Annotated in this window: 107 protein-coding genes, 1 tRNA gene and 10 pseudogenes (1 of these 118 only partly in view); 59 read left to right on the plus strand and 59 right to left on the minus strand. The window is 64.4% G+C overall.

The window, feature by feature from the left end; translation table 11 throughout:
* The 3 genes from A7A09_RS21800 to A7A09_RS05485 form a co-directional block, all read left to right on the plus strand.
* On the plus strand, positions 1–441 hold a 441-nt coding region (locus tag A7A09_RS21800), incomplete at its 5' end, for a M10 family metallopeptidase C-terminal domain-containing protein (RefSeq protein WP_211341049.1).
* Between the two features lie 194 nt (positions 442–635).
* On the plus strand, positions 636–2,984 hold the full coding sequence (locus A7A09_RS05480) for a cache domain-containing protein (protein WP_106690467.1): 2,349 nt from the start codon (positions 636–638) through the stop codon (positions 2,982–2,984).
* 84 nt (positions 2,985–3,068) lie between these two features.
* Positions 3,069–3,677, plus strand: coding sequence for a response regulator transcription factor (locus tag A7A09_RS05485; RefSeq protein WP_106690468.1), 609 nt, complete (start codon positions 3,069–3,071; stop codon positions 3,675–3,677).
* A 365-nt stretch (positions 3,678–4,042) separates the two neighbouring features.
* Here A7A09_RS05485 and A7A09_RS05490 read toward each other — a convergent pair.
* The 12 genes and pseudogenes from A7A09_RS05490 to iolG all read right to left on the minus strand — a co-directional run bounded on the left by A7A09_RS05490 (position 4,043) and on the right by iolG (position 19,118).
* A pseudogene (locus A7A09_RS05490) lies at positions 4,043–6,405 on the minus strand (aldehyde dehydrogenase family protein).
* 16 nt (positions 6,406–6,421) lie between these two features.
* The gene (gene deoC, locus A7A09_RS05495) at positions 6,422–7,387 is read right to left on the minus strand and encodes a deoxyribose-phosphate aldolase (RefSeq protein WP_211341064.1); all 966 of its coding nucleotides are present in this window, start codon (positions 7,385–7,387) and stop codon (positions 6,422–6,424) included.
* Positions 7,388–7,544: 157 nt separating this feature from the next.
* The gene (gene iolB, locus A7A09_RS05500) at positions 7,545–8,354 is read right to left on the minus strand and encodes a 5-deoxy-glucuronate isomerase (protein WP_106690750.1); all 810 of its coding nucleotides are present in this window, start codon (positions 8,352–8,354) and stop codon (positions 7,545–7,547) included.
* A gap of 87 nt (positions 8,355–8,441) precedes the next feature.
* A complete protein-coding gene (gene iolE, locus A7A09_RS05505) occupies positions 8,442–9,356 on the minus strand; it encodes a myo-inosose-2 dehydratase (RefSeq protein ID WP_106690469.1) in 915 nt (304 codons plus the stop codon).
* Positions 9,357–9,366: 10 nt separating this feature from the next.
* Positions 9,367–11,204, minus strand: a pseudogene (gene iolD / locus A7A09_RS05510) (3D-(3,5/4)-trihydroxycyclohexane-1,2-dione acylhydrolase (decyclizing)).
* A gap of 93 nt (positions 11,205–11,297) precedes the next feature.
* Positions 11,298–13,205 carry a bifunctional 5-dehydro-2-deoxygluconokinase/5-dehydro-2-deoxyphosphogluconate aldolase gene (locus A7A09_RS05515; protein WP_106690470.1) on the minus strand — a complete coding sequence of 636 codons (1,908 nt, stop codon included), beginning with the start codon at positions 13,203–13,205 and terminating at the stop codon, positions 11,298–11,300.
* Positions 13,192–14,325, minus strand: a complete 1,134-nt coding sequence (locus tag A7A09_RS05520; protein WP_106690751.1) for a Gfo/Idh/MocA family protein — start codon at positions 14,323–14,325, stop codon at positions 13,192–13,194. The genes A7A09_RS05515 and A7A09_RS05520 overlap by 14 nt, the downstream gene beginning before the upstream one ends.
* 13 nt (positions 14,326–14,338) lie before the next feature.
* On the minus strand, positions 14,339–15,118 hold the full coding sequence (locus A7A09_RS05525; protein WP_106690471.1) for an ATP-binding cassette domain-containing protein: 780 nt from the start codon (positions 15,116–15,118) through the stop codon (positions 14,339–14,341).
* Between the two features lies 1 nt (position 15,119).
* Positions 15,120–16,225 (minus strand): annotated as a pseudogene (locus A7A09_RS05530) (ABC transporter permease).
* A 66-nt stretch (positions 16,226–16,291) separates the two neighbouring features.
* Positions 16,292–17,215 (minus strand): sugar ABC transporter substrate-binding protein, encoded by a 924-nt coding sequence (locus A7A09_RS05535; protein WP_106690472.1) that lies wholly within the window; start codon positions 17,213–17,215, stop codon positions 16,292–16,294.
* Between the two features lie 69 nt (positions 17,216–17,284).
* A complete protein-coding gene (locus tag A7A09_RS05540; protein WP_106690473.1) occupies positions 17,285–18,109 on the minus strand; it encodes a sugar phosphate isomerase/epimerase family protein in 825 nt (274 codons plus the stop codon).
* Between the two features lies 1 nt (position 18,110).
* Positions 18,111–19,118, minus strand: coding sequence for an inositol 2-dehydrogenase (gene iolG, locus A7A09_RS05545; protein ID WP_106690474.1), 1,008 nt, complete (start codon positions 19,116–19,118; stop codon positions 18,111–18,113).
* 136 nt (positions 19,119–19,254) lie between these two features.
* Here iolG and A7A09_RS05550 point away from each other — a divergent pair, with 136 nt between their 5' ends.
* The 3 genes from A7A09_RS05550 to A7A09_RS05560 all read left to right on the plus strand — a co-directional run bounded on the left by A7A09_RS05550 (position 19,255) and on the right by A7A09_RS05560 (position 22,396).
* Positions 19,255–20,277, plus strand: coding sequence for a LacI family DNA-binding transcriptional regulator (locus A7A09_RS05550; protein WP_106690475.1), 1,023 nt, complete (start codon positions 19,255–19,257; stop codon positions 20,275–20,277).
* A 151-nt stretch (positions 20,278–20,428) separates the two neighbouring features.
* Complete coding sequence (locus A7A09_RS05555) at positions 20,429–21,358, plus strand: sugar kinase (protein ID WP_106690476.1); 930 nt, start codon at positions 20,429–20,431, stop codon at positions 21,356–21,358.
* A 78-nt stretch (positions 21,359–21,436) separates the two neighbouring features.
* Positions 21,437–22,396: an L-threonylcarbamoyladenylate synthase gene (locus A7A09_RS05560; protein WP_106690477.1), complete on the plus strand. Its 960-nt coding sequence runs from the start codon at positions 21,437–21,439 to the stop codon at positions 22,394–22,396.
* A gap of 33 nt (positions 22,397–22,429) precedes the next feature.
* Here A7A09_RS05560 and ileS read toward each other — a convergent pair whose 3' ends face one another.
* The gene (gene ileS, locus A7A09_RS05565; RefSeq protein ID WP_106690478.1) at positions 22,430–25,342 is read right to left on the minus strand and encodes an isoleucine--tRNA ligase; all 2,913 of its coding nucleotides are present in this window, start codon (positions 25,340–25,342) and stop codon (positions 22,430–22,432) included.
* Between the two features lie 352 nt (positions 25,343–25,694).
* Here ileS and A7A09_RS05570 point away from each other — a divergent pair, with 352 nt between their 5' ends.
* Both A7A09_RS05570 and A7A09_RS05575 read left to right on the plus strand, forming a co-directional pair.
* Entirely contained in the window at positions 25,695–26,786 is a 1,092-nt protein-coding gene (locus tag A7A09_RS05570; protein WP_245999159.1) for a GT-B fold glycosyltransferase domain-containing protein, read from the plus strand.
* Between the two features lie 168 nt (positions 26,787–26,954).
* Positions 26,955–28,787, plus strand: a complete 1,833-nt coding sequence (locus A7A09_RS05575) for a DEAD/DEAH box helicase (protein ID WP_106690479.1) — start codon at positions 26,955–26,957, stop codon at positions 28,785–28,787.
* Between the two features lie 757 nt (positions 28,788–29,544).
* Here A7A09_RS05575 and A7A09_RS05580 read toward each other — a convergent pair.
* From A7A09_RS05580 to A7A09_RS05595, 4 genes are all read right to left on the minus strand, one after another.
* Positions 29,545–30,756 carry a Hint domain-containing protein gene (locus A7A09_RS05580; RefSeq protein WP_245999160.1) on the minus strand — a complete coding sequence of 404 codons (1,212 nt, stop codon included), beginning with the start codon at positions 30,754–30,756 and terminating at the stop codon, positions 29,545–29,547.
* 897 nt (positions 30,757–31,653) lie between these two features.
* Positions 31,654–31,729 (minus strand) — tRNA-Thr (locus A7A09_RS05585).
* 273 nt (positions 31,730–32,002) lie between these two features.
* Positions 32,003–33,706 (minus strand): heme biosynthesis protein HemY, encoded by a 1,704-nt coding sequence (locus A7A09_RS05590; protein ID WP_106690480.1) that lies wholly within the window; start codon positions 33,704–33,706, stop codon positions 32,003–32,005.
* 11 nt (positions 33,707–33,717) lie between these two features.
* Positions 33,718–34,224 carry a hypothetical protein gene (locus A7A09_RS05595; RefSeq protein ID WP_106690481.1) on the minus strand — a complete coding sequence of 169 codons (507 nt, stop codon included), beginning with the start codon at positions 34,222–34,224 and terminating at the stop codon, positions 33,718–33,720.
* Positions 34,225–34,238: 14 nt separating this feature from the next.
* On the opposite strand from A7A09_RS05595, the gene A7A09_RS05600 reads away from it, so the two are divergent.
* Positions 34,239–35,372, plus strand: coding sequence for a hypothetical protein (locus A7A09_RS05600; protein WP_106690482.1), 1,134 nt, complete (start codon positions 34,239–34,241; stop codon positions 35,370–35,372).
* Here the strand turns inward: A7A09_RS05600 and A7A09_RS05605 are convergent, their stop codons facing one another.
* The gene (locus A7A09_RS05605) at positions 35,373–36,038 is read right to left on the minus strand and encodes a uroporphyrinogen-III synthase (protein WP_106690483.1); all 666 of its coding nucleotides are present in this window, start codon (positions 36,036–36,038) and stop codon (positions 35,373–35,375) included.
* Positions 36,039–36,104: 66 nt separating this feature from the next.
* Here A7A09_RS05605 and tsaD point away from each other — a divergent pair, with 66 nt between their 5' ends.
* The 20 genes from tsaD to A7A09_RS05700 all read left to right on the plus strand — a co-directional run bounded on the left by tsaD (position 36,105) and on the right by A7A09_RS05700 (position 51,722).
* Entirely contained in the window at positions 36,105–37,172 is a 1,068-nt protein-coding gene (gene tsaD / locus A7A09_RS05610) for a tRNA (adenosine(37)-N6)-threonylcarbamoyltransferase complex transferase subunit TsaD (RefSeq protein WP_106690484.1), read from the plus strand.
* Positions 37,169–38,110 (plus strand): NAD(P)H-dependent glycerol-3-phosphate dehydrogenase, encoded by a 942-nt coding sequence (locus A7A09_RS05615; protein ID WP_106690485.1) that lies wholly within the window; start codon positions 37,169–37,171, stop codon positions 38,108–38,110. Before tsaD ends, A7A09_RS05615 begins: the two co-directional genes overlap by 4 nt.
* Positions 38,107–38,382 carry a YciI family protein gene (locus A7A09_RS05620; RefSeq protein ID WP_106690486.1) on the plus strand — a complete coding sequence of 92 codons (276 nt, stop codon included), beginning with the start codon at positions 38,107–38,109 and terminating at the stop codon, positions 38,380–38,382. Before A7A09_RS05615 ends, A7A09_RS05620 begins: the two co-directional genes overlap by 4 nt.
* A complete protein-coding gene (locus tag A7A09_RS05625; protein WP_106690754.1) occupies positions 38,382–38,795 on the plus strand; it encodes an EVE domain-containing protein in 414 nt (137 codons plus the stop codon). The genes A7A09_RS05620 and A7A09_RS05625 overlap by 1 nt, the downstream gene beginning before the upstream one ends.
* Positions 38,796–38,975: 180 nt before the next feature.
* Positions 38,976–39,221, plus strand: coding sequence for a DUF4170 domain-containing protein (locus A7A09_RS05630; RefSeq protein WP_106690487.1), 246 nt, complete (start codon positions 38,976–38,978; stop codon positions 39,219–39,221).
* On the plus strand, positions 39,221–40,396 hold the full coding sequence (locus A7A09_RS05635) for a 3-deoxy-D-manno-octulosonic acid transferase (RefSeq protein WP_106690488.1): 1,176 nt from the start codon (positions 39,221–39,223) through the stop codon (positions 40,394–40,396). The genes A7A09_RS05630 and A7A09_RS05635 overlap by 1 nt, the downstream gene beginning before the upstream one ends.
* Complete coding sequence (lpxK, locus tag A7A09_RS05640; protein ID WP_106690489.1) at positions 40,393–41,373, plus strand: tetraacyldisaccharide 4'-kinase; 981 nt, start codon at positions 40,393–40,395, stop codon at positions 41,371–41,373. The genes A7A09_RS05635 and lpxK overlap by 4 nt, the downstream gene beginning before the upstream one ends.
* A 187-nt stretch (positions 41,374–41,560) precedes the next feature.
* The gene (locus A7A09_RS21330; protein WP_245999161.1) at positions 41,561–41,866 is read left to right on the plus strand and encodes a hypothetical protein; all 306 of its coding nucleotides are present in this window, start codon (positions 41,561–41,563) and stop codon (positions 41,864–41,866) included.
* Positions 41,866–42,519, plus strand: a complete 654-nt coding sequence (locus A7A09_RS05645) for a 5-bromo-4-chloroindolyl phosphate hydrolysis family protein (protein ID WP_245999162.1) — start codon at positions 41,866–41,868, stop codon at positions 42,517–42,519. Before A7A09_RS21330 ends, A7A09_RS05645 begins: the two co-directional genes overlap by 1 nt.
* Before the next feature lie 3 nt (positions 42,520–42,522).
* The gene (gene truA / locus A7A09_RS05650) at positions 42,523–43,302 is read left to right on the plus strand and encodes a tRNA pseudouridine(38-40) synthase TruA (RefSeq protein ID WP_106690490.1); all 780 of its coding nucleotides are present in this window, start codon (positions 42,523–42,525) and stop codon (positions 43,300–43,302) included.
* Positions 43,303–43,403: 101 nt separating this feature from the next.
* Positions 43,404–43,859 (plus strand): universal stress protein, encoded by a 456-nt coding sequence (locus tag A7A09_RS05655; RefSeq protein ID WP_106690491.1) that lies wholly within the window; start codon positions 43,404–43,406, stop codon positions 43,857–43,859.
* A gap of 68 nt (positions 43,860–43,927) precedes the next feature.
* Entirely contained in the window at positions 43,928–44,488 is a 561-nt protein-coding gene (locus A7A09_RS05660) for a NifU family protein (protein ID WP_106690492.1), read from the plus strand.
* Complete coding sequence (gene tsaB / locus A7A09_RS05665; RefSeq protein ID WP_106690493.1) at positions 44,481–45,083, plus strand: tRNA (adenosine(37)-N6)-threonylcarbamoyltransferase complex dimerization subunit type 1 TsaB; 603 nt, start codon at positions 44,481–44,483, stop codon at positions 45,081–45,083. Before A7A09_RS05660 ends, tsaB begins: the two co-directional genes overlap by 8 nt.
* Positions 45,080–45,499, plus strand: a complete 420-nt coding sequence (locus A7A09_RS05670) for a GNAT family N-acetyltransferase (RefSeq protein ID WP_106690494.1) — start codon at positions 45,080–45,082, stop codon at positions 45,497–45,499. Before tsaB ends, A7A09_RS05670 begins: the two co-directional genes overlap by 4 nt.
* Positions 45,500–45,581: 82 nt before the next feature.
* Positions 45,582–46,577 carry a BMP family lipoprotein gene (locus tag A7A09_RS05675; RefSeq protein WP_106690495.1) on the plus strand — a complete coding sequence of 332 codons (996 nt, stop codon included), beginning with the start codon at positions 45,582–45,584 and terminating at the stop codon, positions 46,575–46,577.
* Entirely contained in the window at positions 46,577–48,226 is a 1,650-nt protein-coding gene (locus A7A09_RS05680) for an ABC transporter ATP-binding protein (protein WP_106690496.1), read from the plus strand. Before A7A09_RS05675 ends, A7A09_RS05680 begins: the two co-directional genes overlap by 1 nt.
* Positions 48,226–49,323 carry an ABC transporter permease gene (locus A7A09_RS05685; protein WP_106690497.1) on the plus strand — a complete coding sequence of 366 codons (1,098 nt, stop codon included), beginning with the start codon at positions 48,226–48,228 and terminating at the stop codon, positions 49,321–49,323. Before A7A09_RS05680 ends, A7A09_RS05685 begins: the two co-directional genes overlap by 1 nt.
* Positions 49,320–49,961, plus strand: a complete 642-nt coding sequence (locus tag A7A09_RS05690; RefSeq protein WP_245999163.1) for a LysE family translocator — start codon at positions 49,320–49,322, stop codon at positions 49,959–49,961. Before A7A09_RS05685 ends, A7A09_RS05690 begins: the two co-directional genes overlap by 4 nt.
* A gap of 2 nt (positions 49,962–49,963) precedes the next feature.
* Entirely contained in the window at positions 49,964–50,929 is a 966-nt protein-coding gene (locus A7A09_RS05695) for an ABC transporter permease (RefSeq protein ID WP_106690498.1), read from the plus strand.
* Positions 50,913–51,722: a purine-nucleoside phosphorylase gene (locus tag A7A09_RS05700; RefSeq protein WP_106690499.1), complete on the plus strand. Its 810-nt coding sequence runs from the start codon at positions 50,913–50,915 to the stop codon at positions 51,720–51,722. The genes A7A09_RS05695 and A7A09_RS05700 overlap by 17 nt, the downstream gene beginning before the upstream one ends.
* Before the next feature lie 66 nt (positions 51,723–51,788).
* Here the strand turns inward: A7A09_RS05700 and mnmH are convergent, their stop codons facing one another.
* The 9 genes from mnmH to meaB all read right to left on the minus strand — a co-directional run bounded on the left by mnmH (position 51,789) and on the right by meaB (position 58,009).
* The gene (gene mnmH / locus A7A09_RS05705) at positions 51,789–52,841 is read right to left on the minus strand and encodes a tRNA 2-selenouridine(34) synthase MnmH (protein WP_106690500.1); all 1,053 of its coding nucleotides are present in this window, start codon (positions 52,839–52,841) and stop codon (positions 51,789–51,791) included.
* 2 nt (positions 52,842–52,843) lie between these two features.
* Positions 52,844–53,416 carry a L,D-transpeptidase gene (locus tag A7A09_RS05710; protein WP_106690501.1) on the minus strand — a complete coding sequence of 191 codons (573 nt, stop codon included), beginning with the start codon at positions 53,414–53,416 and terminating at the stop codon, positions 52,844–52,846.
* A 176-nt stretch (positions 53,417–53,592) separates the two neighbouring features.
* Positions 53,593–54,069 (minus strand): copper chaperone PCu(A)C, encoded by a 477-nt coding sequence (locus A7A09_RS05715; RefSeq protein ID WP_106690502.1) that lies wholly within the window; start codon positions 54,067–54,069, stop codon positions 53,593–53,595.
* Positions 54,070–54,100: 31 nt separating this feature from the next.
* Positions 54,101–54,445: a hypothetical protein gene (locus A7A09_RS05720; protein ID WP_106690503.1), complete on the minus strand. Its 345-nt coding sequence runs from the start codon at positions 54,443–54,445 to the stop codon at positions 54,101–54,103.
* An 18-nt stretch (positions 54,446–54,463) separates the two neighbouring features.
* On the minus strand, positions 54,464–54,634 hold the full coding sequence (gene cutA, locus A7A09_RS05725) for a divalent cation tolerance protein CutA (protein ID WP_123225476.1): 171 nt from the start codon (positions 54,632–54,634) through the stop codon (positions 54,464–54,466).
* 104 nt (positions 54,635–54,738) lie between these two features.
* On the minus strand, positions 54,739–55,038 hold the full coding sequence (gene rpmB / locus A7A09_RS05730) for a 50S ribosomal protein L28 (RefSeq protein WP_106690504.1): 300 nt from the start codon (positions 55,036–55,038) through the stop codon (positions 54,739–54,741).
* A 128-nt stretch (positions 55,039–55,166) separates the two neighbouring features.
* Positions 55,167–55,913: an isocitrate lyase/PEP mutase family protein gene (locus A7A09_RS05735; RefSeq protein WP_106690505.1), complete on the minus strand. Its 747-nt coding sequence runs from the start codon at positions 55,911–55,913 to the stop codon at positions 55,167–55,169.
* Positions 55,903–56,970: a bifunctional transcriptional activator/DNA repair enzyme AdaA gene (locus A7A09_RS05740; RefSeq protein WP_211341050.1), complete on the minus strand. Its 1,068-nt coding sequence runs from the start codon at positions 56,968–56,970 to the stop codon at positions 55,903–55,905. Before A7A09_RS05740 ends, A7A09_RS05735 begins: the two co-directional genes overlap by 11 nt.
* A gap of 67 nt (positions 56,971–57,037) precedes the next feature.
* Positions 57,038–58,009 carry a methylmalonyl Co-A mutase-associated GTPase MeaB gene (gene meaB, locus A7A09_RS05745; RefSeq protein WP_106690506.1) on the minus strand — a complete coding sequence of 324 codons (972 nt, stop codon included), beginning with the start codon at positions 58,007–58,009 and terminating at the stop codon, positions 57,038–57,040.
* Between the two features lie 263 nt (positions 58,010–58,272).
* On the opposite strand from meaB, the gene A7A09_RS05750 reads away from it, so the two are divergent.
* Complete coding sequence (locus tag A7A09_RS05750) at positions 58,273–58,716, plus strand: NUDIX hydrolase (RefSeq protein ID WP_245999164.1); 444 nt, start codon at positions 58,273–58,275, stop codon at positions 58,714–58,716.
* A 157-nt stretch (positions 58,717–58,873) separates the two neighbouring features.
* Here A7A09_RS05750 and pyrF read toward each other — a convergent pair whose 3' ends face one another.
* Positions 58,874–59,581, minus strand: coding sequence for an orotidine-5'-phosphate decarboxylase (gene pyrF, locus A7A09_RS05755; RefSeq protein WP_106690757.1), 708 nt, complete (start codon positions 59,579–59,581; stop codon positions 58,874–58,876).
* A 159-nt stretch (positions 59,582–59,740) separates the two neighbouring features.
* On the opposite strand from pyrF, the pseudogene clpB reads away from it, so the two are divergent.
* Positions 59,741–62,379: pseudogene (gene clpB / locus A7A09_RS05760) on the plus strand (ATP-dependent chaperone ClpB).
* A 161-nt stretch (positions 62,380–62,540) separates the two neighbouring features.
* Here clpB and A7A09_RS21805 read toward each other — a convergent pair.
* The 3 genes from A7A09_RS21805 to A7A09_RS05775 form a co-directional block, all read right to left on the minus strand.
* Positions 62,541–62,828 (minus strand): omptin family outer membrane protease, encoded by a 288-nt coding sequence (locus A7A09_RS21805; RefSeq protein ID WP_170167027.1) that lies wholly within the window; start codon positions 62,826–62,828, stop codon positions 62,541–62,543.
* The gene (locus tag A7A09_RS21810) at positions 62,825–63,478 is read right to left on the minus strand and encodes an omptin family outer membrane protease (protein ID WP_106690509.1); all 654 of its coding nucleotides are present in this window, start codon (positions 63,476–63,478) and stop codon (positions 62,825–62,827) included. Before A7A09_RS21810 ends, A7A09_RS21805 begins: the two co-directional genes overlap by 4 nt.
* A gap of 188 nt (positions 63,479–63,666) precedes the next feature.
* Complete coding sequence (locus A7A09_RS05775; RefSeq protein WP_106690758.1) at positions 63,667–64,557, minus strand: 5'-methylthioadenosine/S-adenosylhomocysteine nucleosidase; 891 nt, start codon at positions 64,555–64,557, stop codon at positions 63,667–63,669.
* 153 nt (positions 64,558–64,710) lie between these two features.
* Here A7A09_RS05775 and A7A09_RS05780 point away from each other — a divergent pair, with 153 nt between their 5' ends.
* From A7A09_RS05780 to A7A09_RS21340, 5 genes are all read left to right on the plus strand, one after another.
* Positions 64,711–65,679, plus strand: a complete 969-nt coding sequence (locus tag A7A09_RS05780; RefSeq protein ID WP_106690510.1) for an NAD(P)H-dependent flavin oxidoreductase — start codon at positions 64,711–64,713, stop codon at positions 65,677–65,679.
* Positions 65,680–65,763: 84 nt separating this feature from the next.
* On the plus strand, positions 65,764–66,204 hold the full coding sequence (gene msrB / locus A7A09_RS05785) for a peptide-methionine (R)-S-oxide reductase MsrB (RefSeq protein ID WP_106690511.1): 441 nt from the start codon (positions 65,764–65,766) through the stop codon (positions 66,202–66,204).
* Positions 66,205–66,711: a peptide-methionine (S)-S-oxide reductase MsrA gene (gene msrA / locus A7A09_RS05790; RefSeq protein ID WP_106690512.1), complete on the plus strand. Its 507-nt coding sequence runs from the start codon at positions 66,205–66,207 to the stop codon at positions 66,709–66,711.
* 161 nt (positions 66,712–66,872) lie between these two features.
* A complete protein-coding gene (locus tag A7A09_RS21815) occupies positions 66,873–67,007 on the plus strand; it encodes a cupin domain-containing protein (protein ID WP_281277406.1) in 135 nt (44 codons plus the stop codon).
* A 17-nt stretch (positions 67,008–67,024) separates the two neighbouring features.
* Positions 67,025–67,168 carry a cupin domain-containing protein gene (locus A7A09_RS21340; RefSeq protein ID WP_245999165.1) on the plus strand — a complete coding sequence of 48 codons (144 nt, stop codon included), beginning with the start codon at positions 67,025–67,027 and terminating at the stop codon, positions 67,166–67,168.
* A 68-nt stretch (positions 67,169–67,236) separates the two neighbouring features.
* Here A7A09_RS21340 and A7A09_RS05800 read toward each other — a convergent pair whose 3' ends face one another.
* From A7A09_RS05800 to kynU, 6 genes and pseudogenes are all read right to left on the minus strand, one after another.
* Entirely contained in the window at positions 67,237–69,957 is a 2,721-nt protein-coding gene (locus tag A7A09_RS05800) for an efflux RND transporter permease subunit (protein ID WP_281277407.1), read from the minus strand.
* Positions 69,958–69,959: 2 nt separating this feature from the next.
* A pseudogene (locus A7A09_RS21820) lies at positions 69,960–70,286 on the minus strand (efflux RND transporter permease subunit); the annotation flags it as partial.
* Entirely contained in the window at positions 70,283–71,383 is a 1,101-nt protein-coding gene (locus A7A09_RS05805) for an efflux RND transporter periplasmic adaptor subunit (protein ID WP_106690513.1), read from the minus strand. The pseudogene A7A09_RS21820 and the gene A7A09_RS05805, both read right to left, overlap by 4 nt.
* Positions 71,380–72,252 (minus strand): efflux RND transporter periplasmic adaptor subunit, encoded by an 873-nt coding sequence (locus A7A09_RS05810; RefSeq protein WP_170167028.1) that lies wholly within the window; start codon positions 72,250–72,252, stop codon positions 71,380–71,382. Before A7A09_RS05810 ends, A7A09_RS05805 begins: the two co-directional genes overlap by 4 nt.
* Positions 72,249–72,434 carry a hypothetical protein gene (locus A7A09_RS05815; RefSeq protein WP_148043614.1) on the minus strand — a complete coding sequence of 62 codons (186 nt, stop codon included), beginning with the start codon at positions 72,432–72,434 and terminating at the stop codon, positions 72,249–72,251. Before A7A09_RS05815 ends, A7A09_RS05810 begins: the two co-directional genes overlap by 4 nt.
* 68 nt (positions 72,435–72,502) lie before the next feature.
* A complete protein-coding gene (kynU, locus tag A7A09_RS05820) occupies positions 72,503–73,690 on the minus strand; it encodes a kynureninase (RefSeq protein ID WP_106690516.1) in 1,188 nt (395 codons plus the stop codon).
* A 101-nt stretch (positions 73,691–73,791) separates the two neighbouring features.
* Between kynU and A7A09_RS05825 the strand changes: the two genes are divergently transcribed.
* Positions 73,792–74,580: a hormone-sensitive lipase gene (locus A7A09_RS05825; protein ID WP_106690517.1), complete on the plus strand. Its 789-nt coding sequence runs from the start codon at positions 73,792–73,794 to the stop codon at positions 74,578–74,580.
* Here A7A09_RS05825 and A7A09_RS05830 read toward each other — a convergent pair whose 3' ends face one another.
* Together A7A09_RS05830 and A7A09_RS05835 are read right to left on the minus strand one after the other, a co-directional pair.
* Positions 74,581–75,405 (minus strand): aldo/keto reductase, encoded by an 825-nt coding sequence (locus tag A7A09_RS05830; RefSeq protein ID WP_106690759.1) that lies wholly within the window; start codon positions 75,403–75,405, stop codon positions 74,581–74,583.
* Positions 75,406–75,427: 22 nt separating this feature from the next.
* Positions 75,428–75,898: a YbaK/EbsC family protein gene (locus A7A09_RS05835; RefSeq protein WP_106690760.1), complete on the minus strand. Its 471-nt coding sequence runs from the start codon at positions 75,896–75,898 to the stop codon at positions 75,428–75,430.
* A 129-nt stretch (positions 75,899–76,027) separates the two neighbouring features.
* Here A7A09_RS05835 and A7A09_RS05840 point away from each other — a divergent pair, with 129 nt between their 5' ends.
* Both A7A09_RS05840 and A7A09_RS05845 read left to right on the plus strand, forming a co-directional pair.
* The gene (locus A7A09_RS05840; RefSeq protein ID WP_245999166.1) at positions 76,028–76,357 is read left to right on the plus strand and encodes a DUF8846 family protein; all 330 of its coding nucleotides are present in this window, start codon (positions 76,028–76,030) and stop codon (positions 76,355–76,357) included.
* 108 nt (positions 76,358–76,465) lie between these two features.
* A complete protein-coding gene (locus A7A09_RS05845; protein ID WP_436277787.1) occupies positions 76,466–77,719 on the plus strand; it encodes a lytic murein transglycosylase in 1,254 nt (417 codons plus the stop codon).
* 111 nt (positions 77,720–77,830) lie between these two features.
* Here A7A09_RS05845 and A7A09_RS21345 read toward each other — a convergent pair whose 3' ends face one another.
* The 13 genes and pseudogenes from A7A09_RS21345 to coxB all read right to left on the minus strand — a co-directional run bounded on the left by A7A09_RS21345 (position 77,831) and on the right by coxB (position 88,444).
* Positions 77,831–78,067 (minus strand): hypothetical protein, encoded by a 237-nt coding sequence (locus tag A7A09_RS21345; protein ID WP_245999206.1) that lies wholly within the window; start codon positions 78,065–78,067, stop codon positions 77,831–77,833.
* Between the two features lie 24 nt (positions 78,068–78,091).
* Positions 78,092–78,226: pseudogene (locus A7A09_RS21350) on the minus strand (glutamate synthase-related protein); the annotation flags it as partial.
* A 67-nt stretch (positions 78,227–78,293) separates the two neighbouring features.
* Positions 78,294–79,478: pseudogene (locus A7A09_RS22030) on the minus strand (FMN-binding glutamate synthase family protein); the annotation flags it as partial.
* 67 nt (positions 79,479–79,545) lie between these two features.
* Positions 79,546–80,955 carry an FAD-binding oxidoreductase gene (locus tag A7A09_RS05855; RefSeq protein WP_106690519.1) on the minus strand — a complete coding sequence of 470 codons (1,410 nt, stop codon included), beginning with the start codon at positions 80,953–80,955 and terminating at the stop codon, positions 79,546–79,548.
* Between the two features lie 30 nt (positions 80,956–80,985).
* Positions 80,986–81,570, minus strand: a complete 585-nt coding sequence (locus A7A09_RS05860) for a GNAT family N-acetyltransferase (protein ID WP_106690520.1) — start codon at positions 81,568–81,570, stop codon at positions 80,986–80,988.
* Positions 81,570–82,844 (minus strand): M16 family metallopeptidase, encoded by a 1,275-nt coding sequence (locus tag A7A09_RS05865; RefSeq protein WP_281277408.1) that lies wholly within the window; start codon positions 82,842–82,844, stop codon positions 81,570–81,572. Before A7A09_RS05865 ends, A7A09_RS05860 begins: the two co-directional genes overlap by 1 nt.
* Positions 82,841–84,223, minus strand: coding sequence for a threonine synthase (gene thrC / locus A7A09_RS05870; protein ID WP_106690521.1), 1,383 nt, complete (start codon positions 84,221–84,223; stop codon positions 82,841–82,843). The genes A7A09_RS05865 and thrC overlap by 4 nt, the downstream gene beginning before the upstream one ends.
* A gap of 10 nt (positions 84,224–84,233) precedes the next feature.
* Positions 84,234–84,905: an SURF1 family protein gene (locus A7A09_RS05875; RefSeq protein ID WP_106690522.1), complete on the minus strand. Its 672-nt coding sequence runs from the start codon at positions 84,903–84,905 to the stop codon at positions 84,234–84,236.
* Between the two features lie 90 nt (positions 84,906–84,995).
* On the minus strand, positions 84,996–85,796 hold the full coding sequence (locus A7A09_RS05880; protein WP_106690523.1) for a cytochrome c oxidase subunit 3: 801 nt from the start codon (positions 85,794–85,796) through the stop codon (positions 84,996–84,998).
* A gap of 26 nt (positions 85,797–85,822) precedes the next feature.
* Entirely contained in the window at positions 85,823–86,386 is a 564-nt protein-coding gene (locus A7A09_RS05885; RefSeq protein ID WP_106690524.1) for a cytochrome c oxidase assembly protein, read from the minus strand.
* Positions 86,383–86,598 carry a cytochrome c oxidase system small membrane protein gene (locus A7A09_RS05890; protein WP_106690763.1) on the minus strand — a complete coding sequence of 72 codons (216 nt, stop codon included), beginning with the start codon at positions 86,596–86,598 and terminating at the stop codon, positions 86,383–86,385. Before A7A09_RS05890 ends, A7A09_RS05885 begins: the two co-directional genes overlap by 4 nt.
* Positions 86,598–87,515 (minus strand): heme o synthase, encoded by a 918-nt coding sequence (gene cyoE / locus A7A09_RS05895; RefSeq protein WP_106690525.1) that lies wholly within the window; start codon positions 87,513–87,515, stop codon positions 86,598–86,600. The genes A7A09_RS05890 and cyoE overlap by 1 nt, the downstream gene beginning before the upstream one ends.
* A 26-nt stretch (positions 87,516–87,541) precedes the next feature.
* A complete protein-coding gene (gene coxB, locus A7A09_RS05900; RefSeq protein ID WP_106690526.1) occupies positions 87,542–88,444 on the minus strand; it encodes a cytochrome c oxidase subunit II in 903 nt (300 codons plus the stop codon).
* Positions 88,445–88,644: 200 nt separating this feature from the next.
* On the opposite strand from coxB, the gene tldD reads away from it, so the two are divergent.
* The 4 genes from tldD to topA all read left to right on the plus strand — a co-directional run bounded on the left by tldD (position 88,645) and on the right by topA (position 94,829).
* Positions 88,645–90,066 (plus strand): metalloprotease TldD, encoded by a 1,422-nt coding sequence (gene tldD, locus A7A09_RS05905; RefSeq protein ID WP_106690527.1) that lies wholly within the window; start codon positions 88,645–88,647, stop codon positions 90,064–90,066.
* Between the two features lie 148 nt (positions 90,067–90,214).
* On the plus strand, positions 90,215–91,396 hold the full coding sequence (gene dprA / locus A7A09_RS05910; protein WP_106690528.1) for a DNA-processing protein DprA: 1,182 nt from the start codon (positions 90,215–90,217) through the stop codon (positions 91,394–91,396).
* 168 nt (positions 91,397–91,564) lie between these two features.
* On the plus strand, positions 91,565–91,954 hold the full coding sequence (locus A7A09_RS05915) for a VOC family protein (RefSeq protein WP_366465527.1): 390 nt from the start codon (positions 91,565–91,567) through the stop codon (positions 91,952–91,954).
* Positions 91,955–92,039: 85 nt separating this feature from the next.
* Entirely contained in the window at positions 92,040–94,829 is a 2,790-nt protein-coding gene (gene topA / locus A7A09_RS21360; RefSeq protein ID WP_436277784.1) for a type I DNA topoisomerase, read from the plus strand.
* A 3-nt stretch (positions 94,830–94,832) separates the two neighbouring features.
* On the opposite strand, the gene A7A09_RS05940 is transcribed toward topA, so the two are convergent.
* The 6 genes from A7A09_RS05940 to A7A09_RS05965 all read right to left on the minus strand — a co-directional run bounded on the left by A7A09_RS05940 (position 94,833) and on the right by A7A09_RS05965 (position 101,548).
* A complete protein-coding gene (locus A7A09_RS05940) occupies positions 94,833–95,963 on the minus strand; it encodes a site-specific DNA-methyltransferase (RefSeq protein ID WP_436277785.1) in 1,131 nt (376 codons plus the stop codon).
* A gap of 90 nt (positions 95,964–96,053) precedes the next feature.
* Positions 96,054–96,686 (minus strand): ribonuclease HII, encoded by a 633-nt coding sequence (gene rnhB / locus A7A09_RS05945; RefSeq protein ID WP_106690530.1) that lies wholly within the window; start codon positions 96,684–96,686, stop codon positions 96,054–96,056.
* Entirely contained in the window at positions 96,683–97,162 is a 480-nt protein-coding gene (locus A7A09_RS05950) for an ureidoglycolate lyase (RefSeq protein ID WP_106690531.1), read from the minus strand. Before A7A09_RS05950 ends, rnhB begins: the two co-directional genes overlap by 4 nt.
* A gap of 26 nt (positions 97,163–97,188) precedes the next feature.
* Positions 97,189–98,937, minus strand: a complete 1,749-nt coding sequence (locus A7A09_RS05955) for a glycosyl transferase family 90 (protein ID WP_106690532.1) — start codon at positions 98,935–98,937, stop codon at positions 97,189–97,191.
* Complete coding sequence (locus tag A7A09_RS05960; RefSeq protein ID WP_106690765.1) at positions 98,921–100,129, minus strand: MFS transporter; 1,209 nt, start codon at positions 100,127–100,129, stop codon at positions 98,921–98,923. Before A7A09_RS05960 ends, A7A09_RS05955 begins: the two co-directional genes overlap by 17 nt.
* A gap of 102 nt (positions 100,130–100,231) precedes the next feature.
* A complete protein-coding gene (locus tag A7A09_RS05965) occupies positions 100,232–101,548 on the minus strand; it encodes a TRAP transporter large permease (protein WP_106690533.1) in 1,317 nt (438 codons plus the stop codon).
* A gap of 137 nt (positions 101,549–101,685) precedes the next feature.
* On the opposite strand from A7A09_RS05965, the gene A7A09_RS05970 reads away from it, so the two are divergent.
* Together A7A09_RS05970 and A7A09_RS05980 are read left to right on the plus strand one after the other, a co-directional pair.
* The gene (locus tag A7A09_RS05970; RefSeq protein ID WP_106690534.1) at positions 101,686–102,960 is read left to right on the plus strand and encodes a L,D-transpeptidase family protein; all 1,275 of its coding nucleotides are present in this window, start codon (positions 101,686–101,688) and stop codon (positions 102,958–102,960) included.
* 228 nt (positions 102,961–103,188) lie between these two features.
* Positions 103,189–104,013, plus strand: a complete 825-nt coding sequence (locus A7A09_RS05980) for an extensin-like domain-containing protein (RefSeq protein WP_106690536.1) — start codon at positions 103,189–103,191, stop codon at positions 104,011–104,013.
* Positions 104,014–104,050: 37 nt separating this feature from the next.
* On the opposite strand, the pseudogene A7A09_RS05985 reads toward A7A09_RS05980, so the two are convergent.
* Positions 104,051–105,351 (minus strand): annotated as a pseudogene (locus A7A09_RS05985) (FliI/YscN family ATPase).
* 95 nt (positions 105,352–105,446) lie between these two features.
* Here A7A09_RS05985 and A7A09_RS05990 point away from each other — a divergent pair.
* The 14 genes and pseudogenes from A7A09_RS05990 to A7A09_RS06055 form a co-directional block, all read left to right on the plus strand.
* Positions 105,447–105,836, plus strand: coding sequence for a FlgB family protein (locus tag A7A09_RS05990; RefSeq protein ID WP_106690537.1), 390 nt, complete (start codon positions 105,447–105,449; stop codon positions 105,834–105,836).
* Between the two features lie 11 nt (positions 105,837–105,847).
* A pseudogene (gene flgC / locus A7A09_RS05995) lies at positions 105,848–106,239 on the plus strand (flagellar basal body rod protein FlgC).
* 11 nt (positions 106,240–106,250) lie between these two features.
* The gene (fliE, locus tag A7A09_RS06000; RefSeq protein WP_106690766.1) at positions 106,251–106,541 is read left to right on the plus strand and encodes a flagellar hook-basal body complex protein FliE; all 291 of its coding nucleotides are present in this window, start codon (positions 106,251–106,253) and stop codon (positions 106,539–106,541) included.
* Positions 106,542–106,550: 9 nt separating this feature from the next.
* On the plus strand, positions 106,551–106,817 hold the full coding sequence (locus A7A09_RS06005) for a flagellar biosynthetic protein FliQ (RefSeq protein ID WP_106690538.1): 267 nt from the start codon (positions 106,551–106,553) through the stop codon (positions 106,815–106,817).
* A 4-nt stretch (positions 106,818–106,821) separates the two neighbouring features.
* Positions 106,822–107,537 (plus strand): annotated as a pseudogene (locus tag A7A09_RS06010) (flagellar hook-basal body complex protein).
* 11 nt (positions 107,538–107,548) lie between these two features.
* Positions 107,549–108,334: a flagellar basal-body rod protein FlgG gene (gene flgG / locus A7A09_RS06015; protein WP_106690539.1), complete on the plus strand. Its 786-nt coding sequence runs from the start codon at positions 107,549–107,551 to the stop codon at positions 108,332–108,334.
* Positions 108,334–108,750: a flagellar basal body P-ring formation chaperone FlgA gene (gene flgA, locus A7A09_RS06020; protein ID WP_106690540.1), complete on the plus strand. Its 417-nt coding sequence runs from the start codon at positions 108,334–108,336 to the stop codon at positions 108,748–108,750. Before flgG ends, flgA begins: the two co-directional genes overlap by 1 nt.
* 41 nt (positions 108,751–108,791) lie before the next feature.
* Positions 108,792–109,517, plus strand: a complete 726-nt coding sequence (gene flgH, locus A7A09_RS06025; protein WP_106690541.1) for a flagellar basal body L-ring protein FlgH — start codon at positions 108,792–108,794, stop codon at positions 109,515–109,517.
* Positions 109,518–109,526: 9 nt separating this feature from the next.
* A complete protein-coding gene (locus tag A7A09_RS06030) occupies positions 109,527–110,111 on the plus strand; it encodes a hypothetical protein (protein WP_245999168.1) in 585 nt (194 codons plus the stop codon).
* A 247-nt stretch (positions 110,112–110,358) separates the two neighbouring features.
* Positions 110,359–111,270 (plus strand): glycine betaine ABC transporter substrate-binding protein OsmF, encoded by a 912-nt coding sequence (gene osmF / locus A7A09_RS06035; RefSeq protein WP_106690542.1) that lies wholly within the window; start codon positions 110,359–110,361, stop codon positions 111,268–111,270.
* Positions 111,271–111,281: 11 nt separating this feature from the next.
* Positions 111,282–112,445: an ABC transporter permease gene (locus A7A09_RS06040; RefSeq protein ID WP_106690543.1), complete on the plus strand. Its 1,164-nt coding sequence runs from the start codon at positions 111,282–111,284 to the stop codon at positions 112,443–112,445.
* The gene (locus A7A09_RS06045) at positions 112,442–113,377 is read left to right on the plus strand and encodes an ABC transporter ATP-binding protein (RefSeq protein WP_106690544.1); all 936 of its coding nucleotides are present in this window, start codon (positions 112,442–112,444) and stop codon (positions 113,375–113,377) included. The genes A7A09_RS06040 and A7A09_RS06045 overlap by 4 nt, the downstream gene beginning before the upstream one ends.
* Positions 113,374–114,108 (plus strand): ABC transporter permease, encoded by a 735-nt coding sequence (locus tag A7A09_RS06050; protein ID WP_106690545.1) that lies wholly within the window; start codon positions 113,374–113,376, stop codon positions 114,106–114,108. Before A7A09_RS06045 ends, A7A09_RS06050 begins: the two co-directional genes overlap by 4 nt.
* A 114-nt stretch (positions 114,109–114,222) precedes the next feature.
* On the plus strand, positions 114,223–114,468 hold the 5' end (the start) of the coding sequence (locus tag A7A09_RS06055; RefSeq protein WP_106690546.1) for an imelysin family protein. Its footprint extends 1,011 nt past the window's final position; only the first 246 of its 1,257 coding nucleotides appear in the window; it begins with the start codon at positions 114,223–114,225; the stop codon falls past the right edge of the window.

The raw sequence follows: 114,468 nt of genomic DNA on the forward strand, positions 1-114,468 counted from the left end.
GGGAACGATCATATCCGGGGCGGCAGGGGCAATGATGAACTGCATGGAAGCCTCCACAGGGATCGGCTCATCGGCGGGTATGGAAACGACACGCTCCTTGGTGGAGGCGGCAATGACACGCTTGTTGGCGGGGCCGGGGCCGATAGGCTCGGCGGCGGCCCCGGTCGGGATGTTTTCCGTTTCGTCTCATTTTCGGACAGCAGAACCCGTATGCCGGATACCATCGGTGATTTCGAAACCGGGCGGGATGATATCGATCTTGCGAAATTCGATCTGACCTATATCGGAGGGAATGCCTTTACAGGGGCACGGCAACTGCGTTGGGAACCGAAAAGGGGCCATAGCCTTGTCAGCATTGATCTGGATGGGAACGGTCAGGCGGATATGGCAATAAAACTGACCGGGCGAATATCGCTGACGGAAGATGATTTCCTGTTCTGAGGACATATTTCCTTTTTTCGCGGAATCGCCCAATTCGATCCCGGCGAGCTTCCCGACCGATCAAACAATAGACCACAGTGCAACTGACCTGCTCGTTTCAACCGCCGGTTCTTGGCCCTGCCGCCAGTTTGCAGTACTGAGTGAAAGCTTTATTAATGCATTCTCAAGCGCGGCCTGACTGGAAGATGGTACCGATGAAAAACTCGCTTGGTGCGCTGCTCGCAATTGGCCTGGCGGGACTTCAACTCGTCGCGGTCCTTGCCGTCGTGTTCACATCCTATGTCACCTCGGAACGGGCAATGCTCAACCATGCGCGAAACATCCTCAGCGATGTGGGCGTGAACACGACAGAGCATTCCAAGGGCTTTCTGCGGCCGGCCCGCGGCGCAGCGGAACTCGCCGCGCGGCTTTCGGAAAACCGTATCCTGGCCAGCGACGATCCCAAGACATTGGAGCGCTTCCTTTTTCAGCAGCTCAAGGTCACACCGCAATTCTCGAGCCTCTATTTCGGCTCCGAAGATGGCAGTTTCGTCTTTGTCATGCGTGATCCGGGGCCGATCCCCTTCCGGACGAAAATAATCACCATGGATGGGGACACCCGGCGTAGCGAACAAATCTGGCGCGACGCGAATTTCCGCGAAATCAAGAGCGAGGTGGACCCGACGGACAATTTCGACCCGAGAACCCGGCCCTGGTATACCCGCGCACGCGATACCCTGGATACGATCTGGACCGATCCCTATATCTTCTTTACCGCCCAGCAGCCCGGGATTACGCTTGCGGCGCCGGTTCGAAAGGATGGTGCGCAGGGCATTCGCGGTGTCGTCGGCGTTGATATCGAGATCAGCAGCATCTCGGAATTCCTGTCGAATCTGAGGATCGGCAATACCGGCAAGGCGCTGATCATCAACCGCAATGGCGATGTCATCGCCCACCCCAATCCGGAACTGCTCAAAACCCGGGACGATGACGGCAATTTACGGTTCCAGAACATCCGGGAATTCGAGGACAAGGTCGCGCGGGAGGCATTTTCATGGCTTGGCGACGGCTTCGACCCACCGACCCATAACGAGGCATTTTCCAAGTTCACCTTTGACGATGAAGTCTATATTTCGACATTGACGCCGGTCATCAGCGGCAACCTGCCATGGACCATCGCCGTATACGCGCCGGAAATCGACTTCATCGGCGGGTTGAAGCAAAGCCGGGCGATGAGCATCTGGATCGCCGTCTGCGTTGCCATCGCGACCGGAATCGCGGGGCTGGCACTGGCCAATTACATCTACCGTCCTGTCCGCGCCTTCGCGGTTCGATCGGCGCTTGTCGCGCAGGGTGAAATCGACCCTTCCGACCCCCTGCCCAGCACCTACAGGGAATTGGCCCATGCCAATGAAACCCTGATGCAGCAGATCGTCGCACGCAAGAAGGCCGAGCGCGAATACGGGCAGACATTCGACCTGTCGTCGCGGGCCATGGCGCAAACCGCCCCGGAAACAGGTAAACTGCTGAAGGTGAATGCGAAATTCTGCGAGATTACCGGCTACGACACGAATGATATCAAGGACATGCGCTATGTCGATCTGATCCACCCGGACGACCGCACCCTTTTCAACTCGGATTTCTTTGCGGCCGGTGATGGCTTCGCGACGCGGCACGAGGTCCGTTTCATCCGCAAGAACGGCGAAAGCATCGATGTCGCCGTGAACGCCATCCTGATCCGCGACCATAATGGCGCCCCGCTGCATGCGGTGGTGACCCTGGATGACATCACCGAAAGCAAGGCCCAGGAAAACCAGATCGCCCGCCTGAACCGAGACCTGATTCACCTGTCCCGGGGTCATACATTGGGGCAAATGGCAGCCGGTCTCGCGCATGAATTGAACCAGCCCCTGGCCGCCATCGCCCAGAACACCGATACCGCCTTGCTGATCGTCGACTCTCTTAGCGACAGCCCTCCCGAATTGCGGGAGGTCCTGACAGAGGTCGAAGAGCAATCGCTGCGGGCCGGCGATATCATCCGCGCGTTGCGCGGCTTCATCATGAAGGATGCGGCCAGCGCGACCTCCTTCGATATCGTCGAACTGATCAAGCAGGCCCGGCGACTGGTTCAGCCCGAGGCCACCGAAGCCGGTGTCGCGATCAATGCCCGGATGGGCGCGCTTCCGATGGTCAGTGCGAATCGCATCCAGGTTGCCCAGGTTATCGTCAATCTTCTCAGAAACGCCGTCGAGGCCATCGGCGAGAGCGATCTAGTGCGCCGCGAAATCAATGTCGCAGCCCAGCAAGTCGATTCCCGGCTGGAAATATCTGTCGAGGATACCGGCCCCGGCATCGACCACAAGATCGAACTGTTCACCGAATTCGAAACCACCAAGGCAAACGGCATGGGTCTCGGCCTGTCCATTTGCCGCACGATGATCGAAGCGAATAGCGGCAAGCTTTGGCATGATGCAACCTATACGCGCGGTGCACGTTTTTGTTTCACCTTACCTATCCATCAGGATAGTTCTGGAGGTGAAGCCGAACCCGGGAAACGAAACTGATACACAGAGAAACGCCGCATAGCACTGAAACACTGCGATTGCCCGGGTTCGATTCCGGCAACGCATGGCAGGAGAGACGACGAGATGTCTGATAAGCCCCAGATTGTTTTCATCGTGGACGACGATCCGGATATCAGGTCCTCGCTCCTGCGCGCTCTTCGCATTCGCGGGTTCGAAGCGCAGGCTTTTGCCTCTGCCGCCGAGTTTCTGGAAGCGTATGACAGCAGCCGGATCGCCTGCCTGATTCTCGATCAGGGCATGCCCGACATGACGGGGCTGGAATTGCAGCAGCATCTCAAGGAAAAGGGCTACGCCATTCCCATCATCTTCATCACCGGACATGGAGGCGTCCCCGAATCGGTTCAGGCGATGAAAGGCGGAGCGGTGGATTTCCTGGAAAAACCGTTCCGTCAGTCGGAATTGATCGATTGCATTCAAAGCGCGTTGAGCATGGCGGAAACCATGCAGGCAACCCTTGAAAAGGACCGGCAATTGGAAGAGCGCCTCTCCAAGTTGACGCCGCGCGAAAAGGAGATCGTCAATCACATGCTTTCGCGCCCCTCCGAGGTGTCCAGCAAGGAAATCGGACGGCACCTGAATATCAGCCCGAGAACGGTGGACAATCACAGGGCAAGAATTCTGGAAAAACTGGGAATAAATTCGGTCGTGGAACTGGTTTCCTTGACTCGATAATCGAGACAGCCGCTCAGGAAGTCAAAGACGAGCCTGCTAGCTGAAAACCGCCCGTGGCAGCGACATCCTGTCAGAAATTGCCGCCGGGGGACCAACAATACACGCCGCCCCCCGACGGCCATGTTCTAAAATATCTCGCTCAAATTTGCCCGGTACCGTGCGGTCACCCACCACCCGAAAACCGGAAAAGACAAATCGGCTTGAGTAACACATCACTTGTTAACCGCCGCCATACACACAAATCTTGGCGACATGATTTGTATACCGAACATGATCATGGCCGTATATTCGGAAGATTACGCAGGTAATTTTACCTATGCCGGGTAGGTTCCGGCCATCGTGAACAGGCGCCGCCGAACAGCATGTCAGGCGCCGTAGGGCACCCAGATATTCTTGACTTGCGTGGCATGTTCCAGAAACAGGCGCCCTTGCCCCTCCGGGGCCATCCAGTCCCGGGTAGCGCCGTCCTCGACCCATGTCTGCTTGAGATTCCCCGCGCTTTCCGTCTCGACCATGGCGCAGCTTCCGAGGTTCCGAAATACCAGACGGCGGCGACATCGTCATGCTGGGCAAGCGTTCGGGCCAGTTCGTCCCGCGGGCCGGTAACGATATTCACGACGCCATCCGGCATATCGGAGGTTTCGAGCAATTGGTAGAAATCCGTCGCCGCCAGGGGATGGGTTTGCGAGGGAATCGCGATCACCGCATTGCCCATGGCGATGGCGGGCAGCACCGTCGAAACGAATCCCAGCAGCGGATGACCGGTCGGACAGGCGATCCCCATCACCCCGAGCGCCTCATGCATGGCAAGCGTGACATGCGCGCTTTTCGTCTGATGCACGGCGCCATCGAACTTGTCGGCCTGCGCGGCATACCAGAAACAGCGGCGTATCGCCGTGTCGACTTCCTTGCGGGCGGCTTCCTTCGACGCGCCAAGGCCACGCAGCCGATCCGCGAATTCCGGCGCCCGCGTCGACAGGTTCTCCGCCAGGTAATACAGGACCTGCGCCCGGTTATGGCCCGTGGCCTTGCCCCATCCCTTCGCCTTGTGTGCGGCTTCGACGGCATTGCGGATATCCTTGCGGTTCCCAAGCCCCGCAAGCCCCGCGGCCGTTTTCGCCCCGCTCACCACATAGGAATATCCGCTATCGGGGCGGGTCTGCCTGCCGCCGATATAGAGCTTGGCCGTGCGGTCGATACCCTCGCCCGTCCCCTCGCCATGCGGGGTCACCTGCGGGTCCGGCAGCGCGGCCTCACCCGCCTTTTTCGCCTTGGGGCGGGGATAAGCCAGATAGGCCGACATGCCCTCGCGTCCGCCTTCGCGGCCAAAGCCGCTTTCGCGATAGCCGCCAAAACCCGCCCCCGCATCGAAAACATTCGTGCAGTTGACCCAGACCACCCCTGCCTTGATCCTTGCCGCGATGTCGAGACACAGATTCACGTTCTCGGACCAGATCGAGGCAGCCAGCCCATACCGGGTATTGTTCGCCAGCAACACCGCATCGTCAGGGGTCCGGAACGAGGTCAGGGTGACCACGGGCCCGAAAACCTCTTCGGTCGCCAGCACGCTGGCGGGTTCAACCCCGGTTGCCAGTGTCGGCGGATAGAAACAGCCTTCGGGCGCCATGCCCTGGTGCAAGACCGCCCCCTGCGCGACGCCCTGATCGACGAGCATCCGGATCCGGTCCAGTTGAACGGGATGCACGATCGCGCCGATATCGGTGGATTTGTCCAGCGGATCGCCGACGCGCAGCGTCTTCATCCGTGCCTTGAGCAAGGCCTCGAACCGCCCGGCAACCGCTTCGGCCACGAGGATTCGCGCACCGGCACAGCAGACCTCCCCCTGGTTGAACCAGATCGCGTCCACCACGCCTTCGACGGCAGCGTCCAGGTCGGCATCGGCAAAGACCACGAACGGCGATTTGCCGCCCAGTTCCAGCGTCAGTTTCTTGCCCGAGCCCGCGATCTGGCGACGGATGACCCGTCCCACCTCGGTCGAGCCGGTGAAAGCCACCTTGTCGACACCGGCATGCCCGCAAATCGCCGCGCCGGTCTGCCCGTCGCCGGTCACGATGTTCAGCACCCCCTTGGGCAATCCGCATTCCGCCGCGATCTGTGCAAAGGCCAGTGCCGTCAGCGGCGTGTATTCCGCCGGTTTCAGCACCACCGTATTGCCTGCCGCCAGCGCGGGCGCGATCTTCCATGCCAGCATCAGCAGCGGAAAGTTCCACGGGATGACCTGACCGCAGACACCCACCGGGGCCGCGCCGGGAAACTCATCCTCCAGCAGTTCCGCCCATCCCGCATGGTGATAGAAATGCCGCGCGACCAAAGGCAGGTCGATATCGCGGCTTTCCCGGATCGGCTTGCCGTTGTTCAGGCTCTCCAGCACCGCCAGGAGACGGGAATGCTGCTGCACATGCCGTGCCAGTGCATAAAGATGGCGGGCCCGGTCATGCCCCGACAGCCTCGCCCATTTGGGTTGAGCCCGCCGTGCCGCCCTGACCGCGGCATCCACATCCGCCTCGCTGCCCTGGGTGACGCGGGCGATTCTGTTCCCGGAGGCCGGATCGATGACATCGAACCCCTCGCCCGGCCTGGTGAACGCGCCATCGATGAAATGACCAAAGCCCTCCGCATAGCTCTCCAGCCATGTCCTGACGGCGGAACTGTCCTCGGGTGCGGGGCCGTAATCCATGCTTTCCAGAATCCCGGTGATCGTGTCCATGACGTTCTGCGCTCCTTCAGGCGGTGGCATGCCGGCTCGAAGCCGCGTAACGCCCGGTGACATGATGTTCTAGCTGACGCTCGATATCGCCCAACATCGACGAGGCGCCAAAGCGGAACAGATCGGGTTGCAGCCAGTCCCGCCCCAGTTCCTCCTTCATCAGCATCTGCCATATCAGTGCCTCCTTGGCGGATTTCATTCCGCCGGCGGGCTTGAAACCGATCCTGTATCCCGTCGCCTGCCCGTAATCGCGCAGGGCACGGAGCATGATCAAACCCACCGGCAGTGTCGCATTGACGCTTTCCTTGCCGGTCGAGGTCTTGATGAAATCGGCCCCCGCCTGCATCGCCACCATCGAGGCGGCATAGACATTGCCCAGGGTCTGCAGATCCCCGGTGGCAAGGATCGCCTTCATATGCGCCTCGCCGCATGCCTCGCGCATGGCCGCGATCTCGTCGTAAAGCGCCTGCCAGTTGCCGGTCAGCACATGTTCGCGGGTGATGACGATATCGATCTCCTGCGCACCTTCCCCCACCGCATATCGGATTTCCTCGAGACGAAGATGCAGCGGCATCAACCCGGCCGGGAAACCCGTCGCGACCGAGGCCACGGGCACGCCCGAGCCCTCCAGCGCGCGCACCGCATGCACCACCATCGTCGGATAGACGCAGACGGCGCCCGTGGTCAGCCCCATACCGGCCAGTCCCAATCCATCCATCACATGCGGAGCGATCGGATTGCGTGCCTTGGCACAAAGCCTGCGGACCCGTGCGGCGGTATCGTCTCCGGCAAGCGTCGTCAGGTCGATACAGCGAACCGCGTTGACAAGCCATGCCGCCTGGTACGCTTTCTTGACCGACCGCCGCGCACCTATGGTTGCCGCCCGCCGCTCGGCCGCGGAACGGTTGACTGCGTGGCCCTCGAACATCTCGGTGGCGAGGGGCATCCCTTCATTGCGCGCATGCTCCATTTCGGACTCCATGCGCGCAGGAACGGGATGCGCCTGCGGTGATTGCAGCTTCTCCAACTCGACGGTCATTCCCTTGCTCCCACGCATCCCACGCCTTGGGTTACGAGGCCACAGATCATGCCGGTGCGCAAGGGATCAGGGGAAAACGCCGGCCCTCAACGCCGCTGCGTCACCCCGCATCCCGGGCAACAATCCCCTCCACTTCCGGCGCTGGCACGAAACGCCAGTTCCTGCGCGGCCCTGCCATGACATTGAGGTAATAGAGCTCAAACCCATAGGGTGCACCGCAGGGATGGTGGCCACGGGGCACCAGCACCACGTCATGATCCCGAACCGCCATCACCTCGTCGAGACTGCCATCATCGGTATAGACGCGCTGCACCGCCCAGCCATTCGCCGGGTTCAGACGGTGGTAATAGGTCTCTTCCAGATAGGTGATGCGCGGGAAATCGTCCTCGTCATGGCGATGGCTGGGATAAGAGGACCAATGCCCGGCGGGGGTGAATACCTCGGTCACCAGCAGGCTGTCGCAATAATCCTCGGCCTCCATGGCGATATTGTTGATATAGCGGGTATTGCCGCCCTTGCCGCGCTCGGTCAGGGAAATCCCCTCCGGCCCGATCCGCCGCGCCTCATGCCCGCCCCGCCCGGGGGCCGAGCAGACCGCGATGGTGCAATCGCTCTCGGCCACGGCCCGCCATTCCGCCCCGTTCGGGACATAGAGACAATGCGGCGAGGTCTTCTCGAACAGATCCATCCGTTCGCCCAGCACACCCCAATCCCGGCCCGCAGCATGGAAGGAGGCCTTGCCCTCGACCATGACCAGGATCATCTCGTTGCTGCCGGTCGCCTCCCCGGCGCTCTCGCCAGGCCGTAGCCGGTAAAGCGAGAACCCCACATATCGCCAGCCCGCATCCGCCGGAGTGATCTGGTGGGTCTTGCCATGGCTGCCAAAGGGTCTACGCAGTAGCTGGCTCATCCTCATCCCTTTCTTCTTCATCCAAATATCCTCGGGGGTGAATTGGCCACAGGCCAAGAGGGGGCGCGAACGCCCCCTTGCCCACCGTCATGCAGCGGCATTCCGGTCGAGCCCTGTCGCAACGGCCATCCGGCGCAGCGCCTCATAGCCCATGCGCTGGTAATGCAGAGGCTCGCGGATCGCGCTGTCCTGCTCGGCCTCGATCACCAGCCAGCCCCGATAACCATGCTCGGCGGCGATCTTCAGCACCGGCTCGAAGGCGACACAGCCCTCGGGATCACCCGGCACCGTGAAAGCGCCCCGCTTCACCCCCTCGATAAAGCTCAGCCCCTCGGCGCGAACCTGCTCCATGACGGGTCGACGGATATTCTTGCAATGGATATGTCCCACCCGGTCCATATGTTTCCGCGCCACTTCCGCCGGATCCGCGCCCCCGAACAGGCAATGCCCGGTATCCAGCAGCAGCTTTACCTCCGGGCCCGCCGCCGCCATGAAACGGTCGATATCCGCCGCGCTCTCCACACAGGTCCCCATGTGGTGATGATAGCAGAAGCGCATCCCCTGCGCGCTCGCATGTTCGGCCAGCGCGTTGATCCCGGCCATGAAGCGATCCCATTCCGCCTCCGACAGCACCGGCCGGTCATTCACCGCCACATCCGGGCGGCCATGCACGGTGTTCGAGCATTCGCAGATGATCAGAACATCCGTCCCCGCCGCTTTCGACATGGCGATATGCGAGTCCATTGCCGCCTTTTCGGTTTCCAGCGTCGAGCCATCGGCAAGGATATTGGTCGAATGCCAGCCACCGACAAAGCGCAGCCCGTAAGCGGCAAGGGCCGCTTTCAACGCCGCGCCCTCCGAGGGCATCTTGTGCCCCTTCTCGATCCCGTCGAAACCGATCTCGCGGCAATCGGACAGGCAGTCATCAAGACTCAGGTGATCGCCGATCGAGTGGTCGTCATCATTCGACCAGGCAATCGGATTGGTGCCGTAGAAAATCATCGCGTTTCCCTCAATTCACAAGGCTTTGCCGCGCGGCATGGTCCAGATATTCGGCATAGGCCCGTTTCAGCTTCTCGCTGTCGCCCACCTCCGGCACGGCGACATCCCACCAGTGGCCAGCCGCTTCCAGACCGTCACCCGGCCCCGGCGCAGCGGTGGTGTCGATCACGATCACGGTCGGAATGTCGCGCCCCCGCGCCGCCGCGATCTGCGCCTCCAGATCCGGGATACCCGCCGCCTTCACCGCATGCGCGCCCATGCTGGCGGCATGGGCGACAAAATCGATCTGCGGCTGCGCCTCGACATTGCAATCGGCATAGAGATTGTTGAATGCCTCGCCGCCGCAGCCCTGCTGCAACCGGTTGATGCAGCCGTAACCGCGATTGTCGGTCAGGATCACGGTAAAGGGGATGCGCCGCATCACCGCCGTCGCCAGTTCGGAATTCGCCATCATGTAGCTGCCATCGCCCACGAAACACAGCACCTCGCGGTCCGGTTGCGCCAGCTTCAGCCCCATCGCACCGGCGATCTCGTAGCCCATGCAGCTATAGCCATATTCCATGTGATAGCCGCCCTGTGCAGCCTGCCAGAGCAGCTTGAGCGCCCCCGGCATCGTTCCGGCGGCGCACATGGCGATGCTGGCCGGGGTCGAGGCCCGCTGCACCGCCCCGATCACCTGCGCATCCGTTGGCAACTCGTTCCCCCCGGCAGGCGCGGCGCAATGCGCATCCACCGCCGCCAGCCATTCGGCGCGCGCCTGCGGATCTGCGGCATCGGCGCGGTAATCGCTCAGCTTCGCCGACAGCTTCTCCAGCGCAACCTTCGCATCCGCGACAAGACTCACCGCGCCATGCTTGGCGGCATCATAGGACTGCACATTGATGCCGACCAGCTTCGCCTCCCCGAACAGGGTCCGCGAACCGGTGGTGAAATCCTGCAACCGCGTGCCGACCCCGATTACCAGATCGGCCTTCGCCGCAATCCGGTTCGCCGCCGCCGAGCCGTCCACTCCGGCCGCGCCGTAATTCATCTCATGCGCCTGCGCGAGCGCGGATTTCCCCGCCTGCGTCTCGATCACGGGTATATTGTGACGCTCGGCGAATTCGGTCAGAGCCGCCTCCGCCCCGGAATAGATGACCCCGCCGCCGCAGACGATCACCGGGCTTTCGCCGCCCGGATCAGCCCTGCAACCTCCTCCAACTCGCGCGCATCCGGCTCGGGCCGACGGATATGCCAGACACGCGGCGTAAAGAACGCCTCGGGCCAGTCATAAGCCTCGGTTTGCACATCCTGGCAGAAGGACAGGCAGACCGGCCCGCAATCGGCGGGATCGGTCATCACCCGCAAGGCACGCGGCAGCGCCGTCAGCAGATGCTCGGGCCGGGTGATGTGGTCGAAGTAACGCACCACAGGACGGAAACAGTCATTCGCCGAAACCGTGCCATCACCGAAATCCTCGACCTGCTGCAGGACCGGATCCGGCCTGCGGTTCGCAAAGACATCACCCGCGATGAACAGCACCGGCAGCCGGTTCACATGCGCCAGCGCCGCCGCCGTCACCATATTCGTCGCCCCCGGCCCGATGGAGCTCGTGACCGCCATCGCCCGCCTGCGCGACTTGCCCTTGGTATAGGCGATCGCGGCATGGGCCATCGTCTGTTCGTTCTGTCCACGCCATGTCGGCAGCGCATCACCGATCCCGTGCAAAGCCTCGCCGATCCCGGCCACATTGCCATGCCCGAAAATCGCCCAGACCCCTTCGATGAAGCGCTCGCCCTCCCCGGTCATCTGCCCTGACAACCAGCGCGTCATGGCCTGAGCCGCCGTCAGCCGCACCGTTCCACTCATCTCAAGCCCCTTCTTCTTCATCCAAATATCCCGGGGTGAATTGGCCGCAGGCCAAGAGGGGCAGCGCCCCTCCCCCCGACTGCATCGCTGCCCTCACGCAGCCTGTCTCGCTTTCTCACGTGCCCTGTCCCAGATCCCGCAAAGCCGCGCGTAGCGCTCCGCCATTCGCGCCACGGCATCATCGTCGCCGACCCGCCCGTCAAGCCAGTCCCGCGCCACCTCGCCAAAGATCGTCCGGCCCACGGCAAAGCCACGCACCAGATCGAACCCGGCGGCGACCTCAAAGCTGGCCGCCAGTTCCCCCTCGGGCGCGTCCAGCCCCAGCACCACGATGCCGCGCGTATGCCGGTCATGCTCCTCGATTGCCGCAACGGCATTCACCCAGGCCGCGCGCGTCTTCAGCGGTTCCAGCTTCCACCAATCTGGCCAGATCCCCGCGGCGTAGAACTGCCGGATCAGCGTGGCCGTGGTCTCGTCATCCACCGGACCGACCTTCGACGGGATGATCTCCAGCAGGAATTCCAGCCCGCCCCTCCGCGCCGCCGTGAACAGCCGTTTCACCGTCGCTTCCTGCTCCGCACGGGTCACCGCATCGTCATCGGGATGACAGAAGCACAATACTTTCACCACGTTCTCGCGCGCCCATTCCTGCAAGCCGCCGCAATCCGGCCCCAGTTCCGGCTCCAGCGTCAGAGGCCTCGATCCGGGCCATTCGCAAGGCCGCCCGATCCACAGCCCCGAGCCCGAGGCCGCATGCAGTGCCCGCTTCCCGATCCGGTTGTCGCAGAGAATGCCATAGCCCAACCGCCCGTCCGCGACCCGCAGCGCAGCCTTCAGGCACAGTTCCTTGAAGGCCCCGCCCTTCTCGGGCGTGTAGCCCGCCATTTCCTCAAGCTGGCTCCGGTGATCGAAGGCGAATACCCGCATGCTGGACCAGTCGCCGCTGCGATTGGTGGCCCAGTGGATCTGCTCCAGTTCCGCGTCATTGCGCAAATCGGGGTGGATCACCCCGCGCTTGAGGAAAAACTCCAGTTCGGTCAGCGAGGGATAGGCGGGTGTGCAGCCGTGGCGGCTGACCGCGAAGGCGCCGCAGGCATTGGCGTATTTCAGCGCCGTGGGCCAGTCCTCACCATCCAGCCAGCCCTTCAGCAGGCCCGAGAAGAACCCGTCCCCCGCGCCCAGCACGTTGAATACCTCGATCGGGAAGCCCGGCCCGGTCTCGCCGTCATCGAGACTGTCGGGGATCGCGCCCTCGAAGGCCACCGCCCCCGCCGCCCCGCGCTTGCAGACCAGCGTGGCCTCCGAGACCCCGCGCACCGCACGCAGCGCAGCCACCGTGTCGGTGGTGCCTCCGGCGATATGGAACTCTTCCTCGGTGCCGACGATCAGGTCGAAGAAATGCAGCACCGATTGCAGCTTGGCCGTCACCTCGGCGCTTTCGACAAAGCGGCTCTCGCCTTCACCATGCCCCGCCACACCCCAGAGATTCGGGCGGTAATCGATATCCAGCGCCGTCTTCGCGCCATGTTTCCGCGCCAGTTCCAGCGCCTTGAGCACCGCGCCTTCGGTGCGCGGATGGCTCAGATGCGTGCCTGTCGCCACCACGGCCCGGGCCTCACTGATGAAGTCCTCGTCGATATCACCTTCGCTCAGCGCCATGTCGGCACAGTTCTCGCGGTAGAAGATCAGCGGGAAACTGTCCTCGTCGCGGATGCCCAGCAGCACCAGCGCCGTCAGCCGCTGCGCGTCGGTCGCCACGCCGCGAACATCGACGCCTTCACGGACAAGCTGCTCTCGGATGAAACGGCCCATATGCTCATCCCCGACCTTGGTGATCACCGCCGATTTCAACCCGAGCCGTGCCGTCCCGCAGGCGATATTGGTCGGAGAACCGCCGATATACTTCGCGAAACTCCCCATATCCTCCAGACGGCCGCCGACCTGCTGACCGTAAAGGTCAACTGAACTCCGGCCGATCGTGATCACGTCAAGCGGTTTCATGTGCTGTCTCCTCGATCCGCACCGGGCGGCCGTTCGAGGCCGCCATGGCGTGGATAATCCGTTCGATGATCAGGCCCTGCGCGAAATTCGGCCCCGCCGCAGGACCGCCCGATATGGCGCGCAGAAAGTCGCGGGCCTCGATCACCTTCTGCTCGTTGAAGCCGAAATTATGCCCCGGCGCGGGACAGAAATCCGCGAAACCGGGTTGCTCCGGCCCGGTCAGGTGGCGGGTGAAGCCCTGCTCTCCCGCGCGGTGCAGCCATAGCTCGTTCATGTTCTCCTGGTCGAAAACCATGCTGCCTTCCGATCCGTGCACTTCCCATTGCAGGCGGCATTTGCGGCCCCGCGCCACCCGCGAGGTCGCGAAGGAGCCCTGCGCCCCCGAGGCGAAACGGATCAGGGCCAGAGCGCTATCCTCGTTCTCGACCGCGCGCGGACCTTCGGGCGAGGGGCGCTGCGGCACCGCGATCTGTGTCATCGCGGTGACCTCGGATACCGGGCCCATCAGTTCCAGCATCTGGCTAACAAGATGGCAGCCCAGATCGCCAAGCGCGCCCAGCCCCCCTGCCTCGTGGGTCATCCGCCATGACCATGGCAGGTTCGGATCGGCGGAATAATCCTCGTCATAGACGCCACGAAATGCCAGGGGGCGGCCGATCACTCCCTCGGAAATCATGTTCCGGGCGGCCTGAAAGGCGGGCGAGCGGAGATAGTTATAGCCCAGCAGCGTCACCTGCCCGGGATGATCGGCAGCCAGGTCGGCCATCGCCTTCGCATCCGCCAGCGTCAGCGCCATGGGCTTTTCCAACCAGACATGCTTGCCCGCGCGCAACGCCGCCTCGGCCATCGGGCGATGCAACCCGTTGGGCGTGGTGATCGAGACCACATCGACCGCCGGATCGGCGACCGCCGCCTGCCAGCCGGCTTCCGCGCGGGCAAAGCCGAATTGCGCGGCAAATGCCTGCGCGCGTTCCCCGGGCGCATCGCAGAGCAGTTCCAGCCGGGGATGGGCGCCGCCGAACACCGTGGCAACGTTCCGCCATGCCATGGCGTGGCATTTACCCATGAAGCCCGTTCCGATCAGGGCCACTCCAAGCGGCTTGTCCGGCATCTGCGGCATCCTGCCCTCCTTCTCAGACCGTTCCGCCAAGCGAACCTTCGAGCTGCGCCATTTCCTGGCCACCCGCCATCATGTCCTGCAATTCCGAGGCGTCGATCTCGCCCTTTTTCGCGGTGCCGAGGGTCTGGCCACGGTTCAGCACCGTGAAACGGTCGCCCACCGCCAGCGCATGGCGCACGTTATGCGAGATGAAGACCACGCCGATGCCCTGGTTGCGCACCCGGTCGATGGTCGCCAGGACATTCGAGGTCTGCCGCACCCCGAGCGCCGAGGTCGGTTCGTCCAGGATCAGCACCTTGGCGCCGAAATGGACGGCCCGCGCGATCGCGACGGTCTGGCGTTCGCCCCCCGACAGGGTGCCGACGGCCTGATCGGGCGCGCGCAGGTTGATCCCCATCTTGCGCATCTCTTCCATGGTGATCGCATTGGCCCTTTGCGTATCGAAACGCTTGAACGGCCCCCAACCCCTGGTCGGCTCCCGTCCCATGAAGAAATTGCGGGTCACGCTCATCAGCGGGATCATCGCCAGGTCCTGGAACACGGTGGCGATCCCCGCCTCCATCGCGTCACGGGGGCTGTCGAAGCTCATCTCCCTGCCTTCGAAGCTGATACTGCCCTCGGTCGGCTTGTGGACACCCGACATGGTCTTGATGAAGGTCGATTTCCCGGCGCCGTTATCGCCCAGCAGGCAATGGCATTCGCCCGCACGGACATCGAAGGTCACGCCGTTCAGGGCGATGACATTGCCGAAATGCTTCTTGATGTTTTCCATATGGATGATCGGATCGGACATCTCAACGCTCCCCCGTCACGCGCTTGCGGATGACATTGTTGAAGACGACGGCCAGCAAGAGCATCCCGCCCAGGAAGACCTGGAACCAGTCCTGGTCGAAATTGGTATAGGTCAGCCCGATCGTCACCATGCCGAAGATGATCGCGCCGAAGAAGGCGCCGATGGCCGAGCCATATCCCCCGGTCAGCAGGCAGCCGCCTATGACGGCGGTGATGATCGCCTCGAATTCCTTCATGAAGCCGCGGCGGGCATCGGTTGAGCCGGCGTCGATCACGGTGATGACGGCGACCAGCGCGGCGGCACAGGCGGTCAGCATGAAAAGCGAGATCTTGACGCGCTTGACCGGCACACCGGAATTCGCGGCGGCATTGCTGTCACCGCCGGATGCGAAGATCCAGTTCCCCGCAGCGTCCGCAGCAGGACATAGGTGGCCAGAAGCGCGAAGGCGATGAACCACAGGATCTCGACCGGGATGCCGGGAACCTTGGGCATGCCCGAGCCGAATCTCTCGACCAAACCCATTTCGGCCAGCCAGCGAAACAATCCACCGAAGGCATCGCCCGAGAAGATCGGGGTCAGGAAATCCCCCTCTACCGCGCTGCGCACGCCGCGAAGCTGGGTCGAGCCACCCGAGAACAGCTTGAGCCCGACCAGCGTCGCACCGCGCAGGATGAACAGGAAGGCCAGCGTCACGATGAAACTGGGCAGGCCCGTGCGAATGACGATATAGCCATTCAGCGCGCCCATGGCGGCGGCGCAGGCCATGGTCAGCGGAATCGCCAGGATCAGCGGAAACCCCATGTTCACGACCAGCACCCCGAATATCAGGCCGGTGAAAGCAACCATCGATCCGATCGACAGGTCGAATTCTCCGCCGATCATCAGCATCGCCGCAGCGATCCCCAGGATTCCAAGCTGCGCCGCCGGTGTCAGGAAGTTCATGATCCCCGACAGGGTGAACATGGTGCGGTCGGCGGTGATCAGGAAGAAGATCGTGACGAGGATGACCCCTCCGATCGCGCCCAGTTCGGGCCGTTTCATCAGCCTGGTCGCGAACGATTCGGATTTGATCCGTTCGTCCGCCATTTGCGTGGCGTCCGTGTTCATGGCTTTGTTCCCTTAAATTTGGATAGCCCGGGCGCGCAGTCGTGGCGCGCCCGGCCGGTTCCATCGTCAGCGGATGCCCTGAGCCGAAAGCTCGATCACCTGGGCCGCCTTGTCCTGCGTGATCAGGTTGGGGCCGGAAGGCACGTCGCCGCCCGGGATCAGCCCGTATTGGGCATTCAGCGCCAGGAAACTGACCGGCAGATAGCCTTGCAGGAACTGCTGCTGGTCGATGGCGAAGGCGGCCTTGCCATCCGCGATGGCCTGAAGGAAACCCGCCGACAGATCAAAACTGGCGATCAGCAGATCGTCACGCCCCAAGGCCCCGGCCGCGGCCACGGCAGGCTCACCCACGAGGCTTGCGCCCAGCCCCAGGACCGTATCAACATCCGGATCGGATTCGAGCGCCGCGCGCACCTTTGACTCCACTTCGGCCGGATCGTTCTGGGTCGGAATCACGTTGACCGGATTGCCGAACCCTTCGGCGAAACCTTCGCAACGCTGGTCCAGCGCAACATTGCCGACCTCCTGGTTGACACAGATGGCCTTGGTGCCGCCCAGTTCGGCCAGCTTCTCGCCCGCGGCCTTGCCCGCGTCGAATTCCGATTGCCCGACATGCAGCAGCGCACCCAGATCATGCGCCACATCCGAGCCGGAATTCATCGAGATCACCGGGATTCCCGCATCGACCGCCCGCTGGATCGAGGGCCCGAGCGCGTCGGCATCGGGGATCGACACGACCAGCCCGTCGGGTTCCTGGTTCACGGCAGCGTCGATGAGCTGGCTCATCTGCACCATGTCGAAAGTCTCGGGCGAGCGGAAATCGACATTGGCGCCGGTATCTTCCCCGGCCTTGGCCACGCCGTTCTTGACGACCGACCAGAACGGGTCATTGGCCTGACCATGCGCGACCACGACGATATCCTGTGCCATGGCCGGTCCGGCAAGGGCCAGCCCCGCTGTCGCGGCGATCACTTTGAACATGTTTTTCATCATCTTCCTCCCAGTTTTGGTTCCTGCCGGGGGCTCCTTCCCCCGGCCCTTCGGCGCCGCGCGCCGAATTCAACTGCCCAAGGCCCTCAATGCCCGGACCGAGCGGGCCAGAATGTCCTCGAGCATATCACGATATCCCGGCCCCTTGTCGGTGTTGAACGGATCGGGACCGGGCGCGGCGGGCTCGATAATGATCGGGCCGCCATAGCCGATCTCGTCCAGCGCCCCGATCTGCGCGGCGAAATCGGTATGGCCGTCACCGATGGCCCCGCGGTTCGAATCCGCCGCGTGATAAAGACCGATATGCCTGCCGCCCCTGCGCAGGGCCACCGCCGGATCGGCCTCTTCGATATTCATGTGATAGGCATCCGGCAAAAGCCGCAGATTGGGCGCAGAGACAGCCTCGATCAGGGCAAGCCCCTCGTCCACGCTGCGGATCTGGTGGCTTTCATAGCGGTTGAGAATCTCGAACACGACCGACAGCCCGGCTTGTTCCGCAGCCGCACAGATGCGCCTTGTGCTGTCGATCAGAAGCCGGTCCTCCTCGGCCTGATCGCCGACCGGACGAATCCGCTGCACCAGCCCGTGACAAGAGATCAGCGGCGCGCCTTCGGCCTGACCAAGCCGTTGCGCCCATTCGATCAGGCGCTGGTAATAGGTGATGGCGGCCTCGCGTGTCGCGCGGTCGGGATGGCTGATATCGGCATCCGCCGGGGTGATCGAAAAGATCGTCAGACCGTGCCCGGCGAGAATGCGCCCCGCCTCGGCCGGATCGATGCCATCGATATCGCCATGCAGTTCCACCCCGTCCAGCCCGGCACGGCGGACGCGCGCGGCGATGGCCGGCAGGTCCTCGCCGCCGAAAATCCATGTGCAGCAACCCAAGCGGCGCATGTCAGGCCCCCAGCATATCCGGCGTGATCGCCACGGTTCCCCCGGTTCGCGCCGAACGCGTCGCGGCCTCGGCACAGGCGAGCGCGGCCACGCCATCGCGCAATGTCACCGGCATCGGCTTGCCGGATGCCAGCGCCTCGACGAATGCGGCCCATTCGATCTGGTAAGCCCGCATGTAGCGTTCGAGGAAGAAATGCACCGGCTTGGCGGAAACCGCGCCTTGCGTCGTGATCTTCTCGACCGTGTTCTCCAGCACGTTCCTCGCGGCCAGCAAGCCGCCCGATCCCAGCAATTCGACCCGCTGATCATAACCATAGCCGGCGCGGCGCGAATTCTTGACCACCGCGATGCGCCCGTCATCCCAGATCATGGTGACGACAGCCGTATCGACATCCCCCGCGGCCCCGATCCCGGCATCCACGAGGCAGGAGCCATGCGCCGTGATACGCGCGGGCACGCTGCCAAAGATCCAGCAGGCCATGTCGAAATCATGGATCATCATGTCGCGGAACAGCCCGCCCGAGACCTCGATATAGCTGACCGGCGGCGGCGCCGGATCGAAAGAGGTGATCGACAGAAGTTCCCCTTTGCCGATCTCGCCCCCGTCGAAAGCGGATTTCAGGGCGGTAAAGTTCGGATCGAAGCGGCGGTTGAAACCGATCATGACGGGCTTGCCGCTCTTGTCGGCATTGGCCAGCGTCTTCAGTGCCCGTTCCAGCGACAGGTCCACCGGCTTTTCGCACAGAACCGCCTTGCCCGCCGCCGTCGCCCGTTCGATCAGATCGGAATGGGTATCTGTGGAAGTCGCGATCAGCACCGCGTCGATGCCCTTATCCGACAGGATGTCATCGACGGATCTTGCCTCGGCCCCGACCTGCTCCGCCAGTTGCCGGGCGGCATCCGCATTGACATCGGCGATCGCCACCAGATGGCAATCCTTGTCCGCGACCATCGCCTTGGCGTGGACCTGCCCGATCCTACCCGCCCCCAGCAACCCAGCTTTCAGCATCCTGTCCCCTCCCTCGAATCACTTGCGGAACCAAGTGTTGATGGAAGGTGCCATTCTTTGCACGCGCGAGCAAGAAAAATTTGCACGCGCGTGCATTCCGCTTTGCCCCGGATCGTGGCTGGGCTAGTCTGGCATCATGTCCTTACCGCCTGAATCATCCCGGCCATCCGATGGCAGCGTCACCGCCGACGATGTCGCCGCCGCCGCCGGGGTGTCGCGCTGGACGGTGGCGCGGGCCTTCAAGAAGGATGCCTCGATCTCGCGCAAGAGCCGCGAAAAGGTCATTGCAGCGGCAGAGCGCCTTGGCTATGCGCCCGATCTGCTGGCCTCGTCACTGGCGTCGGACCGATCCAACCTGGTGGCGCTGATCACCAACGATTTCAACAATCCGCACAAGCTGGTGCTGCTGGAACGCCTGACCCGCATTCTCTGGTCGCGGGGCTGGGGCACGCTGCTGGTGCATATGTCCGACAGCGAGGACGCCTCGGCCGCATTGCTGGCGGCCAGCCAGCGCCGGGTTGATGCGGCAGTGCTGATCGGCACGCGCTTCGACGACCGGATACTGGACACGGCCCTGGGGGCACGGCGGGTCAAGAAACTGGTGATCTTCGCCCGCTACAGCCAGAACCCGAACACGCTGAACATCGCCTGCGACGATGTGGTCGCCATGCGGCAGATCGCCGACCATCTGCTTGGCGCCGGATATAGCCGCCCGGTCTTTGTCGCCGGACCCGATACGCAATCGGCCAAGCTGCATCGCAAGTCCGCCTTCGGTGAATACTGGATCCGGCAGACCGGAAACGAGGTGCCGGTGATCCATGTGACAGAATATGATTTCGGCGCGGCGATCCATGGCGTCACCGATCTTCTGGCCGATGCGACGCCCGCGCAGCGGCCCGATGTGCTGGTCTGCGAAAACGACATCATCGCCATCGGCGCCATGGACGCGGTGCGCTACCGGCTCGGGCTGAGGGTGCCGCAGGACATCGCGGTCACGGGCTTCGACGATATTCCGCTCTCGGCCTCGCCCGCCTATCTGCTGACCACCTACCGGCAACCGATCACCGGCATGACCGAGAAACTGCTGGAGATGCTTGAGGGCGGGCTGAGCGAGGATGTCTTCCTGCCTGGCCAGTTCATCCTGCGGAACAGCAGTTGAGAGGGGCGGACAGAGTGCCATTTCCCGCGAAACACGGGCCGAAAGGGTTGTAACCGCCAGCCCAAGGGGGCATGCAATCGCCATGCCTACCCTCGCGCGATCCACGGAAGCCATCGCGCGGGAGGCATATCGCGATAACGGAGACTGCCAGATGACCACATCCATGATCCTGTCCATCGGCGAAGCCATGGTGGAACTGTCGCAAGCCGGCAAGGACGGACTTTGGCAGGTGGGAATAGCGGGTGATACGCTCAATACCGCGTGGTATCTGCGCCGCCTGCTGTCCGATGACTGGCAGGTTGGCTATTTCACGCGTGTCGGCTCCGGCGAGTTCTCGCAAAGGATGATCGACTTCCTGACCGCCGAGGGCATCGATACCGCACATGTCGGGCGCGACTCGCAACGCGAGATCGGCCTCTATGCAATCTCGCTGAAGGATGGAGAACGCAGCTTCAGCTATTGGCGCGACAATTCGGCGGCAAAGGGGCTGGCCGACGATCCCGGCATATTGACCAAGGCGCTGACCGGGACGCGGATCGCCTATCTGTCGGGCATCACGATGGCTATCCTGCCGGACGAGGCGCGAATGGCCTTGTTACAGGTCCTGCGTGAGGCGCGGGCACAGGGCACGCAAATCGTCTTCGATCCGAATCTCCGGCCAAAGCTGTGGCCGGACACCACCACCATGTGCGATCGTATCGAGGCCGCGGCCGCGATCTCTGACCTGATCCTGCCCAGCTTTGACGACGAGCGGGAATATTTCGGCGACAGCGATCCGCAGGCGACGGTTTCCCGCTATCTGAAACGCGGAGCCGGACAGGTGATCGTCAAGGCCGGTGGCGATGCGATCCGGTTTGGCGGCAGCGAAGGCGAAGGGCTGATCGACGACCTGGAGCGTGAAACGCCGGTGGACACGACCTCGGCGGGCGACAGCTTCAACGCCGGCTATCTCGCCGCGAAACTGCAAGGCGCCTATATCAGGGCCGCGATCCGCGCCGGGCACGCGCTGAGCCGTCAGGTGATCCGCCATCGTGGTGCCCTGGTCCGCGAAGCGGTGCTGGCAGTTCAGGCAGGGGGGTGAGCCCCCGCCGCCAGGAGTATTTGCAAGCCGCCACACATGGGCTATGGCCAGCCACGACCTGCTTGCGAAGGTGATGCGATGATCATTCAAAGCTCGGATCCCAATGCCTTGCCATTGGCCGTCGATATATTGTCCCGGTATGAGCTGGTCGCATTGCCGACCGAGACGGTATACGGGCTTGCGGGCCTGTCCACCTCCCCTGATGCGATCGCGAGGATCTACGCCGCCAAGAACCGCTCCCCGAGCAATCCGCTGATCTCGCATGTCGCGGATATCGCCATGGCGGAGCGCTATGTCAGCTTCGATCCCGTTTCGCGACGGTTGGCCGAAGCCTTCTGGCCCGGACCGCTGACACTGATCCTGCCGCTGCGCGCGGGCGAAGGCATCGACCGAAACTCGACTGCGGGACAGGATTCGGCAGCGATCCGTGCGCCTGCCGGCTTCGCGCATGAGGTCATTACACAGCTGGAAAAGCCGGTTGCCGCCCCGAGCGCGAATACATCGGGACGGATCAGCCCGACCACCGCGCAGCATGTCGCTGATGATCTGGGTCAACGGATACCGCTGATCGTGGATGGAGGCCCGACCACGCTAGGCGTCGAATCGACCGTGATACGGGTAACCGATGCAGGTGTGGCCATCCTGCGCCCCGGGGCCTTGAGCGCCGATCTCTTGGCCGAGGTGGCGGATGCGCCGCTGACCGGAGTGACGCCCGGAACGGAAAAACTGTCGCCGGGCATGATGAGTTCGCATTACGCGCCACGCGCCAGGATGCGCCTGAACGCAGAGCGGATCGAACCCGGCGAAGCGGTGCTGGGTTTCGGATCGGCCCTGATCCCGGGGATCGATGCGGCGGCGGAGGTCTTCGATCTCAGCCCCTCCGGCAATCTGGACGAGGCCGCGCGAAACCTGTTCGGCCTGATGCACATGGCCGATGCCACCGGGGCAGAGAGCATCGCCGTCGTTCCCATCCCGAAACATGGGTTGGGGCTTGCCATCAATGACAGGTTGCAGCGGGCGGCGGCTCCGCGCGGCTGACCGGGCAATGCCGGTCAGCGCACAGGCTGCGATCTAGGCGCCGCTCAGCACCTCGTCGCAGCGGGCGCAGACTCCTGGATGGGCATGGCTGCCGACATCGGGCAGGATCTTCCAGCAGCGCTGGCATTTCTCGCCTTCCGCCAGTTCGAAAACCGCGCCGATTCCGGGGATCTCGGCCATGCGGAACGCCTCGTTCGGGGCCGGGTCGGCGGTTAGCGACAGGTTCGACACGATGCAGATATCGGTGAAATTCACCGATCTCAACGCCGCCAGCGCCTCTTCATCCTCGACATGGACGACCGGCGCCGCCTCGAGGCTGGCACCAATGGTCTTGTCGCTGCGCCTGATCTCCAGCGCCGCCGTGACCACCCGGCGGGCGCGGCGCACCTGATCCCATTTCGCGGCCAGCGGCTCGTTCAGCCAGTCCGCAGGCGTGGCGGGAAAATCATGCAGATGCACGCTGTCGTCTTCCGAGGGGAAGCGCGACAGCCAGACATCCTCCATCGTGAAGGGCAGGATCGGCGCGAGCCATGTCACCAGCCGGTGGAACAGGATATCCAGCACCGTCCGCGCGGCGCGGCGGCGGGTGCTGCCCGGCGCATCGCAGTAAAGCGCGTCCTTGCGGATATCGAAATAGAAGGATGACAGGTCGATGGTGCAGAACTGGAACAGCTTCTGGAACACGCCCTGGAAGTCATAGGCGTCATAGCCCTTGCGCACCGCGTGATCCAGTTGCGCCAGGCGATGCAGCACCCATTGCTCCAACTCGGGCATCTCGGAGGGTTCCAGCTTTTCGGCATCCGAGAAACCGGCCAGGTTACCCAGCATGAAACGCAGCGTGTTGCGCAAGCGGCGATAGCTGTCTGCGGTGCCTTTCAGGATCTCGGGACCGATGCGGCTGTCGGCGGTGTAATCCACCTGCGCCACCCAGAGCCGCAGGATATCCGCGCCATATTGCTTGACGATCTCGGCGGGGACGATGGTGTTGCCAAGCGATTTGGACATCTTCATGCCCTTGGCATCCAGCGTGAAGCCATGCGTCAGCACGCCGCGATAGGGCGCACGCCCCCTGGTGGCGCTGGCCTGCAAGAGCGAGGACTGGAACCAGCCGCGATGCTGGTCGGTGCCCTCCAGATACAGGTCGGCAATCCCGTCGGGCGAGCCGTCTGCGCGGTCGCGGATCACGAAGGAATGGGTCGAGCCGGAATCGAACCAGACATCCAGCACATCCGTGACCTGATCATATTCCTCGGGGTTCACGACACCGTCCAGCACCTGCGCCTTGAAGCCCTCGCGATACCAGACATCCGCGCCCTCGGCCTCGAAGGCGGCGATGATGCGGTCGTTGACGCGCTGATCGCGCAGCAGGAAATCCGGGTCGGTGGGCTTGGCACCCTTCCGGACGAAACAGGTCAGCGGCACACCCCATGCCCGCTGCCGCGACAGCACCCAATCGGGCCGGCTCGCGACCATCGAATGGATCCGGTTGCGCCCGGTCTGTGGCGTCCAGCGCACCAGCTTGTCGATCGAGGTCAGCGCGCGGGCGCGGATCGTGTCGCCATGCTCGCCCATGCCGTCATCCAGAGGCTTGTCGATGGCAGCGAACCATTGCGCGGTATTGCGGAAGATCAGCGGTGCCTTGGAGCGCCAGCTATGCGGATAGGAATGCTTGATCCTGCCCTTGGCCAGAAGCGCCCCGGCATAGGCCAGTTGCTTGATGACACTGACATTTGCGGGGCCATCCTTGCCATCCGCAGCGACGATCTCTTGCCCGCCGAAGATCGGCAGATCGGCGCGATAGCTGCCATCCGGCTCGACATTATAGGTCATCGGCAGGCCGTGTTTCAGACCAAGCTGGTAGTCGTCATCGCCGTGACTGGGCGCGGTATGGACGAAACCCGTCCCGGCCTCGTCGGTGACGTGATCGCCAGGCAGCATCGGGACATCGTAATCCCATTCGCCTGCCGCACCCTCGACGGCTCGGAATGGATGGGCAAGGGTCAGCCCCTTGAACTCGTCGGCCGAAACGTCGCGCAGGCGTTTGTGATTTTCCACCTTCGCCGCGCTCATCACGCTCTCGGCCAAGGCATCGGCAAGGATCAGCTTCTCGCCCGGCGTTGCGGTCGAATTTTCGGCAACTTCACTGATCTCGTAAAGCCCATAGGCGATGTCGGGATGATAGGCGACGGCGCGGTTCTGCGGGATGGTCCATGGAGTCGTGGTCCAGATCACCACCGACGCACCGTCCAGAACCCCGTCCACCGGCTTGAACCGCACCCAGATCGTGTGACTGGTATGGTCGTGATACTCGACCTCGGCCTCGGCCAGCGCGGTCTTTTCGACCGGCGACCACATCACCGGCTTGGACCCCTGGTAGAGCGAGCCGTTCATCAAGAGCTTCATGAACTCGGCCGCGATCACCGCCTCGGCATGGTAGTTCATGGTCAGGTAGGGATCGTCCCATTTGCCGGTCACGCCAAGACGCTTGAACTCTTCGCGCTGCACGTCGATCCACTCATCGGCGAAACGGCGGCATTCCTGCCGGAACTCGACCATGTCGACCGCGTCCTTGTCCAATCCCTTGGCGCGGTATTGCTCTTCGATCTTCCACTCGATCGGCAGGCCGTGGCAATCCCATCCCGGCACATAGCGCGAATCGCGGCCCATCATCTGCTGCGAGCGGACGATGAAATCCTTCAGCACCTTGTTCAGCGCGTGCCCGATATGCAGATGCCCGTTCGCGTAAGGGGGGCCATCATGCAGGATGAAGGGCGCGCGCTCCCCTGCCCGCTCGCGCAGGCGGTCATAGATGCCGATCCGTTTCCACCGGGCCAGCCATTCGGGCTCGCGCGCGGGCAGGCCGGCGCGCATGGGAAATTCGGTCTGCGGCAGAAAGACGGTGTCGCGGTAATCGGGTGCGTCGGCCTGGGATGTATCGGCGCTCATCGGGGCGTTCCTTGCTCGGGCGTTCGGAGATCATTTGGACAATAGTTGACCCGGCGGCGCGAAACCTCACACCACCGGGCAAGTAATTCGTGATCCGAACACCGGAAATTCCATGCCGCCTTCTATAGAAAGGCCGCGAACGGGCTGCAAGCACGCAACGCGTCCTGCTGCCCGAACTTCAGGCAGCTTTCCGCGCGGATCGGGTAATTTCCCGTATTGGCGGCAGTTGTCACATTTCGTTACCGTTGCGATCTTTTACTGCTGGCAGGCATGAATTAACGACATGGCCGAAGCGTTCTTTTGCTGTAGTCATGCATGATTTAGTGTTCCTCTCAGGACAAGGGGTTTGGAAATGGTGAAATTGAACAGTCCGAAAGCAGCGCCGAAGCCGGCCAAGGCAGCGTCAAAGCAGGCCGAGACGGCCCCGGGGAAGGTCAGGACTGAACGGAAGATCAAGGCGAAAGGCGCGAATCTCCTGATCGTCGCCCAGGGCGGTCGCCTGCAGTTCGAGGCGCTGATCTTTGCCGCCAGCCTGCGCCAATCGTCGCCCGATTATCCGGGACGGCTGATTATTGCCGAGCCGCAGCCCGAGGGGGCCTGGGCGGGTCATGACACCCTGATCGCGCCCGAGACCCGCGACGTGCTGGAATGGCTGGGGGCCGAAATCCATCCCTTCACGGCCCGGCATTTCGGCGCGCAATATCCCTATGGCAACAAGATCGAGGCGTTGCAGGTCCTGCCCCCGAAAGAGCCATTCATCTTTTTCGACACCGACACGCTGATCACCGGCCCGCTGGACAGCATCAAGTTCGATTTCAAGCGCCCTTCCGCATCGATGCGGCGCGAAGGAACCTGGCCGATTCCGCCGCTCTACGGTCCGGGATACAGCACCATCTGGAAATCCCTCTATGACCGGTTCGGCCTGGACTTCGCCAGCACGCTGGATCCGAGCCAACCGGATGAACATTGGGAGCGTTACCTGTATTTCAACGCCGGCTGGTTCTTCGGGGCCGACCCGGAGGAATTTGGCCGCCGCTTCCTGGACTGGGCAATCGCCGTGCGCGACGAGCCGCAGGATGAACTGGCCTGCCAGAGTCTCGATCCATGGCTGGACCAGATCATCCTGCCACTGGTCATCCATTCCTTCGGCGGCACCCGGCCGGGGCCGGAACTGGCCGGACTCGACGGCGAGACGACCTGCCATTACCGCAACCTGCCGCTGCTATATGCACGCGAATCCGACAAGGTGGTCGAGGTGCTGGAAACGACCGTCGCGCATAACAGGATCAAGAAGCGCCTGAAGGAATGGGACGCCGCCCGCAAGCTGATCTACCAGGGCAAGGGCCGCGACAAGATCCGCGTCATGTTCGACCGCGACGCCTTGCCATCGAAGGAAAAGATGATTCGCAACCCGCTGAAGAAGTCGGGATGGTGGTTGCTCTGACCGGGTCAGGGCGATTGCCCCTTCTCTTCCCGCTTTACTTTGCCGGCCCCTGCCATTAGAGAGCTCCTCTTTGGCTCCGCAATTCTGCGGTGATGGGCACAGGCTTTGCCGTCACCAGGGATAGGCGCCGTTGACCGGGTGCAAGGCGCCCCCCTTTCTGGCGAAGACATGATACGTAACGACATTGCCGGGCCCCTGGCCGCGGCGCTGGCAGCCAAGGGCTATGCCAGCCTCACTCCTGTTCAGGATTCCGTGCTGTCACCTGACGCCTCCGGGCGCGACTTGCTGGTTTCGGCCCAGACAGGCTCGGGCAAGACCGTGGCTTTCGGGCTGGCCATGGCCCCCGACATCCTGTCCGCCGCCGACATGCTGGCACCCACCGAGAGGCCGCTGGCATTGGCGATCGCGCCGACGCGGGAACTGGCATTACAGGTCGCGCGCGAACTGGCCTGGCTTTACGCAGAGGCCGGCGCGCAGATCGCCACCTGCGTGGGCGGCATGGATTTTCGCAACGAACACAGGGCATTGAAACGCGGAGCGCATATCGTCGTGGGCACGCCGGGCCGTCTGCGCGACCATATCGAACACAGCAGCCTCGATTTGTCCGGCCTGCAGGCCGCCGTGCTGGACGAGGCCGACGAGATGCTGGACCTGGGCTTTCGCGAGGATCTGGAATTCATCCTCCAGGCCGCCCCTGCCGAGCGCCGCACGCTGATGTTCTCGGCCACCGTCCCTCCGGCCATCGAAAAGCTGGCGAAGGATTTTCAAAAGGATGCATTGCGCATCGTCACGGCCGGCGAAGCGCGCCAGCATGGGGATATCGAGTATCGCGCCCTGAACGTTGCCGCACGCGACCGCGAACCGGCAATCTTCAACCTGCTGCGTCTCCATGAAGCGCAAACGGCGATCGTTTTCTGCAAGACCCGCGCGAATGTGAACCATCTTCTGGCGCGGATGGCCAATCGCGGCTTCAAGGCGGTCGCGCTATCCGGGGAACTGAGCCAGCAGGAACGCAGTCACGCGCTGCTTGCCTTGCGCGACGGTCGGGCGAGGGTCTGTGTGGCCACCGATGTGGCCGCGCGCGGCATCGATCTGCCCGGGTTGGAACTGGTCATCCATGCCGATTTGCCCACCAATGCGGATACCCTGCTGCATCGCTCGGGCCGCACCGGCCGGGCCGGGGCCAAGGGCGTCTCGGCGCTCATTGTTCCCCCCGCAGATCAGAAGAAGGCACAACGCCTGCTGAAAACCGCTCGCCTCGAAGCAACCTGGGCTCCGGCTCCGTCGGCGGATGAGGTCCGGGCGAGGGACGATGCCAGGATCATGGACCATCCGACGCTGCAGGATGCCCCCGGCGACGAAGCGGCACTTGCCACAGCCCTGCTGGATCGGTTCGGCGCAGAGCAGCTTGCATCGGCGTTCATCCGGCTGTGGCGCGAAGGCCGCCCGGTGCCCGAGGAACTGACCATATTGCGCGACCGCAACCCCGCCCCCATCGCTCCGCGCGAGCGTGGGGATTTCGGAGATGCCGCCTGGTTCTCCCTCTCGGTCGGCTATACCGGCCGCGCCGAGGCGCGCTGGCTGCTACCAAAGATCTGCGAAGCCGGTGACATCACCCGCGACGCCATCGGCGCGATCCGCGTGCGCGAGAACGAAACCTATGTGCAAATCGCCACCGGGATGGCTGCGCGTTTCGGCGATCAGCTTGAACTGGAACCCGGACTGCTGATGCAGCGCCTGCCCGGCCAGCCCAGCCTCGAACGCACGGCCCCCGGCACCCAAGACATTCCCCGCCAGGATGCGCCAGCAGGGACCGAAGACGACAAGGCTCGCCCCCGAAAGGCACGCTGGTCCGCAAGCGCCCGCAAAAGCCATAATGCGGCGAAACCGGGCGCGGCTTCTCCGAAAGGCAAGGCTCCGAAGGCGCATGGTAAAGCACGCTGGACCAAGCCCGCTTCGAAACAAAAGACGACGGGGAAGGAAACCGGGCGCAAACGCTAGAGCAGGTTGCGGCTTATCGGTTTCGGATGTGCATGTTTCTTCTTCATCCCGATATCCCCCCGGGGGGCCGGATGGTGCGCCATTGGTTCGAAAACCAGCCGGCGACGGGCGGTACCCCCGGCTATCGCGGGACGCAATCATCCCCGGAACCGATGGCGTACAACCTGCTTTCGGGGGCTCGGTCGGCCTGTACTCGGCGCAGGAATGGTCAAGCTCAAGGCTGGCTCCCCGCATTCCGATACAGGATGGCGCGCGAATCCGGTTGGATATCGGGCGCTTTCAGCAAGGTGCCGGGCCTCAGAAAAGCAGGAATCCCAGCAGCGATACCCCTGCGAGCACGACAATGGCCGTCCTGACCGGAGGAAAGGTTTTCACGATTCCCAGGCTGTCGCGGAGCCTGGGCGCGGAATGATCCTCCGCGTATGAACGGCGGTGAGCCGCGGAGATCGATGGCCTGCGGGCATCCCTGGATGAACTATGTGATATTGTGTCCATGTTTCTGCTGACTGGCAACGCGCACCTCTCCTTCCCATGTCAATCGACAACCACCCGCGATCAATACTCCGGTTCTGTCCAACAGGCGGTTAATCGCTCTCGCTCGATATGGGCCCATTGTTTGTTGTGAGCATAATCGAGTATAAATTCCCGGCAGGCGAACACGGCTTCCAGTAGTGTTCGATTGCATCCTTCATAGCACCGAAGTGAAGGCTCGGTGGTCAGGGTGTGGCACCACCCTGACCACCTTCCCTCCCTGTGCCTATTCGGCGCCAGAAAGTTCCATACGATCCATCACCAGGGGCTTGCCGTTCAGCCGGTGACGCATCGCCAGTTTGCGCGACTTGCGTCCCGAAGGCAGTTCACGCGCCGAATTCGACGCGAATTCGGCATCCCTGAGTTCCGGAAACAGCGTGAAAATCTCTTCCCGCGCAGCAAGACCCACGGATTTCAGCGCCTGAGGACCGGTATAGAGTGACTCCGAAGCGGCACCGTTCGCATACACCACTTCATGCTGATCGAAGAGGAAGTGGAAATACTCGACTTCCGCAAGATCCTCGGCGATATCGATCCCGTCCAGCTGACAGAGCTGCTTGGCAGGCACCAGGACCTCGAGCGTGCCGAACATGCGCTGCGCGATCTGCGAGCGCACCAGGACACGATGCTGCGGCGATACCAGCAGATCCGTGGATGGCGTGTTCGACCCGAGCGCGCCCGCCCTGATCCGGATGGGCCGGAGACCGGGGTTTGCCGCGATCGCTTTCGCGCAAAGCTTCCTCGTCCCGATCCAACGGATTTCCTTGATACCGTTGTCCCGGGTCATCACGCGATCACCAACGCGCAGATCTTCGATCAGACGCACCCCGTCTTCGGTCTCGATCAGCGTGCCGCGGGTGAAACAGATGACCAGCGTTCCAGCGGGATCGTATTCGAGGGTCGTGACCGCGGTATCCAGAACGAATTGGGTCGTGTCACCGATCGCATTGAGAATCGGACCGATCCCCGGAATATCGTTCAGCCATGCGTCCAGTTCCGACAGATCGCCTTCGAAGGTGACTGGCGGCAGACCAAGCAATGACACAGTCGCCGTGATCCCGATCCGGGCGTCATTCACCGGGTCTTCGGAAATCATGTAGAATGTTCCGTCGGACGCCTCGTAAAGTTCTCCTTCCACCGGGTTGACCTGGACTGTAAGTCCGCCCACCAGGGGAACATTGACTGACGGCGAGGTGGTGCTCAGCGTCAAATCACCGCGATAGGTCCCGGAAAGCGTTGTTCCTTCCTCTGTCGAAACGCCGAGGGGTTCGCCATTTTCAAGCGTATCGGGATCCCCGCTCGTATCTCCGCTGTTATCATAGGAAGAGATCGTTTCGGTTGTTCCAAATGCGTTGAGAAGCGACAATGAATTGGTGTCGATGACACCCGTATCCACGTCAATCGTAATCCCGGGATCAATCCCAGATATATAGGTCATAACTGCATCCTTGTCGTTAGCACCGATGTACGCCCCCGGGAAAGAAGGCTGGGTACAGAAGCAGGCGCGTAGGGTGGCACCCCTATGCAAGCTAACGTTGTGGGAAACAAAAAAATCGATATGTGGCGCAATCAGCCCGGAAGCACTTCCTTATAATCTCCGGATCACGAATTCTTCAACAAAAAAATACAGAAATGCTAAAAAGCTGGATAGCGAGAAAACATCGAACTGCGCAGGGTTTAAAAATGTGCGGCAATATCATCGGCAGAAACTGAATTCCAATCGACCCAGGCCGAGGCCGGAAAGGTCCTGTCCGGGTGGGGAAGGCATGATACCTGGGTCTCACGGCAGTGTTCAGAGCAACATGTCCAGCGCCCGGCATGCGTCCGTGATCGAGGACCAGAGATTGCAACAAACCGGCAAGTTTCCCGGCGCGACCGGTATTAAACAAGCATATCCCACTCATATAATACTGCAGCGCAGAAATAATAATTTTGGTATATATTACATGAAAATCATCTTTTCATGTAAATCAGACACAGAGGCGCGCCCCAGGAAAATATCACCGCAGAGCCTGAATATAGCGATCACTTCTCGGTTTATTTGCCATACCATATTCAGATATTTCGCATCCGGCCAGCAAAGGGAAGCCTTTCCCTTCATGCACCGAGCGGCTCGCCGCCCCTTCGCAGAAAGATCCCGCTGACCGTCCTGGCCGGCTGATGGATATGATGGCGAACCCTGCAGGCAGTGTTCGATCACCTGCGGATATATGCCAACATTTCCCGAAGCAAGACCCGGCTGCCATAAACCGGTCCCTGCCTCCGGCAACGCCCCGCACAGTTCCGCATCCCTGGAGCGGCCAAGGCAGAGCTTACCAATTTAACGGGTGAAAACTGGTGCCGGTGAAGGGACTCGAACCCCCGACCCCATCATTACGAATGACGTGCTCTACCAGCTGAGCTACACCGGCGTCCAGTTATGGCGGGCCGAATAGCAGGTTCCGGCAGAAGGGGGAAGAGGGACAAGCACAATAATCGCCCTCGATCCGCATTTTCCCGCGCCCCGAAACGGATCGAACGGACCGGGTAATGGCGGCATGCATTGCCTCAGGTGTCATCCGCTAGGGTGCGTCCTGCCCCGGCAGCGCAGGCTGCATGGCGGATGGAAAAGCCCGGGCCTTGTGAGCCCGGGCGGGATGCGGATCGTTTTTCTTCGGGCTGGCGGAACCGGCACGTCCCGGGGATCACCTTTTCGAGGTGGATTGGCCCTGTTGCACGCTGTCCAGTGGTTCGACATCCGGGCGAACCGGAGTGAACTCGACCTCATCGGGAGCCTTGCCATTCGGGGCCACGGCATCGCCTTCCGCCATCGGGGCTGCCGCCGAATCCCCGGCGGGAGCTTCGGACGTGGTCACGGTGCTGGCCGGTTCGACCTCGACATAATCCTCTTCGCGCGGAACCATTCCCGGCGCGACATCGGGGATCTCGGTCTTGGCGGCCGGTTTCGGCGTGGCTTCGGCCGCGGCAATCGAATCGCCATCCGACCGCTCATCCGTCCCGGTCTTGCCCGGAGCGCCGACCAACAGCGGCAGCATTTCTGCTCCGGGGACAACCGTGGTGGTTCCCTTTTCGGCGGGCTCACGCCATGTCAGCGTATCGAAACCGTTGCAGCTGTCACAGACGGGCGCCCAGTTGGCCATGACATTATGGCATTTGTCGCAAACCCATTGCGGCCCGCGCGAGGCGGTCAGTGCGCGTGCCAGCCAGCCCCGGACGACGCTGTCATCGGCGCCCTCGCCCCGCTCGACCGCCGCCATGATCGACAGGGTGCGGACGGTGGGATGAGTTTCGGCCAGATCGCCAAGCGCCCGCCGCGCGCCGGGGAAATCCTCGGCGGCAAGCAAAAGCTCTGCCTTCAGCAGGCGTGATTCCTCGTGATCGGGCTTTTTCCGCAAGAGCGCCTCGAAACGGCGCAGGCGCGCGTTCGGGGTCTCGTCCGGCACGATCTCGGCATAGGCGGCGGCGATGTCGGGATGCGGGCGCACCGACCAAGTCTTTTCCAGGATCCGCGTCGCATTGCGCGGATCCTTCTGCGCGATATAGCCGCGCGCCGCCAGGACCGAGGCCGGGATCAGGTCGGGCGAGGCCTTGGCGGCGGAGATCGCCGCCTCGCGGGCGCTGATCGAATTGCCCTGCGCCAGGACCTCGCTGGCTTCCTGCAGGGCCAGAACCGCATCGCGGCGGAGGGCGACATCCTTGGGCAGTTCCCCCTGCCGGCGCTTGTCCTTGAGGATGGCGCGTGCGCCCTTCCAGTCATGCTCGCGTGTCTGCAGGTCCAGCAGGGTATTCTGGATCTCCTTGTGGCTCGGCTTGATCGCATAGGCCTTCTGCGCCAGCAGCATCGCGGCCTTGGTATCGCCCTCTTCCAGCTTTTGCCGCATCAGTCCCCGAATGCCGACAAAGCGCGTGCGCTCGTCCTCCAGCAGCTTGCGATAGGTCGCGTTGGCCCGGGCCGAGTCGCCCGCCACCTCGGCGGCCTGCGCGGTCAGCAGATCGGTGATATGCGGCCGGTCCAGGAATTTCTCGGCGCGGGCGGCCTTGGCCAGCGCCAGCTTGCCCTCGCCCGAGGCGACGGCAAGCATCCCCTCGCCAAGCGCGTCATATCCCTTGCGCTCGCGCGAGCGGGCGAAATAACGGCTGATCGCGGTCTCGTCCCCGGCGATGAAGCGGATGAAGGCCAGCACAAGGCCCAGCAGCTTGAACACCCCCCATGCCAGCACCATCAGCACCAGGAGCGCCACGATCGCCTTGATCGGCGTCAGCGCGATCTCGGTGCCCGCATATTCAAGGCGCAATGTCTGGCCGGTCTCCGAAAGCTGCATCGCCCCCAGGGCAATGGCCAGGACCACGGCAAAGAAGAACAGGATTTTAAGCAAGGACAATAACATGGGCCGGGTCCTCAATTCGTGGTGGCTGACAGGTCGGACAGCGCCGCCTGCGCATCGCTGAAGGCCGAAGCACCGGCCAGCCACTCGGCCATGGCCGGGGCTTCGCGGGCAGCATCGGGCAATGCCGCCATCTCTTCCAGGGCGGCGGCGATATCGCCCGCCTCGACCTTGGCATTGGCGCGCGACAGCACCGCGTCGGGATCATCCCCCTCGCGCGGGGCGACAGAACGGGCGCCGGTCTGTGCTTTCAGGAAGTTCGTCAGCATGTTGCCGCCCTGCCCGCCTTCGCCGGACAGGGACGCCCGCAGCGCCGCCCGCGAGGCATCGCCAAAGCTGTCCTGCAGGGTCTCGATGCTGGGAATGTCCTGCTGCAGCGCTTCGGGAGCATCCATCCCGGCATCGGCAAGGGCCTGCTGCGCGTCCTGCGCCGTCACCCCCTTGTCCAGCGCGGCCTGCAATGCGGCGACCGCCGCCACGGCCTGCGCGCGTTTCGTGCTGTCGGCTGCGGCTTCCTGCAATTTCGCGCCTCGGCTTGCGCAGCACTGATCTGCGCCTGCGCCTCTTCGGCGGCGGAACTTATCTGCTGCTGCAGCGTATCGGCCTGCTCGGCGATCTGCTGCACTTTCGCAGCAGTATCTGGATCGATGCCGGGCCGCGATTCCAGCTCGGCCAGCTTCGCGGCCTGCTGTTCCAACTGCTCCTGCAACCGCGCGAGATCCTGTGGCGAAACCGGCGCTTCGCCTTCGCCGCCCGCCGGGCCTGCCGAAGCGGGACCCGATGGCGCGGCATCGCCACCGGCATCACCGGACGCAGCGGTATCGGAAGGCGCAGCCACCCCCGCTTCTTCCAGCGCGGCGATCCGCTCGGCCTGCTCTTCCAGCATGGCCTGTATATCCGCGGGAACTGCCGCTTCCCCGGCCTCGGGCGCACCGCCTCGGCCACGACCTGCCGCGCCGTCTCTTCGGCGGCCGTCACGGCATCGGCCCTGATCGCCTCTGCGTCGATGGCGGGCTCCTGCTCGGGCAACCAGCCCGCCGGCAGATGCGGCAGCGCCCAGATCGTCGCCGCCGCGCCAAGGCCGGCAGCCACGACACCGCCGAAAGCCACCGGCCAGAAGCCGGTCTTGCGGACGGTCACGTTCTGCTGCGATGCGGCCGGCTGTTTCGTCGCGGCTTGCGGCGTCCCGGCCGTTTCCGCGTCGGGCTTGCTGCGCGAATCGATCGAGGGAACGCCGGGCTTTACTTCGTCCTTCGGGGCATCCTTCGGCCCCGTCTCCGGTTCCGTGGCAGCGGATGTCACGGCAGCCTTGCCCATATCCGCCTGTTTCGGCGTGGGCTTGGGCTCTGCCGCGGCCCGCCCGGTCGCGGATTTCCCGACCAGCGCCGAATCGGCCGCCTCGATCTTTCCCCCGCGCGCGGCAGCGGAATCGCCCTTGCCCGCACCGGTATCGGTGGTCGCGATCACGCCCGGCTCCGCCGCCTCTTTCCTGAGTTTCAGCGTCTCTTTCGGCTGCTCGGCCGAAGAAGCCGCGGGTTTGTTCGAGGGTTTACTCTTGCTCGGCTTTGTCACGTTTACTCCCCGTCATCGCGCGCCACGGTGGCATCGCGGCCGCCGGGTCTTCCGGCTTAGCCTACTCACGCGCGGCTGCAGTCTCAACCCGCTGTGATCAGCTTTGTTCCGTTTCGGCAAGTCGGCGAATCGTCGCGGCCATCGCTTTTGCAGAGGGATCGGTGGCGATCGCACTGCGCGCGGTGGGCGCCCGCCACTGCTCCATCGCAGCCGAACTGATCGCCGCGATCCATATCTCGGCGCAGCGATCCTGCAGCTCCGCCGAGAGCAGCCGGGCGGAGCGCGGAGAGAACAGCGGCACCGCCACCGGGCCGGGCCGGGCCAGCAATGCCCGGGCCGCGTCATTCAGGGGCTGGGCGATCTGGTCATAGACCACCATCCCCTCGACCGGCAATTCGCGCGCGAGGTGACGGCCATGCGGATGGATCAGCGGAACCTCTGCCGCCTCGATCAGCGGCAGCAGCCCCTCGGCAAAGCCGTTGCCCTCGCGCGGGGTGAACCCGGCCTCGCGCGCAGCCTCCGCCGTCCGCGCGCCCACGCAAAGTGCCAGCCGCCCCCGCCCCGGCCCCGCCGCCGGCACCGCATGGGCCGAGGTAAAGACGAGCCCCGGCACCGCATGCAGCCGGGCCGCGTCATGCTCAACCGGCTCTATCCTCAGGATCGGCGATATCACCGCCTCCCATTCCGGCAACATCGCCGCGAAGCGCCGCGAATCCGGCTCGGGGCGGGTCAGCAGAAGGCGGGGCTGCGGCTTTGCTGGCATTGGCATTTCCCCCTCGGTGGTGCTACTTCATCAGGGGTAAGCGGCATTCCCCCTCCCGGCAAGAGCATGGACGACAGCATTTTCCTTGGCATCGAAAGCAGTTGCGACGACACCGCCGCCGCCATCGTCACCGGCGACCGCCGCATCCTGTCCTCGGTCGTGACGGGCCAGGCCGAGATGCATGCCGATTTCGGCGGTGTCGTCCCCGAGATCGCCGCCCGCGCCCATGCCGAGCGGCTGGATATCTGCGTCGAGCAGGCGCTGGCCGAATCGGGGCTGACACTGCGCGAGCTGACCGCCGTTGCGGTGACTGCCGGGCCGGGGCTGATCGGCGGGGTGATGGCCGGGGTGATGATGGCCAAGGGCATCGCCGCCGGGGCCGGGCTGCCGCTGGTAGGCGTCAACCACCTGGCCGGGCACGCGCTGACCCCGCGCCTGACGGACGGCATAGATTTTCCCTACCTGATGCTGCTGGTCTCTGGCGGACATTGCCAGTTCCTGCGCGTCGATGGCCCGCAGGAATTCTCGCGCCTCGGCGGCACCATCGACGACGCACCCGGAGAGGCGTTCGACAAGCTGGCCAAGCTGCTGGCCCTGCCCCAGCCCGGCGGCCCCTCGGTCGAGGCCGAGGCGGCGCTTGGGCGTGCCGACCGCTTCGAGCTGCCGCGTCCGCTTCTGGACCGGCCCGGCTGCGACATGTCCTTTTCGGGCCTCAAGACGGCGGCGCTGCGCCTGCGCGACCAGTTGATCGCGGAACAGGGCGGGTTGCGGCAATCCGACCGGCAGGATCTCTGCGCCGCCTTCCAGATCGCCGTGGCCGAGGTTCTGGCCGAGAAATCCCGCCGCGCGTTGACCCTGTCCCCTGCCCCGGTGCTGGCCGTTGCGGGCGGGGTCGCGGCCAACAGGACCATCCGCACCGCGCTGGAACAGGTCGCGCAGGACGCGGGCGCGCGCTTCCTCGCCCCGCCCCTGCGGCTTTGCACCGACAATGCCGCGATGATCGCATGGGCGGGAATCGAACGGTTCCGGACAGGCGCGCGCGACGGCATGGACCTGGCCGCCCGCCCGCGCTGGCCACTGGACAGCCGCGCCGCGCCGATGCTGGGCAGCGGCAAGAAGGGGGCGAAGGCATGAGCATCGCGGTTCTGGGCGCAGGCGCATTCGGCTCCGCGCTGGCGGTGGCGCTGGCGACACGCGGGCCGGTCACGCTTTGGGGGCGGGCAACGGGCTGGGGACGCGAGAACCCGCGCCTGCCCGGCGTTACCCTGCCCGACGCGGTCACCGTCACCGGCGATCTGCCGCAGGCGGCCCGCGCCGATACGCTGCTGCTGGCCCTTCCGGCGCAAAAGCTGGGCGCATTCCTGGCCGATCACGCCGCGCATCTGGACGGCAAGACGCTGGTCAGCACGGCCAAGGGCATCGACCTGACCCGGCTGACCGGCCCCTCGCGGCTGATCGCCTCTGCCTGTCCCGCCGCCACGATTGCCGTGCTGACCGGCCCGTCATTCGCCGCCGATATCGCCCGTGGCCTGCCCACCGCCCTGACGCTGGCCTGCGCCGATCCCGGGCGCGGCAAGGCGCTGCAACATGCGCTGTCCACGCCCGTCCTGCGCCTTTACCGCAGCAGCGACGTGACCGGGGCCGAACTGGGCGGCGCGCTGAAGAACGTCATCGCCATCGCCGCCGGAACCGTCATCGGCGCGGGGCTGGGCGACAGCGCCCGCGCCGCGATCATCACCAGGGGCTTTGCCGAGATGACCCGCCTCAGCGCCCGGCTTGGCGCCCGGCCCGAGACGCTCACCGGCCTGTCGGGACTGGGCGACCTGATGCTGACCTGCTCTTCGGTGCAGTCGCGCAATTTCCGTTTCGGCCATGCCATCGGCTCGGGCACGGATTTCGACTCTGGCACGACCGTCGAGGGGGCCGCCACCGCCCGCGCCGTGACCCGGCTTGCCGCGGAACTGGACGAGGAGCTGCCCATCGCCGCCATGGTCGCGCGTCTTGCGCAAGGCGCGGTTTCCGTGGAAAACGCCATGGAGCACCTGATGAACCGCCCGCTCAAGGAGGAATGATGCCCCTATTCGCCGTCATCTGCCGGGACAGGCCCGGCGCGCTGCAGACCCGGCTGGACACGCGCGAGGCGCATCTGGCCCATATCCGGGACAGCGGCATCGTCGCCATGGCCGGTCCGCTGATCGAGAACGGAGAGATGCGCGGCTCGCTGGTCATTCTCGACGCCCCCGACCTGGGCGCGGCCGAGAACTGGGCGGCGAATGATCCCTACAAATCCGCCGGGCTGTTCGAGAGCGTGCAGGTGACCGAATGGAAGAAGGTGATCGGCTGATGGCATACTGGCTGTTCAAATCCGAACCCGACGTCTTTGGCTGGGACGACCTGGTCGCCAGGGGCGATCGGGGCGAGGAATGGGACGGGGTGCGCAACTACCAGGCCCGCAACAACATGCGGGCGATGAAAAAGGGCGATCTCGGGCTGTTCTACCACTCGAACCAGGGCAAGGAGGCCGTCGGCATCTGCGAGGTCATCGCCGAGATCCATCCCGACAGCACCACCGACGATCCCAGGTGGGAATGCGTGGATGTGAAAGCGGTCAAACCCCTGCCGCGCTTCGTCTCGCTGGAGCAGGCCAAGGCCGAGCCCCGGCTGAAGGACATGGCGCTGGTCAACAATACCCGCCTGTCGGTCCAGCCGGTGACCGAAGGGGAATGGGCCGTGGTGATGGAACTCGCCGGTCTTTGAACGACGGCATCGTCCTTCTTCTTCATGACAATATCCCCGGGGGTGCGGGGGCAGGCAGCCCCCGCAGGTCGCGGGACGCCAATCGGGACATATATCGCTTACCCTGACCCTGGAAGCCGCTTCATCTTCTCCTCGCTCCGCGTTAGGTTCGGCCAATATCCCGAAGCTCAAGGAGATCACATGAGCCAGCGACTTCACCTCGTCTTCGGCGGCGAGCTCGTCGATCCGCAGCGGACCGAGTTCCGCGACACCAACGACATCCATTATGTCGGCATCTTCCCGAATTACGAACAGGCCTACAACGCCTGGAAGGCCGAGGCGCAGCGCACCGTGGACAGCGCCCATACGCGCTATTTCATCGCCCATCTGCACCGCTTGCGGGACGAAGAGACCCCGGCCGGTCCGACCGAGGAACTCGGCAACTGATGGCGGTGGCGGGGCTGGGACGGCTCGGCCTCTGGCTGCAATTGCGCCACGAAACGCCTGACCAGCCCGATGCCCCGCTCCCTTCGGGCACCGGGCCGCTGCTGATTCTCGCCGCTTCACGGCCCAACCACGCGGCGCGGGCCCAGATCCGTGCGATGCTGGAAAAGCGCCGCCCCGATCTGCGCATTCTCGAGACGAGCGCAGGGGGACTGCCGGACCAGGAAACCGACCGCGCCGCCATGCGGCGCCTGATCCGGCGGGCAGAGCCCTTCGCGGTGCTGCTCCTGGGGACAGAGCTTCCGGCGGCACTGATCGTCAGCGCCGTCGAACTGGGCATTCCGGTGATCATGGGCGAAGCGCGTTTCGACAGGAGCGAGGCCCGCTGGAGCCTGCGTGCCGGGATGCGTCGGGAATTGCTTGGGATGGTCTCGACGCTCTTCGTCACCGACATTGACAGCCACCATCTCGCCCGCCGCATCGGGATCGCGCCCGGAAAGGTCAGCATGACCGGGCCGGTGGCGGAAATTCACGATCCGCTGCCCTGCAACGAAGCCGAGCGCTCGACCCTCGCCGAGCTTCTGGGCGGCCGGCATTCCTGGCTGGCCGCCTGCGTCCCGCCCTCGGAAGAGGATGCGGTGCTGGGGGCGCATCTTGCCGCATTGCATCAATCGCATCGCGCATTGCTGTTCCTGGTGCCGACCGATCCCGATCGGATCATTCCCCTTCAAGAAAGATTCGAGCAAAACGGCCTGATCGTCGCGCGCCGCGACCTAGACGAAGAGCCCGACGAGGAGGTGCAGGTCATGATCGCAGAGACAAATGCCGAGCTTGGGCTATGGTATCGGCTGGCCCCGGTCACCTATATGGGCGGCACGCTCAGCGGCGATGACGAATTGACGCGGCACCCTTTCGAACCCGCCGCCCTAGGATCGGCGGTCATTCACGGCCCTTTCACACGGCGTTTCTCGACCGAATGGCAGCAGCTTGACGGCGGCAACGCGGCCCGGCTGGTGCCGGGACCAGAGGCCCTTGCCGACAGCGTCGCCGAATTGACCCGCCCCGACCTGGTGGCCGATCTCGCCGGCAACGCATGGACGGTCAGCACCGGCGGCGCGGGGGTCGCGATGCAGATCACCTCGGCGGTGCTGGACGCGTTGGAGGATGCCGGACAATGAGACGTGCCCCGGCATTCTGGTATATCCGTCCGCCCAGCATGCGGGCCCGGCTGTTGTCGCCGCTCGGTACGATCTATGCCCGCGCGACGGCGCGGCGGCTGGCGGGGGGGGCAAGGCTGCGCATCGGCGTGCCGGTGATCTGTGTCGGAAACCTGAACGCGGGCGGCACCGGCAAGACCCCGACGGTGATCCATCTGCAGCAGGAAATGCAGGCGCGCGGGATCGCCGCCCATGTGGTCTCCCGCGGTTACGGAGGCAGCGCCAGGGGCTGCCTGAGGGTGAACGAGCGCGATCATGACGCGGCGCTGACCGGGGACGAGCCGCTGCTGATGGCCGCCTTCGGACCGGTCTGGGTCTCGGACGACCGGGTGGAGGGCGCTCGGGCGGCGGTGGCTGCGGGCGCAGAGGCGGTCATCCTGGATGACGGTTTCCAGGATCCGGCGCTGGCGCATGACCTGTCGCTGGTCGTCGTCGATGCGGCGAAGGGCTTCGGCAACGGGCTATGCCTGCCCGCCGGACCGCTGCGCGAACCTGTCGCCAGCGGCCTTCCCCGCGCCGATCTGCTGGTCTCGATCGGTGGCGAGGAGGCACAGGCGCGGTTTCAACCTCCTCTCGACATGCCGCATCTGCGGGGCGAACTGATCCCGCTGCAAACCGGCATCGACTGGCAGGGCCACCGGGTCCTGGCTTTCGCGGGGATCGGTCATCCCGAGAAGTTCTTTGCCACGCTGAGGGGTCTCGGGGCCGAACTGATACGCGGCGAGGCACTGGACGATCACCAACCCTTCACCCCCGCCCTGCTCACGCGGCTGGAGAGCGAGGCGGTTATGCTGGGCGCACAGCTTGTCACGACCGAAAAGGACGCGGTGCGCCTGCCCCGCAATTTCCGTTCCAAGGTGCTTGCCCTGCCCGTGCGGCTGTCGATCCGCGATGCGGCGCCCCTGACACGGGCACTGGACAGGCTGTTTCCCGGCTGATCCCGTTTCGGCCCATTCGCTTTGCAATTCACCGGGCCGTACCGATATATGTTGTGCGAAACCGGCCCTGTGCCACATCGAAGGAACGGATTTCATGTCACGCAAGGCGATGCAAAGGCTGAGCTTCTATCTGCTGGTGCTGCTGACGCTCTATGCGTCTCTGGCCGGTGCGGCGTAAGGGGGCCGGATGGCACAGCGTTTCGGTGGACTTTTCTCACCCGACAGCAGATCCGGCGATTCGGGCCGGCTACCCGTGATCGAAACCCGGCATCGGCTGCAGGGGCGGCCGAAATGGGTCACCATCGCCGCCTCTCCGTTCCTTCTGAGCGCATTCTTCCAGGAACCGGCCGGGATGGTCATGAACCTGGCGGGATTCGGGCTGATCGCCGCCGGAATGTGGATGACCGGCGAGGGGCTGGTCGCCGAGGCGCCTATGAGCGCCGCCGCGCCGCCCGCCGCCCGGCGATCCCGCGTAAGCTGTTCGGCGGGGTGATGGCCGCCTTGGGGCTGGGCATCGGCGCCGCCGAGCTTGGCGCCTTTGCCGGAGCCGCGCTGATCGGGATGGCGGGGCTGGCGCTTCACTGGCTGGCCTTCGGCCCCGACCCGATGCGCGACAAGGGGATGGAAGGCATCGACAGTTTCCAGCAGGACCGCGCCGCCAGAATGATCGAAGAGGGTCAGGCCCATCTGGACCAGATGAAGGACGCGATCCTGCGCAGCGGCGAAAGGCGGCTGGAGGCCCGCGTGGCGATGTTCGAGGCCACGGTGCACGAACTTTTCGACCAGGTTCGGGAGGATCCCACCGAGTTGGGCGCGGTTCGGCGCTATATGGGGATCTACCTGATGGGTGCCCGCGATGCGACGGTCAAGTTCGCCGATCTCTATGCCCGTTCGCAGGATACGCAGGCACGGGCGGCCTACGAGGATTTCCTGAACGACCTGGAAAGTGATTTCACCGCACGCAGCCGACAATTGCTGGAAGGGGACCGCAGCGATCTGGATATCGAGATGACCGTGCTGCGCGAGCGTCTGGCCCGCGAAGGGGTGCGCCCCGCCGATAGCGGCGAGCGCCCTGCATTGCGTTCGGGTGATGCACAGACCATGGACGATCTGCTGTCCACCCCGGAACGGCAGAAGACCCGCTGATCCATGCCCCGATTTGCCCTTCTCATCGAATATGACGGCGGCCCGTTCTCGGGCTGGCAGGCGCAGGCCGACCAGCCTTCGGTCCAGCAGGCGGTCGAAACGGCCCTGGGGCGGCTTGATCCCGGCTTTGCGGCGGGCGCACGGATCGGTGCGGCGGGCCGGACGGATGCTGGTGTTCATGCCACCGGGCAGGTCGCCCATGCCGATCTGGAGCGCGATTGGGATCCCTTCCGCCTGTCCGAGGCACTCAATTACCACCTGAAACCCGCCCCTGTCGCGGTGCTGGCCGTAGCGCGTGTTGCGGATGATTTCCACGCGCGGTTCTCGGCGATCGAGCGGCGTTATCGTTTCCGCCTCGTTGCCCGGCGGGCCCCCCTGACGCATGATCGCGGATTGGTCTGGCGGGTGCGGAACCCGCTGGATGCGGATGCCATGCGCGAAGGCGCGGCACATCTGGTCGGAAAGCACGATTTCACCACCTTCCGCTCCTCGATCTGCCAGGCCCAGAGCCCGGTAAAGACGCTGGACCGGATCGAGATCGAGGAACGCGAGATTCCCCATGGCCGGGAATACCTGTTCCGGTTGCGGGCACGCTCTTTCCTGCATAACCAGGTCCGCTCCATCGTCGGCACGCTGGAGCGGGTCGGCGCAGGATCATGGCAACCCCGGCAGGTCGCCGAGGCATTGGCCGCCCGCGACCGCGCCGCCTGTGGACCGGTCTGCCCGCCTCATGGGCTGTATCTTGCAGGTGTCGGTTATCCGGTCGATCCCTTCGCCCCCTGATCGGGTGACAAGGGCGCGATCCGTGATCATGCTGTGCTTGCTTAATCGCGAAGGTTACTTCACTGTGGCGTCAATCTTCGAGGCAAAAACGCGATATATGGATGCGCAAGTTTCTCGTTTTACTGGATGACAGCCATGAATGCCTTAACGCGATGAGATTTGCCGCCATGCGGGCGGCAAGCACGGGTGGCGCGGTCGTCGTGCTGTCGGTGATCCCGACCGCCGAGATCCAGCATGGGTTCGGCGTGGCAGATGTCATGCGCGCCGAGGCCTATGAACGGATCGAGGCGCATTTCGAAGTCTTCGCGAAATGGATGCGCTCGCGGCCCAAGGTCGAGCCCGAACTGGTCGTGCGCGAGGGCGATCCCGCCGATGAGCTGATCGCGCAGATCACCGAGGATGACGAGATCGGCGTGGTGGTCCTCGGGCTGAACAGCGACAAATCCGCGGCGAACCCGGTCCTGACCCGGCTTTTGCGCGAAGCCGGCAACCTGTCCTGCCCGATCACGGTCGTCCCGGGAGACCTGTCGAAGGAACGCCTGGAGGCGATCACCTGATACGCGCAGCCCGCAGCGCTTGACCCGGCAGGCCGCCATCGCCATATCGGAACCAAAGGAGCGCCCCCATGTTCATCCAGACCGAGACCACGCCGAACCCCGCCACGCTGAAATTCCTGCCCGGCGAAACCGTGCTCGCCAGCGGCACCGCCGATTTCCCGAATGCCGAAACAGGTGGGAAATCACCCCTTGCCCAACGGATTTTCGCCGTCGAGGGTGTCACCGGCGTGTTCCTGGGCCGGGATTTCGTCACCGTGACCAAGACCGAGGACGCCCCTTGGGATCATCTGAAACCCTCGATCCTGGGCGCGATCATGGAGCATTTCCAATCCGGAGCCCCGGCTATCGAGGGCGGCGCCCAGGAAGGCACCGGACATGCGGCCCATGACGGCCCGGATTCCGAGATCGTCGGCCAGATCAAGGAATTGCTGGATACGCGCGTGCGCCCGGCAGTGGCCCAGGATGGCGGCGACATCACCTTCCACGGCTTTGATCGCGGCATCGTCTATCTGCATATGCAGGGCGCCTGCGCGGGCTGCCCCTCTTCGACGCTGACGCTGAAAATGGGGATCGAGAACCTGCTGCGGCATTACATCCCCGAGGTGGTCGAGGTTCGGCCCGTTGCCTGACCCGGTTGCTCTTGGTTTCGACACATCGGCCGCGCATTGCGCGGCCGCTTTGCTGTGCGGCGACAGGGTTCTGGCCTCCCGGCACGAAGAGATGGCCAAGGGGCAGGCAGAGCGGCTGTTCCCCCTGCTGGAGGACATGCTGGCCGGGGCCGGGATCGGCTGGAGCGACCTTGACGTGATCGGCGTGGGGATCGGCCCCGGCAATTTCACCGGCATCCGCGTCGCGGTGGCAGCTGCGCGGGGATTGGCCCTGTCGCTGAACATTCCCGCCATTGGCATCAGCGTGACCGAAGCCGCGGCTTTCGGTTTGCCCCGCCCCTGCCGGGTCGTCCTGCCATCGCGCCGCGACCAGGTGATATGGCAGGATTTCGGCGCGAACGGGGATGACGGGGCACAAGACCGGCCACGGCAAGCCGCGGCCGGTTCGCTGCCGCCCGGCCCCGCGCCGGCTGCGCCGGCGGTCCCCCTGGCCGAAGCCATCGCATCTCTGGCCATGATCCGGCGGGCAGAGCCCACCCCGCGCCCGGCACCGATCTATCTCCGCCCCGCGGATGCCGCGCCGCCACGCGACCCGGCCCCGGTGATCCTGCCGTGACTCCCGACCAGCTGGCCGCCCTGCATGCGCGCTGTTTCACGACCCCCCGGCCATGGAACGCCGACGAGTTCTCGGCATTGCTGGCATCGTCCGGAAGTTTCCTGCTGACCCGCCATGACGGGTTCCTGCTGGGCCGCTTTGTCGCCGAAGAGGCCGAATTGCTGACCCTGGCGGTAGCCCCCGAGGCACGGCGTCGGGGTCATGGCCTTGCCCTCACCCGCGAATTCGCCGCCACGGCCCGCGCGATGGGGGCCTGCGACCTGTTCCTGGAGGTCGCCGCAGACAATCATCCCGCGCAAGCATTATATGCGGCCCTCGGCTGGCGCGAAACGGGGCGCAGGCGGGGATACTACGCTCCCGGACTCGATGCCGTCGTGATGCATCTTGGTTTGGCAAAACAACAAGAAGGCGGTTGACCACTTCCGGGCAATGCGCCCTAATCGACGCATCAGGCGGGCGACTTGAATCGCCCGCGGCAACAGGATGGGGTTATCTGTCATGACTTTGATGAAAACGCTGATGGCGAGCTCGGCGCTGATGGCGCTTGCGGGCGGCACCGCCTTGGCCGAACCTGCGCTGATCTTCGATCTGGGCGGCAAGTTCGACAAATCGTTCAACGAGGCCGCCTATATGGGCGCCAAGCGTTGGGCCGAGGAAACCGGCGGCTCCTACAAGGAGCTGGAGATGCAGTCCGAGGCGCAGCGCGAACAGGCCTTGCGCCGCCTGGCCGAAACCGGCGCCAATCCCATCGTCATGACGGGCTTTGCATTCGGCAATATCCTCAACGAGGTGGCATCGGATTACCCGGACACCAAATTCGCCATCATCGATGCCGTCGTCGATCAGCCGAATGTCAAATCGATCATGTTCGCCGAACAGGAGGGCAGCTACCTCGTCGGCGTCCTGGCCGCCATGGCCAGTGAATCCGGCACGGTCGGCTTTGTCGGCGGCATGGATGTCCCGCTGATCCGGCAATTCGGCTGCGGCTATGCGCAAGGCGCCAAGGCCGAGAATCCCGATATCAAGATCGTGGCCAACATGACCGGCACCACCCCGGCCGCCTGGAACGATCCGGTCAAGGGCGGAGAGCTGACCAAGGCGCAGATCTCGCAGGGCGCGGATGTGGTCTTCGCGGCGGCGGGCGGTACCGGTATCGGTGTGCTGCAGGCGGCGGCGGACGAGGATATCCTGTCGATCGGGGTCGATAGCAACCAGAACCACCTGCATCCGGGCAAGGTGCTGACCTCGATGGTCAAGCGTGTCGATGTCGCCGTCTACGAGGCGTTCATGGCGGGTGAGGATCTGGAAACCGGCCAGTCGGTGCTGGGTCTGGAAGAGGATGGCGTCGGATATGCACTGGACGACAACAACGCTTCGCTGATCTCCGACGAGATGAAGGCAAAAGTGGACGAGATCGCGGAACAGATCAAATCCGGCGAGATCGCGGTTCACGACTATTACAGCGACAACACCTGTCCCGCGCACAGCTTCTGATGGGGGAGGCTGTCGCGGATACGGGGGGGCGAGCAGCCGCGTCGGCCCCCTTTGCCATCGAGTTGCGCGGCATCTCGAAAGCCTTTGGTCCCGTGCAGGCGAACAAGGATATCGACCTGCGCGTGCCCAAGGGCACCATCCACGGGATCATCGGCGAGAACGGCGCGGGCAAATCCACGCTGATGTCGATCCTTTACGGGTTCTACAAGCCCGACAAGGGCGAGATCCTGGTGAATGGCCAGCCGCTTGCCATCGCCGACAGCCAGACCGCGATCCGCGCAGGCATCGGCATGGTCTTCCAGCATTTCAAGCTGGTGCAGAATTTCACCGTGCTGGAGAATATCATTCTCGGGGTCGAGGAAGGACGCCTGCTGCGCCCTTCCCTGGCCAAGGCGCGGGGGGCAATGAAACGGCTTGCCGCCGAGTATCAGCTGAACGTGGATCCCGACGAGACCATCGACGAATTGTCGGTGGGCCACCAGCAGCGGGTCGAGATCCTCAAGGCGCTGTATCGGCAGGCCGATATCCTGATCCTTGACGAACCGACCGGCGTGCTGACCCCGGCAGAGGCCGACCACCTGTTCCGCATCCTCGAAGGGCTGAAGGCCGAGGGCAAGACCATTATCCTGATCACCCACAAGCTGCGCGAGATCATGGACATCACCGACAATGTCAGCGTCATGCGACGCGGCGAGATGGTCGCTTCGGTCAAAACCGCCGAGACAAGCCCCGAAGAACTGGCCGAGCTGATGGTCGGGCGCAAGGTGCTGCTGAATGTCGAGAAAACCCCTGCCCAACCCGGCGCAAAGGTGCTGGAGGTGCGCGACCTGAAACTGGTGGATGATGAATCCGTCGAGCGGCTGCGCGGCATCAGCTTTGACATCCGCGCGGGCGAGATCCTGGGGATCGCGGGTGTATCGGGCAATGGTCAGACGCAATTGCTTGAATTGCTGGGCGGCTTTCCCGAAAAGGGCGCCAGGGTCGGCGGCAGCATCCGGATGAACGGGCAGGAACTGGACCTGACCGGCAGCAGATCCGATGCCGCAACCCGCCGCGCCCGGGGCATCGGCCATGTGCCCGAGGATCGCCAGACCGAAGGCCTGATCATGGATTTCACGGCATGGGAGAATGTCGCTTTCGGCTATCACCGCGCGCCTGAATTCAACAAGGGGCTGCTGATGGACAACGCCGCCATCCGCGCGGATGCCGAAGCCAAGATGGAGCATTTCGACGTCCGCCCCCGCAATCCGAACCTTGCCGCGCGCAATTTCTCGGGCGGAAACCAGCAAAAGCTGGTCGTCGCGCGCGAGATCGAGCGGAACCCGGATCTGTTGCTGATCGGTCAGCCCACGCGCGGCGTCGATATCGGTGCGATCGAGTTCATCCACAAGCGCATCATCGAGCTACGCGATGCGGGCAAGGCGGTTCTGCTTGTCAGTGTCGAGCTGGACGAGATCCTGTCGTTGTCGGATCGCATCGCGGTGATGTTCGATGGCCGCATCATGGGTGAGCGCCTGCCGGACGAAACCACCACGGGCGAGCTTGGCCTGCTGATGGCAGGCGTCACCGATACTGCGCATGCCGATGCCAGCCAGGGCATCCCGCCCGAGCACAAGCATATCGAGGATGTTTCCGGAGGGGCGGCCTGATGGACAAGATGCCGAAATGGGCGGATGTGATCCTGACGCCGCTGATCTCGCTGATCCTCGCAATGGGGATTTCCGCCATGGTGATCCTCGCCATCGGCGAAAGCCCCTGGCTGGCGTTGAAAACCATGATCGATGGCGCGCTCGGTTCCAGCTATGGCTGGGGATTCACGCTGTATTACACCACGAATTTCATCTTTACCGGGCTGGCCGTCGCCGTGGCCTATCACGCCCGGCTGTTCAATATCGGCGGCGAGGGGCAGGCGATGGTCGGCGGACTTGGCGTGGCCCTGGTCTGCCTTGCCCTGCCCTGGCCGCATTGGGGCATCGCCCTGCCCGCCGCGATGATCGGCGCGGCATTGTTCGGCGCGGCATGGGCGCTGATCCCGGCATGGCTGCAGGCGAAACGCGGCAGCCATATCGTGATCACCACGATCATGTTCAATTTCATCGCCGCCGCCCTGCTGAATTACGTGCTGGTCAACCTCATGCGGCCAGTCGGCAGCATGGATCCGGCTTCGGCCAATTTCCCCGAAGGCGCGCATCTGCCCACGCTGAGCGGCATGGCTGCCAATGTCGGCCTGGAATGGGGCAAGAACACCCCGGTCAATATCACCTTCCTCGTCGCCCTGCTCGCCTGCGTCCTGGTCTGGCTGCTGATCTGGCGCAGCCGTCTCGGCTATGAGATCCGCGCCCTTGGCCAATCCGAGCCCGCCGCCATGTATGCCGGGATCTCGCCGGTGCGGATCACCGTCATCGCCATGCTGATCTCGGGCGGGTTGGCCGGGCTGATGGCGATCAACAATGTCATGGGAGAGGCCGAGCGGCTGGTCCTGAACGCGGTCGAAGGAGCAGGCTTCATCGGCATCGCCGTGGCGCTGATGGGCCGCAACCACCCCTTCGGCGTTTTCCTTGCCGCGCTGCTGTTCGGTTTTCTCTACCAGGGCGGCGGAGAGCTGGCGCTCTGGACTTCGATCCCACGCGAATTGATCATCGTCATCCAGGCATTGGTGATCCTGTTCACCGGTGCGCTCGACAACATGGTGCGGATGCCGCTGGAACGGATATTCCTCGCCATGCGCAGGAAGGGGCGTGCATGATGGAGTGGCTGATCCCCTATCTCCCGGGCTTCACGGCGGCCTATGCCATTCTGGTCATGGGTGTCGCCACCCCCGGACCCAGTGTCGCCATGCTTCTTGGTCTCGGCTTGTCACGGGATCGGACGACCGCACTGACAGCCTCGCTTGGCATCGCCTTCGGTTCGGCGTCACTGGCATTGGCTACGACGCAAGGATTCGGTCTGCTTATCGAGCGGGTTGCATGGTTGTCAGCGTTTATCCGAATGATCGGAGCCGGCTACATCCTTTGGCTCGCAATCAATGCATGGCGCAAAGCGATCGAGCCGCCGAAGGTCGTCATTGCGAGTATGCCGGGCAAAGCAAACCTGCGCCGTGCCTTCATCACCGGCTACCTAATGCAAGTAACCAACCTGAAGGCAATAATGTTCTGGCTGGCCATCGCCACCGTGGGCGCGACCGACGGCGCCCCCATGCCGGTTCTGGCGCTTTTCATCGCCGGGGCTTTCGTGCTCTCGCTTGCCGGGCATGGTGCCTATGCGGTGCTGCTCTCCTCCTCTCCCTTCAGGCTCGCCTATGATCACGCCCGGCGCTGGATCGAGGCCGCGATCGGGGCCTTCCTGGCCTATGTCGCCTTCCGCCTGGCCACTGAAAGGAGCTGAGAATGGATTTCGCCACCATCATCCAGATCCTCGACAGCGCCGTGCGGCTGATGACCCCCCTGCTGCTGGCATGCCTTGCCGGGCTGTATTCGGAGCGTTCAGGCGTTTTCGATATCGGGCTGGAGGGCAAGATGCTGATGGCCGCCTTTACCGCCGCCTCGGTCGCCTATGCCACTGGCAGCCCCTGGCTGGGACTGCTGGCGGGAATCGGCGGCTCGATGGCGCTTGCGCTGATCCATGGGCTGGCCTCGATCACCTTCATGGGCAACCAGCTGATCTCGGGGGTGGCAATCAATTTCCTCGCCTCGGGGATGACGGTGCTGCTGGGGCAACGGATATTCGGCCTGGGCGGCCGGACCCCGTCCCTGACCGGCGGAGGCCGTTTCGGCGAGATCACCCTGCCATTCGCCGACAGCCTGCAGGGCGTCCCCTTCCTCGGTCCGATCTATTCCAACCTGATCTCTGGCCATACGATCCTTGTCTATGTGGCTTTCGTCTGCGTGCCGCTGACATGGTGGATCCTGTCCCAGACCCGCTTCGGCCTGCGTTTGCGGGCGGTCGGCGAAAACCCCGCCTCGGTCGATACCGCCGGCGTGTCGGTCACGCGGCTGCGCTATGCCTCCATCGCCATCTGCGGCCTGCTTTGCGGCCTCGCCGGCGCCTACCTGGCCACCGGCCTCTCGGCGGGTTTCGTCAAGGAGATGACGGCAGGCCGCGGCTTCATCGCGCTGGCCGCCCTGATCTTCGCCAAGTGGCGACCATGGAGCGCCCTTTTCGCGACCTTCCTGTTCGGCCTGCTGGAAGCCATCGCGAACCGCTATCCCGACCTGGATCTCGGCATCATTACCGTGCCCTCGATGTTCATGAACGCGCTGCCCTATATCCTGACCGTGATCATCCTCGCGGGCTTCGTCGGCCGCGCCATCCCCCCCCGCGCAGGAGGAGAACCCTATGTCAAGGAGCGCTGAACTCGCCGCCCTGATCCGCGAGCGTGCCGGAGAAGAGCCCCCGGAATACGGGCTCATCCTCGGCTCGGGCCTTGGCCATCTGTCCGAAGCGGTCGAGGGCGTGGCGATTCCCTATGACGACCTGCCGGGCTTTCCCCATGCCGGTGTCTCGGGCCATGTCCCGCAACTGGTCATCGGAGAGCTGGAAAACCGCCGCGTCGCCGTCTTCGGGGGCCGGTCCCATTACTACGAAACCGGCCACGCCGACGCGATGCGCCCGGCACTCGAAACCCTGTCGGCACTGGGCTGCGGCAAGCTGATCCTGACCAATGCGGCCGGATCGCTGCGCACCGATATCCCGCCGGGCGGGCTGATGCTTCTCAATGACCACATCGCTTTCGCGGGCACCAACCCGCTGATCGGCGAAAAGACCGATGCCCGTTTCGTGCCTCTGACGGATGCGCATGACATCGCGATACGCGCCGCGCTGGAAGAGGCCGCGAGCGCGGAAGGGATCGCGCTTCCCCAGGGCGTCTATTGCTGGTTCTCGGGCCCCAGTTTCGAGACCCCGGCCGAGATCCGGGCCGCAAGGGTCCTCGGCGCCGACGCGGTCGGAATGTCAACGGTGCCGGAAATCATCCTCGCGCGGTTCCTGGGAATTCGCTGCGCCGCCATCTCGGTCATCACCAATATGGGGGCGGGTCTCAGCGACGAGGCGATCAGCCACGATCACACCAAGGCCATGGCTCCGTTGGGCGCCGCCAAGCTGGAAAAGCTGCTTCGCCGCTTTCTCCGGAACGGCACCGCCGAATAGAATCGCCGCTTCTTCTTCATGAAAATATCCCCGCCGGAGGCATCCAGCCTCGCGGGAAAGCTGCGATCACCCGTTCAGGCGCTCCAGCGCCGCCGCGACCTTTCCGGCTACCGCATCAAGATCATCCAGGCGGCTCACCCGCACCACCGCTTTCTCGCGTTCGGCATAGCGCTCGCGATGCTTGCGATAACGCGGGTCGTAGTGATCGCGCATCAGGCCCTCTGCCAGCCCTTTCCAGTCACCGGCCTTCACCTGCGCCAGCCAACCCTCGATCCGCTCCGCCGGATGCAGCGCTGACAAGGAAGCGATGATCGCGCTCAGATGTTCGGGATTTTCCACGACATCGCGGTAATCGCGGGCCGAATAGGCCGCCCGTTCGCCAACCGGGACATCCAGCCGGATACGGGGAGCAGCGCAGATCGCCCGCCATAGAGCCTTGGGCACCAAAAGGTCACCCACCCGGCTGCTTTCGGCCTCCACCAGGACCGGACGCGCGGGATCCAGCCCTTCGAGCGCCAGGGCCAGACGCCCCTCGAACATCTTCTGGCCAGGTTGTCCTCCGGCCATGGCGCCGAACAGGCTGCCGCGATGCCGGGCGAGCCCTTCGAGATCGATTACCTGCACGCCTTTTGCTGCAAGATGATGCAGGATCGCGGTCTTGCCGCAGCCGGTATTGCCGTCCAGAACCACAACAGGCGCGGCCACCGCACCATTCTGCACCCTGTCCACCACCAGGTTGCGCCATGACTTGTAGCCGCCTTCGACCGTATCGACGCGCCAGCCGATCTGCTTGAGGATCGTGGCGAAGCTGCCCGAACGCTGCCCGCCCCGCCAGCAATAGACCAGCGCCTTCCAGCTTCCATCCCGATCGGCCAGCACCTCTGATATATGCCGCGCCGCATTCGCCGCGACCAGCGCCGCACCCAGCTTGCGGGCGTCGAAAGGCGAAACCTGCTTGTAGATCGTGCCGACCCGCGCGCGCTCCTCGTCATCCAGAACGGGCAGGTTGATGGCGCCGGGCAGATGATCCTCGGCGAATTCCGATGGCGAGCGCACGTCGATGATGTCATCGAACCCCGCCAGGGCAGGATCCGCGACATGGGTCAGTTTCACCGGCAATGTCAGAAAACGTAGACGGGGGTTCCGATCGGCACCTGGTCAAAGAGGCTCATCACCGCCTCGTTGCGCATCCGCAGGCAACCATTCGAGACCGCGCGGCCGATCGAGCCCGGCTCGGTCGTGCCGTGGATACGGATCGCGGTGTCCTGCCCCCTCGCGTTGTAGAGATACAGCGCACGCGCACCCAGGGGATTGGTCGGGCCACCCGGCATGCCGTCCTTGTATTTCTCGTAGGCGGCGGGATTGCGCTCGATCATGTCCTGGGTGGGGCGCCAGCTTGGCCATTCGACCTTGCGGCCGACGGTCGCCTTGCCCTTCCACACCAGTTCATCCTTGCCGACCGCGACGCCGTAACGGATCGCCTTGCCCGGGGCGACGACATGGTAGAGGAAGAAATCCTTGCTGACCACGACGATACTGCCGACCTCGAAATCATCGCGGATCGCGACCTCGGTCGGCGCATAGGGATCACGGGCCTGCGTCTTCACCGGGGCGGCGGGTGCGGTCTGCGACAGCGCCAGCGACGGAACGGCGATCAGCGGCAGGGCCAGCGACATCAACTGACGGCGTTTCATGATAGATGTTTCCTGTAGGCTGCTCGATTGTTCTTCTCGCCGGAAGATTATCTCGAACAGGTCGGTTTTTGCAACTCACCAAGATGTTTTCGCGGCATCCCGACCGGATTGCGTGTCCTCAAGGCAGCATCTGCGGCGATCCTTCGGCAAGAAGAACCGCCGCAGATCATTCGCGATCAGTGATCCGCGTGTTCGTCCTTCATGTCCGCATCACCATGCCCGGCATGCCCGGCATCGCGTTGATTATCGACCGGCACCTCGACCTCCTCGGTTCCGCAATCGCCGAAATCCAGCGTCAGCTTTACCGTCTGGCCATCCTCGAGCGGCGCCTTCAGGCCCATCATCATCACGTGATCGCCGCCGCGCTGCATCAGATATTCACCTTCCGCCGGGATCGTAATGCCCTCGACCGATTGCATTTTCATGATACCGTCGGTTTCCTCGCTTGTATGCAACAGCACCCGTTCGGCGGCATCCGAAGCCACATCCTGCAGCGTGCAATCGACCTTGCGGTGGTTTTCCAGCAGCATGAAGGCCGCGCCCGATTTCGGATTCGCGCCACGCGCATAGGCATCCTTGACGGCCATGCCATCATGGGCCGAAGCGGCATAGGGCATCAGCACCGCCATCGCGGCAAAAACAACTGTTCTCATGAGTATATCCTCTGTAAGTTTGGCAATTCGATCAAATGGTAGCCAAACCCTGCGGAGGATCGCGTGCGGATGCTGTCGGAACGGGTCTCGAGACGCCCGGCGCCGAATCGATCAGCATGACAAGACGTCGCTGCAGCGGATCGCGCATGACGGAAGCGTCCGGCATGACGGGCGCGCCCAGCAGCGACAATGCCATATCCGGGCAGATATGCGCCTTGGACTTTCCCGGAGCCCCCGGAACGTGGCGAATCACGACGCCCTCGCCGGTGCAGATCACCACCTGCCCATCGCTCTGCACGGTGCCGCGCGCCACGCCCAAACCGACGCCGGTCAGCGTCAGGCAAAGGATCAGGACAAGGCGCAGGACAAATCGCATGGACGGCAATCTATCCGATCAGACCGTTTCCGACAGCAGCCAATCTGTCGCAGCCTCGGTTGTTCCGATGGTTTTCCAAGTGACGACCGGCAAAATATTGGCACAGGCAGCGAAATGCCTGCGCAAAGCCTCATGCGCCGATAGCCTGGCCGAATCCAGGTCCGGGCAGGTGGTGGTGATTTGCATCATGGGCCCTCCCTTGTCGGGAGGCAGGCTATAACTGTCCCGCCGCCGCGCATAAATGCAAAAGCCCCGCCAAGGCGGGGCAAAGCACGGCTTCGGAATGGTTCCGATCAGGCTTGCGCTTCAGCCGGGCCGTCGTTCTTGGCGATCTCGCGCTTGATCTTGAGAGCGCGGGCCGACAGATCGGTATCTTTCGCCTTGGCCAGGAACTCGTCCAGACCGCCACGATGATCGACCGAGCGCAGGGCGGCGGCCGAAATGCGCAGCGAATAGCTGCGGCCCATCTTTTCAGACGTCAGCGTAACCTCGTTGAGGTTCGGCAGGAACCGGCGACGGGTCCTGTTATTGGCGTGGCTGACATTGTTACCGGTCATCGGGCCTTTGCCGGTCAGTTCGCAGACGCGCGACATGGTGTTAATCCTTCGTCTCAGCTTTAACGGGCGTCACCGGCAGGTAGGTTCGGCCCAATGTGAAAGGGCGCAGCAAAGCAGCGCCCGGAATTCCGTTCGCGGGTGACTATAGCGGGTAGCGCCCCGCGTCAAGCCCCTTGCCCAAGCTGTTCCGATGCCGCCTGCGTCAGCGATGCCATCGCATCTCGCCAGGGGAAGGGGCCGAAACTGATCCGCGCAACCCGCAATCCGGCCAGTTCGGCGATGGAGGGAGCAGCGGGTGAAGCCATGATATTCACGGGCAGCGGGCAGTCGCGGCACAGTTCCCCGATCAATGCCGGTTCCGTCAGGCCCGGGGCGAAAAAACCATCTGCTCCTGCCTCTGCATAGATCGCGGCACGTTCATGGGCCTCGGGCAACAGGGCCGCATGGGTATCGGACGGATTCTGCAAAAACAGATCGGTGCGGGCATTGATGAACAGGCCGGTCCGCGCGCGAATGGCCGCGATTCGCTCGGCATGTTCGGCGGCGGGGCGGATGCCGTTTTCCGGCGGCATCCCGTCCTCCAGGTTGATCCCCGCAACGCCCAGATCTTCCAGATCTGCGGCATTACCGGCGATTTCACCGGGTGTTTCGCCATAGCCCGCCTCGAAATCCACGGTCAGCGGCAGGTCCGATACTGCCCGGATACGCGCGACGACATGCAGCAATGTATCGAGCGGCACGGCCTCGCCATCGGGATAACCAAGCGCCCCGGCAACCGAGGCGCTTCCCGTCGCCAGGGCCTTCGCCCCGGCACGCGCGACGGCCTCGGCCGATCCGGCGTCCCAGATATTGTAGAGAACCAGGGGGTTACCGGGCTCATGCAAGAAATGGAAAGTTTTTTCAGTGGGCATAGGCTCTCTCTGTCTCGATCAGTTTTTCCTTGCGCCACAGACCACCGGCATAGCCTGTCAGGCTGCCATCCGCACCGATGACCCGATGGCAGGGAACGACCAGCGCGATGCGATTGGTGGCATTGGCACGGGCGACGGCGCGGGTCGCGGTGGGCTGGCCGATCTCACCCGCCAGCTGGGCATAGCTGCGCGTCTCGCCCGCCGGTATCTCGCGCAATTGTTTCCAGACGCGGCGCTGGAACTCGGTCCCGTGCATATGGACCGGCACGGAAAAGCGCGGATTGCGGCCGTCGAAATAGGCATTCAGCTCTGCCTCGACCCTGTCGGTCACATGGCTGCGGCCCAGGCCGATCCGCCCGCCGACCATGCCCGACAGCTTGCGCAACCCTTCGGGCAGCGCCTTGCGATCGATGAATTCCAGCAGGTGCAGCGCCTCGTCATCGGCGATCGCGATCATCCCGCCAAGCGGCGTATCGATCCAGTCGGCACGCAGATCGGCAGCCCTGCGCCAAACATGCGGCGGATGTCCGAAAAGCCGCGCGAAGGCATTCCTGAATCCCGAGGCCGAATCGAATCCGGCATCCAGTTGCGCATCGATCATCATGGCTCCCTCCGTCAATGTCCTCATCCCGCCGCGCAAACGGGTCGCTCGCGCCATTTGCAGGAAACTCTGCCCGAAATGGCGGCGAAAGGCGCGCCGGACGGTCGAGGGATCGAGCCCCATTTCCGTCAGGTCGCTTTCGGACCAGCGCCGCGACGGATCTTCGCGCAGCAGTGCCATCAGCCGTGAAACGATCTTGTCCCCCTCGGCGGTCGGTCCGGTGGGGAAACAACGGCGGCAGGGCCTGAAACCGGCAGCCTGCGCATCCGCCGGATGCGCGAACCACTGGCAATTCTCGGGCCTCGGCTTGCGGGCGGGACAGGTCAACCGGCAGAAGATGCCGGTCGTCGTGACTGCGACATAGGCGCGCCCCTCATAGGCGGGATCGCGGGCCAGAAGCGCGGCATAGAGCGTTTCGGGTTCGGGCAGATCGAGCATGGCGATATCCTTCCTCATGCCCTGTTTCTAACCGATTCGTGTGCCCGATGGAGCGCAAAATCGGGCGTTTATTTCACAATCGGATTCAACCCGACATGCCTTTCAATCGGTCCAGCATCCGTGCTGCCGCGACGCCCGGCGCCACATCGCCCGCCGCGACCTCGTCGCCAAGCCGCTGCAATTCGGCCCTCACATCGGGCTCATCCAGCCGTGCCAGCAACCCGGCCCGCAATTCGGCCATGAACCAGTGCCGCGCCTGCGCCGCCCGGTTCGCTTCGAAATGCCCATGCTCGCGGCGCCAATCGGCCAGCGCCCGCATCTCGGCCCAGGCTTCCTTCAACCCGTCTCCGGTGGCCGCCGATACAGCCTTTGCCTTGGGGAACCCTTCGGGATCCTGAGCCCGTTTCCGCAACAGCCGCAGCGCACCGGCATAATCCGCAACGGTGCGCCGGGCGGTGGGCAGCAGATCGCCATCGGCCTTGTTCACCAGGATCAGATCGGCCATTTCCATGATGCCGCGCTTGACGCCCTGCAACTCGTCACCGCCCGCCGGGGCCAGCAACAGCGTGAACAGGTCCGACATCTCGGCCACCAGCGTCTCGGACTGGCCGACGCCGACCGTCTCGATCAGCACCACGTCATAGCCCGCTGCCTCGCAAAGCCGGATCGTCTCGCGGGTGCGGCGGGCGACGCCGCCAAGCTGGGCATTGGAGGGGGTGGGACGGATGAAGGCCAACGGGTTGCGCGACAGGGTCTCCATCCGGGTCTTGTCGCCCAGGATCGAGCCCCCCGAACGGGCCGAGGACGGATCGACGGCCAGCACGGCGACGCGCAGACCCTGTTCGGTCAGCATCGTGCCGAAGGCCTCGATGAAGGTGGACTTGCCGACCCCCGGCGTCCCCGACAGGCCGATGCGCAGCGCCTGGCGAGGCGGCAAATGCGACAAGAGCGAGATGGCCCGCTCGCGATGATCTGCCCGCGTCGATTCGATCAGCGTGATGGCACGCGACAATGCGCGGCGGTCGCCCTTGGTCAACTGTTCGAGCAGTTCGGTCATGTGGCCTCTTCCAAAGCCGGGGCGAGCCGCCCCGTTGCCGCAGGTTCTTGAACCAGCGACGAAGCAAGCGTCAACCCCCACAGATGTCTCGGCAGGGCTCCACCCTGGCCTGGAAGTTTCATTTGACGCACTATCATCCATTCAGGAATCCGCGCAGCCCAATGAATGGCGGCAGGGTGGAATCCCAGACTGCACCCCCTATGAAACCCGCCTCGGTTCATGCAGGATCGAGGCCGTCAGACAGGTTCGACAAGGACAGGCCCTTGAACGAAGACAGAATTCCCTTTCACGGTGCCAAGCTGCTATTGATGGCCGGAGGCCGGTTGCTCACCTGCCTGCGGGACGATTTCGACCATATCCCCTTCCCCGCCCATTGGGACCTGCCCGGAGGCGAGCGCGAGGGGGACGAGACGCCCGTGGATAGCGCCCGGCGCGAACTGCGCGAGGAATTCGGTATCGATCTGCCACCCAAGCGATTGACCGGACACCGTTTCCCTTCGCATCAGGATCCCGGAATACAGTCGTGGCTGTTCCACGGCAGCCTGACAGGGGATGAAATCGCCGAGATCAGATTTGGCGACGAGGGGCAGGAATGGCGGATGATGGCACTCGGAGAGTTCCTTTCACATCCATTCGCCGTGCCGCATTTCAAGGACTGGATCCGTCGGGTTATCGACCTCCCCCCTGTCGCGTCAGAGCAGGCGTGATCCCTCGCGCCGGTTTCGGCCGGAGCGATCTGTCCAAACCGGTTGGTGGCGGTCAAGCGCCGGAAACCGCATGCCTCCTCCCTGCGAGGCGTTCCGATCAATCCCGGCCCCGGCCCTTCTTCTTCATGAAAATATCCATCCGGCAGTCCCGCCCGCGCTACCGGTTCGGGCGCTGCGCCTGCGGTGACGCCATCTCGGCCAGGATGGCCTGCGCGGCGGCACGCGGATCCCCGGCCTTCCAGACAGGGCGGCCGACGACGATGTGATCGGCACCGGCTGCAATGGCGCTGGCCGGTGTCTCCACCCGTTTCTGATCCCCCAGATCGCTGCCCGCGGGGCGGACGCCCGGCGTGACGATCAGCTTCGATCCCGGCAGGGCACGGATCGCTGCTGCCTCGCGGGGCGAGCAGATGATACCATCGGCCCCGGCCTCGAAGGCGCGGGCGGCGCGCTCCACGGTGATCTCGTGCAACTCGCCGGGCCGGATCATCGCGGCATCCAGGTCGGCGCGCTCCAGCGAGGTCAGTATGGTGACGCCGAGGATTTTCAGCCCGCTATCCCCCGCCCCTTCCTTCGCGGCGCGGATGACATTGGGATCGCCATGCACGGTCAGGAAATCCAGCTCGAACCGGGCCAGCCCACGCACCGCCGCCTCGACGGTGGCGCCGATATCGAACAGCTTCATGTCAAGGAAGATGCGCTTGCCATGCTCCTGCTTCAACTCATTGGCCAGCGCCAGCCCGCCGCCCGTCAGCATCCCCAGCCCGATCTTGTAGAAGCCGACGGAATCGCCCAGCTTCCCGGCCAGTTCCAGCCCCGCCACCGCATCCGGCACATCCAGCGCCACGATCAGCCGATCATCCATGAACATCCCCTTTTGCCGCGAAATCGCGGTGTTATGGCACAGCTTGTCGCGGCTTGAAAGCGGCGTGATACTTCCCATCTGTTACCCGAAGACCCGAACCGGGACGTGCCTCTACAGGGCGTCTGCCAACTCGGGGGCTAACAAAAGGAGAAATTGCCGATGAACATGGAAAAGTTCACGGAACGGTCGCGTGGCTTCCTGCAAGCCGCCCAGACCATCGCGATCCGCGAGGAAAACCAGCGGGTCGTTCCCGAACATTTGCTGAAAGCATTGATGGATGACGATCAGGGGCTGGCTTCCAACCTGATCAACCGCGCGGGCGGGGATGCAAGCCGCGTGGCAGAGGCCGTGGATCAGGCGGTTGCCAAGCTGCCCAGGGTTTCGGGCGCGGACGGGCAGGTCTATGTGGACCCCTCCATGGTCCGCGTGCTGGACGAGGCCGAGAAGATCGCAAAAAAGGCGGGCGACAGCTTCGTACCGGCCGAGCGTATCCTGATGGCGCTGGCGATGGTGAATACCCGCGCCAAGGATGCGCTGGAGGCGGGCGCCGTGACGGCGCAAAAGCTGAACTCCGCGATCAACGATCTGCGCAAGGGGCGCACCGCCGACTCGGCCTCGGCCGAGGACGGCTACGAGGCGCTCAAGAAATCGCCCGCGACCTGACCGAGGCCGCCGAACAGGGCAAAATCGACCCGATCATCGGCCGCGACGAAGAAATCCGCCGCGCCATGCAGGTGCTTTCCCGCCGCACCAAGAACAACCCGGTGCTGATCGGCGAGCCCGGCGTCGGCAAGACCGCCATCGCCGAGGGGCTGGCGCTGCGGATCATCGATGGCGACGTGCCGGAATCCCTGCGCGACAAGCGGCTCATGGCGCTGGACATGGGCGCGCTGATCGCGGGCAGCAAGTATCGCGGCGAATTCGAGGAACGGCTGAAGGCGATCCTGAAGGAGATCGAGGCCGCCGCGGGCGAGATCGTGCTGTTCATCGACGAGTTGCATACGCTGGTCGGCGCCGGCAAGACCGATGGTGCCATGGATGCGGCCAACCTGATCAAACCGGCGCTTGCGCGGGGGGAGTTGCATTGCGTGGGCGCCACGACGCTGGACGAATACCGCAAGTATATCGAGAAGGACGCCGCCCTTGCCCGCCGCTTCCAGCCGGTGTTGGTCGAGGAGCCGACCGTCGAGGATACGATCAGCATCCTGCGCGGCATCAAGGAGAAATACGAACTTCACCACGGCGTGCGGATCTCGGACGCGGCGCTGGTCGCGGCTGCGCAATTGTCCAACCGCTACATCACCGACCGTTTCCTGCCGGACAAGGCCATCGACCTGATGGACGAGGCCGCCAGCCGGCTGCGGATGGAGGTGGACAGCAAGCCCGAGGAACTCGACGCGCTGGACCGGCAGATCCTGCAGATGCAGATCGAGGCCGAAGCGCTGAAAAAGGAAGAAGACAGCGCCTCGCGGGACCGGCTGGAGCGGCTGGAAAAGGACCTGTCGGATCTGCAGGAGCGTAGCGCCGGGATGACCGCCCGCTGGCAGGCCGAACGCGACAAGCTGGAAGGCGCAAGGGGGCTGAAGGAACAGCTTGACCGGGCGCGGGCCGAGCTGGAGCAGGCCAAGCGCGAGGGCAACCTGGCCCGCGCGGGGGAATTGTCCTATGGCATCATCCCGGGTCTGGAAAAGCAATTGGCCTCAACCGAAACCGAAGAGGCCAACGGCCCGATGGTCGAGGAGGCCGTCCGCCCCGAGCAGATCGCCGAGGTGGTCGAACGCTGGACCGGCATCCCGACGGCAAGGATGCTGGAGGGCGAGCGCGAGAAGCTCTTGAAGATGGAGGACGTGCTGACCGGCCGCGTGATCGGCCAGTCCGAGGCGGTGATCGCCGTGTCCAACGCGGTGCGCCGCGCGCGGGCCGGGCTGAATGACGAGAACCGGCCGCTTGGCAGCTTCCTGTTCCTCGGTCCGACCGGCGTCGGCAAGACCGAACTGACAAAGGCGCTGGCCAATTACATGTTCGACGACGATCAGGCGATGGTCCGCATCGACATGTCGGAATTCATGGAGAAACATTCCGTGGCCCGGCTGATCGGCGCGCCTCCGGGCTATGTCGGCTATGACGAGGGCGGCGTGCTGACCGAGGCGGTGCGGCGCAGGCCCTATCAGGTGATCCTGTTCGACGAGGTCGAGAAGGCGCATCCCGATGTCTTCAACTTGCTGTTGCAGGTGCTGGACGACGGCAAGCTGACCGATGGCCAGGGCCGGACGGTGGACTTCAAGCAGACGCTGATCATCCTGACCTCCAACCTTGGGTCGCAGGCGCTTTCGACGCTGCCCGAAGAGGCCGATTCCACCGATGCCCGGACACAGGTGATGGAGGCGGTGCGGTCGCATTTCCGCCCCGAATTCCTGAACCGGCTGGACGAGATCATCATCTTCCGCCGCCTGACGCGCGGGAACATGGATGGCATCGTCAAGATCCAGCTTGCGCGGCTGGAGGCCCGTCTGGCCGATCGCAAGATCACGCTGGAACTGGATGACGAGGCGCGCAAGTGGCTGGCCGATCAGGGCTATGACCCGGTCTTCGGCGCCCGCCCGCTCAAGCGGGTGATCCAGCGCGCGCTGCAGGATCCTCTGGCCGAATTGCTGCTGTCGGGCGAGGTGCTGGACGGTCAGACCGTGCATGTCACCGCAAACGACGACGGTCTGCTGGTCGGCAATCGCATCGGACGTGCAGGGCAGAAGCTGGGAGCGATCGGCGAAGGGCCGAAGCAGGACGCGACATTGCATTGAGGCGGTCGGCCCGGTGGAAACAACCGTCGATAGGCTCCACGGACACGGGGGCTGTCCGCCCCCCAATCCCCTGCGGGGATTTCCCCCCGAGGATATTACAATGAAGAAGAAGAAGGGCCCCGGTTAGCGGGGCCTTTTTAATTTGCGCGAAGGCAATGCGATCAGAATTCCCGCCTAAGCCCGATATCGATGGTGGCAACCGACAAATCCGCCCCGACGCTATTCTTATATATCCCTTCCTTCTGCCCGGTCCGGATTGCCGACAGGCGTGTATCCCCTCTCTCCCGGAAGAATTTCTGGTAGCCGACGCCGACATGCAGCCACATCTCGTTTTCCAGTTGGCGCTCTGCGGCAAGCCTCATCTGAAGGAATGGTGAGGTGGAGAATCCTTCATCGAAACGCGCGTTCCGCAGCCAATGGTGATCGACTGCTTTCGGATCGACGCTCAAGCCAGCCCGGAACAGGCCCGACAGCCGCCAGTCCCCTTGTTCCCGAATGACCTCGCGCCGGCGAAAACGGTTCTGCGCTGTTGCTTGTAACTGATCCCGACCTCTCCATCGGGAAAACTCCCGCGCGCATCGCGGAAGCCATTCTCTGAATAGATGTAGCTGCCACCCCGGGCATGCCACTCGACCCATGTATATTTCAATCCGCCATGCAGGTTGACCCGTGTGGCCTCATTCAGGTCGAAATCGCGCCCGGCCGCCAGCTCGAGGTCGAGATAATGATCGAGCTGGCTGTCGGGATGCCGCGAACGGTCGGTCCATTGGTGATCGCTGGTGCCCTTGGCAAAGGGAGCCAGCCAATCGAAATCGGTCATGTCGGCGCGGCCATTCACGCTGAAAATCGCCTGACCGCTCAGCACCCAGGCATTGCCAAGGTCAAACCGCGCATTCAACGTCGCGACCGGGGTGTTCGCTTCCCAGATCAGGTGGCTGAGACGCTCATCCCCCGCGCCGCTATAGACCAGTTCATTCGCGGTTATTCGTCCATAGCCGAGCGTTGCCTGGAAATCGTGGCCCATGTCCCCCTCGGCCAATGCCGGCATCGCCAGGCAGGTAGACAGGGTCAGGGCAAGCAGGCCACGCAGATGTCGCAATTCACATTCCTCTTCAGGTGCCGCCCTGCCGTGAAAGGGAAGACGGGATCCGCCAACTCATCTTATGGTTTTACCGGGCAAACACAACGATCTGGACAATTGGCGAGGCCTTGCGTTCCCATGCCCGGTTCACGGGCAGGTTCCTGACAGGTATTTCCTGATAAAGACTTACCTGGGCCGCGATTCATTCAATCCCTGGGTAACGCCGCCAGAAATTCCTTGACCACCAGCGCCGAATTCTCGGATGCCAGCGACATGAAGACATCCATCTCGTTCGCCCCCTCGCCGCCGCCAGCCAGGTCGGAAAGCGAACGGAAGGCGATGAAGGGCGTCTGATTGGCCCATGCGACCTGCGCCACGGCGGCGGATTCCATATCGACGACCCGCGCCTCGAACGTATCGAAGATCCATTCGCGCAGCCCGGCATTGTCCACGAAGGCCGAGCCAGACACGCCATTGCCGCCGACACGGATCTGCGGCGCCTGCTCAAGGCAGGCATTGTCGCTGTTGCATTCGGCCAGGTCGATATTGTCCGCGACGGTTTTCGCGGCGTCCAGCAATTCGGGATCGCTTTCGAACCAGAAGCGCGTCTCGGGTTCTCCGCGATCCGAGGCTACGGTCGTTTCGCGCGTGAAGATCATGCCGTAATTCGGGAAGGGCGATTCCAGGAAAGGCGGGATCTCGAAGCCGTCACCCGTTTCGCGCGCCATGACCGTTTCAAGATATTGCCCCCATTGATCGGCCACCGCGACATCGCCGATATTCAGCGACGGATCGACGCCGCCCGCGATGCCCGAGAAGACGATGGCATCGATGTCGAAACGATCCAGCACCAGTTGCGTGGTCATGGCCGCGTTGACCATCGACACGCCCGAAAGGAACAGCACCACCTCCTGCCCGCCCAGCTTGCCGGTCACGAATTCGCTGCCATTGATCACCTGCGTTTCCGCCCCTTCCAGATCGGCCTGCAGGCTGACCCATTCCGGCGGGAAGGCCGAGATAACGGCAATGCGAGATGTCTCGGCGGCGACCGGCAGGGCGGAAGCGGCGAGAAAGGCGAGGCTGAGGCGGAGGGTCATGGGATGCTCCTTCATGATGAACGGGTCTTTTGCAGGGCTAGACCGGTTGCGCCCGATTTGCCAGCCGCAAGCCTGCGGTTCGTGTCGCCGCGTCACGGCTTGCATGATCCCGACGCTCGCGCCATCGTTGCACAAATTGCAAGGAGGAACCCCATGCTGCCGCCCATTCTGCAGAATCTGCGCATTCCCGTCGTGGCGTCGCCGATGTTCATCGTCTCAACTCCCGATCTGGTCATCGCGCAATGCAAGGCCGGGATCGTCGGCAGCTTTCCGGCACTGAATGCACGCGAGAAGGATGGCGAAGAGATCCAGCTCGAAGCATGGCTGACCCGGATCACCGAAGAGCTCGACCGCCACAACCAGGCCAATCCCGACCGCCCGGCGGCGCCTTTCGCGGTCAACCAGATCGTGCATCGCAGCAATGCGCGGCTGGAACGCGATATCGAGATCTGCCACCGCCACAAGGTGCCGATCTGGATCACCTCGCTCGGCGCACGCCCCGAGGTGAACGCGGCCGCCCATGATTGCGGCGGGATCGCGTTGCACGACATCATCAACAACAAATTCGCCCGGAAGGCCATCGAGAAGGGCGCGGATGGGCTGATCGCCGTTGCGGCGGGCGCGGGGGGCCATGCCGGGCCGCAATCGCCCTTTGCGCTGGTGCAGGAGATCCGGGAATGGTTCGACGGGCCGCTGCTGCTGTCGGGCGCGATCGCGACCGGGCGGGCGGTTCTGGCAGCAAAGGCGATGGGGGCCGATCTGGCCTATATCGGCAGCCCCTTCATCGCCACCGAAGAGGCGAGCGCGCCATCCGACTACAAGCGGATGATCTGCGACAGCGGGGCGATGGATATCGTCACCTCGTCGCTGTTCACCGGCGTTTCGGGCAATTACCTTGCCCCGTCGATCCGCAATGCCGGGCTGGATCCGGACGATCTGGAACATGCCGACGCCTCGTCGATGAATTTCAGCGAAGGCTCATCCAAGCCCAAGGCCTGGAGCCAGATCTGGGGCTCGGGACAGGGAATCGGCGCGGTGCGCGAGATCCTGCCGGCGGCAGAGCGCATCGAGCGGCTGGCAAGGGAATATGCCGAGGCGAAAGAGGAATTGGCGCGGTTCTGACCGATCTGCGGCAATCGGCCTTTGCGGATCCGCACACGCTCCCCATATTAGAGCGCGAACAGGTCCCGATCCAAGGAGGACGACTTGCCATACGAAAAATCATCGGACGCCCTCGCCCGGCTGACGCCCGAACAATACCGCGTCACGCAGGAAAACGGCACGGAGCGCGCCTTTACCGGCGAATACGATCATCATTTCGAGCCGGGCATCTATGTCGATATCGTCTCGGGGGAGCCTCTCTTCGTCAGTGCGGCCAAGTATAATTCCGGCTGCGGCTGGCCCGCCTTCACCAAGCCCATCGACGGGAACGTGACCGAGCACCAGGACCAGACTTTCGGGATGATCCGCACCGAGGTCCGCTCGAAACATGGCGACAGCCATCTGGGGCATGTGTTTCCCGACGGCCCGCCCGAGGCCGGGGGGCTGCGCTACTGCATCAACTCGGCCTCTCTGCGCTTCGTGCCGAAGGACCGGATGGAGGCCGAGGGCTATGGCGAATATCTGGACCAGGTAGAGGAGGCTTGAATGACCGAACGCGCTGTATTGGCCGGTGGCTGCTTCTGGGGAATGCAGGATCTGATCCGCCGCCTGCCCGGCGTCATCTCGACGCAGGTGGGATATACCGGAGGCGATGTCCCGAACGCCACCTATCGCGATCACGGCACCCATGCCGAGGGAATCGAGATCACCTTCGATCCGGGCATGATCAGCTATCGCCAGCTATTGGAGTTCTTCTTCCAGATCCATGATCCGACCACCCCGAACCGGCAGGGCAACGATATCGGGCCCAGCTATCGTTCGGCGATCTATTACGTGAACGAGGATCAGAAGCGGGTGGCGCTGGATACCATCGCCGATGTCGAGGCCTCCGGGCTCTGGCCGGGAAAGGTCGTGACCGAGCTCGAGCCGGTCGGAGATTTCTGGAAGGCCGAACCCGAGCATCAGGACTACCTCGAACGCTTCCCGACCGGCTATACCTGCCATTTCCCGCGCCCGGACTGGGTCCTGCCGAAACGCTCGGCGGCCGAATAGGCGGCATGATGTGAAAGACGAAACGCCCCGGAGGTCCTGCCTTCGGGGCGTTTTCCATGGAAGTTCGCAATCTTGCCGGGCGGAGGATGCAAGACCGTGGTGACAAATCCCGGCGGGCGATTACTCTGGGGCCGCATCCTGCAAATCGAGGGAAAGACATCATGCCATTCGAATCCACCATCGCCGCCGTCCCGACCGTCCTTGCCGAGAACGACCGCTCGAAAATCACCCGTTGGGATTTCGCACCCGGCGCCACGACCGGCTGGCACGAGCATGAGATGGACTATGCGTGGTGATCCTGACGGATTCGACGATGGCCTACGAGGCAGATGGCGAGGTCACCGAAAAGCAGGTGAAACCCGGGGACAGTTACCTGCGCCCGAAAGGCGTGCGGCACGACGTCAAGAACGCCGGCCCCGGCCCCCTGTCATTCATCGAGATCGAGACGAAACCGTAAGGCGATCTGCCGGCTGCTCCCGGTCGCGCTTGTGGAACCGACGCGGTTTCCGGGCAACCGGGGCCGCGTCAGCTCTTTGTCCCGGCAGGCGGGCGCACACCGAACACCGCGCAGTACAGCGCCGGCACGAAGACCAGCGTCACCAGCGTCCCGGCGATGATCCCGCCCATCATCGCGAAGGCCATCGGCCCCCAGAACACCTGCCGCGCGATCGGGATCAGCGCCAGCGAGGCCGCCGCCGCGGTCAGCAGGATCGGGCGGGCCCGGCTGTCCGAGGCCTCGAACACGGCATCCCATTTCGAGCGGCCCTTGGACAGCAGCACCTCGATCTCGTGCACGAGGATGATCGAGTTGCGGATCAGGATGCCGATCAGCGCAAGGATCCCCAGGATCGCCACGAAGCCCATCGGCACCCCGAAGGGCACCAGCACGGCGACCACACCGATCAGCCCCATCGGCGCGGCGGCAAAGACGATCAGCGACAGCCGGACGCTCTGCATCTGCGCCATCACCAGAACCGCCATGATCAGCAGCATCACCGGCACGACCGCGGCGATGGGCGCCTGGCTTTCCGCCGATGTCTCGACAGAACCGCCGACCACGATGCTGACCGCCTCGGGCAACTCATTCGCGTAATCCGCCACCGCGTCCTCCAGCGCCTGAACCAGCGTCGCGGGTTGCGTATCGCCATCGATGGCGGCCTTGACGGTCACCGTGGGCAGGCCGTCGCGCTGCATGATCAGCGGCTGCTCGGTGTCATATTCAAGGCTGGCGAGCGACATCAGCGGGATATTTCCCGCCGTCCCCGTCGTCAGTTGCAGGTTGCGGATCGAATCCAGCGATTGCCGGTCGGCATCCACGCCCCGCGCCACGACATCGATCAGGAAGATGTCGTCGCGCAACTGCGTGACGGTCTTGCCCGAGAAAACCGCGGACAGGGCATCGGCGATATCCTGGCCGGACACCCCGACCTGCCGGGCCTGGTCCTGATCGACCTCCAGCCGGATGACGCGGGCGGGCTCGTTCCAGTCGAGCGCGATATCGCGCAGGCGCGGCTCGGTTGCCAGAACGGCGGCCAGCCCCCTTGCGGCGTCACGGGCCTGGTCCAGATCGGGTGAGCTGACACGATACTGCACCGGTTTGCCGACCGGCGGGCCGATCTCGAGATTCTTCACGTAGAGATCGACGCCCGGAAACTCGGTTGCCGCCACCTCGTTGAGCATTGCCTTGACCCGGTCGCGCGCCGCCACATCCGGCGTCTGGATCACGATCTGGCCCATATGCGGCCCCGGTGTCGGCACATCCATCGACAGGATGAAGCGCGGCGCGCCCCTGCCGACATAAGAGGTCCAGAACAGCACGTCCTCGCTTTCGGCCAGATGCGCTTCCAGCCGGTCCATATCGGCGCGGGTCTTGGCGATGGAGGCGTTCTGACGTTCCCCGACATCGACGATCACCTCGGTGCGGTCGGAATCGGGGAAGAATTGCTGCTCGACAAAGCGCATGCCCCAGACCGATCCGGCAAAGATCAGCAGCGTGATGGCGATGGTCGCCCATTTGAACCGCATGCCCGCGCGCAGAAGTCGATGGAAGGCAAGGCGAAGACGCCCGGCCTTGTGTTCATGATGCGCCAGGTTTTCCTTGAGAAAGGTCACCCCCAAGAGAGGTGCGAACAGCACCGCCACGATCCACGAGATCAGCAGCGACACCGCGATCACCACGAAAAGCGAGAAGGTGAACTCGCCCGCCGCCGAATTGTTCAGCCCGATGGGGATGAAACCCGCCACCGTGACCAGCGTGCCGGTCAGCATCGGGAAGGCAATGGAGGTCCAGGCATAGCTGGCCGCGCTGGACAGGGACTCGCCGATCTCCAGCCGCGAGATCATCGTCTCGATGGCGATCATCGCGTCATCGACCAGCAGTCCGAGCGCGATGATCAGCGCGCCAAGGGAAATCCGCTGCAAGGTGATACCATAGAGATCAAGGATGACGAAGGTGATCGCCAGCACCAGCGGAATGGTCAGCGTCACCACGAAACCGGCCCGGAAACCAAGGCTGACAAAGCTGACGATCAGCACGATGATCACCGCCTCGGCCAATGCCTGGACGAAATGGCCCACGGCCTCGTCTACCACATGCGGCTGATCGGCGGTCTTGGCCATCTCGATTCCGACGGGCAGGTCACGGGCGACGCCATCCATCAGATGTTCGAGCTGCTTGCCGAATTCAAGGATGTTGCCACCCTCGCGCATGCCGATCTGCAACCCGATGGCGGGCCGACCGTCATAGCGGAACAGCGTCTCGGGCGGGTCCGCGTAGCCGCGGGTGACGGTGGCGACATCGCCCAGGTTGAAGAACCTCTCGCCCACCCGCAGGTTCACGGCAGCGATGGAATCGGCATCGTCGAACTGGCCGCCGACGCGGACCAGCACGCGCTCCGGCCCATCCTGCACCACCCCCGAGGGGGCGATCGCATTCTGCGTGGCCAGCGTCGCCATGACCTGCTGCTGGTTCAGCCCCAGGGCCGCCAGCCGTGCGGTCGAGAATTCCATGTAAATCCGCTCGTCCTGGACGCCCAGAAGCTCGGTCTTGCCGGCGGCGGGCAGGGCCGCCACCTGCTTGCGGATCGCCTCGACCCGGTCGCGCATCTCGCGCGGGGTAAACCCGTCCGAGGTAAAGGCATAGATATTGCCATAGACGTCGCCGAAATCGTCGTTGAACTGGAAGCCCTGGAATTCCTGCGGAAATTCGGCCGGATATCGGACATCATCTGGCGGACGCGCTTCCATACCTCGGGGACATCGGATCCGCGCGTGGTCGGCATCAATTCGACATAGACCACGGATTGCCCCGGGGAGGTGACCGAACGGGTGTAGTCCAGCTCGTCAAGCTCTTCCAGCTTGGTCTCGATGCGGGTGGTGACCTGCTTGAGCGTATCCTCGATGCTGGCACCGGGCAGAGCGGCGCCGATCACCATCGTCTTGATGGTGAAATTCGGATCCTCCTCGCGGCCCAGATTGACATAGCTCAGCGCCCCCGCAAACAGCGACAGGACCAGCAGGAACCAGACGAAGCTGCGATGATGCAACGCCCAGTCCGACAGATTGAAACCCTTCACGGCTCGACCCTCCGTCCGACCGGTTGCCCGGCTTGCAATGAATTCACGCCACGGATCACCACCTCATCCCCGATGGAGAGCCCCTCCGACACCAGCACCCGCCCGCGATAGCTGGGCCCGGTGGCCACGCCGACCGCCTCGACCCTGGCATTGTCGCCCTCGCGCGAGATCCGCCAGACATGCGGCTGGCCGTCGCGTTCGAACAATGCCGCATCCGGCAGGGTCAGCGCGGGTTCTTCCGGCGCGCCCACACGCGCACGGATCAACGTGCCCAAGCGGAAGGACGCCTCCGCCGGCAGGACCAGGTGCAGCCGCCTTGTCCGCGTGGCGATATCGGCAAGCGGCTCGATGCGGTCCAGCGGCGCGGTATAGGTCCGGCCCGGATCGACGCGCTGCCAGATGGTGAAAACGGCATCCTTCGGCAACGCCGCCAGCGCCGATTCCGGCAGGTCGATGACAGCCTCGCGCGCATCATCCGCCGAAAGCTGAAGGATCGGCGCACCGGCGCTGACCACCGCACCCTGCGCCTCGTATACGGCGCTGACAACGCCCGCGAAAGGCGCGGTCATCCTCGCGAAGCCCTCGGCATCCTCGGCCTGCACCAGTTCGGACCGGGCCTGGTCGGCGGCGGCCTGCGCCGCGGCCATGCCGCGCTGCGCCTGTTCCAGCTGCGCATCCGAGGCCACGCCGCGTTCGGCCAATGCCTGCGTGCGTTCCAGCGTCGTGCGCGCGGTCGATAATTGCACTTCGGCGGCATCGACGGCGGCACTGGCCGCGCGGGTGGTCGCGGCCAGATCCTCGGTGGCCAGTTCCGCCAGCAATTGCCCCTCCTCGACCCGGTCGCCCAGTTCGACATGACGAGAGATCATCCGCCCCAATGTCTGGAACGCCATCGTCACCTCGGTCTTCGAGGCGATCAGGCCAGGCACAGATCGAGCGTCATCGCCGCGATCTTCGACGATCTCGGTCACGACCGGGCGCGGCGGTTCTTCCGTCGCGGCCTCGCTGCCAAAACCGAGCCAGCCGGGCAATTCGAATCCCGCCGCCGGAAGCCCCGCCAATACCCCCGCAAGGGCCAGCACCGCGATCCGCTTCATGGTTGCACCTCTGCCGGTTCCACGGCACGCCCCAGATAAAGCAGTTGCGATCCCGCGCCGATCACCACCTGCCCGGGCTCGATCCCGCCCGACAGGTAAACCTCGCCATCGGAGAAATGGCTGATTTCGACAGGTGTCAGGCTGACCCGGTTTTCATCGCCAAGGATCCAGACCGCCGCGGTCTCACCCTGCCGGGTTAACGCGGTCCAGGGAACGACAATGCCGCTGTCGCTGCGCACCCGCAGATGACCGCGCACGGCGGCGCCCAGCAGGTCGATCCCCTCCGGACCACCTTCGACACTGGCACGCAATGTGACGGTTCCCGTGGCCGGATCGACCAGCGGCGCGATCTCGGTCACGACACCGGTCATCTCCGGGGCATCGATATCGATCGGGGCCAGCCGCACCTCGGCGCCCATCGCATCGTCCAGCAACGGATGATCGGGCGAGCGGAACACCGCTTCGAGCCCCTCCAGGCTGGCCAGTGAAACCACCGGCTGCGCCGCGCCGACGATCTGCCCCGGCGACATGTCCCGTCCCGTCACGACCGAAGCCTCGGGCGCGCGCAGCACGGTGTCATCCAGCGCCCGCCGGGCCTGATCGACTCCGCTCTCGGCCCGCTCTACCGCTCCTTGTGCCTCGGACAACGCCTGAACCGCCTGATCGCGGGCTGCCCGCGTGCCCACGCCACGCTCCAGCATCGCAGCTGCCCGCTCGCTTGCCTGCCGTGCCTGTTCCTGCGTGGCACGCGCGGAGGCGAGGCTGGCCTCGGCCACTTTCAGCCCCTGCTCCTGCTGCACGGAATCCAGCCGTGCCAGCGGATCGTCCTTGCCGACGCGATCCCCCTCCTCGACCAGGACCTCGGTCACCCGCCCGCTCTGGCGAAAGCCAGATCGACGCTGTCCTTGGCCTCCAATGTGCCGGACAGCCGCAAGTTAAGCAGCAGGGGCTTTTCTTCTGCGGTGACGAACTCGACCCGCAGATCACCAGCCCCTGCCCAACCGGCCAGGGCCGACAGGCCGACGAAGAAGACTGAGGCAAGATATCGCATGACCATCGCAGCTTCCGTTAACGTTGAATTCTTGCGTCAGGACTCTCCGGATGAGAAGCCCTGTGCCGCTACGTCACATCGGCTTTTTCATGGAAATGCGGCCGATCCCAGCTTTCATCGCGCAGGATCCGGGCAAGCGTATCGACCGCGCGCTGCACATCCTGCAAATCATTGTAAAGCGGCGCGAATCCAAAGCGCAGCACATCCGGCGCCCGGAAATCCCCGATCACCCCCTCGGCAATCAGCGCCTGCATGACCGCGTAACCCTGCGGATGGCGGAAACTGACCTGAGAGCCGCGCATGGCCGGATCACGCGGCGAGTTCAGCGTGACGCCCGGACAACCCGCCTCGACACCGGCGATGAAAGCCTCGGTCAGTTCGATCGAGCGCGCCCGCAGATCGGCCAGCTCCACCCCGTCCCAGGCATCCAGCGCCGCATCCAGTGCCGTCATGGCGATGACCGGAGGCGTGCCGACCCGCATCCGCTCGATCCCCGGCGCGGGCGTATAGCCCAGATCAAAGGCGAAGGGCGCGGCATGGCCCATCCAGCCCTGCAGGATCGGCTGCGCCGCATCGGCATGGCGCGGATGGGTCCAGATGAAGGCCGGAGCGCCGGGTCCGCCATTGAGGTATTTATAGGTGCAGCCCACCGCGAAATCGGCATCGGCCCCGGTCAGATCGACATCGACCGCGCCCGCCGAATGCGCCAGGTCCCAGACCGTCAGCGCGCCTGCCTCATGCGCGCGGGCGGTCAAAGCCTTCATGTCGTGGCGGCGGCCGGTGCGGTAATCGACCTCGGTGATCATCAGCACCGCCAGGTCTTCGTTGATCGCGTCCGCGACCTCTTCCGGCGCGACCACCCGCAATTCCGCACCCACCGCCCGGGCCAGCCCTTCGGCCACGTAAAGATCCGAGGGGAAATTGCCGCTATCCGACAGGATCACCCGCCGTCCGGGCCGCAGGGCCCGCGCCGCGCTGACCGCCTGGAAGACCTTGATCGACAGCGTGTCGCCCATCACCACCTCGCCCGGTCCCGCGCCGATCAGCCGGGCGATCCGGTCACCGACCTTGCGCGGCTGCACATACCAGCCCGCCCGGTTCCAGCCGGTGATCAGCATCTCGGACCATTCCTCGGCCATCATCCGCGAAACGCGCTCCTTCGCGGCAATAGGCATCGGCCCAAGGGAGTTGCCATCCAGATAGGTCAGCCCCTCGGGCAGATGAAATGCTTGCCGGGTCTTGGTGAAATCGGTCATACAGTTCCCCTTGTTCGACATGCCTGTTAACGAATTCACCACTCACTCCGAAAGAGACGTTAACAGCGGGATCGCCGCACCGGAAGAGGAGGTCACACCCTATGCTGTACCAGGTCACGGATTGGGACGATGCCTATGCCAACGGGATCCATATCCCCCGGGGCGACGATTTCCCCGCCCGGTGGGAGGCCGAGGCATCCGCGTTCCGCGCCACCGCCCGGCGGCAGGATCTGGGGCGCGGCGACCTGTTCCTGCCCGAAGGCACGGCCAAGGGACTGGCGATATTCATCCATGGCGGCTTCTGGATGAGGACTTCGCCCGCGACCTGGTCGCATCTGGCGGCGGGTCCGCTGGTGCAGGGCTGGGCCGTGGCAATGCCCGGCTATACGCTGGCGCCCAAGGCGCGGATCTCGCAGATGACCCGAGAGGCCGCAGAGGCGATCAGTTTGGCCGCCGAACGGGTTCCCGGACCGCTGACGATCACCGGCCATTCCGCCGGAGGGCACCTTGCGGCACGGATGATCTGCGATGACGGCACCCTGCCCAATGCGGTGGCGGCACGCATAAGATGCTGCCTGCCGATCTCGCCGCTCTCCGATCTGCGGCCGATGATGCGGACCGCGATGAATGACACGCTGGCAATTGACGACACAGAGGCTGCCACCGAAAGCCCCGCCCTGCTGACACCGCGTTCGGGTATCCCGATCACCACATGGGTCGGTGCGGCGGAACGACCGGAATTCATCCGACAGGCGCGTCTGCTGGCCGATATCTGGGCCGGTCTGGGGGCCGCCACCGACTGCGTGATCGAGCCCGGCCTCCATCACTTCGACATCATCGACGGGCTGACCCGCCCCGACAGCCCCCTGACCCGGACCCTGCTGGCCTGATCAGCCGCTGAACTCCTCGGGGTCCGGCCCGGTCCGGATACCACGGTCGAGCGCATCGATGGCGGCGATATCCGCGTCGCTCAACCGCAGTTCCAGCGCGGCAAGATTCTGCTTCTGACGCTCGGGATTCAGCGATTTCGGGATCACCGACAGACCATGCGCCAGGTGCCACGCGATGATGACCTGCGCCGGTTCCACGCCAAGCCTCGCCGCGATCTCTGCCACCGCACCCGCCGTGAAATCCGCGCCGCGCCCCAGTGGTGCCCAGCTTTGCGTGACGATCCCCAAGCGTTCGTGCACCGCCCGCATCCGCGCCTGCGTAAACCCCGGATGCAGTTCGATCTGGTTGAGCACCGGCGTCACGCCGGTCTCATCGATCAGCCGGATCAGGTGGGGCTCATGGAAATTCGCCACGCCGATGGATTTCACCCGCCCCTCGTCGCGCAGCTCGATCAGCGCTTTCCAGGTCTCGACATAGAGATCCTGCGCCGGAACCGGCCAGTGGATCAGGTAGAGATTCAGGTAATCCAGCCCCAACCGTTCCATCGTGACATCGAAGCCGCGCCGCGCCGCGTCCCGCCCCCGCTGATCGTTCCACAGTTTCGAGGTGACGAAGATCTCCTCGCGCGGCAGGCCGGAGTCGCGCACCGCCTGCCCCAGCCCCGCCTCGTTCCCGTAGCGCGCCGCACCGTCGATCAGCCGGTAACCGGCCCTTAGCGCATGCCCGACCGCGAGAGCGGTTTCACCCGCAGGTATCTGCCAGATGCCCAGTCCCATCTGCGGCATCCGCCGCCCGTCATTCAGGGTCATCACGGGTTGCTGCATGTCATCCTCCTTCATCGGCCGTTCAAGCGGTGAAATCCGCCGGTTTCGCCCCGGTTAGCGCCAATAGCCGCCCGGGCGCGATGGCAAAGATATGGCGCGGCGTGCCCGCCGCCGCCCAGACCTTGTCGAAATCCGACAGGCGCGGATCAAAGAACGCCGCCACCGGCTTGAGATGCCCGACCGGGGCCACGCCACCGATGGCGAACCCGGTCTCGGCCCGGATCAGCGCCGCATCCGCCTTGCCCAGGGGCTGCCCGGCCACGACCGCCGCCTTCCCGGGATCGACCCGGTTGCCGCCAGCGGTCAGGAACAACAGGACATGACCGCTTTGCTCGCCGCGAAAGATGATCGATTTGGCGATCTGGTCCAATTCGCATCCCGCCGCAGCGGCCGCCTCGGTTGCGGTGCGGGTGGATTCCCCCATTTCCAGCAGTTCGACAGGCTCCCCCGCCGCTTCCAGCGCCGCCTTGACACGTGCCAGGCTCTTGCTCATCCATCCCTCCGGGTTCTTTTGCGCGAGGCTATCCCGCTCTGCCGCGATGAACCAGCCCGCCCCTTCTTCTTCATGCAAATATCCGGCATGATCGACGAAACGCCCATGCCGACGACAAGGAGCCCAGCCATGAATGTCTATACCCTGCTTGTCGAGGTGGGCCGCAGCAAGGGTGACGGCCTGCCCGATGGCTCCACCGGTGCGGCGCTGATGTGCTATGCGGCGGGGCGCGACGAGGCCGAGGCCGTGCGCGAGACCGTGGCGATCCTGAAACAGGCCGAGATGTCGCCGCTGGACGTCACCGGCTATGGCACGCGCGAAGAACGGCTGGCCGAGGGGCACGAGATCGACGATGACGAAAGCGTGCTGATGGACCGTGCGCTTGACGAGGACGCGGTGATCATCGCCCAGATGCAACCCTTTTTCAAAGGTTGCGAAGGTAGCAATGACGAGGACTGACGAAGTCCCGCCGAATCGCCGCCCTGCCCCTATCCAAGCCGAATCGGTTTCGTTACACTCGATCACAATAATAACCGCAGCAGTCACGAACAGGCGACAGACATGACAATTTCACGTTTCATCATTTCCGCCGTGCTGATCAGTGCCGCGGCCTCTTGCGCCGGCCCCTATGGCCGCACGCCAAGCGGCTCTTCCGGTGCATCGGTCACCCCGGCGGCGATTCCCGCGGCGAATCCGGGCGACGAGGCCGGGTTGCAGCGTTTCATCCAGTCCTTCCGATCCCGCGCCCTGTCATCGGGTGTCTCGGCCGGCACCTATGACCGGGCCATGCGTATCGCGCGCTACAATCCCGATGTCATCCGGCTGGACCGCAAGCAGGCAGAATTCTCGCGCCCCGTCTGGCTCTACCTGGACAGCGCCGTCTCGGATTCGCGCATCTCGACAGGCCGGCAGAAATCCGGACAGCTCAGCGGAACACTGAGCGCCATCGAAGCCCGCTACGGCGTCCCGCGCGAGATCGTGCTGGCAGTCTGGGGGATGGAGTCGAATTTCGGCGGCAATCGCGGCAAGATGCAGATCATCCCCTCGCTGGCCACGCTGGCCTATGACGGCCGCCGGGGCGAGATGTTCCAGAACCAGCTCATCGCCGCGCTCAAGATCCTGCAGGCAGGCGATATCGACCCCGAACATATGCTGGGAAGCTGGGCTGGCGCGATGGGTCATACCCAGTTCATGCCGACCTCCTATCTTGAATATGCCGTCGATTTCACCGGCGATGGCCGCCGCGACATCTGGTCCGAGGATCCGACCGACGCGCTGGCCTCGACCGCCGCTTACCTCGCCCGCAACGGCTGGCAGCGCGGCCAGGCATGGGGGGCCGAGGTCCGGCTTCCCTCCGGCTTCAACTACAGCCTGATCGGCAAGGGCACCCGCCGCTCCAGCGGTGACTGGGCCTCGCAGGGCGTTCGCAAGCTGGGCGGCGGCAGCCTGCCCTCGGGCAATGGCTCGATCATCATGCCGGCGGGGGCGAAAGGCCCGGCCTTCCTGATCCTCGACAATTTCCGCTCGATCCTGCGCTACAACAATTCGGACAATTACGCCCTCGGCGTGGCCTTCCTGGGCGAGCGGATCGCCGGGCGGTCGGGCATCCAGGGAAGCTGGCCGCGCGACGACCGGCGGATGAGCAGCTCGGAGCGCGAGGAAATCCAGCGCCGCCTGCGCGCCAAGGGCTTCTATGACGGCGAGATCGACGGGCTGTTCGGCTCGGGCACGATGGAAGCCGTCGCGGCCTTCCAACGCTCGATCGGGGCAACGCCGGACGGCTATCCGACCTCGATCGTGCTGGACCAGCTTCGCCGCTGAGCCGGATATATTCACGAATGAAAAGGGCGGACCTGCGGGCCCGCCCTTTTCACATGCGCGCGTGATCCATGATCCACCGGCACAAGGGCGATAAGCACCCCTTGCTGCGCATCACCCGTTTTCCGATACCACCATCGCGAAACTGTCGATCTGTGCCCTGTCCCAATATTTCGCGAATGCGGGATGCCGCACCTCTCCGGACAAGAGCTCTCCCGGCTTCAGCCAGTCATAGAGGCTGGCCGCCGACCTGACCTCACGCGGGCTGGTGCGGATCATCAGGTGATGCGGCGTGAACTCGTCGGGATGCCGTAACCCCGAGCTTTCACAGGCTTCCTTCAGCGCATACATGGTCCCGTTGTGGAACCGCGCTGCCCGAACCGCCTTGTCGGGCACGACCAGCGCCCGGTAGCGGTCGCGGTCCTGCGTGGTGATGCCGGTCGGGCATTTTCCGGTATGACAGGACTGCGCCTGGATGCAGCCGATGGCGAACATGAAGCCACGCGCCATGTTCACCCCCGTCCGCCCCCAGGGCCGAGATCCGGCAGATGTCGAAAGCGGTGATGATCTTGGCCGATGCGATCAGCTTGACCCGATCACGAATATCAAGCCCGACCAAGGTGTTATGCACCAGCATCAAGCCTTCGCGCAGCGGTGCCCCCTTGTGATCGGCAAACTCGACCGGCGCCGCGCCGGTGCCGCCCTCGCCGCCATCCACGGTGATGAAATCGGGGGTGATCCCCGTCTCCCGAAAGGCCTTGGCCATGGCGAACCATTCCCATGGATGGCCGACGCAAAGCTTGATGCCCACCGGCTTGCCGCCCGACAGGTCGCGCAGCTGGCGGATGAAGTCGCATAATTCCCTTGGCGTCGAGAACTCCGAATGCGAGGATGGGCTGATACAATCCACTCCAACCGGAACCCCCCGCGCCTCGGCGATCGCCTCGGTCACCTTCGGCCCCGGCAGGATGCCACCATGTCCGGGCTTGGCGCCCTGGCTCAGCTTGATCTCGATCATCTTCACCGCGTCATCGGCGGCGGTTTCGGCAAATTGCCCGGGATTGAAACTGCCATCGGGATGGCGGCACCCGAAATAGCCCGAGCCGATCTGCCAGACAAGATCCCCACCCATCCGGTGGAAGCGCGAGATCGAGCCCTCGCCCGTCGTATGCGCGAAACCGCCCGCCTTGGCCGCGCGGTTCAGCGCCTCGATCGCATTGGGCGACAGCGCACCATAGGACATGCCCGAAATGTTCACGACCGAGCTTTCATAGGGTTGCGTGCAATCCGGCCCGCCGACGCGAATGCGAAAATCCTGGCTGTCCAGATGGGTGGTCGCCAGCGAATGGTTCAGCCATTCGTAACCGTCGCCATAGACATCGCGCAGCGTGCCAAAGGGCCGCACGCCCTCGATCCCCTTCGCGCGGCGATAGACCACGGCACGCTGCTCGCGCGAGAAAGGCGTCTCGTCGTGATCGTCCTCGACGAAATATTGCCGGATCTCGGGGCGGAAATGCTCCAGCAGATAGCGCATCCTCGAAGCCAGCGGATAGTTCCGCATCAGGGCATGGCTGGTCTGGTTCAGGTCATATATCCCCATGCAGGTCCCGACGAGCCCCAGAACAGCCAGCAGGACACCCAGGATCGGGGCAATGCCAATCAGGGCAAGCCCCAGGGGCATCATCAGAATCGCTATGACAAAAGGCAAATACCGCTCGTAATGCCGAGCACCTTCGACCGCGCTTGTGAATTTCAATCGCATGGTCTCCTCCCGTTTACGCCCCAAGCATGACTCAGAGCAGGGCGGAGATTAAGCAAAATCCGGAAAATCAGCCGGAAATAGGTAATATTGCCCCCGGATTCATGATGCCTGCGGGATCCAGCGCCTGCTTGATCGCCCGCATCGCCGCCAGCCGCGCGGGATCGCCCCAACGTGCCAGGTCGCCGGTTTTCAGGCGGCCCACACCATGCTCCGCCGAGAACGAGCCGCCGCGCGCGACGACCATCTGATGAATGCGATAGGACAAGTCGCGGCGGATATCGTCGTAATCGTCACGATGCCGTCCCCGGGCCGGGAACAGGTTGTAATGCAGGTTGCCGTCGCCCAGATGGCCAAAGCAATTGATCCACATATCGCCCTGCTCGGCCAGCATTGTCCCGGCATCGCGGATGAACCCGGCGATCTCGGACAAGGGCAGGCTGATATCATGGCTGGCAATCGCCCCGACAGCGCGGTTCGCCTCGGGGATATGTTCGCGCAGGTTCCAGAACTCCCCGGCCTGCTGTCCCGATTGCGCGATCACGCCGTCGCTGACCAGCCCCGCCTCTGCCCCCGCGACGAACAGCTCTTCCAGCGCCGAATCCGCCGCCAATCCGGCGGGAAGCCCGACCTCGACCAGCGCCATCCAGTCCGGGCGCGTCTCGAAGGGTTGCCGGATCTGCGGGAAATGCTCGGACAGGAATTCAAGCCCCTGCCCCGAGATCAGCTCGAACGCGGTCACGCCCCCGGCCATGCGGTCTTGCGCCAGGGACAACAATCGCAAGGCAGCCTCGGGGCTGTCCACGACCAGCATCGCCACGCCCGTTTCGGCCGGAACCGGGGCAAGCACCAGCGATGCCGCCGTGATGATCCCCAATGTGCCCTCGGCGCCAATCAGCAGGTCACGCAGGTCGTAGCCGGTATTGTCCTTTCGCAACCGCTTGAGATCATGCATGATCTCGCCCGAAGGCAACACCGCTTCTATCCCCAGGCACAGCGCCCGCGCATTGCCATGGCGCAGCACGTTGACCCCGCCCGCATTGGTCGAGAGCACACCGCCGATCTGCGCCGTCCCCTGCGCCGCCAGCGACAGCGGGAACTGCCGCCCGGCCTCGGCCGCCGCGTCGCGAGCCTGCTGCAATGTCGCGCCTGCCTCGGCCAGCATCACGCCCTCATCGGCGAACACCCCACGGATCGCCGTCATCCGCTCCAGCGACAGGACCAGTGGCGCGGGACCGTCGGACATCACCTGCCCTCCGACAAGCCCGGTGCCGCCGCCGCGCGGGACGATGGGCACATGCATATCCGCGCAGGCGCGCACCACCGCCGCCGCCTCCTCGACATCGCGCGGCGCGGCGATCAGCCCGGCCTGCCCGAAGAACCGCCCCCTCGGCTCTTCGAGATAGGCGGGGGAGAGGTCACGCAGAACGCCTTCGGGCAGGCGTTTTGCCAGCTTCTCATCGGCGGGATTCAGGGTCATGACCATGTTTTCCTTCTAGTTCCCGGCGGGTCAGCGTGCTTCGCTACGCCCACGCCGGTCGCTCCGCAGATTGGCGTAGAGCACGTGGTTTCGCCAGCGCCCATTGATCTGCAGATAGCTTTGCGCGACGCCTTCATATTTGAAACCCGACCGCTCCAGCACCCCGCGCGAGGCGGCGTTTTCCGGCAGGCAGGCGGCCTCGATCCGGGACAGGTCGAGCGTGGTGAATGCGTGATGCACCAAGACCCCGATCGCCTCGCGCATATAACCCTGACGCGCGAAGGGTTTGCCGATCCAATAGCCGATGGTCCCGGTCTGCGCGGGACCACGGCGGATATTGTCCAGCGTGATCGCCCCCAGCAGCACCCCGTCGCGGCGCAGCAGGAACAGCGGCAGGGCAGTGCCGCCCTTGCTGGCCCGTGCGGCCCAGTAGACGCGGTTGGTAAAGCTCTTGCGCGTCAGGTGATCGGGGGACCAGACCGGCTCCCACGGGGTCAGGAAATCGCGGCTTTCGATGCGCAGCGCCGACCAGGCGTTGAAATCCGCATGGGCGGGCAGCCGCAGCACGATCCGCTCGGCCTCAAGCCGGACGGGGCGTCGCCGCAGGAACAGCATCAGGCGGCAAGCCGTTCTGCCAGCGCCTCGCGCGGGGGCGCATGATCCACCGGGCCGTAAAGCGCGAGCGCCGGGCGGGACCGGCCGATCAGACGCTCGGCATGGGCGCGGACATCGGCAAGGCTGACCGAGGCGATGCGCTCGGCCACTTCGGCGGGATCCATCACCCTGCCCCAGATCGCCAGCACCCGCGCGATCCGCTCGGCCTGCGCCGAGGGGCTTTCCAGCCCCATCAGCAGACCGGCACGAAGCTGCGCCTTGGCGCGCGCCACCTCTGTCTCAGAGAGGTCGCCTGCGGCCCGCCTGATCTCGTCGATGGTCAGATTGGCGAGGTCGGCGATATCCTCGCCCCCGGTCCCGGCATAGATCGTCATCATCCCGGTATCGTCATGGAAACCCGACTGCGCAAAGATCGTATAGCACAGCCCGCGCTCTTCCCGGATTTTCTGGAACAGACGAGAGGACATCCCGCCCCCAAGCGCCGCCGAGAATATCTGTGCCGCGTAGAAATCCGGCGCGAGATAGCCCGGCCCTTCCAGCGCCATGGCAAAATGCGCCTGCTCCAGTTTCTTGACATGGCGCACCTCGCGGCCCTGCCAGACGGCACCCTCGCGCGGGGCTTGCAGGATCGGGGCCAGATGGCCGAAAGCCGCCTCGGCCAATCGCACCATGCGGTCGTGATCCACGGCCCCCGCCGCCGCCACGATCATCTGGCCGGGGCCATAATTCTCGGCAACGAAACCGGCCAGATCGGTGCGGCCAAAGCTGCTGACCCGCTCTGCCGGGCCAAGGATCGGCCGGCCGATGGCCTGGTCGGGATAGGCGGCCTCTTGCAGCCAGTCGAAGATCACATCATCGGGCGTGTCCAGAGACTGCCCGATTTCCTGCAGGATCACGCCACGCTCGATCTCGATCTCGCGCTGATCAAAGACCGGGTTCAGGACGATATCCGAGATCACGTCGAAGGCCAGATCGACATCATCCTCGAGCACCCGCACGTAATAGGCGGTCGCATCGCGCGAGGTATAGGCGTTGATGAAACCGCCCACATCCTCGATCGCCTCGGCGATCTGCAGGGCGCTGCGGGTCCTGGTGCCCTTGAAGGCCATATGCTCCAGGAAATGGGCGACACCGTTCTGCTCGACCCGCTCGTTCCGCCCGCCCGCGCTGACCCATATGCCGAGGGACGTGGAATGCAGCCCCGGCATCTCGCGCGTCGCGACACGCAATCCGTTGGGCAGGGTGGTCAGGCGCAAATGGGGATCGGTGGTCAATTCGTTCTCCGTTCGAGGATCAGCGATTTCAGCGCCTCTACATCATTTTCGACGCGTGTCACAGTTTCGGGCAGGTCGAACAGATCCGCCATATGCGGCGGCAGGTCCGGACGGACACCCACCGCCCGCTCGACCGCGTCGGGGAATTTCGCCGGATGCGCTGTTGCCAGGGTCACCATCGGCACGCCCGGCTCGATATTCTGCCGCGCGACGGCCGCCCCGATGGCACTGTGCGGGCACAGGATCTCGCCCGTTTCCTCGCGGATGGTGCGGATCATCGCCAGCGTCTCGTCCTCGGACACCCGGCCCGAGACATAGAACTCGCGCAGCGCCTGCAAGGCACCCTGGCTGATCGTGAAGCCGCCGGCTTTCAACTCTTCCATGATCTGGCGGATCGCCCCGGCATCCTTGCCATAGGCCAGATACAGCGCCCGCTCGAAATTCGAACTGACCTGGATATCCATCGAGGGCGAGATCGAAGGCTCGACCGTGCCGACCCGGTATTCGCCGCTGCTCAGGGCGCGGTGCAGGATGTCGTTCTGGTTCGTCGCCACGATCAGGCGGCGGATCGGCAGCCCCATCGCGCGGGCGAAGGAACCCGCCAGGATATCGCCGAAATTACCGGTCGGGACGGTGAAATCCAACTCGCGATGCGGCGCGCCAAGGCTGACCGCTGCGGTGAAATAGTAGACGATCTGCGCCACCACCCGAGCCCAGTTGATGCTGTTCACCCCCGCCAGCCCGACCTCGTCCCGGAAGTCATGGTCGTTGAACAGGTCCTTCAGCCGCGCCTGGCAATCGTCGAAATGCCCGGCAACGGCCAGCGCATGGACATTGGCGGCATCCGGCGTGGTCATCTGCCTGCGCTGAACCTCGCTGACCCGGCCATGCGGGAACATGATGAACACGTCGACATTGTCGATGCCCTTGAACGCCTCGATCGCGGCCGAGCCGGTATCGCCCGAGGTCGCGCCCACGATGGTGATCCGCTGCCCCGACCGCTTCAGCGCGATCTCGAAGAGCTGCGCGATCAGTTGCATCGCGAAATCCTTGAAGGCCAGTGTCGGGCCGTGGAACAGCTCCAGCAGGTGATGGCCTGGGGCAAGCTGTTTCAGCGGAGCGCGCGCCGCGTGATTGATGCGGGCATAGGCGCGGGCAATCGCGCCGCGCAGCTCGTCCTCGGTAAAGCAGTCGCCGGTATAGGGGCGGATGACGCGATAGGCGACCTCTTCATAGGGCAGCCCTTCGAGCGCGGCGATATCCTCCATGACCGGCACGGTCTCGGGCAGATACAGCCCGCCATCGCGCGCCAATCCAGAAAGCATCGCCTGTTCAAAGTTCAAAACCGGGGCCTCACCCCGTGTCGAGACGTAACGCATCGCCGATCCTTCAATATCTCCGCTGCCTGATACGCCAGATCAGCGCGGCTGTCATCCCTGCCCAGACAGCAGCAATCATGAACCATTGCACGGCATAGGACAGGTGGTTGTTCGGGATCCCCTCGATGGCGACGGGGATGGGCTCGACCCCTTGCGCATCGCCTTCGACGAAACTGGCGACGACCAGGACGGGCTGTGTCTCCAGCGCATCGGCCATGGCGGGGACATCGCGGGCGAACCAGATATTCTCGTCAAGGTTCGGCGCCGGGGTCGAGCCGCTCTTTTCATTCGGCCAATGCAGGTTGCCGCGGATGGTCAGCCGGACCGGACCGCGTTCGACATGGCGCGCCTCTTGCGGGACGAAACCGCGGTCCACCATGATCTTCCGCCCGTCATCGGTGATGAAGCCCGAGACGATCTGGTAACCGCCGCCCTGCTCCTTGGTATGGGACAGCAGGTCGAGTTCGTCACCCGTGGTGGTGCCGCTGACGGTCACCGGCAGGTATTTCATCGATGGATCGACCTGCGCGGGCAAGGGCACGGCCGGGGCGTCGATCTGCGCCTGGATCTCGGCCAACATCCCCTCTTTCCATCCCATCCGCTGCAATTGCCAGATGCCAAGTCCGATCAGGATGGCACAGCCGACCACGCCAAGGATCAGGGGAAAGAGATAGCGGCGCATGGGAGATGGAAAGCCTTCGATGCGGGTAAAACCCAAATGAAAACGCGCGGGGTTTCGACCCCGCGCGTCACCTTATTACCGGTGGGGAGATCAGCTGCCCCAGATATAGATCACGGCAAACAGGAACAGCCAGACCACGTCGACGAAGTGCCAATACCAGGCGGCGGCCTCGAAGCCGACATGTTGCTCTTGCGTCATCTGCCCCTTCTTGAAGCGGAGAAGGCAGACCAGCAGGAAGATCGTGCCGATGATGACATGCAGACCATGAAAGCCCGTGGCCAGGAAGAACGCGCCGGCATAGGCGGTGTCGGACAGGCCGAACTGCGCATGGCTGTATTCATAGGCCTGCAAGACGGTAAAGAACGCGCCGAGCACGACCGCGACGATCAGGCCGTTGATGGTGGTCTTGCGATCGCCCTCATGCACCCAGGCATGGTGCGCCCAGGTCACGGCAACACCCGACAGCAGCAGGATCAGCGTGTTGATGAAGGGCAGATGCCAGGCATCGAAGGTCACGATCCCCTCGGGTGGCCAGACGCCATCCCTGATCGGGCTTTCCGGACCCATCGGATACATCGCGTTCTTGATGAAGTTCCAGAACCAGGCGACGAAGAACATCACCTCGGAGATGATGAACAGGATGAAGCCGTATTGCAGCCCGATGCGGACCACCGGGGTATGATCGCCGGTTTCGCCCTCGCGGATCACATCGGCCCACCAGCTATACATGACATAGAGGACGCCGACAAAGCCGATCAGGAACATCCATGGGCCATGATCCTGCATCCACATCACGGCGCCGAACAGCATGATGAAGGCCGAAACCGCACCGATGAAGGGCCAGATGGAGGGCGGAAGAATATGATAATCGTGGTTCTTTGCGTGCGCCATATGTGAGTCCCCGTCGGCTCCTCGGATCAGTTGACGTTATTCGCCGGGGCCGCGTCAAGCACGGCCTGCTTCGGCTCGGTCCGGTGGAAGGTATAGGACAAGGTAATGTCCCGCACCCAGCTTGCATCCCGATCTTCCAGAAGTTCGGGATCGACATAGAAATTGACCGGCATCTCGACCCGTTCGCCGGGCTTCAAAGTCTGCTCGGTAAAGCAGAAGCACTGGATCTTGCTGAAATAATATCCCGCCACCTCGGGCGCGACGTTATAGCTGGCGGTGCCGGTGATCGTCTCGTCGGTCGTGTTGACGGCCTCGTAATAGGCCATCGCGTTCTCGCCGATCTGGACATCCATCCTGGTCTGCATGGGGCGGAAGGTCCAGCCGAGGTCCTCGTCCACATTGGCGTCGAAACGGACCCGGACGACCTCTTCCAGAACCTCGTCGGGGGCGGCGGTCGAAACCTGCGTCGTACCGCCGAAGCCGGTGACGCTGCAGAACCAGTTATAGAAGGGTACGGCGGCCCAGGCCAGCGCCCCCATCGTCAGCACGACACCGACCAGGCTTAGGGCTGTGCGGGATTCGCGGCTCATTCGCTTGCCTCCTGCGCAGCCGGGGTTTCCTGTTCCAGCGGCGTGATCGACACGCGCGGCTGGTGATCATAGGCTTCCATCAGATCGCCCTGCCGGACCTTGACCACCGTCAGGCCAAAGACCAGCGCGACGAACCCGGCCAGCACCAGCCCCAACCCGACATTGCGCGAACGGCGACGGCGATGCAGTTCATGTTCGGTTTGCATCGGCATCACCATGTCCCCACCCAATGTTGAACCAGCAATGCCAGGAAATGCAGGAACAGGTAATATAGCGACAGCTTGAAGACGCGCTTCTCGACCGCATAATCATCGGCAATCGCGGCATCCTCGTTCCGGCGCATGACACGCCATCCGCCCAGGATGAACAACGCATTCAGCACCACCGCCACGGCCAGGTAGACCGGCCCGCCGACCGGGGTCAGCCCCAGCCAGATCGCGAAGGGCGCAAGAACCAGCGTATAGCCGAAGATGTGGCGGCGCGTGACGGCCCGGCCATGGGTCACGGTCAGCATCGGCACGCCGGCCTTGTGGTAATCTTCCTTCATGAACAGCGCGAGCGCCCAGAAATGCGGCGGCGTCCAGAAGAAGATCAACGCGAACATCAGCAGGGATTCGATGCTGATGCCGCCGGTCGCGCAGGCCCAACCGATCATCGGAGGGAAGGCGCCTGCCGCACCGCCGATAACGATATTCTGCGGCGTCCAGCGCTTCAGCCAGATCGTGTAGATCACCACGTAGAAGAAGATCGTGAAGGCGAGGAACCCGGCGGCGAACCAGTTCGCGGCCAGCCCCAGCATCATCACCGCGATGACCGTAAGGCCAAGCCCCAGCCCCAATGCCTCGCCGCCGGTCACCCGGCCCGACGGGATCGGGCGCTTTTGCGTGCGGCGCATCACCGCATCGATATCGGCATCATACCACATGTTCAGCGCGCCCGAGGCTCCGCCGCCCAGGGCGATGAACAGGACAGAACAGAATGCCACGAAAGGATGCACGGCAACCGGCGCCACCCACAGCCCGACAAAGGCGGTGAAGACCACCAGCGACATCACCCGGGGCTTCAGCAACGCGACATAATCGCGAAACTCCGCCTCGGGGGCACCGTCATATGCGTGGGTATCGATCATTCCTGCGCGTATCTGTGTCTAGAGGATCAGTTGGCCGCGGCCAGTTCGACCCCGGAATCGGATGTCAACAGGGCGGCCTGTTCTTCTTCGCTCAGGCTGCCGCCCTGCGCCTCGACCCAGGCGATGTATTTCTCGGGCGCGACTGCTTTCACGACGATCGGCATATAGGCATGGTTGATGCCGCAAAGCTCGCTGCACTGGCCGAAATAGACGCCTTCCTGTTCGACATTGAACCAGAGCTGCGCGATCCGGCCCGGCACGCCGTCCTGCTTGACGGCGAAGGCGGGCACGGTCCAGCTATGGATCACGTCATTGGCGGTCACCTGCACCAGCACGTTCTTGCCGACCGGGACGACAACCTCGGTATCGGTGGCAAGCAGGTATTCATCCTCGCTATAGCCGTTCTCGGCCAGCTCTTCCTTGGTCAGCATGATCGAATCGAAGCTGAGCTCGTTCTCGGGATATTCGTAGGACCAGTACCACTGGTTGCCGATTGCCTTGATCACCACGTCCGGATTCGGCGGCATTTCCTGGCTGCGGAACAGCGCCGGCAGAGAGAAGGCGCCGATCACGACCAGCACCAGCACCGGCACCAATGTCCAGACGATCTCGACCGGGGTGTTATGGGTGAACTTGGCGGGAACCGGGTTCAAGCGGCTGTTATAACGGAAGATCACGATCAGCAGCAGCGCACAGACGAAAATGGTGATCAGGGTGATGATGATCAGGACGAAATGATCCAGCCATTGCTGATCGCGCGCCAGTTCGGTCGCGGCAGGCTGAAAACCCATTCCCTTCGCAACCGGCTTGCCGATCACGGGCAGATCGCCCAGTACATCCTGTGCCAGAGCCGCCCCGGCCAACATCCCCGCCCCTGCGAGTCCCGTAGCCGCTCCTGCTGCACGCCGAATCAACGCTATTGCCATCATTCCATCCCGTCGCGTTTGGTGAGGCCAAAATGGCCGCAAGGGCCGCACGAGGCCGCCCCTTTCCCTTTCACATAGACCGTTCTATGACCATATCTCGACCTCTCGGGCAAGTGATACATGGGAATTAGAAATGAATTTCGGGGACCATGCGTCCCGAAAACCCATCATCGCAAAGCCTGCGCCAACGGAGCCGCCCAACCATGACCCGCAACCGTTTCGACCCGTTCACCCAGCATCTGGACCGCGAGATCGCCCTTGGCATCCTGCGCGACGCCGTTGCGGGCGCCGATGACGGCGAGTTGTTCCTGGAGCGGAGCACCGCCGAGACGCTGGTCTTCGATGACGGACGGCTGCGCAATTCGGGCTATACCGCCAACCGGGGCTTTGGCCTGCGCGCCGTGCGCGGAGAGGTGACGGGCTATGCCCATTCCACCGAAATCAACGAGGAATCGCTGCGTCGCGCGGCCGAGACGGCACGCCTTGCCGTTGGTGCGGGCGGCGGCAACCTGGCCGATCCCGCCCCGATGGAAACGTGCGGGCTTTATGCCGCGATCGATCCCGCCGACGGCATTCCCATCGCCCGCCGGATCGAGCTGTTGCGGCAGATCGACGATTACGCCCGCACACGGGATCCGCGCGTCGTGCAGGTCACGGCCTCGATCGCATCCTCCTTGCAGGAAGTGGCGATCCTGCGCCCCGAAGGCGGGCTGGTCACCGATATACGCCCGATGGCGCGACTGAATGTCGCAGTCATCGTCGAGAATAACGACCGCCGCGAATCCGGCAGCTTTGGCGGCGGCGGGCGCGTCTCGCTCGACGGGCTGATGGAGCCGTCGCATTGGCAGAAGGCCGTGGACGAGGCTTTGCGCATCGCGCTGGTCAACCTGCGCTCGGTTCCGGCGCCGGCGGGGGTGATGGATGTCGTCCTCGGTCCCGGCTGGCCCGGCATCCTGCTGCACGAGGCTGTCGGCCACGGGCTGGAAGGGGATTTCAACCGCAAGAAGGCCTCGGCCTTTGCCGGGCTGATGGGGCAGCGGGTGGCCGCGCCCGGCGTGACCGTTGTCGATGACGGCACCATTCCCGACCGCCGCGGCAGCCTGAACGTGGATGACGAGGGCACGCCCCCGGCCCGCAATGTGCTGATCGAGGATGGGATCCTGGTGGGCTATATGCAGGATCGCCAGAATGCCCGGCTGATGGGCGTGGCCCCGACCGGCAATGGCCGTCGCGAGAGCTTTGCCCATGCGCCCATGCCGCGCATGACCAATACCTATATGCCCGGGGGCGATGCCGATCCCGCCGCGATCCTGTCGGATTTGAAGGACGGCATCTATGCGGTGGGCTTCGGCGGCGGGCAGGTCGATATCACCAATGGCAAGTTCGTCTTCTCCTGCACCGAGGCCTATCGCGTCAGGAACGGCGTGGTCGACGATCCGATTCGGGGTGCGACGCTGATCGGAGACGGCGCCACCGCCTTGCAGCATGTCCGCGCGATCGGCAACGACATGACGCTCGATCCGGGTATCGGCAATTGCGGCAAACAGGGGCAATGGGTGCCGGTCGGCGTCGGCCAGCCGACATTGATGATCGGTGGCCTGACGGTTGGCGGCTCGGCCAGCTGACCTTTTCATGCCGCCTGCCCTTCGGGCGCCATGGCGTTCATGCGCATTTCCGGGTGCAAAACCGGTAACCGCTTTTGCCGGAGATGCTTTAAGGATTTGTTAAATGTTCCCGGGTTATGCCTGTCTCAGGATGAGGCAGAGGAAGGCTATGGATACCGGGTTCGTTTCTTTCGACTTCCCCTCCCCCCGAAGCACCGGAGAAAACGACGATCTCGCCTATCTCCGTCTCATCCGCTCCCACCGGGTCGGACCGGCGACCTTCCATCGCCTGCTGGCCGAACATGGCAGTGCCAGCGCCGCGTTGGACGCCTTGCCCGAGATCGCGGCAGCGGCGGGAGTCCGCGATTACCTTCCCTGCCCCGAAGCCGTGGCGGCAAGCGAATTGCAGGCCGGGCACAAGGCCCGCGCCCGGCTGATCCGTCATGACTCGCCGCTCTATCCGCAGGTTTTGCGGCAGATCGACGGTGCCCCGGCGGTATTGTGGCTGCGCGGCGATCCCTTCTGGCTGGCGCATGATCCCGTCGCGGTGATCGGCGCGCGCAACGCTTCGTCACTGGGGCTGCGCATGGCGCGCGGCATGGCTGCGGGTCTGGGCAAGGCGGGACATGCCGTCGTTGCCGGGCTGGCGCGCGGGATCGATACCGCCGCCCATGGCGCGGCCTTGCAGACCGGGACCGTCGCTGTGCTGGCGGGTGGAATCGATGCGATCTATCCGGCCGAAAACGCTTCGCTGGCAGCCGAGATCGCCGAGAAAGGCGCCCTGATTTCCGAGCAACCTCCGGGGATGAAACCCGCGGCCCGGCATTTCCCGGCCCGCAATCGAATCATTTCCGGACTGTCGCAGGCGGTCGTGGTGATCGAGGCGGCGTGCAGGTCAGGCTCGCTGATCACGGCAAAATTCGCGCTGGACCAGGGCCGCGAGGTGATGGCGATACCCGGTCATCCGATGGATGCCCGCGCGGCGGGTTGCAATCAGCTGATCCGCGACGGCGCGCAACTGGTCCGCAGTGCCGCCGACGTGTCCGAGGCGATATCGGCGCATGATCGCCCCCGGCCCGAACCCGCTCCGACAGGAGACATTCCCCCTTCGCATGAGGAAATCGCTGCCATGGAAGCCTCGCGGCGGCCCCCCGCAAAGGCGCGGGACCACGGCGGTCCCGCCTCGCTCGAAGAACGCATTCTCGCGCGGCTGACGCCCAGCCCGATCGAGGAGAACGACCTGATCCGCGATCTCGGCCTCCCCGCCTCCACCGTCAACGCGGCGATCCAGGCGCTGGAATTGCAAGGCAGCCTGACACGGCTGACCGGCGGGCGTATCGCGCGGCTCTGAGACAGGAGTTGACCGGCGGGGCAGGATCGGGGATTGCTGTGACGGCATTTCGGCAATTCGTCGAACCACAGGGATGCCTTGAACCTTGCCCGGGCGCATATCCGGGCGCGAAAACGGTATCACCTTCGCTGGAAAAATGCCTGAACCGTATCCAACGGAGCCGAGATTTTGGCAATCATCAAGGTAACCGCGCTCGATCATCTGGTCCTGACCGTCGCCGACCCTGCGCGCACGGCCGAATTCTATGAAAACCTTCTGGGCATGGAGTTGCGCAGCTTTGGCGAAAATCGCCAGGCCCTGCATTTCGGCCAGCAGAAGATCAACCTGCATCGCGCCGGTCACGAATTCGAACCCAAGGCACGGGTGCCCCTGCCCGGCTCGGCGGATCTGTGTTTCCTGGTCGAGGGAACGGCCCGCGACAGCGCCGCCCGGCTGGCCGAAGCCGGTATCGCCGTCGAAGACGGCCCGGTCCCGCGAACCGGTGCGACTGGGCCTGTCATGTCGCTCTATCTGCGCGATCCGGATGGCAACCTGGTCGAACTGGCGCATCGCTCCTGAAATCCGGCCGCTGACCGCCAGCCGTTGACAGTGCCGCTCCGGCCACCCATGTTGCCGCCCCATTGAAGCTCGTTCCGAGGTCCCCATGCCCGTTGTCGTCGTCGAATCCCCGGCCAAGGCCAAAACCATCGAGAAATATCTCGGCGGTGACTATCGCGTGCTGGCCAGTTTCGGCCATGTCCGCGACCTGCCGCCCAAGGATGGCAGCGTCGATCCCGAGCAGGATTTCGCGATGAAATGGGAGGTGGCCTCCGACAGCAAGAAGCATCTCAAGGCGATCAGGGACGCGCTCAAGGAAGACGACAGCCTGATCCTCGCCACCGACCCCGACCGCGAGGGAGAGGCGATCAGCTGGCACCTGCTCGAAGCACTGCAAACCTCGTTGAAGGGCGGCAAGGATGTCAGCCGCGTCACCTTCAACGCCATCACCAAATCCGCCGTCACCGAGGCGATGAAACAGCCGCGCCAGATCGATCAGGCATTGGTCGATGCCTATCTGGCGCGGCGTGCGCTGGACTACCTGGTTGGCTTCAACCTGTCGCCGGTGCTGTGGCGCAAGCTGCCCGGCGCCAAATCGGCGGGCCGGGTGCAATCGGTCTGCCTGCGCCTGATCGTCGATCGCGAGATGGAGATCGAGGCGTTCAGGGCGCGCGAATACTGGTCCGTCCATGCCCGGCTGGCGACACCCGCCGGGGCGGAATACGATGCGCAACTGATTTCGCTGGCCGGATCCAGGCTGGAACGTTTCGACCTGGCCGATGCCGAAAAGGCCGCCATGGCCGTCAGCGCCGTCGCCTCGCGCGATCTCGGCGTGACCGGGGTTACTGCCAAGCCCGCCAGCCGCAACCCATGGCCGCCCTTCATGACCTCGACCCTGCAGCAGGAGGCCAGCCGCAAGCTGGGTCTTGGGGCAAAGGCCTGCATGTCGGCGGCGCAGCGGCTGTATGAGGCCGGTCTGATCACCTATATGCGGACCGATGGCATCGACATGGCCCCCGAGGCGGTGATGGCCGCCCGCGATGCGATCAAGGCCAAGTTCGGCGAGAAATACCTGCCGAAATCGCCGCGCATGTACAAGAACAAGGCCAAGAATGCGCAGGAGGCCCATGAATGCATCCGGCCGACCGACATGATGCTGTCGCCGGACAAGCTGAAGGTCTCGGCGGAGGATCAGCGCAAGCTTTACGACCTGATCTGGAAACGCACCATCGCCAGCCAGATGGAAGCCGCGCGGATGGAGCGCACCACGGTCGAGATCGCCAGCCCCGACGGTCAGGTCGGGCTGCGCGCCAATGGCCAGGTGATGCTCTTCGACGGTTTCCTGAAGGTCTATGACCAGGGCCGCGACGATGACGAGGGCGAGGACAGCGCCCGCCTGCCCGCCATTTCCGAGGGCGAGGCGGCGAAGCTGGTCGCCAAGGCATTCGAGCCGGAATTCGCCAAGGCGAAGGAAAAGACCGACCCCGCCCCCGAGGCGCCTGCAGGTCAGCGCGCCGCGCCCGGCCTGCTGACGGATGAGGCGACCTCGACCGCCGCGCGCCAGCATTTCACCCAGCCCCCGCCCCGCTATACCGAGGCGACGCTGGTCAAGCGGATGGAGGAACTGGGCATCGGCCGGCCTTCGACCTATGCCAGCATCGTCACCACGATCCAGGACCGCGAATATGTTCGCAAGGACAAGAACCGCCTGATCCCCGAGGACAAGGGCCGGCTGGTCACGACGTTCCTGGTCAAGTATTTCCCGCGCTATGTCAGCTTTGACTTCACCGCCGACATGGAGAACGAGCTGGACGAGATCAGCGCCGGCGACCGGATGTGGCGCGACGTGCTGTCCCGGTTCTGGAAGGATTTCACCAAGGCGCTGGAAGGCACGTCGGAATTGCGCATCAGCGAGGTGCTGGATGCCATCGACGACGCGCTGGCCCCGCATCTCTATCCACCCCGCGCCGATGGCGGCGATCCGCGCGAATGCCCGCTTTGCGGCGCAGGCCGGCTGAACCTGAAGACCGCGCGCTCGGGCGGGGCTTTCATCGGTTGCTCGAACTATCCCGAATGCCGCTATACCCGCCCGCTCTCGGCCCCCAATGGTGAAGAGCCGGTTGGCGACCGGGTGCTTGGCCATGACGATGGCGACGAGATCAGCCTGAAAACCGGCCGTTTCGGCCCCTATGTCCAGCGCGGCGAGGCAACCGAGGAGGTGCCGAAACCGCCCCGCGCCTCTATCCCCAAGGGCTGGGATCCGGCGGCGATGGATCTGGAAAAGGCGCTGCGGCTTCTGTCCCTGCCCCGCCCCGTCGGCCCGCATCCCGATGATGGCGAGTTGATCGAGGCCGGCATCGGGCGTTATGGCCCCTATGTCAAACATGGCCGCAAATACGCCAATCTGCCCGAGCTGGACGAGGTCTTCACCATCGGCATGAATCGCGCGGTCGAGGTCCTGGCGGCCAAACAGACACGCGGGCGCGTGGCCGCCGCGCCGCTGAAAGAGCTTGGCGATCATCCGGATGGCGGGGCCATCCAGGTGATGAATGGCCGCTATGGGCCCTATGTCAAATGGGAAAAGATCAACGCCACCCTGCCCCGCGACCTCTCGCCCGAGGATATCACCAAGGAGCAGGCGCTGGAACTGATCGCCGCCAAGGCGCGAAATCGCCCAAGAAGGGCGCGAAGAAAACCGCCGCCAAAACGACCAAGGCGGCGACCAAGAAACCGGCGGCCAAGAAACCGGCGGCAAAAAAGACCGCCAGCAAGAAGGCGGCCGGATAGGCCCGGATTGCCCGGGCAGGCAACGAAAAGGCCCCGCCATTCAGACATGGCGGGGCAAGGCGGCTCCAGCCGCGCGAATGGCGGCGGAACTGCGGCGAAACTGTGGTGAAACTCAGTTGGGGCGGGAAACCTCGCCCTCCATCTCGGCGCGGATCTGCTGACGCAGGATGTCGATCGGGATCATCTTGCCTTCGCGCCGGAAATGCCAATAGGTCCAGCCATTGCAGGAGGGCGCGCCTTCCAGCGCCGCGCCGACCTGGTGGATCGAGCCCTTGACGTCATTGCCGATCAGGCTGCCATCGGCGCGGACCTTGGCCTTGTGGCGGTTGCCGATCGAGAAAAGCTCTTCGCCCGGGCGCAGCATGCCGCGTTCGATCACCTGCCCGAAAGGCACGCGCGGCTCGGCCCGCTTGGCCTTGGTGGTGGCCAGCGCCTCGGCGTCGAAGCGGCGGATACGGGAGAGGCGCTTTTCGGCGACCTCGCGATAGGCCGCCTCGCGCTCGATGCCGATGAAATCGCGGCCCAGCATCTTGGCCACCGCGCCGGTCGTGCCGGTGCCGAAGAACGGGTCCAGCACAACGTCGCCGGGATTGGTCGAGCCGACCAGGACCCGGTGCAGCAATGCCTCGGGCTTCTGGGTCGGGTGGGCCTTGTCGCCATTGCCGTCCTTCAGCCGCTCTCCGCCATTGCAGATCGGGATCACCCAATCCGAGCGCATCTGAACGCCTTCGTTCAGCGATTTCAGCGCCTCGTAGTTGAACGTATATTTCGAGGCATCGGATTTGGTGGCCCAGATCATCGTCTCATGCGCATTGGTCAGGCGCTTGCCGCGGAAATTCGGCATCGGGTTGGACTTGCGCCAGATCACGTCATTCATGATCCAGAAACCCTGGTTCTGTAGCTCGGCGCCGACGCGGAAGATATTGTGATAACTGCCGATCACCCAGATCGCCCCATCGGGCTTCAGCAACCGGCGGGCGGCGGCCAGCCAGTCGCGGGTGAACTTGTCATAGGCGGCAAAGCCCGAGAACTGGTCCCATTCGTCATCGACGGCATCGACCTTGGAATTGTCGGGACGCAGAAGATCGCCGCGAAGCTGCAAATTGTAGGGCGGATCGGCAAAGATCAGATCCACGCTGCCTTCGGGCAGCGAATTCATGATCTCTATGCAGTCACCCGCCAGAATCTGGTTCAGCGGAAGGGGCCGCGCGGCAGCCGCGCGTTGTTCTTTGATCTTCATCATATCTCGAGCCTCTGGGTTGCCGGTTTTGCCCGGTCTGGTATGGACTCTAAGATGATTCAGACGCGATTCGGCGTCAATTTCTTTTTTGAATCAATTGCTTGCGGTTTTATCTTTACACAAGATATTGTGGACGGGCTTGAAGGAACGTCTATGATGAGGGGTCACCCCAAGATCTAGGAGCGCCCGTTTATGGGCCGGGGTCGGATAGCCGGCATTCACGTCCCAGCCATAGCCCGGATGCTGTTGCGCCAAATCCACCATGATGCGATCGCGCAACAGTTTGGCCACGATCGAGGCGGCTGCAATCGTCAGGCAACGGGTATCGCCCTTGACCACGGCCTCGGCGGAAAGGTCCAGGTCGCGGGGGATGCGGTTGCCATCGACCAGGACGTGATCGGGCCGGTTACGCAGCCCCGCCACGGCCCGGCACATCGCCAGATGGGAGGCGTGATAGATGTTCAGCCGGTCGATCTCTTCGACGCTGACATGGGCCACCGACCAGTCACAATGGGCCATGACCCATTCGGCAAGCGTTTCGCGCCGCGCCGGGGTCAGTTTCTTGGAATCGTTCAGCCCGTCGGGGATGTTGTCCGGTTCCAGCACGACCGCCGCCGCCGTGACCGGACCGGCCAGCGGACCGCGCCCAACCTCGTCGACGCCCGCGACATGGCGGGCGCCGCGCACCAGGGCAGCCTGTTCAAAGCTGAAATCCGGCAGGTTCATGCGGTGATGGTAACGGCGGGGATGCGGACCTCTTCAAGGTTCACACCATCGCCTTCGCGGTCCACGACCAGGAATTCAGCCGCACGGTCCAGCGGGGTCAGCACACCGTGCCAGACCCCCGCCCGCAGGTTGACGCCCATACCGGCGGGCACCAGGAAGGCAAGTGGCGCGCCGGGGCGGCCACCCTCGTCGGGTGCGACGACCGATAGCCAGCCATCCGGTCCAAGCGGCATGAATGCCTGTGAACCCAAAGGATGACGCTCCAGCATCGCACAGTCATAGGGCAGGCTGACCGGCTCGGAGCGGAAGATCGAGATGATCGCCTCGCCGCCGCCCCGCTCGACAGTGGCAAGCGCGTGATGCCGTTCGCAGCGCCCCTCGTTGATCAGCTTGTCGGGACTCGTTTTCGGGGTCAGCAATTCACCGAAAGGGGCAAAGGCCTCGGCGGTGATCGGCTCGGCTTTGATCGTGGTCATGTAACGGTTCCTCCTCCGGGCAGGGTTTATCCTGCCGAAGCCAGCCCGTCGAGGATGCGTCCCTTGATCGCGCGCATCAGGACCGGGTCCGACAACAACGCGACCTCTGCCCGGGCGGCACGAGACATCTCTTTGCATTCATTGGGGTTTTCGCGCGCCCATGCGAGTTTCTCGGCGATGTCGTCGCAATATCTCTGAACCGGTATATAGTGTTTCCACGGTTTGAAGCGACCGGAATAATAGACTTCCCAGCCATCCTCTTCCTTCAGCAATACCGACCGGCTGTTGATCATCGGGATGAAATTGGAGCCGTGGTCATAGCCTGTCATGCAAAGCTGGTAGCGGAAGCGATGGAAGAAGGCCGGCCCCTCATGGCGGGCGCAATAGGGCGCGATCTGCGGATCGCGCGCGAATTGCCGGAAGCCCCATGCCATCGCGATGCCGATATCGAAATCGGGATGGCCGAACCAGCGGCGGATGAACGCCATGCGGGATGTGCGGCACAGCCCCTGCCATGCCTCTTCCCGGGCCTCCGGGTCCTCCCCCGCCTCGGCGAGCTTGCGCAGGAACCACAGCGATGAAGGGCCGGGCTTGATGCCCTTGCGGCGCTCGTTGCCCGAGATCATGCCGCGCCAGACAAGCCGGTCCTCCTTGTCCTCGAACGGGATATTGTCGGGGCTGGGGGTCTCGTAGCCCCGGAATCCCGGGCCCATCTGTTCGGGCAGCGGCCAGAGAACGATATTCCGGGCGCCTTCCCGGCGGTTATGGCACAGGACCGGCTTGCCGAGCGGGTTGCGGTGCGGCGCTCCGATCCAGCGCGCATCCTCCATGTCGATATTCACCGGATCGCGCCGCCCGAGACGAAGAATATCGTTGATGACCCCTTCAGAGCGGCGTTCCTTGAAGCTCAGGCCGGGGCGGGCGATCGCGATCTCGCCGGGATGCCCGGGCTGCGGCCCGATGGCGAATGGATGCGGCTTGCCGAAACGATTGAAGACCTGTGCCCCGCCATCCCATTCACCGTAGAGCGGGGAAACTCCGTTCAACTCCTCCGTTCCCGGCTGGCAGCGCCCGCGCAGGCAGAACTCCGCCACGTCCTCGACAAAAGCCTCGGCCTGTTGCCGGGGCGTTTCCGGTGCCGGGTCGAGCATGCGCAGCAGCATCCGCTCCAGACCGGGACCATGCGGATAGTGCCAGCCGGGGCGCCTGGTGGCCCGTGGCATCGGCAGGATTTCAGCCAGGCGCTGGCGCAGATCTTCAAGCGTCTCGGTTTCGGTATCGACACGGATCAGCGCGGGATCGTCGCCGAAACAGGTTTCCACCGCATCGAGATGGGCTTGCCAGTCGCGCGCCCAGAGGTCGGGCAGTTCGCCCTCTTCGACCTGCCAATGCGCCGCATATGCCTTTGCCGCCGCACCATTCGCGGCAGTCATCCGGTCCAGCAGCCACGAATCCGGGTCCCGCACCGTCAGGATGAACCGCGCATCGGGGAATTGGCGGCGCAGGAAGTCAAGGCTGCGCCAGGCTTCCAGCGGCGGCCTCCACCATGGTTGCAGGCGATGAAGCCCGGTGAACAACCGCGCCCTCGGCCAGTCCCGCAGCGGAACCCGTCCCTTCGCCTGCGCCCAGGCAATATCCTCGGCCAGTGCCCCCCTGTCGTCGCAAACCGCCTCATGGCCGTTGAGGGAGAACAGCCGCGCCAGCGCCCGCCGCCGCATTGGTCGGGGCTGATATGGAAGAACACCGGTCGTTTCGGCATCAGCGCGCCAGTTCATCCTGCCTTGGCAGCAGGATGGTCAATACGCCCAGCACCGGCAGCGCCGAGCAAAGCAGGAAAACCAGCTCGATTCCCTTCGCATCGGCCAGGACTCCGAGCGCTGCGGCCGCAATACCGGCTATGCCGAAGGAAAAGCCAAAGAACAGCCCGGCCACCATGCCGGTCCGGCCCGGAACGAGTTCCTGCGCGAAGACGACGATGGCCGGAAAGGCCGAGGCGAGGATCAGCCCGATCACCAGCGACAGGATGCCCGTCGGGATCAGTCCCACATGCGGCAGGGCCAGGGTGAAGGGCAGCACCCCGAGGATCGAGAACCAGATGACCTTCAGCGGGCCGACCCGGTCTCCGACAATGCCGCCCAGCATCACACCGGCAGCCATGCCCAGCAGGAACAGGAACAGCATGAGTTGCGCCCCCTGCGGTCCGAGACCGAATTTCTCGATGGTGAAGAAGGTGAAATAGCTGGTCATCGCGGCGCCGTAGATATTCTTGGTGAAGGTCAGCACCGCCAGCACGATGATCGCCCGTATCACCACATTGCGCGGCAGGCGCAGCGTCGTGTCCGGCTGCATGGTCGAGGCACGCCTGCGCCCCTCGGCCCAATGGCCGACCTGATGGAGCAGCGCGACACCCAGGGCGGCGGCGACCGCGAACCACGCCACGGCGGGCCTGCCCAGGGGAACGACGATGAAGGCCGCCAGGAGCGGGCCGAGCGACTGGCCGAAATTGCCGCCAAGCTGGAACAGGGATTGCGCGGTGCCGAACCTGCCACCCGATGCCAGCCGCGCCACCCGCGAGCTTTCGGGATGAAACACCGCCGAGCCGATCCCGATCAGCATCGCACCGGTCAGCAGCACCCAATACTGATGCGCGAAGGCCAAGAGCAGCACCCCGCAGAAGGTCGAAGCCATGCCCAGGGAGAGCGACCGTGGTTGCGGATGCCGGTCCGTCACCATCCCGACCGCAGGTTGCAAGAGCGAGGCGGTGACCTGGAATGCCAGCGACAGGATCCCGATCTGGGTATAGGACAGCGAGAATTCCGTGCGCAGCAGCGGATAGATCGCCGCCAGCATCGACTGCATCACGTCATTGACCATGTGACACAGGCTGATCGCCAGCAGGACGCTCCATGCGGTTCCGGCTCCGGCCAGGCGGCCAGGACCAGAGGGTTCGGTGCTTTGCACACTCATCGCGATTCCCCGACCATAGATCGCTTCGGCTTTACCAGCCGCCTGCAAAAGATGAAATACGGCGCCACCGCCATTCATGCGCTGGAAACCGCCAAAGCGGATCTAGAGCGTCATCGAGGCGGGCAGCAGGGTCGAAAGGACGGGAAACAGGATCAGCACCACCAGCACCAGCATATCGACCAGGAGAAAGCGCGCCACCCCGGCGAAGATCCGGTCAACGGCGATATCCCGGGTCACGCTGCCGATGACGAAGACATTCAACCCGACCGGCGGGGTGATCAGGGCGATTTCCAGCAATTTGACAAGGATGACGCCGAACCAGATCGGATCCATCCCGTAGACCTGCATCAGCGGTACCATCACCGGCATGGCCAGGACAAGGATCCCCAGGGGCTCGATGAACATGCCCAGCACCAGGCAGGCAGCCGCCGCCAGGGCAACGACCGTCAGCGCCGGCAAACCACCGAAACGTGCCCATTCCGCAAGCACCATCCCGGCGCCGCTCTGCTGCACAAGGCCCAGGAACAGCGTCGCGGTCACCACGATCAGCAGCAGCGAGGCGCCCTGCACGGCACTGTCGCGAAAGACGATCCACAGCATCGCTGCCGACAGGCGGTGATGCAGCACGCCGATCGCCAATGCGATGCCCACGCAGACCGCCGCGGCGGTCAAGGGCGACAGCAGCCCGGAATACAATCCGCCGATGATGATCGCCAGCAGGACCAGCGGCGGCCAGAGCGCCAGCGTCGCCTCGGCCCGGCTCGCCCCGGCGGGGCCGGGATCCGGGGCGATGCCGGGCTCTTCGCGGATCCACCAGAGGATCACGGCGAGCATCCCCGCCAGCGACAGCAGCCCCGGCAGGAGTCCGGCGATGAACAGCCTGGCGATCGGCTGACCGCTCAGCAAACCGTAGAGGATGAACAGCACCGAGGGCGGGATCAGCGATCCCAGGGTGCCGCCGACCGCAACCGAGGATGTCGCGAGCCTGGGGTCATATCCGTGCCGCAGCATCTCGGGCACGCATATCCGGCCCATGGTCGAGGCGCAGCCCACCGACGAGCCGGATATCGCCGCGAAACCGCCGCAGCCCAGCACCGAGGCCATTGCCAAGCCCCCCGGCACGGCCCGCAACCAGACCTGCGCGGCATCGTAGATCCGTGTCGAGATCCCTGCATAGAAGGCGATATTTCCCAGGGTCACGAACAGCATCACCATCGCCACGACATCAGCTTGCAACACATCCGACAGCATGGGCGGGATCGTAGCAAAGGTCTGGGTCATGCCGGCATCCGACAGCACCGCTGACAGCGCGAAACCGGCGATCGCGATTCCGCCCGTCGCCAGGGCGACCGGAATTCGCAGCGCCAGCAACGCCAACAGCGCGATGATCCCGGTGAAGCCAAGCATGGCTGGGCTCATTTCAGTTTGTCCCTCCTCGACAATGCTGCCCGGCATAGCAGCGGTTCCCCGGGGCGGCAACGCGCGACTGACCGAAATTTGAATCCCTGCCCATCTGGTCTTCACCCGCCGGAAAGTGGAAACTGCACGGAATATTGATGGAGAGATTTATGCCCTTTCGCCCCTATCGGACCTCTTTGGCACTGATCCTGGCCATGTTCGCCGCGGCTCCGGCGCTTGGACAGGGCGGCAAATCCGGGTTCACGGCCGCCGATATCGAAGCCGCGAGCTATCAGGGTGGCGACCTGCCCGCCGGGCAATCTCCGCTGACCGCCAAGGTGCAAGTCCTTCTGGATCGATCCGGGACCTCTCCGGGGGTGATCGACGGATACAAGGGAGGAATGAGCGAAAGCGCCCTCAGGGCGTTCGAGCGCCGCGCCGGTCTGCCCATCGATGGCCGGATGGACCCGCAGGTCTGGCAATTGCTTCTGCCTTACGCGGCCCGCCCGCAGACAATGGATTACACGATCACCGAAGAGGATGCGCAGGGATTGGTCGAATCCATCCCGAGCGATTATGCCGAAAAGGCCCAGATGTCCGCGATGGCCTATACCAGTGTGGCAGAGAAGCTGGGCGAACGGTTCCACATGGACGAGAAATTCATCGCCTTTCTCAATCCCGGCACCGCCCTGGTGCCCGGCGCGACGATCAAGGTCGTCTCTCCTGCCAAGCCGATCAAGACCAAGGTCACCCGGATCATCGTCGACAAGGCGAATCGCCGCGTGGCGGCCTATGATGCCGATGGCGAGATGATCGTCGATTACCCGGCCACCGTCGGATCGGACGCGACGCCCTCGCCTTCAGGGGATCACATCGTGGTCACGGTCGCGCTCAATCCGAATTACACCTATAACCCCGCGAAGAATTTCAAGCAGGGCGACAATGACAAGCCGCTGATCGTTCCTCCGGGGCCGAACGGGCCGGTTGGCAATGTCTGGATCGACCTGACGAAACCCACCTATGGCATCCACGGCACCCCGACCCCGTCCCGCCTGTTCCGCAACCAGTCGAATGGCTGCGTGCGGCTGACCAACTGGGACGCCCGCGAACTGGCGGGAATGGTGGTTCCCGGCAAGACCAGGGTCGAGTTCCTGGAACCCGGCGTCACCATCGCCGATGTCACCGGAGGGACGCCCGCGCCCGCCGAGGGGGTGATCCCCGCGGCGGCGGTCGCGACGGCAACGACGGCGGCCAGCACCGCAGTGACAAGACCAGCCACGGCGGCCAGGCCAACCGTGTCGGCGCGCGCGCCCTTGCCGCGTCCGGCATGGCTTGGCCGGTCAGCGGCGACCACGGGCGCGGCGATGACGACGGAAACAGCGACGACAGACACGGCAACGGTGCAGGGCAACCAGCTCCGGGATATCCGCTGAGACCGGACAGGCCGCAGCGCCTTTGCCGCCGGTTGGACAGCCTCAGCCGGCAGGTGCTTCGGCTCCGGTTACAGGCACGGGGCCGGTCTACGAGAACACCAGCGAGGAAGCGGCGGACAGCCTTGCACCGGCGACGAACCAGAACCCCATTGACGACCTGCTGAGCAAAGCGCTCTCCAACGCGATCCCTGAATCCGATGTCGTCCCGCCTGCCCCGGTTCAGCCGCAGTGAGGCGTTTCTGGCCGATCCTTGCCTGCCTTGCGCTCGGCCCGGTATCGGGAGTGCCCGCACAGGAAGCGCCCCCCGCGCCTATCCGGCATGACGCCCCGATCAGCAGCGATACGCGCCCTCCCACCCGGCCGGAAAGCGACGCACCGACGCCGCCCGGCAAACCGGACGAGGCGCCGGAGCCCGCCGAGCCCCGCGCCCCGGCGCAGCCGGTTGAAGAGGCCGGGCCTCCCGCATGGAAGGATTTGCGGGAAAACGACCGGGAATATGCCGCCTGCCGCCTGGCGCTGTCGCTGCTGGGCAGCGTTTACGAGGAAATTCAGCCGGTTACCGATGCGGATGATCCGGATTGCGGTATCGCGAGACCGTTGCGCGTGACCGAGATCCTGCCCGGGCTGGAACTGGAAGGCGGGGCAGAGATGCGTTGCGACACGGCCCGCGCCCTTGGTTTCTGGGCTCGCGATTTCCTGCGCCCCGCGGCGGCGACCCTGCCGGATTCGCCCCGCCTGACCGGCTTGCGGTTGGGATCGACCTATAGCTGCCGCGCACGGGCCGGAACGGGGAAAAAGCGCCCGAAACTCTCTGAACATGCGCTTGGCAATGCGGTCGATATCGCCGCCTTCCTTTTCGACGGCGCCGAACCGCTGCCGGTTCAGCCGCGCGAGGATAGCGGCGACCGGTTCGAGGCCTTCCAGCGCAGCGCGAGGGCGACGGCCTGCCTTTACTTCACGACGGTTCTGGGGCCGGGATCGAACGAGGCCCATGACGATCATCTGCATCTGGACGTGAAGAGCCGCAAGAATGGCTGGCGCCTGTGCCAGTAACGCCTGATCTGGTCAGGCAGCCCACGAACTGAGATGGCTATCGCAGCGCCTCGCCCAGTGCCGCGAAGCTGTCGGGAACTGAGGCGCTCGGCCTGGTGATGAAGGCGTCGAGATGGGGAAACAGCCGCACCGCCTCGTCAAGCCGCGCATCCGATCCCGGCGCATAAAGACCGGCCCGGATCATCAGCTCCGATTCCGCATATGCCCCAAGCGCCGTGCGGGCCTTGGCAATCATGGCGTTTTCCGGCTCGCTGGCGGCCCCGGGCAGTGAACGCGACACCGAACGAACCACGTCCACGGCAGGAAACCGCCCGCGCTCGGCAATGGTCCGGTCAAGGATCACATGTCCGTCCAGGGTTCCGCGCAGGATGTCGGCGACCGGCTCCTCCATATCCGATCCGGCGACCAGCACAGTGAAGATGGCGGTGATATCGCCGCTTCCTTCGATGCCCGGCCCGGCCCGCTCTGCCAGCGCCATGATCAGGTTCGACACCGATGGCGGAAAGCCGCGATAGCTGGGAGGCTCCCCCGCCGCGAAGGCGATTTCACGATGCGCCTCGGCAAAGCGGGTGATCGAATCGGCGAGCAGCAGGACATGCTTGCCCTGGTCGCGGAAATGCTCGGCCACGGCCATGGCGGCCCATGCGCAACGCCGCCGGATCAGGGGCGAGCGGTCCGACGTCGCCGTCACGACCACCGCGCGCGCCATCCCCTCGGGACCAAGCGTGCTTTCCACGAATTCGCGCAACTCGCGCCCGCGCTCGCCGATCATCGCGATCACCACGACATCGGCCTGCACCCCGCGGGCAAGCCGCGACAGCAGAACCGATTTGCCGACGCCGGAACCCGCGAACAGCCCGATCCGCTGGCCGCGCACCAGCGGCAGAAGCGTGTCGAACACCGCAAGCCCCGTCGCAGTCTTGCCCCAAGGCGCTTGCGCCGAATCGCGGGTTGGGCCTCGCGGCGGAAAGGGCGTGGTTGCCCCCCTTGCGGCAAGGCGCGGCCATCCAGCGGCTGCCCGAACGGATCGATGATCCGCCCGATCCAGCGGTCGCAGGGCGAGATGGTCGGGGCAAAGAGCAATTCGACCGGTGTTCCGATCGACAATCCCTCGGGCTCTCCCTCGGGCAGGATTTCGGCGCAGGCGTGACCAAGGCCGACGATCTCGCCGCAGATGCTGCCCGATGGAAGCGGGATCCGCACCCGGTCACCGACAGAGGCATGGTCGTTCAGGCCGGACACGCTGATCAGGCCGGCGCGAATCGACCGCACCTGTCCCAGATAGGTGACAGGCGACAGCTCTTTCATCCTGCGGGCGATCGATTCAATTTTGTCCATTTTGTTGCCCATCCGCCGTTCCGTGTTGCGCCTCGAAACGGTTTCTAAACCTCTGTGGGTTAAGACCCGGTTTATCGACACAGAGGAGAACCTCCATGTTTGAGCGCATCGAGTTGATGAACATGGCCCGCGCGATGACCGATCACGCTGTCCGTCGCAATACCGTGGTGGCCCGCAATATCGCCAATGCGGACACCCCCGGCTTCAAGACGCGCGATCTGCAATCCTTTGCGGACAGCTATCGCCGCACCGACCCGCCTCCGCTACGCACCAGCCGCAGCGGCCATGTCGCGACTCCGTTCTGGTCCGCCGCCAGTCCGCGAGAGGTCATGTCCGGGACCCGCAATTCTCCCAATGGCAACTCGGTTTCGCTGGAAGAGGAAATGCTCAAGCTGGCCGAGACGAAGCGGGAGCATGACCTGTCGCTTGGCATCTACCGCTCGGCACTGACGCTGATGCGGACCAGCATCGACCGCCGCAACTAACGGATTTCACGATGAACGAACAGGTTTCGCCCTTGCGCCTTTCGGCGTCCGGGATGCGGGCTCAGGCCGAGAGGCTGCGCCATACCGCCGAGAATATCGCCAATGCCGACACCCCCGCTATCGCCGCAAGCTTGTCACCTTCGACGAGGCGATCCGTTTCGGCCGCCCGACCGGCGAGGTCGAGGCGTCGCCGGTTCACCTGGACCAGACCGAGCTGCCGCGCATCCACGACCCGGCGCATCCGATGGCCGATGACGAGGGCTATTACCTTGGATCGAATGTCGACCTGGTGATCGAAATCGCCGATTCGCGCGAAGCGGGGCGCAGCTATGAAGCCAATCTCCGCCTTTTCGAACAAACCCGGCAGATGAGCAGCTCGCTGCTTGAACTCCTGCGCCGATGAAAGGATTTTCCATGATCTCGCCTCTCAATGCCGCCAATGCCTATTCCGCCGCCCGCCCGGCCATCGCCCCCGGCCGGGCCCCTGCAACCGATGCCGTTTCGCGCATCGGCATGGCCGCCGAGGAATTCGCCCAGCAGATGCAACAGGTCGATGCCGCCGCGGCCGGTGCAATGACGGGCAAGACCGACACGCATCACCTGGTCCAGACCATCGCGGAATCGCAGCTGGCGATGGAAACGGTCGTGGCGATCCGCAACAAGGTCGTCGAAGCCTACCAGGAAATCCTGCGCATGCCGGTCTGAGGCCCAGGGATGAGCGAAACGCTGCTTTTCGACATGATGCGGCAGGCATTGCTGATCGCGGTGCGGATATCCGCGCCGATGCTGGTGGTGGCGCTGGTCGCGGGCATGATCATCGGCCTGTTCCAGGCGCTGACATCCATCCAGGAGATGACGCTGACATTCGTGCCCAAGGTCGGCCTCATGCTGGCGGTGTTCTGGGTCAGCATGAGCTTCATGACCACCGCCCTGTCCGATTTCTATGTCGGCCAGATCATTCCCCTCATCGCCGGAGACTGACCCCATGGAAAACGCGATCTACGCCACATTGACCCGCCAATCCGGCTGATGAAGGAAATGCGGGTCGTCGCGAACAACATGGCGAATGCCAACACCACCGGCTTTCGCCGCGAAGGGGTGATCTTCGCCGAGCATCTCGCCTCGGTCGATGGCCATGGCGACACCTTGTCGATGGCCCATGCCCGCGGGCGCATGGTCGATCTGAGGCAGGGCGTGCTGACCCAGACCAACGGCAATTTCGACCTTGCCATCGAGGGCGAGGGGTTCTTCATGGTCGAGACCCCGGAAGGCAACCGGCTGACCCGTGCAGGCGCCTTCATGCCCTCGGCCGAGGGAGAGCTGATGAATGCCGAGGGCCATCGGCTTCTGGATGAGGGACAGGCCCCGATCAGCATTCCCGCCGGGGCTTCCGGGATCGCCATCGGCCCCGATGGGACGCTTTCGGCAAACGGGCTGCCCTTTGGCCGGATCGGGGTCTTTGCCGCGCCCGACCCCGCCGGGATGTTCCACAAGGGTGGCACCAGCTTTGCCACCGACAGCGACCCGGAACCTGTCGAGAATCCGCATGTCCGGCAGGGTTTTCTCGAAGAGTCCAATGTCGATCCGGTCTTCGAGATCACCCGCATGATCGAGGTCCAGCGCGCCTATGAGCTGGGCCAATCCTTCCTTGACCGCGAGGATCAGCGCATTCGCGGCGCGATCACCGCCATGACCCGCTGAGAGGACAACAGATGAGAGCCCTGCAGATCGCCGCCACCGGTATGAGCGCCCAGCAAACCCGCGTCGAGGTCATTTCCAACAACCTCGCCAACATGTCCACCACCGGCTACAACACCCGCCGCGCCGAATTCGCGGATCTGCATTACCAGCAGGCCGTCCGCCCCGGCAGCGTGACCGCCGCCGATGGCACGCTCGTGCCGGCGGGGGTGCAGCTGGGGCTCGGCGTCCGGCCAACCGCCGTCACCGTGAACCTGGCCCAGGGAAGCCTGGCCGAGACCGGCGGCGACCTGGATGTCGCGATCGAGGGCGAGGGTTATCTGGAGGTCACGCTGCCCTCGGGGCTTTCCGCCTATACCCGCGATGGCGGTCTCAAGCGCTCTCCCACCGGGCTGATCGTGACGTCCGACGGCCATCCCGTCGCACCGGAGATCACCATTCCCGAGGATGCCCGCTCGATCTCGATCAATCCCGAGGGCGAGGTCTACGCCTTTTTCAGCGACCAGTCCGAACCGGAACTGCTGGGCCAGCTCACGCTGGCGGGCTTTACCAACCAGAAGGGGCTGGAGGCGATCGGCTCGAACCTGTTCCTGGAAACCGGCGCTTCGGGACCGCCCCGCGTCGCCACTCCCGGGCTGGAGGGGCTGGGCACGCTGCTGCATGGCTACCTGGAGGAAAGCTCGGTCGATGCGGTGCGCGAGATCACCGAGCTGATCAAGGCGCAGCGGGGATACGAGCTGAACGCCAAGGTGATCACCGCCGCCGACCAGATGCTGGGCGCAACGGTGCAGGTCCGCTGATGCGCGCGCTGCCATTGGTCCTGGCGCTCATCCTTCCGCTGCCGGCGCTGGCCGGGGGTGTGATCGCCACCCGCACCCTGCCCGCCGGAACCGTGATCACCGCCGCCGATCTGCGCGCGGGCAAGGAGGGCGCGGGGGGGATCGAGGATCCGTCGCGCTTCGTCGGGCAGGAGACCCGCATCACCATCTACGAGGGGCGCCCGATCCAAGCCAGCCTGCTGCGCGCGCCAAGGCTGGTCGAGCGCAACCAGATCGTGCGGCTCCTGTTCCGGCGCGGCACCGTGAATATCGCCACCGATGCCCGTGCGCTGGATCAGGGCGGTGCGGGCGAGTTGGTCCGCGTCATGAACCTGGATTCGCGAACCACCGTCACCGCCCGCATCGCCCCCGATGGCACATTGCACGCGGCAAGATAGGGAACCGGCCCGGAAATGCCGCTCCAACTGCGAGGACAAAGATGAGATCGAAGACCCTGCTCTGCATCGCGCTGGCCCTCGCCGCCTGCAACCGGATCGAGGATTTTGGCCGGCCGCCGCAACTCACCGATCTGCGGGACACGGCGGAATTCGAGGCGATGGTCAATCCGCCCCTCGATATCCCGGTCGATTCCGGCCGACCCGAAGCCTCTGCCTCGCTATGGGCGGGCAGGCAATCCTCGCTGATCCATGATCGCCGGGCCTCGGTGCGCGGCGACATCCTGACCGTGGTAATCGAGATCGACGACCGCGCCGAGATCAGCAACAGCTCGGGCCGTTCCCGCAGCGCCTCGGAAGATCTGTCGATCCCGCAATTCGGCGGCATCCCGCAACGGCTTGCGCGCAAGCTGCCCGAGGGCGCCGGTTTCGACGATCTGGTCGAGGCGGATGCGTCCTCGAACTACAAGGGCTCGGGCAATATCTCGCGGCGTGACAAGCTGACGCTGCGCGTGGCCGCCACCGTGGTTTCCACGCTTCCCAACGGCACCCTGCAGATCGAGGGGACGCAGGAGGTGCGGGTGAACCACGAGTTGCGGGAACTGACCGTGAGCGGCTTCGTGCGCCCCGCCGATATCGGCCGCAACAACGAGATCGCCTATGACCGTATCGCCGGCGCCCGCATTTCCTATGGCGGGCGTGGACAGATCACCGATGTGCAGCAACCGCGCTACGGCCAGCAACTCGCCGATATCCTACTGCCATATTGAGGCCCTCGAATGCTGAAGAAAATCCTCGTGTTGATCGTGCCGCTCGTTGCCTTTGTCGCCGGAGCCTTCGCCGGTGCGATGCTGAAACCTGCCTCGCATGACACGCCCCCGCAACCGGCGCATGGAACCGGCCATGACGAGATGCCGGCGGCAGAGGCGCATGGCGAGACCGATCACGGCGCGGCATCGCATGATGGGGCGAGCCATGACGTGGCATCGCATGACGGTGGCCACGGCGAACATGACGGCCACGGCAAGTCCGGCAAGGGCGGTCCGGCCTGGTTCAGCTTTTCCAGCCAGTTCTTCGTGCCCCTTGTCCGCGAGGGGGATTCGGGCGGGATAATGATCCTGACATTGTCGCTGGAAACGACCGCTGCCGAGCTCGAAGAGATCTCCGGGCAGGAACACCGGCTGCGCGACATCCTGCTGCGGCGATTGCTGATCGTGGCGAATACGGGTGGTTTCGATGGCAATTTCACCACCGAGGGCCGTATACGGGGCTTGCGAAAGCAATTGCTGGAGGCGGCCCAGGCCAGCGTCGGGCCGAAGGTATCCGGCGTGCTGATCGAGGATATCGCGCGGCAATCGAACTGACCGCAGGACGGCAATGGTTTCATGGAAGGAGCCCGCGCCCGGATGACCCGGAAATCGCGGGGGCGCCCGACCTGTCCGGGAAAGATCGCAGTTAACAGGCCCGTCCGGCCTTGACACCGGCAGTTCGACGGGGTGAGCTTGGCCTGTAGGAACCGACAGGCCGGTCCACGGCTTCGAATGACGCAAGGCGGTTAGACATCTGCGCCGACCGAGGCTCGGCAAAATCCCCCCGACAGGAGCAATCAGCATGAAACCTCTGACATATTTCCTTGCCGCTGCGGCCATCGGGCTGGCGGCGGGTTCGGCTTCGGCGCAGGACATCGTGGTTTCCTCGAAGATCGATACCGAGGGCGGGCTACTGGGCAACATGATCCTGATGGCGCTGGAGGATGCCGGCCTGCCCGTGCAGGACAAGCTGCAACTGGGCGGCACGCCGATCATGCGCGACGCGATCACCTCGGGGCAGATCGACATCTATCCGGAATATACCGCCAATGGCGCCTTCTTCTTCAACGAGGCCGACAGCCCGGTCTGGAAGAACGCCGAGGAAGGCCGCGCCCGCGTGGCCGAGCTTGACAAGGAACAAAACGACATCGTCTGGCTGGATCCGGCCCCCGCAAACAACACATGGGCCATCGCCCTGCGCCAGGACGTGGCCGAGGGAAACAGCCTCGCCACCATGTCGGATTTCGGCGCATGGGTCGCGGGGGGAGGCGAGGTCAAGCTGGCCGCCTCGACCGAATTCGTCACCTCTGCCGCAGCCCTGCCCGCATTCCAGGAAACCTATGGTTTCGCGATGAAATCCGATCAGCTGGTGCAGCTTTCGGGCGGCGACACGGCGGCGACCATCGCGGCGGCGGCGCAGCAGACCTCGGGCGTCAACGCGGCGATGGTCTATGGCACCGATGGCGGCATCGCGCCCGCCGGGCTGGTGGTGATGGAGGATGACAAGGGCGTGCAGCCGGTCTACCAGCCCGCCCCCATCGTCCGGGCCGAGGTGCTGGAGGCGCATCCGAATATCGCCGAGGTGCTGAACCCGATCTTCGCCACGCTGGAACTGGATATATTGCAGGAACTGAACGGCCGCATCCAGATCGGCGGTGAGCCTGCCGCAACGGTGGCCAAGGATTACCTGACGAGTGCGGGCTTCCTCGACTGACCGCCGCCGGGATGGCTTTCCGCATCAGCCGCACCGGGTTGCTGTTCGCCCTGATCGGATTGGCCGGGCTGGTGCTGCCCTTCGTGCAGTTCAAGCCCAACCGGATCGTTCCGGGCGAGGGGCTGCGGCTGTTCGAGGCCCTGTCCCTGCCCCTCGGCTGGATTATCGGGCTGGTTCTTGGTGCGGTGCTGATCGCGGGTTGCCTTGAGCGCTGGCCCGCCAAGCTGCGTCTGACGGTGGCCCTGCTGGCGGTGATCGCGGTGACGCTGGCCTTGGGCGCGGCGGCAACCCAGCTGACACCGCCGGACAATACGCTGGCGCGGGTTTCCCCGGCCTCCGGTTTATGGCTGCTGCTGCTCGCCTTCACCCTGATGCTCGCCGATGCGCAAAGCCGCATCACGCTTGGGCTGCCGATCCGTCTCGCGATGCTGACCGGGGCGATGGTCCTGATCGCGGTGATCCTTGGGTCGGGTGCGCTGGACGGGGTATCGGTCATGCGGGAATATGCGGCCCGCAGCGATCTGTTCGCCCGGGAGGCGGTGGGGCATCTGGCCCTCGCCTTCGGCTCGCTTGGCCTTGCGCTGCTGATCGGGCTACCGCTTGGCGTGGCGATCTACGAATCCCCGGCGATGCGCCGCCCGGTTCTGGGCATCCTGAACATCCTGCAGACCATCCCCTCGCTGGCGCTGTTCGGCATCATGATCCCGATCTTCGGCTGGATCGCCGCCAATATCCCCGGGGCGGCGCAGGCAGGCGTCGCGGGGATCGGCCTGTTTCCGGCGATGGTGGCATTGTTCCTCTATTCCCTGCTGCCGGTGGTCTCGAACACGCTGACCGGGCTGACCGGCGTCAACCCGGCCACGCGGGAGGCGGCGGCGGGGCTGGGCATGACCCGCCCGCAGATACTGGTGCAGGTGCTGATCCCGCTGGCGCTGCCGGTCCTGCTGGCTGCGATCCGTATCGTGCTGGTGCAGAATATCGGCCTGGCGGTCATCGCCGGACTGATCGGCGGCGGCGGATTCGGCACTTTCGTGTTCCAGGGATTGAACCAGACCGCCATGGATCTGGTTCTGTTGGGCGCGCTGCCGACTATCGCGCTGGCTTTGGTTGCCGGCATCGCGCTGGATCTGCTGGTCGAAGCGACCGGCGGGCGCCCGAAAGGAGGGCAAGCATGATCGAGATTCAGAACCTGACCCGCATCTATGGCACCACAGCCGTGGTCAAGGATGTCAGCCTGACGGTCGAGACCGGGCAGATCGCGGCGCTGGTCGGCACCTCGGGATCGGGCAAGACCACGCTTCTGCGGATGATCAACCGGCTGGTCGAGCCAAGCGCGGGACGGGTGCTGATCGACGGCAAGGACACCGCCGAGATCGAGCCGCATCTGCTGCGCCGCCAGATCGGCTATGCCATCCAGGGGCATGGGCTGTTCCCGCATCGGACCGTGGCGCAGAACATCTCGACCGTGCCGCGCCTGCTGGGCTGGACGCAGGATCAGCACCGCGCCCGCGTGGACGAGTTGCTGGAACTGTTCCAGATGGAGCCCGCCGATTTCCGCGACCGGATGCCACACGAGCTGTCGGGTGGTCAGCAACAGCGCGTCGGCGTGGCGCGTGCCTTGGCCGCGCGCCCCGACCTGCTGTTGATGGACGAGCCTTTCGGCGCGCTCGACCCGGTGATCCGGGCCAAGGCGCAGCAGGATTTGCGCGACATCCAGCGGCAACTGGGCACGACGCTGATCATCGTGACCCATGACATGGAAGAGGCCGTGACACTGGGCGACCGGATTGCGGTGATGGACAAGGGCGAATTGCTGCAATACGGCCCGCCATCCGAGATCCTCACCACGCCTGCCACCTCTTTCGTCAGCGACCTGATCGGCACCGGCGACCGGCCCTTTCGGCTGCTGTCGCTGACCCCGGTGGCCGAGATCATCGCCGAGGGACAGGCCGAGGGCGCCGAGATCCCGCGCGAGGCCAGCCTGCGCGACGCATTGGCCGAATGCCTGTGGAGCGGGCGCGACCGGTTGCCGGTCGAGGGCGGCGGCATCGTCACGCTGGACAGCTTGCGCGCACAGGCCGCGCCCACTGCGAGGGCGGCGGAATGACCGGACGGGTGCTGATGGCGGTGGCACTGCTGTTCCTGCTGGCCTTCCTTGCCAGCCCGGAAAGTTTCGCGCCGCTTTTCGAGCCATTCACCCGCAACAATGCTCCGGCGATCTACACGCAGACCGGCCTCATGTCGCTGACCCTGTCGCATCTGGGGCTGGTCCTGCTGGCGGTGATCGCCTCGACCCTGATCGCGGTGACGCTGGCGATCCTCGTGACCCGGCCCGCGGGGCGAGAGTTCCTGCCGCTGGCGCGCACCGTGACCTCGGTCGGGCAGACATTCCCTCCGGTCGCGGTGCTGGCGCTGGCCGTGCCGGTGATGGGTTTCGGGGCGGGGCCGACGCTGGTGGCGCTGTTCCTCTATGGCCTGCTGCCGGTGTTCGAGAACGCGCTGGCCGGGCTGACCGGCCAATCCCCGCAGGTGCAAGAGGCCGCGCGCGGCATGGGCCTGACCCCGCGCCAGAGGCTGTGGCAGGTCGAATTGCCGCTGGCCCTGCCGGTGATCCTGACCGGCGTGCGGCTGACGGCGGTGATCTCGCTTGGAACCGCGACGATCGGCTCGACCGTGGCGGCGAAGACCCTGGGAGAGGTGATCATCGCGGGACTGCTATCATCCAATACCGCGTTTGTCCTGCAGGGCGGGATGGTCGTCGGCATCATCGCCGTGCTGATCTATGAGGGTTTCCAGCGGCTGGAACAATTCGCCGCCGCGCGGATAGGGCAAGGCTGATATCGCGTCTTGACCACGAGCCTCTGCCGATATTTACTTCTCCTAGATATTTAGTCAGGAAACGGTAACAGGCTGCCATTGAAACAAGCCAGCCATGTCACCCGGGAGGACAGAATGAAAACCACCGTCGCCATCTCCGCGCTGGCCTGTGCCGTCGCGATGCCCGCATTCGCGGGCAAGCCCGAAGTCGTGCAGACCTATGTCTCCATCGCCCATGCCGCCTACGAGGACAGCCTGACCAAGGCGCAGGAATTGCAAACCGCCATCGATGCGCTGCTGGCCGAGCCGTCCGAGGATACACTGGCCGCCGCCCGCGACGCGTGGATTGCCGCGCGGGTGCCCTATATGCAGACCGAGGCC

The organism is Paracoccus methylarcula, from assembly GCF_003007735.2.
Taxonomy (GTDB): domain Bacteria; phylum Pseudomonadota; class Alphaproteobacteria; order Rhodobacterales; family Rhodobacteraceae; genus Paracoccus; species Paracoccus methylarcula.

Coding starts and splice junctions, on each gene's coding strand:
- A7A09_RS05780 (WP_106690510.1), top strand. CDS start 64,711: ATGCTGCCGCCCATTCTGCAGAATCTGCGCATTCCCGTCGTGGCGTCG.
- A7A09_RS05805 (WP_106690513.1), bottom strand. CDS start 71,383: ATGAAGCGGATCGCGGTGCTGGCCCTTGCGGGGGTATTGGCGGGGCTT.
- A7A09_RS06045 (WP_106690544.1), top strand. CDS start 112,442: ATGATCGAGATTCAGAACCTGACCCGCATCTATGGCACCACAGCCGTG.
- A7A09_RS05680 (WP_106690496.1), top strand. CDS start 46,577: ATGGGGGAGGCTGTCGCGGATACGGGGGGGCGAGCAGCCGCGTCGGCC.
- cyoE (WP_106690525.1), bottom strand. CDS start 87,515: ATGATCGATACCCACGCATATGACGGTGCCCCCGAGGCGGAGTTTCGC.
- tldD (WP_106690527.1), top strand. CDS start 88,645: ATGACCCGCAACCGTTTCGACCCGTTCACCCAGCATCTGGACCGCGAG.
- rpmB (WP_106690504.1), bottom strand. CDS start 55,038: ATGTCGCGCGTCTGCGAACTGACCGGCAAAGGCCCGATGACCGGTAAC.
- A7A09_RS05630 (WP_106690487.1), top strand. CDS start 38,976: ATGAGCCAGCGACTTCACCTCGTCTTCGGCGGCGAGCTCGTCGATCCG.
- A7A09_RS05960 (WP_106690765.1), bottom strand. CDS start 100,129: ATGAGTGTGCAAAGCACCGAACCCTCTGGTCCTGGCCGCCTGGCCGGA.
- A7A09_RS06030 (WP_245999168.1), top strand. CDS start 109,527: ATGCTGAAGAAAATCCTCGTGTTGATCGTGCCGCTCGTTGCCTTTGTC.
- A7A09_RS05560 (WP_106690477.1), top strand. CDS start 21,437: ATGATCATTCAAAGCTCGGATCCCAATGCCTTGCCATTGGCCGTCGAT.
- A7A09_RS05690 (WP_245999163.1), top strand. CDS start 49,320: ATGATGGAGTGGCTGATCCCCTATCTCCCGGGCTTCACGGCGGCCTAT.
- A7A09_RS05890 (WP_106690763.1), bottom strand. CDS start 86,598: ATGCCGATGCAAACCGAACATGAACTGCATCGCCGTCGCCGTTCGCGC.
- A7A09_RS05520 (WP_106690751.1), bottom strand. CDS start 14,325: ATGCCGCAGATGCCGGACAAGCCGCTTGGAGTGGCCCTGATCGGAACG.
- A7A09_RS05700 (WP_106690499.1), top strand. CDS start 50,913: ATGTCAAGGAGCGCTGAACTCGCCGCCCTGATCCGCGAGCGTGCCGGA.
- A7A09_RS05990 (WP_106690537.1), top strand. CDS start 105,447: ATGTTTGAGCGCATCGAGTTGATGAACATGGCCCGCGCGATGACCGAT.
- A7A09_RS05875 (WP_106690522.1), bottom strand. CDS start 84,905: ATGCGCCGCTATCTCTTTCCCCTGATCCTTGGCGTGGTCGGCTGTGCC.
- iolG (WP_106690474.1), bottom strand. CDS start 19,118: ATGCTGAAAGCTGGGTTGCTGGGGGCGGGTAGGATCGGGCAGGTCCAC.
- A7A09_RS05835 (WP_106690760.1), bottom strand. CDS start 75,898: ATGAGCAAGAGCCTGGCACGTGTCAAGGCGGCGCTGGAAGCGGCGGGG.
- A7A09_RS05720 (WP_106690503.1), bottom strand. CDS start 54,445: ATGCGATTTGTCCTGCGCCTTGTCCTGATCCTTTGCCTGACGCTGACC.
- meaB (WP_106690506.1), bottom strand. CDS start 58,009: ATGACCGAACTGCTCGAACAGTTGACCAAGGGCGACCGCCGCGCATTG.
- A7A09_RS21815 (WP_281277406.1), top strand. CDS start 66,873: ATGCCATTCGAATCCACCATCGCCGCCGTCCCGACCGTCCTTGCCGAG.
- A7A09_RS05860 (WP_106690520.1), bottom strand. CDS start 81,570: ATGCTGTTCCTGCGGCGACGCCCCGTCCGGCTTGAGGCCGAGCGGATC.
- A7A09_RS05540 (WP_106690473.1), bottom strand. CDS start 18,109: ATGCGCCGCTTGGGTTGCTGCACATGGATTTTCGGCGGCGAGGACCTG.
- osmF (WP_106690542.1), top strand. CDS start 110,359: ATGAAACCTCTGACATATTTCCTTGCCGCTGCGGCCATCGGGCTGGCG.
- A7A09_RS05655 (WP_106690491.1), top strand. CDS start 43,404: ATGCGCAAGTTTCTCGTTTTACTGGATGACAGCCATGAATGCCTTAAC.
- A7A09_RS05685 (WP_106690497.1), top strand. CDS start 48,226: ATGGACAAGATGCCGAAATGGGCGGATGTGATCCTGACGCCGCTGATC.
- A7A09_RS05590 (WP_106690480.1), bottom strand. CDS start 33,706: ATGTTATTGTCCTTGCTTAAAATCCTGTTCTTCTTTGCCGTGGTCCTG.
- A7A09_RS05970 (WP_106690534.1), top strand. CDS start 101,686: ATGGAGAGATTTATGCCCTTTCGCCCCTATCGGACCTCTTTGGCACTG.
- dprA (WP_106690528.1), top strand. CDS start 90,215: ATGGATACCGGGTTCGTTTCTTTCGACTTCCCCTCCCCCCGAAGCACC.
- A7A09_RS05525 (WP_106690471.1), bottom strand. CDS start 15,118: ATGTCCGATCCGATCATCCATATGGAAAACATCAAGAAGCATTTCGGC.
- A7A09_RS21340 (WP_245999165.1), top strand. CDS start 67,025: ATGGCCTACGAGGCAGATGGCGAGGTCACCGAAAAGCAGGTGAAACCC.
- coxB (WP_106690526.1), bottom strand. CDS start 88,444: ATGATGGCAATAGCGTTGATTCGGCGTGCAGCAGGAGCGGCTACGGGA.
- A7A09_RS05620 (WP_106690486.1), top strand. CDS start 38,107: ATGATGCCCCTATTCGCCGTCATCTGCCGGGACAGGCCCGGCGCGCTG.
- A7A09_RS05710 (WP_106690501.1), bottom strand. CDS start 53,416: ATGAAACGCCGTCAGTTGATGTCGCTGGCCCTGCCGCTGATCGCCGTT.
- A7A09_RS05735 (WP_106690505.1), bottom strand. CDS start 55,913: ATGCCCACTGAAAAAACTTTCCATTTCTTGCATGAGCCCGGTAACCCC.
- flgH (WP_106690541.1), top strand. CDS start 108,792: ATGAGATCGAAGACCCTGCTCTGCATCGCGCTGGCCCTCGCCGCCTGC.
- A7A09_RS05800 (WP_281277407.1), bottom strand. CDS start 69,957: ATGGAAGCGCGTCCGCCAGATGATGTCCGATATCCGGCCGAATTTCCG.
- A7A09_RS05955 (WP_106690532.1), bottom strand. CDS start 98,937: ATGAACTGGCGCGCTGATGCCGAAACGACCGGTGTTCTTCCATATCAG.
- A7A09_RS05550 (WP_106690475.1), top strand. CDS start 19,255: ATGTCCTTACCGCCTGAATCATCCCGGCCATCCGATGGCAGCGTCACC.
- rnhB (WP_106690530.1), bottom strand. CDS start 96,686: ATGAACCTGCCGGATTTCAGCTTTGAACAGGCTGCCCTGGTGCGCGGC.
- A7A09_RS05575 (WP_106690479.1), top strand. CDS start 26,955: ATGATACGTAACGACATTGCCGGGCCCCTGGCCGCGGCGCTGGCAGCC.
- A7A09_RS05825 (WP_106690517.1), top strand. CDS start 73,792: ATGCTGTACCAGGTCACGGATTGGGACGATGCCTATGCCAACGGGATC.
- lpxK (WP_106690489.1), top strand. CDS start 40,393: ATGAGACGTGCCCCGGCATTCTGGTATATCCGTCCGCCCAGCATGCGG.
- A7A09_RS05480 (WP_106690467.1), top strand. CDS start 636: ATGAAAAACTCGCTTGGTGCGCTGCTCGCAATTGGCCTGGCGGGACTT.
- A7A09_RS05675 (WP_106690495.1), top strand. CDS start 45,582: ATGACTTTGATGAAAACGCTGATGGCGAGCTCGGCGCTGATGGCGCTT.
- msrA (WP_106690512.1), top strand. CDS start 66,205: ATGACCGAACGCGCTGTATTGGCCGGTGGCTGCTTCTGGGGAATGCAG.
- A7A09_RS05740 (WP_211341050.1), bottom strand. CDS start 56,970: ATGAGGAAGGATATCGCCATGCTCGATCTGCCCGAACCCGAAACGCTC.
- A7A09_RS06040 (WP_106690543.1), top strand. CDS start 111,282: ATGGCTTTCCGCATCAGCCGCACCGGGTTGCTGTTCGCCCTGATCGGA.
- A7A09_RS05485 (WP_106690468.1), top strand. CDS start 3,069: ATGTCTGATAAGCCCCAGATTGTTTTCATCGTGGACGACGATCCGGAT.
- A7A09_RS05580 (WP_245999160.1), bottom strand. CDS start 30,756: ATGACCTATATATCTGGGATTGATCCCGGGATTACGATTGACGTGGAT.
- A7A09_RS05840 (WP_245999166.1), top strand. CDS start 76,028: ATGAATGTCTATACCCTGCTTGTCGAGGTGGGCCGCAGCAAGGGTGAC.
- thrC (WP_106690521.1), bottom strand. CDS start 84,223: ATGCGTTACGTCTCGACACGGGGTGAGGCCCCGGTTTTGAACTTTGAA.
- topA (WP_436277784.1), top strand. CDS start 92,040: ATGCCCGTTGTCGTCGTCGAATCCCCGGCCAAGGCCAAAACCATCGAG.
- A7A09_RS05660 (WP_106690492.1), top strand. CDS start 43,928: ATGTTCATCCAGACCGAGACCACGCCGAACCCCGCCACGCTGAAATTC.
- A7A09_RS05645 (WP_245999162.1), top strand. CDS start 41,866: ATGGCCGCCTTGGGGCTGGGCATCGGCGCCGCCGAGCTTGGCGCCTTT.
- A7A09_RS21345 (WP_245999206.1), bottom strand. CDS start 78,067: ATGTATGCGCTGAAGGAAGCCTGTGAAAGCTCGGGGTTACGGCATCCC.
- A7A09_RS05555 (WP_106690476.1), top strand. CDS start 20,429: ATGACCACATCCATGATCCTGTCCATCGGCGAAGCCATGGTGGAACTG.
- A7A09_RS05885 (WP_106690524.1), bottom strand. CDS start 86,386: ATGAGCCGCGAATCCCGCACAGCCCTAAGCCTGGTCGGTGTCGTGCTG.
- flgG (WP_106690539.1), top strand. CDS start 107,549: ATGAGAGCCCTGCAGATCGCCGCCACCGGTATGAGCGCCCAGCAAACC.
- A7A09_RS05880 (WP_106690523.1), bottom strand. CDS start 85,796: ATGGCGCACGCAAAGAACCACGATTATCATATTCTTCCGCCCTCCATC.
- kynU (WP_106690516.1), bottom strand. CDS start 73,690: ATGACCGATTTCACCAAGACCCGGCAAGCATTTCATCTGCCCGAGGGG.
- A7A09_RS05605 (WP_106690483.1), bottom strand. CDS start 36,038: ATGCCAGCAAAGCCGCAGCCCCGCCTTCTGCTGACCCGCCCCGAGCCG.
- A7A09_RS05855 (WP_106690519.1), bottom strand. CDS start 80,955: ATGACCCTGAATCCCGCCGATGAGAAGCTGGCAAAACGCCTGCCCGAA.
- A7A09_RS05615 (WP_106690485.1), top strand. CDS start 37,169: ATGAGCATCGCGGTTCTGGGCGCAGGCGCATTCGGCTCCGCGCTGGCG.
- A7A09_RS05830 (WP_106690759.1), bottom strand. CDS start 75,405: ATGCAGCAACCCGTGATGACCCTGAATGACGGGCGGCGGATGCCGCAG.
- A7A09_RS05625 (WP_106690754.1), top strand. CDS start 38,382: ATGGCATACTGGCTGTTCAAATCCGAACCCGACGTCTTTGGCTGGGAC.
- flgA (WP_106690540.1), top strand. CDS start 108,334: ATGCGCGCGCTGCCATTGGTCCTGGCGCTCATCCTTCCGCTGCCGGCG.
- A7A09_RS05695 (WP_106690498.1), top strand. CDS start 49,964: ATGGATTTCGCCACCATCATCCAGATCCTCGACAGCGCCGTGCGGCTG.
- tsaD (WP_106690484.1), top strand. CDS start 36,105: ATGGACGACAGCATTTTCCTTGGCATCGAAAGCAGTTGCGACGACACC.
- truA (WP_106690490.1), top strand. CDS start 42,523: ATGCCCCGATTTGCCCTTCTCATCGAATATGACGGCGGCCCGTTCTCG.
- A7A09_RS05515 (WP_106690470.1), bottom strand. CDS start 13,205: ATGAAACCGCTTGACGTGATCACGATCGGCCGGAGTTCAGTTGACCTT.
- iolB (WP_106690750.1), bottom strand. CDS start 8,354: ATGAGCCAGCTACTGCGTAGACCCTTTGGCAGCCATGGCAAGACCCAC.
- A7A09_RS21330 (WP_245999161.1), top strand. CDS start 41,561: ATGGCACAGCGTTTCGGTGGACTTTTCTCACCCGACAGCAGATCCGGC.
- A7A09_RS05950 (WP_106690531.1), bottom strand. CDS start 97,162: ATGACCACGATCAAAGCCGAGCCGATCACCGCCGAGGCCTTTGCCCCT.
- A7A09_RS05715 (WP_106690502.1), bottom strand. CDS start 54,069: ATGAGAACAGTTGTTTTTGCCGCGATGGCGGTGCTGATGCCCTATGCC.
- A7A09_RS05940 (WP_436277785.1), bottom strand. CDS start 95,963: ATGATGAAGATCAAAGAACAACGCGCGGCTGCCGCGCGGCCCCTTCCG.
- A7A09_RS05815 (WP_148043614.1), bottom strand. CDS start 72,434: ATGCGATATCTTGCCTCAGTCTTCTTCGTCGGCCTGTCGGCCCTGGCC.
- A7A09_RS05965 (WP_106690533.1), bottom strand. CDS start 101,548: ATGAGCCCAGCCATGCTTGGCTTCACCGGGATCATCGCGCTGTTGGCG.
- A7A09_RS06050 (WP_106690545.1), top strand. CDS start 113,374: ATGACCGGACGGGTGCTGATGGCGGTGGCACTGCTGTTCCTGCTGGCC.
- fliE (WP_106690766.1), top strand. CDS start 106,251: ATGATCTCGCCTCTCAATGCCGCCAATGCCTATTCCGCCGCCCGCCCG.
- pyrF (WP_106690757.1), bottom strand. CDS start 59,581: ATGGATGATCGGCTGATCGTGGCGCTGGATGTGCCGGATGCGGTGGCG.
- iolE (WP_106690469.1), bottom strand. CDS start 9,356: ATGATTTTCTACGGCACCAATCCGATTGCCTGGTCGAATGATGACGAC.
- cutA (WP_123225476.1), bottom strand. CDS start 54,634: ATGATGCAAATCACCACCACCTGCCCGGACCTGGATTCGGCCAGGCTA.
- ileS (WP_106690478.1), bottom strand. CDS start 25,342: ATGAGCGCCGATACATCCCAGGCCGACGCACCCGATTACCGCGACACC.
- deoC (WP_211341064.1), bottom strand. CDS start 7,387: ATGGAGTCCGAAATGGAGCATGCGCGCAATGAAGGGATGCCCCTCGCC.
- A7A09_RS05535 (WP_106690472.1), bottom strand. CDS start 17,215: ATGAAAAACATGTTCAAAGTGATCGCCGCGACAGCGGGGCTGGCCCTT.
- A7A09_RS06005 (WP_106690538.1), top strand. CDS start 106,551: ATGAGCGAAACGCTGCTTTTCGACATGATGCGGCAGGCATTGCTGATC.
- A7A09_RS05775 (WP_106690758.1), bottom strand. CDS start 64,557: ATGACCCTCCGCCTCAGCCTCGCCTTTCTCGCCGCTTCCGCCCTGCCG.
- A7A09_RS05635 (WP_106690488.1), top strand. CDS start 39,221: ATGGCGGTGGCGGGGCTGGGACGGCTCGGCCTCTGGCTGCAATTGCGC.
- A7A09_RS05570 (WP_245999159.1), top strand. CDS start 25,695: ATGGTGAAATTGAACAGTCCGAAAGCAGCGCCGAAGCCGGCCAAGGCA.